The organism is Streptomyces sp. NPDC002446 (genome assembly GCF_053595675.1).
Window position 1 is genome coordinate 55,801 of sequence record NZ_JBSFYC010000003.1, and the last position, 115,343, is coordinate 171,143.

Consider the following 115,343-nt stretch of genomic DNA (forward strand, 5'->3'; position numbering starts at 1 on the left):
GTACGAAGTTGATCTGTGACAGATCGCATCCGTCAATCTCTGGAGGAGAAATGAGCAAGCTTCGCAAGGCTGCCGTCGTGGCCGCCGTCATCGGCAGCGTCAGCTTCCTCGGCGCCGGCACCGCCAACGCCGGTGGGGGTGGCAACTGGTGCAGGTCGCACGACCTGAACGTCGACGTCCTCGGCCAGGTCGGCATCCTCAACGGCCTGCTGGGCAACGCGCTCAACGGCGAAGGCGGTCCGGGCGGACAGTTCGGCGGGGTCGGCTCGAGCATGGGCTGCAACGGCCACTAGTACCCCTCACAGGTCCCGGTGCCCGAGCTGCCGACTCGGGCACCGGGGCCGTTTCCGCTCCCCCTCAAGGCCCGGGCGCAAGCCGGTTCGCCGCGCATGACGCCCGGCATCGACCGCAAAGGAACGCAGCACATGTTCAGTCGAAAGAGAATCGCAGCCATCTCGGCGCTCCTCGGTGGCCTCGCCGTCACCTGCGCCGGTGCCAACCAGGCGTACGCCGCGGGCAGTCCGAGCGACTGCACCCGCACCGCCCCGGGAAGCATCGTCTGCGTCCATAAGAGCCAGACCGTCCACACCACCAAGGACGGCAAGCACATCGTCAAGGAGACGCAGCACTGCGACAGCACCTCCCGGAACATCATGGTGCTGCCCAGGATCGGGCTGCTGAGCCAGGGGACCCAGCACACGAGGGTCGGTTCCGTCGTGAACTGCTCCCCCAAGGCGCCGCCGCAAAAAGAGCTCAAGGAAAGCAAGGAGACCCAGCTCAGCCCGGTGGGGGCACTGCTGCGGCCATTGGTCGACCGGCTCTGACCTGAGGGCCGGTCACACCGCTCAGGTCTGCGCCATGTCGACGAACCGCGAGTAGTGGCCCTGGAACGCCACCGTGATCGTCGCCGTGGGACCGTTACGGTGCTTGGCCACGATCAGGTCGGCCTCGCCTGCGCGGGGGGACTCCTTCTCATAGGCGTCCTCGCGGTGCAGCAGGATGACCATGTCGGCGTCCTGCTCGATCGAACCGGATTCACGCAGGTCAGAGACCATCGGCTTCTTGTCCGTACGCTGCTCGGGGCCACGGTTCAGCTGGGAGAGCGCAATGACCGGGAGCTCCAGCTCCTTCGCCAGCAGCTTGAGGTTTCGGGACATGTCCGAAACCTCCTGCTGGCGGCTCTCGGCACGCTTCGAACCGCCGGACTGCATCAGCTGGAGGTAGTCGATGACCACCAGCTTCAGCTCATTGCGCTGCTTGAGCCGGCGGCACTTAGCGCGGATCTCCATCATCGACAGGTTGGGCGAGTCGTCGATATACAGCGGCGCGGCCGAGACATCGGGCATCCGCCGGGCCAGTCGCGTCCAGTCCTCGTCCGTCATGCTGCCGGACCGCATGTGATGCAGCGCCACCCGCGCCTCGGCGGACAGCAGACGCATCGCGATCTCGTTGCGCCCCATTTCCAGCGAGAAGATCACGCTCGGCAGATTGCTCTTGATCGAACAGGCCCGTGCGAAGTCCAGCGCAAGGGTCGACTTACCCATGGCCGGACGGGCCGCGATCACGATCATCTGGCCCGGGTGCAGGCCGTTCGTCAGGGAATCCAGGTCGGTGAAGCCCGTCGGCACGCCCGTCATCTGGCCCTGACGTGAGCCGATCGCCTCGATCTCGTCGAGAGCGCCCTCCATGATGTCGCCGAGCGGGAGGTAGTCCTCGCTGGTGCGCTGCTCGGTGACGGCGTAGATCTCCGCCTGGGCCTTGTTGACGATCTCGTCGACGTCGCCGTCCGCGGCGTATCCCATCTGCGTGATACGGGTGCCGGCCTCGACCAGCCGGCGGAGCACGGCGCGCTCGTGGACGATCTCGGCGTAGTACTCGGCGTTCGCGGCCGTCGGGACGGACTGGACGAGCGTGTGCAGATACGAGGCCCCGCCGACCCGGCCGATCTCGCCGCGCTTGGTCAGCTCGGCGGCGATGGTGATGGGGTCGGCCGGCTCGCCCTTGGCATAGAGGTCGAGGATCGCCTGGAAGACCAGCTCATGGGCGGGGCGGTAGAAGTCCTCGCCCTTGAGGACCTCGACGACGTCCGCGATGGCGTCCTTGGACAGCAGCATGCCGCCGAGCACGGACTGCTCGGCGTCCAGGTCCTGCGGAGGGACCCGCTCGAAGCCTCCGGACCAGCCGCCGCCGTCGTCGTCGCGGTTTGGTCGGTCACCGCGGCCGCGGCCGTTGTTGCCGTCGCCTCTGCGGGAGCGGGGGGCCGGCAGCCGGTCGCTGGGACCGGAGTCCGCCCAGGGGTCTTCCATGGGCTCGGGAATGCTCACCCCGGCACCTCCTCCCGTCCGCGGCGCGGACCTTGCTGTGCTGTTCTTTCTTACGGCACAGCTCTGACAATCGAGACGCCCGACTCCGGTTACGGCGCGTCGAGTTCGGACGACTTCTCAGGCCAGAACAGGCGGCGGGTGCCGGACCACGGTAGGCCCGTGGGCACCGTCCGCCAATCTGGTTATCCACAGGCCGTGTGGATGACTGCCCCGCAGCTGTGGAGAAGTCCCCGGATCCTGTGCACGGCGCGGGGGAAACTTCTGTGGACAAGCACACAATCACCCCACCCTCACCGCTCTGACCTGCGGTTTTCTCATCCATAGGCTGTGGGGGAGAAAAACTTCTGCCAGCTGCCCAAGATCGCGACAAACGGCACGGAGGAGGTGACTCCGCACAGCGGAAAGTAAGGACTGCAAAGGGTTTGCATCTCTTACCTGTGGAAGATTAGATTGAGTGCATGACACAGGCTCCCGCGACCCTGCGGCGCACCGCCCGCCGCCACGACCGCGAGATCATCGCCCTCGCCCTCCCCGCCTTCGGCTCACTGGTCGCGGAACCCCTCTTCGTCATGGTCGACAGCGCCGTCATCGGCCACCTCGGCACCTCCCAGCTCGCCGGCCTCGGCGTCGCCGCCGCCCTGCTGACCACAGCCGTTTCCGTCTTCGTCTTCCTCGCCTACGCCACCACCGCCGCGGTCGCCCGCAGGGTCGGCGCCGGCGACCTGCCCGCGGCGATCCGCCAGGGCATGGACGGCATCTGGCTCGCCCTGCTCCTCGGCGCCGGAGTCATCGCGGCCGTACTGCCCGCCGCCCCGTGGCTCGTCGAAGCCTTCGGCGCCTCGGCCACCGCCGCCCCGTACGCCACGACCTATCTGCGCATCAGCGCGCTCGGCATCCCCGCGATGCTCGTTGTGCTGGCCGCCACCGGCGTGCTCCGCGGCCTTCAGGACACCAGGACCCCGCTCTACGTCGCCGTCGGCGGCTTCTCCCTCAACGCCGCCCTCAACGTCGCTCTGGTCTACGGCGCCGGCCTCGGCATCGCGGGATCCGCCTGGGGCACGGTCATCGCCCAGTGCGCCATGGCGGCCGTCTACCTCGCCGTGGTCGTCCGCGGTGCACGACGGCACGGTGCCTCGCTCCGCCCCGACGCCGCGGGGATCCGCGCCTGTGCCCAGGCCGGCGTCCCGCTGCTGGTCCGTACGCTCTCGCTGCGCGCTGTGCTGATGATCGCCACCGCCATCGCCGCCCGGCTCGGCGACGCCGAGGTCGCCGCCCACCAGATCGTGCTCACGCTGTGGTCCCTGCTGGCCTTCGCTCTGGACGCGATAGCCATAGCCGGGCAGGCCATCATAGGCCGCTACCTCGGCGCGGGGGACCGCGACGGCGCCAAGGCGGCCTGCCGCCGCATGGTCCAGTGGGGCATAGCCTCGGGCCTGGTACTCGGCGCGCTGGTCGCGCTCGCCCGCCCGGTGTTCGTTCCGCTGTTCACCTCCGACCCCGCCGTGCAGGGCCCCCTGCTGACCACGCTCCTGGTCGTGGCCGTGACCCAGCCGGTCGCCGGGGTCGTCTTCATACTCGACGGCGTCCTGATGGGCGCGGGCGACGGCCCGTACCTCGCCTGGGCAATGGTGGCGACCTTGGCCCTGTTCGTGCCGGCCGCGCTGGCCGTACCGGCCTTCGGCGGCGGACTGGTCGCCCTGTGGTGGGCGATGACGCTGATGATGACCGTCCGCATGCTGACGCTGTGGCTGCGCACCCGCTCCGGCCGGTGGATTGTGACCGGAGCCTCCCGCTGAACCACCTCCCGCAACACACGGTGCGTGTCGATAATGACCGTGTGCGCCCGCTTGCCAGGAAGTCCGTGCTGCCCCTGACGTTCATCGTCGTCATGGCCGCTGCCGTGGTGGGGTACGCCGCTGAAGAGTCCGATCTGACCGGAATATCCGCCGGCCACAGCAGCTTCGGCAAGTCCGGGGAGGCGGGCCAGGACCCTCAGGACCAGGATCCCGCCGCGACCGCCCCGGCCGATGAAGGAAACGCGTACACCCCCCGCAGAACCGAGCAGAACGCCCGGGTCGGCGTGGTCTTCGAGAAAAACGACTCCGGTGATCACTTCTGCACCGCGAGCGTGGTGCAGAGCCCGGGCCGCAACATGCTGATCACGGCGGCGCACTGCGCGTTCGACGCCGAGGCCGGTTCCACGGTGAACGACCTTCTCTTCGCTCCCGACTATCGCGACGGCGATGAGCCCATCGGCCTCTGGAAGGTCAAGAAGGTGATCATCGACAACCGCTGGGCCAAGTCGCAGGACGAGGATCTGGATGTCGCCTTCCTCCTTCTCGACAAGAAGGACGGCAAGCAGATCCAGGACGTCCTGGGCGGAAACACGCTCGGCATCGACCGCGGCTTCGACAACGACGTCAAGATCACCGGCTACCCCACCAGCCGCGACACCCCGATCTCCTGCCAGAACCGCACCACGAAGTACAGCAACACCCAGATGCGCGTCCAGTGCACCGACTTCGAGGGCGGTACGAGCGGCAGCCCCTGGCTCGCCGACTACGACCCCAAGAGCCACACCGGAACCGTCATCGGCGTCCTGGGCGGCCATGAGGGCGGCGGCGAGGAAGACGATGTCTCCTACGCGGCGTACTTCGACGACGACATCGCCGAGCTCTACAAGCGCGCCCAGGACGAGGACTGAGACCAGCCCGTCTGCGCCGTCCGCACACGGCGAAGGGCCGCACCCCGGTGACGGGATGCGGCCCTTCTGCGTTGTCCTGCGATCAGGCGGCGACGACCTCGACGCCCAGCTTCGCAACGACCTCGGCGTGCAGACGCACGGAGACCTGGTGCGCGCCCAGGGTCTTGATCGGCGAGCCGAGCTCGACACGACGCTTGTCGACGTCCGGACCACCAGCAGCCTTGATCGCCGAAGCGACGTCGGCCGGGGTGACGGAGCCGAACAGACGGCCGGCGTCGCCGGCGCGAACGCCCAGCTTCACCTTGATGCCCTCGAGCTGGCCCTTGACCTCGTTGGCCTGCTCGATCGTGGCGATCTCGCGGATCTTGCGACCGCGGCGGATCTGCTCGACGTCCTTCTCGCCACCCTTGGTCCAGCGGATCGCGAAACCGCGCGGGACCAGGTAGTTACGGGCGTATCCGTCCTTGACGTCAACGACGTCGCCGGCGGTGCCGAGGCCGGAGACCTCGTGGGTGAGGATGATCTTCATGTGTCGGTCACCCTTCCCTTATCGCGCGGTGGACGTGTAGGGCAGCAGCGCCATCTCACGGCTGTTCTTCACGGCCGTGGCGACGTCACGCTGGTGCTGAGTGCAGTTGCCGGTGACTCGGCGGGCACGGATCTTGCCGCGGTCGGAGATGAACTTCCGCAGCAGGTTCGTGTCCTTGTAGTCGACGTAGGAGATCTTCTCCTTGCAGAACACGCAAACCTTCTTCTTAGGCTTGCGAGCAGGCGGCTTCGCCATTGTCTCTCTCCAATGAGTTCAAGAAGTTTGTGCTGACGCCCTTGGGCCGCCCGGCCGTTTCACGGCGATGTTTCACGTGAAACACCCCGGATCCGAGCCAGGTGCACGGCCTAGAAGGGCGGCTCGTCCGAGTAGCCACCGCCGGAGCTACCGCCCCAGCCACCGCCGCCGCCACCCTGCTGGCCGCCGCCGGCGGGGCCGCTGGTCGCCCACGGGTCGTCGGCGGGAGCGCCGCCGCCCTGCTGGCCGCCGCCGGGGCCGCCGCCCCAGCCACCGCCACCCTGGCCACCACCCTGCTGACCGCCGCCGAAGCCGCCGCCCTGGCCACCGCGACCGCTGGTCTTGGTGATCTTTGCCGTGGCGTTCTTGAGGCTCGCGCCGACTTCTTCGACATCGAGCTCGTAGACCGTGCGCTTCACGCCCTCGCGGTCCTCGTACGACCGCTGCTTGAGGCGGCCCTGCACGACCACGCGGGTACCCCGCGTAAGGGACTCGGCGACGTTCTCAGCCGCCTGACGCCACACCGAGCAGGTCAGGAACAGGCTCTCGCCGTCCTTCCACTCATTGGTCTGACGGTCGAAGGTGCGGGGGGTGGATGCGACGCGGAACTTCGCAACCGCCGCACCGGACGGGGTGAAGCGCAGCTCGGGGTCGTCGACAAGATTGCCGACAACCGTGATGACGGTCTCGCCTGCCATTAGGGGAACCTCTCGGCGGGTGTGCTGCTGGCTGCTGGTGTTGCTGCTACTCGGACCCGGTTACCGCTGAACGCTGACGCGCTCAGTGGGTCTCGGGACGGAGGACCTTGGTCCGGAGGACCGACTCGTTCAGGTTCATCTGACGGTCGAGCTCCTTGACGACCGCAGGCTCGGCCTGCAGGTCGATGACCGAGTAGATGCCCTCGGGCTTCTTCTTGATCTCGTAAGAGAGACGACGACGGCCCCAGGTGTCGACCTTCTCGACCTTTCCGTTGCCCTCGCGGACGACGGAGAGGAAGTTCTCGATCAGCGGGGAGACAGCGCGCTCCTCGAGATCGGGGTCGAGGATGACCATCACCTCGTAGTGACGCATGGTGAACCCACCTCCTTTGGACTCAGCGGCCACGGTCGTTCCGTGGCAGGAGGGTCATATGCGTTTCCGCGCCGTGCCCGGCCGGAGATCCGGACAGACGTGGGCGCAGACTGTACAGAGTACCCGCCTGAGGCCTTCCGGTTGAAATCCGGCCGGTGCACCCCGCAATCTGGAACACAACGGGTGTGAGCGGCGTTACAGTACGCCGCCCTGTCATCGGAGGTCCCGTATGGCACAGGCAGCTAGGACCCAGCACTACTTGCTCTCGCTTCTCAACAGCGACGGCAAGGAGCATCCCGTCGAGAACACCTTCGCCATCGTCACCTTGGTGTTCGGCGTGATCGCCGCCTTCACCACGCTCTCTCCCAGCCTGCACCTGGTCAGTTCCTGGGTCGGTCTGATCGGAATCGGCACCGGCCTGTGGGGCCAGTTCATCTCGTCGACGACAGGCGAACGCTTCCTGTTGATCATCGGTCTCGGGGCAGCGGCCTTCGGCTTCTACCTCGGCCTGGCACACGGCGGCCTCTTCGGCGGAGTCATCGGCTGAGGCCAGCCCGGCCCTGGTCAGTGCGGCATACGGGGCCCAGCCCGTACGGCCCAGACGGGGCGCTCCCCGGTCACAGTAGGCTTCGGCGCGAGAGCCGGAGCCCCGACCATGGGGACACACCTGCCGAGGAGCGCCCCGCATGAGCCTGACCCTGAGGACCATCAGCCGAGAGCAGCATCTGGCGTACATCCAGAGTCTGCCCGCGGCGAGCCACATGCAGGTTCCGGCCTGGGCTGATGTGAAGGCCGAATGGCGTTCGGAGAGCCTGGGCTGGTTCGACCCGAGCGGCGAACTGGTGGGCGCGGGTCTGGTGCTCTACCGCCAGCTGCCCAAGATCAAGCGCTACCTCGCGTACCTCCCCGAGGGCCCGGTGATCAACTGGTTCGCGCCGAACCTTGAGGACTGGCTGAAGCCGATGCTCGGCCACCTCAAGCAGCAGGGTGCGTTCTCCGTGAAGATGGGCCCGCCGGTGATCATCCGCCGCTGGGACGCCGCCGCGATCAAGTCCGGCATCCAGAACCCGGACGTCAAGCGGCTCCGGGATGTCGAGGCGACGCACATCGAGCCGCGCGCCTTCGAGGTCGCCGACCGGCTGCGGCGCATGGGCTGGCAGCAGGGCGAGGACGGCGGCGCCGGCTTCGGCGATGTGCAGCCCCGCTATGTCTTCCAGGTGCCGCTGGCCGACCGCTCGCTGGAAGAGGTGCACAAGGCCTTCAACCAGCTGTGGCGCCGCAACATCAAGAAGGCCGAGAAGGCCGGCGTCGAGGTCGTCCAGGGCGGCTACGACGACCTCGCCGAATGGCAGCGGCTCTACGAGATCACCGCGGAGCGCGACCGCTTCCGGCCGCGGCCGCTCGGCTACTTCCAGCGGATGTGGACGGCCCTCAACTCCGAGGACCCCAACCGCATGCGGCTGTACTTCGCCCGCCACAACGGCGTGAACCTCTCCGCGGCGACGATGCTGGTCGTCGGCGGGCACGTCTGGTACTCCTACGGCGCCTCGGACAACATCGGCCGCGAGGTCCGGCCCTCGAACGCCATGCAGTGGAAGATGCTGCAGGACGCCTATGCGCTCGGTGCCACGGTCTACGACCTCCGCGGCATCAGCGACTCGCTGGACGAGAACGACCACCTCTTCGGCCTGATCCAGTTCAAGGTCGGCACGGGTGGGCAGGCAGCGGAGTACCTCGGTGAGTGGGACTTCCCGCTCAACAAGCTGCTGCACAAGGCGCTCGACATCTACATGTCGCGCCGCTGACCGCTTCACCGCACCGTTCGTACTCCTGACACACCCCAGCCACGAGAAAGGTTCCGGGCCCGGCCATGGCGCTCACCCTCTACGTCGACACCGCGCGCTGGCGGGCGCATCAGCAGAGCGTTCTCCAGCAGTTCCCCGGGCTGGTCCCGGTCTGCAAAGGCAACGGCTACGGCTTCGGCCATGAGCGCCTCGCCGACGAGGCGACCCGTCTGGGTGCCGACCTCCTCGCGGTCGGGACGACCTACGAAGCGGCCCGTATCAAGGACTTCTTCAGCGGTGACCTGCTCGTACTGACCCCGTTCCGCCACGGCGAGGAGCCGGTGCCGCTGCCCGACCGGGCGATCCGTTCGGTCTCCTCGGTCGAGGGCGTGGGCGGCCTGGTCGGCGCCCGGGTCGTCATCGAGGTCATGAGCAGCATGAAGCGCCATGGCGTCAAGCCGGAGGACCTGCCGAAGCTGGCCGCGGCCATCGAGGACGTCCGGCTCGAAGGCTTCGCGATGCACCTGCCGCTGGACCGCACCGACGGATCCGACGCGGTCGATGAGGTCATCGGCTGGATGGACCGGCTGCGCGCCGCCCGTCTCCCGCTGCACACCATGTTCGTCAGCCACCTCAAGGCCGATGAACTCGCCCGTCTCCAGCAGCAGTTCCCGCAGACCCGCTTTCGCGCGCGGATCGGTACGCGGCTGTGGCTCGGCGACCACGAGGCCACCGAGTACCGCGGCTCGGTGCTCGACGTCACCCGGGTCGCCAAGGGGGAGCGCTTCGGCTACCGCCAGCAGAAGGCGGCCTCCGACGGCTACCTGGTCGTGGTGGCCGGTGGCACCTCGCACGGCGTCGGCCTGGAGTCGCCCAAGGCACTGCACGGTGTGATGCCGCGTGCCAAGGGCGTGGCACGGGCCGGTCTGGCGACCGTCAACCGCAACCTCGCACCGTATGTCTGGGCCGGGAAGCAGCGCTGGTTCGCGGAGCCCCCGCACATGCAGGTGTCGATCCTCTTCGTGCCCGGGGACGCCCCGCAGCCGCAGGTCGGCGAGGAGCTGGTGGCCCATCTGCGGCACACCACCACCCAGTTCGACCGCCTCGTGGACCGCTGAGCCGGCCGGGCTTCCCGCTCGGGCACAGACACCAAGGGCCCGGTGCCGTAGACCTCCTCTGCGGCACCGGGCCCTGTGCATGCGTAGCGCCCTGGCTCAGTCCCGTACGACGCCCCAGCGCACCCGTGGCGTCCCCTCGAACTGCACCGCGTGCCGAGGCGGGTGGTGCGCCCTTCCGAGTACGAACACATCGGGGCTGCGGTCCAGGACGCCGCCGGACGGATCGTCGTCACCGTCCCTGCGGACCACATCGCGCTCCGGCATCAGAATGTCCCGGACGACCACGGCGCACAGGTAGAGGGTGCCCAAGAGGTGCAGCGCGATGGCCAGGTGGTAGCCCTCCGGCGGCAGACCCTGGTGCTTGTCACCGTTGCCGGTGTAGGCGAGGTACATCCAGATCCCCAGGAAGTACATGACCTCGCAGGCCTGCCAGATGAGGAAGTCCCGCCAGCGCGGCCTGGCCAGCGCGGCGAGCGGGGTCAGCCACAGCACGTACTGGGGCGAGTAGACCTTGTTGGTCAGGATGAACAGCGCGACCACGAGGAAGGCGAGCTGCGCGAACCGCGGCCGGCGCGGCGCGCAGAGGGTCAGCACGCCGATGGCGGCACAGCCCAGGAGCATCAGCAGCGTGGCGTAGGTGTTGGCGTTCTCCAGGGGATTCCCGGTGCGCTGCGAGATCAGCAGCCAGATCGAGCCGAAGTCGATGGGCCGCTCCTGGCTGAAGGTGTAGAACTTCGCCCAGCCCTCGCGGATGTGGAATCCCGTCGCATCGTGCGTGATCATCACCGGCAGGTTCACCACCAGCCAGGACCCCACCGCTCCGGCCGCTGCCTTTCCGTACGCGCGCCAGGCTCCCGCCCGCCAGCACAGCACCAGCAGCGGGCCCAGCAGCAGCACGGGGTACAGCTTTGCCGCGGTGGCCAGGCCGATCAGCAAGCCGGCCTTCAGCGGGCGGCTGCGTGACCACATCAGCATCCCCGCGGCGGTCAGGGCGATCGCCAGCAGGTCCCAGTTGATGGTCGCGGTGAGGGCGAAGGCGGGCGCCAGGGCGACGAGGAGGCCGTCCCAGGGGCGTCGCCGGTGGGTACGGGTCACACACACCGCGATGATCGCGGCGCAGATCATCAGCATGCCGGCGTTGACAAGCCAGTAGATCTGTTCGCGGTGCTGGATCGTCCCGCCGTGCGGCGTCATCCAGGAGGCGACCTCCATGAAGGCACCGGTCAGCACCGGGTACTCCAGGTACTCCATATCGCCGGGCAACCGGTCGAAGTACGGGATCAGCCCGTCGGCGAAGCCCCGCCCCGCGTAGAGATGCGGGATGTCGGAGTAGCAGGCATGGGTGTACTGGCTCGTGGCTCCGAAGAACCAGCCGCCGTTGTAGCAGGGCAGCTTCTGCACCATGCCGAGCGCGAACATCCCGATGGCGACGAGCGCGATGATCCGCACCGGCGTCAGCCAGTTCGTACCGAGCAGGGCGCGCCGGCCGAGCGGCCCTCCGACCAGCTCGCTGCCGGCCGCCGCCACCTCATCCCGCTTTGTCGGCCGTACCGGCTCGTCCTGTCGCACGCTCGTCATGGGCCCATCCTGCCGTACGGCCAGGTGCAGAACATGGCGAAGCCCCTGCCCGGCAATGCGGGCAGGGGCTTCGTGGCTCCATGTTTCACGTGAAACAGTCACCGCCACGTTTCACGTGAAACAGTCCGCGGCGTTTCACGTGAAACGGTCGGCGGTTCCTATGAACCGCTCGGGCCGCCGAACAAGCCGCCGTTACCTCCGCCGTTCCCGTTGCCGTTGCCATTGCCGCCACTGGTGCCCGGGTCCACGGTGGGAGTGGTCGTTTCACCCCCGGTGTCGCCACCCGTTCCGCCGCCGGTGGTCGTCCCACCAGTGTCGTTGCAGTTGACGTCCCAGGGAGAGCAGGGCTTGGTCGGGGACGGGCTCGGGCTGTCCGACGGGGGAGCGGACTCGCTGGGAGTGCCCGACGGCGTCGCCGACGGCGTGTCCGACGGGGTGGGAGTCGGGGTCGGCGACGGCACACCCGCCTGGTCCGCCCTCTCACCGATCGGCAGGGCGGGCGGGAACGACTCCGGCGTGACGCCGTTCATCGCCTGCAGCATGTACTCGGTCCACACCTCGGTGGGCAGCGCACCACCGTGGATCGAGTCGAAGCCGCCGACTCCGTTCATGGACAGCTGACGCGGGTTCTGCGGGTCCTCGCGGAACATCGTGATGGCCGTCGAGAGCTGCTTGGTGTACCCGACGAACCAGGCCGACTTGTTCTCGTCGGTGGTGCCGGTCTTGCCCGCGGCCGGCATGTTCAGCCGCTTGGCTTCCTGCGCCGTGCCGTTGTCGATGACGTTCTCGAGCACTTTGGTCACGTTGTTGGCGATGTTGGAGTCCATTGCCGTCTCCTGGCTGGGCTTCTCGAAGCCCGGCCGCTCCTTGCCCCCGCGCGTCACCTTGGTCACCGAGTACGGCTCCACCTTCGTCCCCGACGCGGCGAACGTCGCATAGGCATCGGCCATACGGATCGCGCTCGGCGTGGAGGTGCCCAGCGCGAAGGACGGGTTGAGGTTCTTGTCGAAGCTGGCCTCCGAGATGCCCGCGGCCGCCGCCATGTCCTTGACCTTGGACATCCCGACATCCATGCCGAGCTGCACGAACGGGGTGTTGACGGACTGCTCCATCGCCTTGGTCAAGGAGATATAGCCCCAGCGATGGTTGCTCTCGTTCTCCTGGTAGAAGGGCGAGTTGTCGCGCTTGAGGACGTAGCTGCCGTCCGCCTTCATCACCTTGAGATGGTCATTGCCGTTGTACCGGCTGTCCGGCGACAGTCCCTGGGGCTGGGTCTTGGGCACGCCGTGCTTCATCGCCGCCGCGAGCACGAACGGCTTCCAGGTCGAGCCGACCGGCACACCGAAGGTATCGGCGTTGTTGCTGAAGTGCCCCTTGTCGTAGCCCTCACCGCCGTACAGGGCGACGATCTTGCCGTCGCCCGGCACCACGGAGGCACCGCCGAACTGGACGTACTTGTCCTTCGCGCGTTCCTTGGGGTTGATGTAGCGCTTGTCGACCTTCTTGACCGCTGCGGTGAGCTGCTCGGTCTTCTTCTTGTCGAAGGTCGTCTGGATCGTGTAGCCGCCCTTGTCGAACTGGGCCTCGGTGAGGTTTCCGTGCTTCAGCACGTACTTCTTGGCGGTGTCCATCAGATAGCCGATCTGGCCGCTCTTGCTGGCCACCGGCTTCGGCGTGTTGGGCTTGGGGAACTTCTGGTACTCGGCCCGCTCCGCCTTCGACATGAGGCCGTTCTCCACCTCCCGGTCGAGGATCCACTTCCACCGGGCGATGGCACGCTTGGTGTTCGCCTCCCGAGTGGCCCCCGGGCCGGTGCCGCCCGCCGGGTCGTACAGGTCGGCGCCCTTGAGCACGGTCGCCAGGAAGGCACCCTCGTCCGGCTTCAGCTTGTCGGCGTTCTTGCCGTAGTACGCCTGGGCGGCTGCCTGGATGCCGTAGGCACCACGACCGTAGTAGCTGGTGTTCAGGTACCCCTGCAGGATCTTCGGCTTCTCCATCCGCCAGCCGACCTTGATCGCGATGAACAGTTCCTTGAACTTGCGATCGAGCGTCTGGTCCTGGTTCAGCATGGCGTTCTTGACGTACTGCTGGGTGATGGTCGAGCCACCCTGGGTCTCGCCGCCCCTCGCCATGTTGAACACGGCGCGCGCGATGCCCATCGGGTCCACACCGGAGTCCGTGCGGAAAGAGGCGTTCTCCGCCGCGATCGCCGCATTCTGCATGGACGGAGGGATGTCTTTTATGTCGATGTTCTGCCGGTTCGTCTTACCGTCGCGAGCCATGACCTCCCCATTGGCCCAGAGGTAGACGTTGTTCTGCGACTTGGCGGCGTCGCTCTCGCTCGGCACGTTCACCAGGGCCAACGCGACACCGGAGACGCCCACGATCAGACCGGCGAAGCCGACGCACAGGCTGGCGACCTGCTTCCACGACGGCACAAAGCGCCGCCAGCCGATCTTGTTGGCGCGCGGGTAGTCGATCAGACGCCGCTTGTCGGGCCTCCCGTCGCCGCGCCCGCGGCCGCGGCCGCCCTCGGGGCCACCGCCACCGCCGCCACGACGGCCTCCACCGCCATGACCGCCGGCACCGGAGCCGGCCGCCGAGGTGTCGGACACCCGCCGGCGCCCGCCGCGCTGGGCGGCCCTGCGGGCCTCGGCCCGCCCGCCCGTCCGCGGCTCATGACCGGAAGGGTCGCCGTAGTGGGCAGGACCGGCATCGGAGCCACGTGAACGGGCGGCACGGCGCCCTGATGACTCCTGTGCGGCGCGTCGGGCCGCGGCACGTCCGCCACTCTGCGGCTGTGGCGGTTTGCGACGGTGCTCGCTCATGGAACGAATACTCCTCGGGCAGGCGCGCTATCTCGTCGCCTGAAGGCGGCAGTTGTCTTCAGGTCCCCCCGATGCGCGGCCCACACCACAGGCGCGAGCCGCAATACACCGAGGACGGGGACGTCGGATATCGGCCCGCGGTTCCCGGCAGTCTGCATGCCGCACAGACTACGCACGGCCAAAACCTGCCCAGTGTTGAAATTCACTCCAAATCAGTCAGGTTGGATCGCACGAATCGGTGATGTGACGCCGTTCACCGTCCCCCCTCTTGTCCCACCCAGGTGCCCGTTCTATCGTCTGGATGTATCGAGTCGATACATCAGCACGACATAAAGAACGCACCGGGCCGAGGAGGCGGAGGATGAGCAGACGTTCCGGCATCCTCGAGTTCGCCGTCCTCGGCCTGCTCCGCGAGTCCCCGATGCACGGCTATGAGCTGCGAAAACGGCTCAATACCTCGCTCGGGGTGTTCCGTGCGTTCAGTTACGGCACCCTCTACCCCTGCCTCAAGGCGCTGGTCGCCAGCGGCTGGCTCGTCGAGGAGACGGACAGCGCTCCGGAGGGCGTTCCCGCCGCGGCTCTGACCGGGCGCCGAGCCAAGATCGTCTACCGATTGACCGCAGCGGGCAAAGAGCACTTCGAGGAGTTGCTCGCCCACTCCGGGCCGGATGCGTGGGAGGACGAGCACTTCGGCGTCCGCTTCGCATTCTTCGGCCAGACGTCGCGGGACGTACGGATGCGCGTGCTGGAAGGCCGCCGCAGCCGGCTGGAGGAGCGCCTCGAGAAGATGCGCACCTCCTTGGCCAGGTCCCGCGAGCGGCTGGACGACTACACCCTCGAACTGCAACGCCACGGCATGGAGTCCGTGGAGCGCGAAGTCCGTTGGTTGAACGAGCTCATCGAGAGTGAGCGCGCCGGGCGCGATCAGCGCGCACCGGGTCCCGCAGCGCAGGACATGAAGAACCAGTCAGGAGATACGGGCGGCCTGCCCCGGCACCGGGGTGGTTCCCGGCCGGATCCGTCCGATGACACCACCACATGAGGCTCTGCTGCGCAGATCCTCATCGAGAACACAGGGAGCAACCGGAATGGGTTCGGTTCGCGTAGCCATCGTCGGCGTGGGCAACTGCGCCGCCTCGCTGGTACAAGGCGTCGAGTACTACAAGGACGCCGACCCGAAGAGCCGCGTGCCCGGCCTCATGCACGTGCAGTTCGGCGACTACCACGTGCGTGACATCGAGTTCGTGGCTGCCTTCGACGTCGACGCCAAGAAGGTCGGCCTCGACCTCGCGGATGCCATCGGCGCCAGCGAGAACAACACCATCAAGATCTGCGATGTGCCGAACGCCGGTGTGCAGGTCCAGCGCGGCCACACCCTCGACGGCCTGGGCAAGTACTACCGCCAGACCATCGAGGAGTCCGCCGAGGCCCCGGTCGACATCGTCCAGGTCCTCAAGGACAAGCAGGTCGACGTTCTGGTCTGCTACCTCCCGGTCGGCTCCGAGGACGCCGCGAAGTACTACGCCCAGTGCGCCATCGACGCCAAGGTCGCCTTCGTCAACGCCCTCCCGGTCTTCATCGCCGGCACCAAGGAGTGGGCGGACAAGTTCACCGAGGCCGGTGTCCCGATCGTCGGTGACGACATCAAGTCGCAGGTCGGCGCCACGATCACGCACCGCGTGATGGCCAAGCTCTTCGAGGACCGGGGCGTCATCCTGGACCGCACGATGCAGCTGAACGTCGGCGGCAACATGGACTTCAAGAACATGCTCGAGCGTGAGCGCCTGGAGTCCAAGAAGATCTCCAAGACGCAGGCCGTCACCTCCCAGATCCGGGACCGTGAGCTGGGCGAGGACAACGTCCACATCGGCCCGTCGGACTTCGTGGCCTGGCTGGACGACCGCAAGTGGGCCTACGTCCGCCTCGAGGGCCGCGCCTTCGGTGACGTCCCGCTGAACCTCGAGTACAAGCTCGAGGTCTGGGACTCCCCGAACTCCGCGGGCGTCATCATCGACGCGCTGCGCGCCGCGAAGATCGCCAAGGACCGGGGCATCGGCGGCCCGATCCTCTCCGCGTCCTCGTACTTCATGAAGTCGCCGCCGGTGCAGTACTTCGACGACGAGGCGCGGGAGAGCGTCGAGAAGTTCATCAACGGTGAGGTCGAGCGCTGAGGCGCCCCACCACAACCTCCCTTCGCAGGCCCCCGGGTATTCCACCCGGGGGCCTGCGGGCTGTGTGAGGCTGTGCCTCATGCATGCTGTGCGCGATCTCCGCGTGTTACTCCGGCTACGTGACTTCCGTTCGCTTCTTGCCGCACGGCTTCTGTCGCAGGCGGCCGACGGGGTATTCCAGGTCGCGCTCGCCACCTACGTCGTCTTCTCACCCGAGAAGCAGACCTCGCCCGCGGCCATCGCCTCCGCCATGGCGATCCTGCTGCTGCCGTACTCGCTGCTCGGACCGTTCACCGGTGTGCTGCTCGACCGCTGGCGGCGACGGCAGGTCCTGCTGTACGGCAATCTGCTGCGGACTCTGCTGGCCACGGCGACGGCGGCGTTGATCGTGGGGCACGTCCCCGACTGGATCTTCTACGCCTCGGCGCTGTCGGTGACCGCGGTGAACCGCTTCGTCCTGGCCGGGCTCTCGGCCGCGCTGCCGCGCGTGGTCGACGGTGAACAGCAGCTGGTCATGGCCAACTCCCTTACGCCCACGGCCGGAACGCTCGCCGCGACGGCCGGCGGCGGACTCGCCTTCGCCGTCCGGCTGGCCGGCCCGGACGTGGACGCGTACGTCGTGCTGCTCGCCGCGGCGCTCTACTTCTGCTCGGCCCTCACCGCACTGCGCATGACGCCACAGCTGCTCGGACCCGATTCCACACACCTCCAACCGCGGGTCCGGGAGGCCCTGTTTAGCACGGTCCGAGGTCTCGCCGAGGGGCTGCGTCATCTCGCCGAGCGGCGCACGGCGGCCCGTGCGCTGACCGCGATGACCCTGATCCGCTTCTGCTACGGAGCTCTGACGGTCATGGTGCTGATGCTGTGCCGGTACTCCTGGGGGGACACCGAATCCGAGGGACTGGCCCTGCTCGGAATCACCGTCGCGGTGTCAGGTGCGGGCTTCTTGATGGCCGCTGTCGTCACGCCGTGGGCGGTGGCGCGGTTCGCCGCGTTCGGCTGGATCGCGTGCTGTGCGGCCATAGGCGCGGTGCTGGTGCCGTCGCTCGGTCTGTTCTTCTCGCCGGGTCCGATGCTGGCCGCCGCATTCGTACTCGGTCTCAGCACCCAAGGAACCAAGATCTCCACGGACACGGTCGTCCAGTCATCGGTCGACGATGCGTTCCGCGGCCGGGTATTCGCCCTCTACGACATGCTGTTCAACGTCGCCTTCGTCGGCGCCGCCGCGGTCGCCGCCCTCATGCTGCCGCCGGACGGACGGTCCACCGTTCTGATCCTCATGGTGGCCGTGGTCTACGCGGTGGTCGCCGCGGCGATGGTGCGCTTGAACCGCGGTTAGCCGCTGCTCCCTCGCATGGTGGCGACCCGGCCGCAGCGGCGGGGCACCCGGACCAGATACCTTACGGGGCGTCCTGCACGAGCCTGTACACATCAAAATCGGGGGAGTTCCATGTCCACGCCGCCTCAGGGCCCGAATCCGTACGGTCAGGCGCCGTACGGGCAGCAGCCGTACGGTCAGAACCCGTACCCCCAGGCTCCGCCGCCGCCCCAGGCTCCTTACGGTCAGCCTCAGGGCGGGTACGCCTACCCGCAGCAGCCGCAGGCCCCGTACGGCTATCAGCAGCCGCAGCCGGGATATCCGGCACCCCCGCAGCAGTCCTACGGGCAGCCCGGCGCCCCCGTTCCGCCACCGCCGCAGCCTGCCAAGCGCCGGTCCCCGAAGGGGATTCTGAAGGCTGTCGGAGTCGTCATCGCCCTGATCGTCTGCGCGTTCTTCTGGTTCACCAGCCTGGACGACGCCAGCAACGCCGAGGCCGGCGACTGCGTGAAGAAGTCCAGCAGCGCGCTCGACGACGGCCTCGAAGTGGTCGACTGCGGCAGCGGGGAAGTCGATTACAAGGTGACCAAGGTGCACGACGGCACCTCGGACCCGACCGTGTGCGCCGCGGGCGAGGACGCCTATGTCCAGACCGTGCAGCGCCGTCGGCGGGCCGATACGGCGATGGTGCTCTGCCTGACCCCTTCGAAGTAGCGCGCCCGCGATCGTCTCGGATACGGCTTGGGGGCGGTGTTTCACGTGAAACACCGCCCCCAACGTCTCCTGGCCCATGTTTCACGTGAAACATGGAGACCGGCCCATCGCCTGTTTCACGTGAAACATGGGGACGGGCCCGCCGTCTGTTTCACGTGAAACATCAGCCCTGTGCGGCCCACCACTCCTTCAGAGCCGCGATCGCCGCCTCCCGGTCCATGGGACCGTGCTCCAGTCGGAGCTCCAGCATCTGCTTGTACGCCTTGCCGACCTCGGGCCCCGGACGGATGCCCAGGATCTGCATGATGTCGTTGCCGTCCAGGTCCGGCCGGATCGCCTCCAGCTCTTCCTGCTCCTGCAGTCGCGCGATGCGCTCCTCGAGCCCGTCATAGGCGCGCGACAGCGCAGCGGCCTTGCGCTTGTTGCGGGTGGTGCAGTCCGAGCGCGTCAGCTTGTGCAGCCTTTCCAGCTGCGGGCCGGCGTCGCGCACATAACGGCGGACCGCGGAGTCCGTCCACTCGCCCGTGCCATAGCCGTGGAAGCGCAGATGCAGCTCCACCAGACGCGAGACGTCCTTGACCATGTCGTTGGAGTACTTCAGCGCGGTCATCCGCTTCTTGGTCATCTTCGCGCCCACCACTTCGTGATGGTGGAAGGAGACCCGGCCGTCCTTCTCGAAGCGCCGCGTCCTGGGCTTGCCGATGTCGTGCAGCAGGGCCGCGAGCCGCAGGACCAGGTCGGGACCGTTCTCCTCGAGGTCGATCGCCTGCTCCAGGACCGTCAGCGAATGCTCGTAGACGTCCTTGTGCCGATGGTGTTCGTCACTCTCCAGCCGCAGCGCCGGCAGCTCGGGCAGGACCCGGTCGGCCAGACCGGAATCGACGAACAGCCGCAGGCCCTTGCGCGGGTACGGCGCCAGGATCAGCTTGTTCAGCTCGTCCCGTACGCGCTCGGCGGAGACGATCTCGATGCGCTCCGCCATCGCCTTCATCGCGGCGACGACCTCGGGGGCGACCTCGAAGTCCAGCTGGGCGGCGAAGCGGGCCGCCCGCATCATCCGCAGCGGATCGTCCGAGAACGACTCCTCCGGCGTCCCCGGCGTCCGCAGGACCCGGTCAGCCAGGTCCTCCAGGCCGCCGTGCGGGTCGACGAACTCCTTCTGCGGCAGCAGCACCGCCATGGCGTTGACCGTGAAGTCCCGGCGGACGAGATCGTCCTCGATGGAGTCGCCGTAGGACACCTCGGGCTTGCGGGAGGTGCGGTCGTAGGCCTCGGAGCGGTAGGTCGTGATCTCGATGTCGAACGAGTCCTTCTTGCAACCGACCGTGCCGAAGGCGATGCCGACCTCCCAGACCGCGTCCGCCCACGGCCGGACGATCTTCAGTACGTCCTCGGGGCGGGCATCGGTGGTGAAGTCCAGGTCGTTGCCGAGCCGGCCGAGCAGCGCATCCCGGACCGAGCCGCCGACCAGGGCAAGCGTGAACCCGGCCTCCTGGAATCGGCGGGCCAGGTCATCCGCGACGGGGGACACCCGCAGCAGTTCGCTCACAGCGCGCCGCTGCACATGGTTCAGCGCGTTCGACGACTGCGGGGTCCGCTCGGCGTGCGGGGTGGGGAGGTCATTGTTGGCGTTCGGCACAACAGAACAGGGTACGTGGCCGCGCCGCGCGAAGCGTCACGTAATAAAGGGGACAGGCCGGTCACGGGGCGGCCGGCTCCGCGATCATGTGGAGCACTCCCCGGCACTCCGGCGCGGCAGGCCTCGTTACCATTCGTGGACGCACATTCCGACGACCACTGACGACGACGAGGGACGGGCGAGCGCGTGGCCGAGGCGGCAGGGTTCCAGGGGACTGAACGGCCGCGTGGTCGATGGCTGCGAAGGACCGTGACACTGCTCACTGGAGTGCCCCTGCTCGTGGGACTGCTCCAGGCCCCGCACGCCCCCTCCGCACAGGCGGCCCCGACCGGCTCCCGCACGGTCGACGTCACCATCGACTCGCTCTCGCCCTCCGCTCCCGCCAAGAGCGACACGGTCACCGTCTCCGGCACGCTGACCAACGAAGGACGCAGCACGATCACCGGCGCGCACGTCGGGATGCACCGTGGCGATGCGCTCAGCAGCCGCAGCGCCATCGAGTCCGCGAGCCGTCGCACCGGCTATCTGCCGGAGGTCGACGGCGAAGAGGTCGACAAGCACCAGGAGAAGATCGACAAGCTGGAGCCCGGCGTCAGCCGCACCTTCACCCTCAGCGTCCCGGTCAAGGACCTCGACCTCGGCGATGACGGTGTGTACCAGATCGGCGTCTCGCTGTCAGGGCGCACCCAGGCCTCCTCCTACGAGCAGGTCCTGGGGATCGACCGGACCTTCCTGCCCTGGCAGGCCGCCAACGCCGAGAAGAAGACCCAGCTCACGTACCTGTGGCCGCTGGTCTCCCCCACCCACCTCACCGCCGAGACCGACGCGGACGCCCAGCAGACACCGGTCTTCCGTAACGACGACCTCGCTGCCGAGCTCGCGCCGGGAGGCCGCCTCCAGCAGATGGTCGCGCTGGGCAAGAACCTGCCGGTGACCTTCGTCATCGACCCCGACCTGCTCGCGACCGTCGACGCAATGACCAAGTCGTACCGGGTGAACGGGCCGGACGGCCCGATGGGCAAGAACCAGGCCGTCGCCAAGCAGTGGCTGCACGAACTCGAAGAGGCCGTGAAGTCCCACGAGGTGGTCGCGCTGCCCTTCGCGGACCCCGACCTGGCCTCGCTCGCCCACCACGGCAAGGGCGTGCCCAGCGCGCTCAGCCACCTCGGCCCGGCCACGGACCTCGCCGAGAAGACCGTGGACACGATCCTCGGTGTCAAGCCGCGTACGGACTTCGCCTGGCCCGTGAACGGCGCGATCGACTCCTCCATCGTCGACGTCGCCACTTCAGCCGGCGCACACAACGTGATCGCCCGCAGCGACAGCCTGCGGGAGAGCGGCGGCCTGTCCTACACCCCGACGGCGGCCCGCCCCATCGGCGGCGGCAATACCGCCATCGTCGCGGACGCACAGCTCTCCCGGGCGTTCGAGGGCGATATGTCGAAGGCCGGGGACGCCACACACGCGGTTCAGGAGTTCCTCGCCCAGACCCAGATGATCAGCCTCCAGGACCCGGACCGGCAGCGCAGCATCGTCGTCGCACCGCAGCGCATGCCGTCGGTCAGCCAGGCCCAGGCCATGGCCACCGCGCTGCGGGATCTGGACGAGTCCGGGCGCTGGACCGCGCCGCTGCGCCTCAGCGGCGCCGCCAAGGCCAAGCCCGACCCCGCGGCCGGCCGCCGGGTGCCGAGCGGTGCCGCCTACCCGTCCTCGCTGCGCCGGCAGGAGCTCCCCACCGCCGCCTTCCGGCAGATCCAGGGCACCCAGGCCGCCCTGGACGAATTCCGGGTGATCCTGGCCCAGCCGGAGCGTGTAGTGACGCCGTTCGGCAACGCCATGATGCGGGAGATGTCGACGCAGTGGCGGGGCGACGCCTCCGGTGCCTCGGCCTTCCGTCGCTCCGTGCGCAGCTATCTCGACGGTCTGACCAAGAAGGTCCACCTGATCCAGAAGTCGGGGGCCACGCTCTCCGGGCGCAGCGCCACGATTCCGGTGACGGTCCAGAACAACCTGGTCCAGGGCGTCAAGGGCATGACGCTGAAGCTGACCTCCTCCCAGCCCAATCGTCTGGACGCAGGGAAGCCGCAGGAGATCACGGTGGACGGCGGGCACAGCCAGTCGTTCAAGTTCGACACCACAGCCAACGCCAACGGCCGCGCATGGGTGACCGCGCAGCTCTACACGGCGGACGGAAAGCCCTACGGTGACCCCATGACGTTCCAGGTGAACGTCACGGAGATCACCGCGACGGTGATGCTCGTCATCGCCGGCGGTGTGCTGCTGCTCGTCCTCGCCGGCGTACGGATCTACCTCCAGCGCAAGCGGGCGGCGGCCCGGCGCACCGAGGACGGTGCGGACGACGGCGGAGCGGACGACGACGGCCCCGATGGCGATGCGGGCACGGACGGCGACAGCGGCGGCACGGACGGAGACACCCCCGAGCAGCCGAGTGACCCCACGCCGGACACCGGTTCGGAAAACTCCGACCCGTCCGGCTCAGGTGAGAAAGTGGACCGTTGATATATGGCGGGGCCGGATGGCCGGCGACGGATGAGATGGGGCAGCGATGAACGCGCCGTACGACGGTGACCGGGGCCGGGGCGCCAATGGCGACCCCAGGGGGCCGGTCCCTCCGACGCCCTCGTTCCCAGCGGACCAGGATCCCTTTGTGCAGGACGCCTACCGCAACGACCCCCATCAGGCGCAGGACCCGACGGCCCAGGCCCCGGTGACCGAGGCGCCCTACGACCGCGCCGCGCACCCGCCGTCGCCTCCGGCCCAGCCCTCGCACCCGCTCTATCAGCAGCCGGCCGCGGGCCGCCACACCCCCGACCCCCAGCTGTGGTCCTCGCCGCCCGAGCCGCAGGGGCCCGCCCAGCACGCCCCGTACGGTGAGGACGCCGCGACGACGCAGTTCGCCAAGCCGTTCACCCAGGCCACCGACGAGCGTCCGCAGTCCGATGCGTTCGCGCATCTCTACCGCGATCAGCAGCCCTACGAGCCGCAGCGCCCGTCACCAGCCGGACCGCCCGCCGGTCCCCACGCGGCCGCCGCGGCGCCCGTCCCGGATGCCGTACCGCAGCAGCCCGCCGCGCCGACGCCGGAGCCCGCCCCCGTGCCGGCGGCCGGCAAGTCCTCCGGCGGCCGCGCCTCGGGCCTGCTCAAGTCCAGCGCCGTGATGGCCGCCGGCACGATGGTGTCCCGCCTCACGGGCTTCATCCGCTCGGCGCTGATCGTGGCGGCGCTCGGCGGCGCCGTGCTCGGTGACTCCTGGCAGGTCGCCTACCAGCTCCCGACGATGATCTTCATCCTGACCATCGGCGGCGGTCTGAACTCCGTCTTCGTCCCGCAGCTGGTGCGCGCGATGAAGGAGGACGACGACGGCGGCGAGGCCTATGCCAACCGGCTGCTGACGCTGGTCGTCGTGGTCCTCGGTGTGCTGACGGTGCTGTCGGTGTTCGCCGCACCGCTCCTGGTGAAACTGGTCTCCTTCGACATCTCACGCGACCCCGCGGCCAACGAGGTCGCCGTCGCCTTCACCCGCTACTGCGTACCCACGATCTTCTTCATGGGTCTGCATGTGGTGATGGGGCAGATCCTCAACGCCCGCGGCCGCTTCGGCGCGATGATGTGGACCCCGGTCCTCAACAACATCGTCATGATCGCCACTTTCGGCCTGTTCATCGGGGTCTACGGGACGGCGGAGACCTCGCACATCGGCGTCACCACCATCCCCGACGAGGGCCTCCGGCTCCTGGGCATCGGCACCCTCCTGGGCCTCGTCGTCCAGGCGCTGGCGATGATCCCCTACCTGCGTGACGCCGACTTCAAGCTCCGCCTCCGCTTCGACTGGCGCGGCCACGGCCTGGGCAAGGCCGCCAAGCTCGCCAAGTGGACGGTGCTGTTCGTGCTCGCCAACCAGGCGGGCGTCCTGGTCGTCACCCAGCTGTCCACCTGGGCCGGCAACACCGCCGACCAGCAGGGCCACCCGGGCACCGGCTTCATCTCGTACGCCAGTGCCCAGCTGATCTGGAACATGCCGCAGGCGATCATCACCGTCTCCGTCATGGCGGCGCTGCTGCCGCGGCTGGCGCGGTCCGCACACGACGGTGATACCGGGGCCGTGCGGGACGACATCTCGCAGGGCCTGCGCACCTCCGCCGTCGCGATCGTCCCGATCTCGTTCGGCTTTCTCTCCCTGGGCATCCCGCTGTGCACGCTGGTCTACGGCTCGTCCGGCGCCGGCATTCCGATGGGCTACATGCTGATGGCCTTCGGCGTGGGTCTGATCCCGTTCTCGGTGCAGTACGTCGTCCTGCGCGCCTTCTACGCGTACGAGGACACCCGCACCCCCTTCTACAACACGGTGATCGTCGCCGCCGTCAACGCCGCCGCCTCCGGCCTGTGCTTCCTGATCCTGCCCGCCCGCTGGGCCGTGGTCGGCATGGCGGCCTCCTACGGCCTGGCGTACATCATCGGCGTCGGTGTGGCCTGGCGACGGCTGGGCAAGCGGATGGACGGCGACCTCGACACCGCCCATGTCGTGCGGACCTACGCGCGGCTGGCCGGCGCCAGCGTCCCGGCCACGATCGTCTCCGGGGCCGTGGTGTACGGCATCATGCAGACGCTCGGCAGCGGATTCCTCGGCTCGCTCACCGGGCTGATCGCCGGCATCGCCGCGCTTCTCGCCGTGTTCTACGTCGCCGCACGCAAAATGCGCATTGAGGAAATGAACGCCCTGGTCGGCATGGTCCGGTCAAAGCTTGGGCGCTGATTGAGCACAACCATCGGCTGCCACCGTGTGTCGTGCATAGTGGCGGACTGTGGGCACAATTGTCTTGGCTCATTGAGCCTGCAACGGATGGGGAGGCAGGAACGACGGTGGCGGAACGGAGCACGGCTGCCGTCGACGTGGCCGACACGAGCGGTGAAGAACCGCTGACCGCCAAGGCGGGTAAGGCCACGGACGACGGTGCTAAGGCCGAGAAGGTATCCGGCGGGGAGAACGACGCCGCACGCACCGATGAGCAGCGTGCCGAGGCGACCGGGGCCCAGCCACCGGAACTGCACAGCGGCCACAAGCTCGCCAGACGTTACCGCCTCGAAGAGTGCGTCACCCGTCTGGACGGATTCAGCAGCTGGCGTGCGGTCGACGAAAAGCTGCGCCGGGCCGTCGGGGTGCATATCCTGCCCGCCGACCATCCACGGGCCCGGCCCGTACTTTCCGCCGCCCGTTCCTCGGCGCTGCTCGGCGACCCGCGCTTTGTGCAGGTCCTCGACGCCGTCGAGGAGAACGACCTCGTCTACGTCGTCCATGAATGGCTGCCGGACGCCACCGAGCTCACCACCGTGCTCGCCAACGGCCCGCTCGAGCCGCACGACGCCTACCAGCTCGTCAGCCAGGTCTCCCAGGCCATGGCCGCCGCGCACCGCGAAGGCCTGGCCCACCTGCGGATCACCCCCGGTTCGGTGCTGCGTACGGAGTCCGGGCAGTACCGCATCCGTGGTCTCGCCGTCATGGCGGCGCTGCGCGGCATCACCTGCGAGCACCCTCAGCGCACGGACACCGAGGCGATCGGTGCCCTGCTGTACGCCGCGCTGACCCAGCGCTGGCCGTACGAGAACGACGCCCACGGGCTGACGGGCCTGCCGAAGGGTGTCGGGCTGATCGCGCCCGACCAGGTGCGTGCCGGCGTCCACCGCGGGCTGTCCGAGCTGGCCATGCGCGCTCTGATCAACGACGGCGCCACGGCTTCCCGCCAGGAGCAGCCCTGCACCACCCCGGAGGAGCTTGCCAAGGCCGTCGCGGCCATGCCGCGTATCCGGCCCCCGGAGACGGCGTTCAGCACGCCTCCGCCGTACCAGCGCACGGGGTACCAGCAGGGCAACTACCGGCAGTCATCGACGCACAACGGCCAGTCCGTGCGGGCGGCTCAGCCCGTTGCCACGCCCCCGCCGCCGCTGCACAGCCGTACCGGCCGGGCACTGAAGTGGTCCGTCTCCGCGCTGCTCATCGCCGCACTCGGGCTGGGCAGCTGGCAGCTGGCGGACACACTGCTGAAGCGGGAGAACGACCAGGACGACCCGGGGAACTCGCAGACGAGCGGCGGCCCCGCCAAGAAGCGCACGGCAAAGCCTCTCGCGATCAAGGGCACCACGGAGTTCGCGCCCCTGGACGCACCTTCCAGGGCGGAGCAGGTTCCCAATGCCGCGGACGGCGACCCAAGTACCGCCTGGGTGACCAAGCGGTTCAAGGGGTGGCCGAACTTCGGAAACTTGCCGTCGTACGCCGAGGGCAGCGGCATCATCGCTGACCTGGGGAGCGCCAAGGACATCTCCGAGATACAGGTCAGCATGTACCGGCCGGGCCAGACGGTGGAAGTCCGCGCAGCGGCGCCTTCCGCAGCCAGCCCGACGACGCTCGGCGATTTCTCACGACGCCTCTCCAAACTGGAGAAGGCTGATGGCCGGCTGAATGTGAAACTCGACCAGCCGGTGCGGGCTCGCTATGTACTGATCCGCGTCACGGAACTTCCCAGCGATGAAGAATCAGGTTGGTTCCGCGGGGGAATTTCAGAAATCAAAATTTCTGGCTGATATTGCGGACAACGCATTTTCCTCATCCGCCGGTGCCTTCGCCTACGGCACGAGGGCCTGCCGAGTCATCGGCAGGCCCTCGTGGCTCGTGAGGCTCAGCCGCGCCCCTGGGTGTCCTGGGCGACGATGAAGTACTTGCCGCACTCGCCCGCGAACCTCCATGTTCCGCGGCCCACCCACGCGCCGTATATCGTCTTGCCGTTGCTGCAGTCGGTAACGGCGCGAGCCTGACCGCTCTTGATGGTGCAGGTCGCGCTCCACGAGTTGACCGTCTGCTTCCAGTTGCCGCACCTGTAGTTGCTGGCGGCAGACGCGGGGGTGGCAGTAGCCACCCCGCCGGCGAGAAGTGCAGCGGTCACAGATGCCGTTGCGGCGCGGCGCAGCACGGTGTTCTTCAAGGAAGTCCCCTCCTGGATGCCCGATCGGGCGCAATGCGATGGTCACGGACGTTTCAGACAGCGCCCGTGATCATCCTAAGAGCTGTCCCGCAGTTCCTGGTCACAGGCGAGATGATCTCGCCTGACCGATGCCGGGTCCTGGGAATCCGTCGGCCGCAGCATGGAGTTCGCACGCATGAAATTCCAGACGAATTACAGGCCAGCCGATCCGGCACGAAAGCCAGTCAACATCGCGATGCGAAGCAGACCATGCCAGATAATCTCGCATCACGGCGATGAACAAACGACCGGAGAGATGAGCAGATGGCGACACCTGCACAGCTGACCCGCGGAGAATGAATGGCGTCTGTGCGGCCTCCGGAAATCCCAGGAAGGAGATCGCCCGCCTACGAATACCTGGCACTTCTCCCGACAGCTGCCTACCATGCGGTGTACGAGGTTGCTGCAAGCCCGTGGACTCATCACGTTGCGGTGCGACGGGTCGACGTCGCCGCCGGTGTCTTACCAGGTCAAGATTCCGAGGATCAGCCGCAGGGCAAGGGGGGTTTGGATGGGTGCGCGGGACGATTCTGGTGATCAGGACCTCCTCGCTCGCCATGTCGCCGGCGACCCCGATGCTTTCGGGGAGATCGTCCGGCGGCACCGCGACCGGCTCTGGGCCGTGGCACTGCGCACCCTGGGCGATCGCGAGGAAGCCGCCGACGCCGTGCAGGACGCCCTGGTCTCCGCCTATCGTGCGGCCCATACCTTCCGCGGCCAGTCCGCCGTGACGACCTGGCTGCACCGCATCACGGTCAATGCCTGTCTGGACCGGGCCCGCAAGGCCGCCTCCCGGCGCACCTCGCCCGTCGCCGAGACCGAGCGGCTGGAACAGCTGCTCGAACCCGAGGAATCCGCCGCAGTCCCCGCCGAGCGCAAGGATCTGCACCGGGAGCTGCTGAGTGCGCTGCGCACACTCCCGGAGGAGCAACGTGCCGCTCTGGTCCTCGTCGACATGCAGGGCTACCCCGTCGCGGAGGCAGCCGCGATCCTCGATATCCCGACCGGGACGGTGAAGAGCCGCTGCGCACGAGGCCGTGCACGGCTCCTGCCCTTGGTCACCCATCTGCGCGCTGACGGCGGGGGTAGCGAACCCGCGAGCAGGGGAAGGAACCGGGCGCAGGGGACATCCGTCCCACCGACGGCAGGACCGAAGGACACAGGTGCCGTGAAGGGCGGAGGTGGGCGAGCGTGACGTCGACGACCGGCACGGGTGAGCACCCGGAGGTCTCTGAGATCTCCGACCTCACGGACGGGCTGCTCTCCCCCTCGCGCACCACAGATCTGCGCGACCACCTTGCCGGCTGCGCGCTGTGCGAGGACGTCTATGCGTCCCTGGAAGAGATCCGCGGGCTGCTCGGAACGCTTCCCGGCCCGACGCGGATGCCGGCGGACGTCGCTGGGCGCATCGATGCCGCCCTCGCCGCCGAGGCGCTGCTCGACGCCACCACTCCCGGCGCCGGGGGACATGTTTCACGTGAAACAGCCTCTGCACCGGTGGTGGTTTCACGTGAAACCGATGCCGAGTCCCCCAGCCGCGGCACTCCGTCCACCCGGCCTGCTGGGCGGCCTCGTGGCGCCACCGGCCCCGGCCGCCGGGCACCGGGCGGCCGCTCCTCCCGTTCGCGGCGCTGGCCGCGCATCCTGCTCGGCACCGCGGCGGCCGCGGCGGTCCTCAGCTTCGGTGGCCTCCTGATCCAAAACGCCGCCATGGACCGCCCCCAGGCGCACAAGCAGGACCGGCCCACCGCGACCACTGAGAAGAGCCTGGGTGCGGCCGGCCTCACTGCCGCCAGCCTTGAATCACATGTCCAGGACCTGCTCGCCTCCAAGCGTTCGCACAAGTCGCCGGACATCGGTACTCGGAGCTCCCCCGAGACCCCGCTGCGGGGCAACGCCGACACCATTCCGTCGTGTGTCCGCCAGGGCATCGGGCGCCCTGAAGCGCCGCTCGCGTCCAGCCACACCCGCTACCAGGGCAAGGACGCCTTCCTCGTCGTCCTGCCGGATCCGCGCGATCTACGGCGTGTCTCGGCGTATGTCGTCGCATCCTCCTGCGTCTCCGCCACACCGCCGGTTCCCGGAAGGGTTCTGCTGTCGCACTCGTACCCGCGAGACTGAACGGCGGAAAGTGCGCTGTGCCACTCCGGGAATGCTCGCCCCTTAGGATCCGTTGGGTGGGGTGAGAGTTCCCAGGCCCCAGCAAGCAGTCGGCAGAGACAAGGAAGACACCCGTGAGCGACGTCCGCAACGTGATCATCATCGGCTCCGGGCCCGCGGGCTACACCGCAGCGCTCTACACCGCCCGCGCGTCCCTGAAGCCGCTGGTCTTCGAAGGTGCCGTCACCGCCGGAGGCGCGCTGATGAACACCACCGACGTGGAGAACTTCCCCGGTTTCCGCGACGGCATCATGGGGCCGGACCTCATGGACAACATGCGCGCCCAGGCCGAGCGCTTCGGCGCCGAGCTTGTGCCGGACGACATCGTCGCGGTCGACCTCTCCGAGGAGATCAAGACGGTCACCGACACCGCAGGCAATGTGCACCGGGCGAAGGCGGTCATCGTCAGCACCGGCTCCCAGCACCGCAAGCTCGGCCTGCCCCGTGAGGACGAACTGTCCGGCCGCGGCGTCTCCTGGTGCGCCACCTGCGACGGGTTCTTCTTCAAGGACCAGGACATCGCCGTCATCGGCGGCGGCGACACCGCGATGGAGGAGGCCACCTTCCTCTCCCGCTTCGCCAAGTCGGTCACGGTCGTCCACCGCCGTAGCGCCCTGCGGGCCAGCAAGGCGATGCAGGATCGTGCCTTCGCCGACCCGAAGATCAAGTTCGTGTGGGACAGCGAGGTCGCCGAGATCCACGGCGAGAACAAGCTCTCTGGTCTGACGCTGCGCAACGTCAAGTCCGGCGAGACCTCCGAGCTCCCCGTCACGGGCCTGTTCATCGCCATCGGCCACGACCCGCGGACCGAGCTGTTCAAGGGCCAGCTGAACCTCGACGACGAGGGCTACCTCAAGGTCGACGCGCCCAGCACCCGCACCAACATGTCGGGGGTCTTCGCCGCGGGCGATGTCGTCGACCACACCTACCGCCAGGCAATCACCGCGGCCGGCACGGGCTGCTCCGCCGCCCTGGACGCCGAGCGGTTCCTCGCTGCGCTGTCGGACGGCGAGGCGGTCGCCGAGCCGGACAAGACCGCTTCCGCCTGACCGCGCACCCAGCTTCCCAACACCCACCCACTAAGGAGATTGCCATGGCCGGCGCCACGGTGACCGTCACGGACGCCAACTTCGAAGAGGTCGTCCTCAACAGCGACAAGCCCGTCCTCGTGGACTTCTGGGCCACCTGGTGCGGCCCGTGCCGCCAGGTCGCCCCGTCCCTGGAGGCCATTGCCGCCGAGCACGACGAGATCGTCATCGCCAAGCTGAACACCGACGAGAACCCGGCGACCACCGCCAAGTACGGCGTCATGTCGATCCCGACGATGAACGTCTACAAGGGCGGCGAGGTCGTGAAGACCATCGTCGGCGCCAAGCCGAAGGCCGCGATCGAGCGCGACCTGGCGGACTTCCTCGCCTGAGTCACGCCGCTTGTTTCACGTGAAACGGGCCCGCCCTCATCGAGGGACGGGCCCGTTCTCCGTTTCACGTGAAACAGTCTTCCCTACAGCGGTCGCAGGGCCGGCTCCTTCTGGACAGCGCCCAGCAGACGGTCGAGCGCCAGCTCCACGTCTTCCTTCCATGAAATGGTGGTCCGCAGCTCAAGGCGCAGCCGCGGAAAGCGGGGGTGGGGACGTACGGTCTTGAAGCCCACCGCGAGAAGGTGATCGGCGGGCAGCACACACGCCGGCTCGGTCCAGCGGGCATCACCGAACGCCTCGATGGCCTTGAAGCCACGCTGGATGAGGTCCTTGGCGACCGTCTGCACCATCACTCGCCCCAGCCCCTGCCCCTGGTAGCCGGGGATCAGCCATGCTGTCAGCAGCTGCACCGCATCCGGCGACACCGGGCTGGTGGGAAAGGCGGTGGAGCGCGGCACATAGGCCGGCGGCGCATACATCACGAAGCCGACCGGCACCTCGTCGACATAGACGACCCGACCACAGGATCCCCACTCCAGCAGCACCGCCGAGATCCAGGCTTCCTTCTCCAGCTCGGGGCGCCCCGCCTTTACCGCAGCCTCGCCGCTGACGGGGTCGAGCTCCCAGAAGACGCAGGAGCGACAGCGCTTGGGGAGATCCGGAAGGTTGTCCAGCGTGAGCGGTACGAGCCGACGGCCCATGAACCCAGGTCCTCACTTCTCTCGCCTGCCGCACCACGAAGCGCCGTCAGCGCCACCTGCTCCCTGAGCAGACCACCGACAAACCCTCCGACGGCTGCGAGGCCGAACCCCGCCGCCAGCAGTCCGGTGCGGCTCACCGATCGCATGGCCCTCTCCTCGCTGTGAGGTGTCTCCACGTGGATCCGTGCCATACCCGAACGCATCGTATCCACCCTTTACGGGCACCGGTAGCACGAGAGAGCAAAGGGCGGGCCGTGTTCCGGTACGGACTCCGGAACACGGCCCGCCCAGGAGCCGACGCGTCAGCTCACTCGTCCTCGTTCTTCTCCTCGGCCAGCGACTGGCCCAGGACAGGCCCCTCACCGGGGGCAAGAGTCCCGAGGATGCGCTCAAGATCGTCTATCGAGGCGAACTCAACAACGATCTTCCCCTTCTTCTGCCCCAGGTCGACCTTCACCCGGGTCTCGAAGCGATCGGACAGACGGGAGGCGAGACCGGTGAGCGCGGGGGACACCAGGGCACCCGCACGGGGCCGCTTCGCCTTGCTCGCACTCTTGGGGGCCGAGCCCATCAGCTTCACGATCTCCTCGACCGTGCGCACCGACAGCCCCTCGGCCACGATGCGGTACGCCAGGTGGTCCTGCTCCTCCGTGTCCTCCACGGAGAGCAGGGCACGGGCGTGTCCCGCGGAGAGCACACCCGCGGCGAGCCGGTTCTGCACCGACGGCGAGAGGTTCAGCAGACGCAGCGTGTTGGAGACCTGCGGACGCGAGCGCCCGATCCGGTCGGCCAGCTCGTCATGCGTGCACTTGAAGTCCTTCAGCAGCTGGTCGTAGGCAGCGGCCTCTTCCAGCGGGTTGAGCTGTGCCCGATGAAGGTTCTCCAGGAGTGCATCGAGGAGCAGCTTCTCATCGTCGGTGTCCCGGACGATGGCGGGAATCTTCTCCAGTCCGGCTTCACGGGACGCCCGCCAGCGGCGCTCGCCCATGATGAGCTCGTACTTGTCCGAGGCCGTCTGACGGACCACCACCGGCTGAAGCAGACCCACCTCCTTGATGGAGGTGACCAGCTCGGCAAGGGCGTCCTCGTCGAAGACCGCACGCGGCTGGCGCGGATTCGGCGTGATCGCATCCAGCGGCACCTCGGCGAAGTGCGCACCGGCCACCTGCGACAGACCCGCCGCCTGCTCGGCCCCGGCCGGCGCTTCCGTTTCACGTGAAACATCGTGCGCCGGCAGCGACGTCACCTTGGCGGCCGCTACTCCTCTCCCCGGGGGCAGGACCGGTACGGACGACGGTGACGTCGCTCCCTGTCCCACCGCGGGCCCGACATGGTCCGTGCTCTGCGGTGCCGCGGGGATCAGCGCACCGAGCCCACGGCCCAGGCCTCTACGTCGTTCGCTCACTGAGTCCCCTCCGGGATGCTGTGCTGTGCTTCATAGTTGACGCTGAGGCCCTGGCCCCCGGTCTGCGGGACCCCACGCAACGCGATCTCTCGGGCCGCTTCGAGATAGGAGAGCGAGCCGCTGGATCCCGGGTCATAGGTGAGCACTGTCTGCCCATAGCTGGGTGCCTCGGAGATGCGCACCGAGCGGGGAATGCTCGTACGGAGCACCTCATGGCCGAAGTGGTTGCGGACCTCATCGGCGACCTGGGAGGCCAGCCGGGTGCGCCCGTCGTACATCGTGAGCAGGATCGTCGAAACATGGAGCTCGGGGTTGAGATGGCCCCGCACCAGGTCGACGTTCCGCAGCAGCTGGCCCAGCCCCTCCAGCGCGTAGTACTCGCACTGAATCGGGATCAGTACCTCGGCTCCGGCGACCAGGGCATTGACGGTCAGCAGGCCGAGCGAGGGCGGGCAGTCGATGAAGATGTAGTCCAGCGGCTGTTCATACGCCTTGATGGCGCGGTCCAGCCGGCTCTCGCGGGCCACCAGAGAGACCAGTTCGATCTCGGCACCGGCCAGATCGATCGTGGCGGGCGCACAGAACAGCCCCTCCACATCCACGACCGGCTGCACCACGTCGGAGAGTGGCTTGCTCTCCACCAGCACGTCATAGATCGACGGCACCTCGGAGTGGTGGTCGATGCCCAGAGCCGTCGATGCGTTGCCCTGGGGGTCGAGGTCGATCACCAGGACCCGTGCTCCGTGCAGGGCCAGTGAGGCCGCCAGGTTCACGGTGGTCGTGGTCTTACCGACCCCACCCTTCTGGTTGGCAACCACCATGACCCGAGTCTGTTCAGGCCGGGGCAGCCCCTCACCCGCGCGGCCGATTGCCTCTACCGCCAGCTGAGCTGCACGACCGATCGGGGTGTCGTCCATCGGGGGCGGCGTTTCACGTGAAACGTCGTCCCCGAACGACTCGCTACGGGGACCGGGGACCGGATCGGTCATCGGTCCCGCGATGTTGGCGTCGGACCGCAAGGATTCACTCTCCTCGACATCAGGCTCGCAATGTTCAGAGCCTGCCATGCTTTCGGTGTCGTGAACCAGTGAGGTCCGTTCTCCTGTGGACGAATCCACAGCTGTGGATAGATCCGTGACCCTTGTGGGCTTACGGTCGCGCGGCTCGGCGGCCGCACGACCGCGACCGATGATCCCTTGCAGCAGAGAACGACGTTTCACGTGAAACACGATGCCAGCGTCGCGCCTGAATTAGCCGCGACACTCCGTCTTGTGTCGTTTTGATGGCATTTACGGAATTCGCCCGTTCCCCTATTTCACGGAACGGCTCACCCCTTGCATCAATGCCGGTCTGTTCAGCTCCGGCGCAAAGACATCAGCGTCGGCGCCCCCTCGACGCACGGCTGACGCGGGCCGCCTTCGCCCGCTTGGCCGCGAAGCGCACACCGCCGGGGCTCTCCCCCACCTCGACCCGCACCACCGTCGTCGGCGGGTCCACAATGCCCTCGCCCACCTGCACCACCGAGGTCTCCACCACACCGAGCTTGCTCAGCGCCGCTCGGGCACCCTTGAGCTCCTCCTCCGCGGCATCACCCTTGAGCGCCAGCATCTCGCCGTAAGGACGCAGCAGCGGAACACCCCACCCGGCCAGCCGGTCGAGCGGAGCGACGGCACGCGCGGTCACCACATGCACCTGCGGAAGCTTGCCCATGACCTCCTCGGCTCGCCCTCGCACGACCGTGACGTGGTCAAGACCGAGCAGCTCGACGACTTCCTGGAGAAAGGTCGTCCGCCGCAACAGCGGCTCCAGGAGCGTGATCTTCAGATCCGGACGTACCAGCGCCAGCGGGATACCGGGAAGCCCAGCCCCCGAACCCACATCGCAGACCGAGACGCCTTCCGGAACCACCTCGGAGAGCACCGCACAGTTCAGCAGATGCCGCTCCCACAGCCTCGGCACCTCACGCGGGCCGATCAGCCCTCGCCTCACGCCCGCGTCGGCGAGCAGCTCGCCGTACCGCACGGCCTCCGGAAAGCGCTCACCGAAAATCTCCTGCGCCGCCTTCGGCGCAGGAGGAAGCTCCGCTGCTGCCTCCGTCACGGGAACCGCCCTTCCTCTGGACTGCTTTTCCTGCCGGGAACCCGGGCCCACTCACCCGGAATAACACAGAACGCTGACAACTTTTGGCCCCGCCTGCGAGCAGACGGGGCCAAAGAAAAAACGGACGTACTGAGCGGTCAGGCCGGGAGGACGACCACTCGGCGCTCCGGCTCCTCGCCCTCGGACTCGCTGCGCAGCCCGGCCGCGGCCACGGCGTCGTGGACGACCTTGCGCTCGAACGGCGTCATCGGGTCGAGCTTCACCGGCTCACCGGTGCCCTTGGCCTCCTCCGCCGCCTTCGCACCGATCTCCGTGAGCTGCTCGCGCTTACGCGCCCGGAAGCCGGCGATGTCCAGCATCAGACGGCTGCGGTCACCGGTCTCCCGGTGCACGGCCAGCCGGGTCAGCTCCTGCAGCGCCTCCAGCACCTCACCGTCACGGCCCACCAGCTTCTGCAGATCGCGGCTGGTCGAGTCGCTGATGATCGACACCGCGGCGCGATCGGCCTCGACGTCCATGTCGATGTCACCGTCGAGGTCGGCGATGTCCAGCAGACCCTCGAGGTAGTCGGCCGCGATCTCGCCTTCCTGCTCCAGGCGGGTCAGGGTGTCGGTGCCCTCGGCGGCAGGGTTCGTGTCCGTCACGAAAGGACTCCTTCTTACTTCTTCGACGGGTGCTTGGGGCGCTGCTGGCCCTTGCGCTGTCCGGACTTGGTGGTACGGGACCCGGAGGCGCCGCCCTTCTCCTCGCCGTTCTGCGCGTCCTTCTTCTCCAGCGACTGCTTCTTCGCTCCGCCCTGAGCAGCGCCCGCCGCCCCGGCACGCGTACGCTGCGCGCCGCCGGCCGGAGCACCACCGGTCTGCCGCTTGGCCTTCGTCTGGCGCTTGGGCTGCTGGCGGTTCTGACGCGCCTCCTCGGCGGCCTGCTTCGCCGCGATCTCGGCCGGGTCCTCGACGATCTTGCCCTTGGCCCGCAGCCGCTCCTGACGCTCCTCGAACGCCTTGCTGCCCGGAGTCGGGTTACGACGGATGACGAACATCTGCTGGCCCATGGTCCACACGTTGGTGGTCAGCCAGTAGACGAGAACACCGACGGGGAAGTTGATACCGAAGACGGCGAACATGACCGGGAAGACGTACATCAGCATCTTCTGCTGCTGCATGAACGGCGTCTTCACCGTCAGGTCGACGTTCTTGGTCATCAGCTGGCGCTGGGTGAAGAACTGCGACGCCGACATCAGGACGATCATGATGACCGTGACCACGCGGACGTCGGTCACCGAAGCGCCCAGGTTCTGGATCTTCTCCGCGCTGTCCATGAACTTCGCGGCCAGCGGAGCGCCGAAGATGTGAGCCTTCTGCGCGCTCTCCAGCAGAGGCTGGTCGATGACACCGACGACCTTGTTCTGCGCGATGTGGTTCAGAACCTGGTACAGCGCGATGAAGAAGGGCGACTGGGCCAGAATCGGGAGACAGCTCGAGAGCGGGTTGGTGCCCGTCTCCTTGTAGAGCTTCATCATCTCTTCGGACTGGCGCTGCTTGTCGCTCTTGTAGCGCTCCTGGATCGCCTTCATCTTCGGCTGGAGCGCCTGCATGTTCCGCGTCGCCTTGATCTGCTTCACGAAGAGCGGGATCAGGCAGATACGGATCAGCACCACCAGCGAGACGATGGACAGACCCCACGCCGCGCCACTGTTCCGGTCAAAGATCAGGCTGTAGAACGAGTGGAACTGGACGATGATCCAGGAAACGGCGTAATAGAGAGGATTCAGGATCGTGTCCACGAATCAGGCTCCTTGGGCGTTGGGCTGAGTCTCGGGCTGGGCGGCGGGCTCATGGACAGCAGTCCCACCCAGGCGGCTCCTCAGCCGCTGGTGCCAAACCGGACGCTTCCGGGGAGGGACGTGGTCGACGCCACCGAGCGACCACGGGTTGCAGCGCAGGATGCGCCAAGCCGTCAGCGCAGTCCCTTTCACCGCGCCGTGCCGGTCGATGGCCGTATAGCCATAGTGCGAGCACGACGGGTAGTACTTGCAGACCGGGCCCAGGAGAGGGCTGATGGTCCACTGATAGATCTTGATCAAAAGCAGCAGCGGGTACTTCACTGTGCGCTCCCTCCCGGGTCCCGGGCGGGGTTCCGGGGGCCCTCGGCGGAGCCGCTGGTCGCAGCCCCTGCGGGATTGCAGCCTCTCGGCACCCCTCCCAGCAGCCGCTCCAGGGCGGCATCCAGGTCGCGGGCCAGCTGGTCGTGATCCGCATCACCTGCGCCGGGCAGGGCCCGTACGACAACCAGGCTACCGGCGGGCAGCCGGTCCAGCCGGTCGCGCAGGAGATGGCGAAGTCGCCGCTTGACCTTGTTGCGCACGACCGCGTTGCCAACGGCCTTGCTCACGACGAAACCCGCACGCGCCGGGGGAACGCATTCCCCCGCTGCGTGCGGGTCCGTTGCACCGCTACGACAATGAACGACAAGGAGCGGGCGCCCGGCCCTGCGTCCCCGGCGTACCGCGGTCGCAAAGTCCTCGCGCCGCCTCAGCCGATTTTCGGTAGGCAGCACGTCATGGACCTAGGTTCAGGCTGCTCAGGCCGACAGGCGGGCGCGACCCTTGCCACGGCGGGACGCGAGAATCGCGCGGCCGGCACGGGTCCGCATGCGCAGACGGAAGCCGTGGGTCTTCGCACGACGGCGGTTGTTCGGCTGGAAGGTGCGCTTGCTCACTCGGGGGCTCCAGGAATGCTTGTTGTCTCAAGGTGAGACAGATGTGGGGCGTCGTTGGCTGTCACCGTGCGCCCACGAGTAGCTCGCAACGCCTAAGTGCACCGCTTCACGATCACCAGAGCGCGATCTTTGCCCATCGGAGGCAGGCGGCAGCAGCCATCGACAACTCGACCTGGTCACGGTACGCGCGGCTACGCCATCCGGTCAAACCGGCTCCTCGGCAGCACGAGCAGCCTCCCGCCAGGACACACTATGCACAGCCTGTGGACAACAACTTGAATCCCCAGGCCCGCCCTGACTACCGTGGCTGAACTCCGATTCCTTCCCGCCCGTCCTGAGAATCACACATTCGTGGGACTGTGAGAGAGCGTGCCCTGTGGCTGATGTACCTGCCGATCTTGCCGCAGTGTGGCCCCGCGTGCTCGACCACCTCCTCCGGGCGGAAGCCGACGGCCTCAAGCCCAAGGACCAGGACTGGCTCAAGCGCACCCAGCCGCTGGCACTGGTCGCCGACACCGCGCTGCTCGCCGTCCCCAATGAATTCGCCAAGGGCGTGCTCGAAGGCCGGCTGGCGCCGCTGATCGGGGAGGCCCTCAGCCATGAGTGCGGCCGCCCGATCCGGATCGCGATCACCGTCGACGACTCCTCCGAGGAGCCCCCGGCGCCGTCGGCACCCACGCCTTCGCCGCACCAGCAGCCCCAGCAGCCGCACCAGCAGCAGCCCCCGCACCACCAGCAGCCGCACCAGTCACCGCAGCAGCACGATGCGTACGACTACGAGCGGCGCCACGACACCCGGCAGGGCTACGGGCACCAGGGCGACGACCTGCCCGGCGTGCGGCCCGCCTACCCGGACTACCAGCAGCCCCGGCACGAGCCCGGCTCCTGGCCGCAGCACTCCAACATGGCCGGCGGCCCCGGGCCGCGTGACGACTACGGATGGCAGCAGCAGCACCTCGGCGGGTTCCCCGACCGCGACCCCTACGCCTCCCCGTCGTCCTCGCACGTACCGCAGCACCAGCAGCCGCAGAACGACTACCGTGCGCAGGCCCCCGACCGCAGCGCGCCGCCGCAGCACTCCGACGGCGGGCGCTCGCCGTACGAGCAGCAGCGCCGCGATCTCACCGAGCACCAGTCCGGCGGGCACAACGGCCGTTCCGGTCCCGGGGCCGGACTGCCCGCGCCCAGCGGTGCGCCCAGCCCGCTCGCCGCGCAGCCCGCGCCGGCGACCGGCCCCGGTGAGCCGACCGCGCGGCTGAACCCGAAGTACCTCTTCGACACCTTCGTCATCGGTGCCTCGAACCGCTTCGCGCACGCCGCCGCGGTCGCCGTCGCGGAGGCTCCGGCCAAGGCGTACAACCCCCTGTTCATCTACGGGGAGTCGGGCCTCGGCAAGACCCATCTGCTGCACGCGATCGGGCACTACGCGCGGAGCCTGTATCCGGGGACCCGGGTGCGGTACGTGAGCTCGGAGGAGTTCACCAACGAGTTCATCAACTCCATCCGCGACGGCAAGGCGGACGCGTTCCGCAAGCGCTACCGCGACATGGACATCCTGCTGGTCGACGACATCCAGTTCCTGGCGAGCAAGGAGTCGACGCAGGAGGAGTTCTTCCACACCTTCAATACGCTGCACAACGCCAACAAGCAGATCGTGCTCTCCAGTGACCGGCCGCCCAAGCAGCTGGTCACCCTGGAGGACCGGCTGCGCAACCGCTTCGAGTGGGGCCTGATCACCGACGTCCAGCCGCCCGAGCTGGAGACCCGGATCGCGATCCTGCGGAAGAAGGCGGTGCAGGAGCAGCTGAACGCGCCGCCGGAGGTGCTGGAGTTCATCGCGTCCCGGATCTCGCGCAACATCCGCGAGCTGGAGGGCGCGCTGATCCGGGTCACCGCGTTCGCCTCGCTCAACCGGCAGCCGGTCGACCTGGGGCTGACCGAGATCGTGCTGAAGGACCTGATCCCCGGGGGCGAGGACGCCGCGCCGGAGATCACCGCGACCGCGATCATGGCCTCCACCGCCGACTACTTCGGGCTGACCATCGACGATCTGTGCGGCTCCTCGCGCAGCCGCGTCCTGGTGACCGCCCGCCAGATCGCCATGTATCTGTGCCGCGAGCTCACCGATCTCTCGCTGCCGAAGATCGGCGCGCAGTTCGGCGGCCGGGACCATACGACCGTGATGCACGCCGACCGCAAGATCCGCGCGCTGATGGCCGAGCGGCGCTCGATCTACAACCAGGTCACCGAGCTCACCAACCGCATCAAGAACGGCTGAGCCCGCCGGCCAGCTCCGCAGTCGCATCCAGGGCGTCCCGGGACCCGCTCCCGGGACGCCCTTCGTCGTACGCGGACGGTGGCGTCCCCTCCGTAAGCCCTCCCCGGCCTGTCCGGAAGCCCTCCCCGGCCTGTCTCCGGCCCGTCCCAGACCTGTGGAGCGCGGCGGCCGTGTTCGATTCCGTGCCTGGTCACGGCCTCTCTCCACAGATTGGGCAAGATTCTTCCGTCCACACCCTGGGGAGAGGAAAGTTATCCCTGTGGGATCCACAGGCTGCTGTTCTGACGGGGCATCGGGGGAGGTCAGCAGCGTGTGGATTTGTGGCCAACCGCTCTCCACAGGGTGTGGACAGAGATTTCGTCCACAGGGGAGTGGACGGCTTGTCCACCGGCCGCCCACAGGAGAGCGGCTGTTGTCCCCAGCGATCCCCAGCTTCTCCACACCCCTGTCCACTGTTCGGCAACCCAACACCCCGCCTCACCGCGCCGAGTGAAAGCGGTCACACCAAGGTGGTGGGTTGGGCTGTGGGGAACGTGGGTAAAGCTGGGGATGGCACTGGGGAGAAGTGGCCGTCTCCTGTGCATCGGGTGTGCAGAACTTTGGGCGGTCCACAGAACCACCGGCTTTTCCACGGCCGCCGCCCACAGGGGCAGTGGACAAAAAATCCGCGTTGACCTGCGCAAAAGCAGTTGTCCACGGTTTCCACAGGCCCTACTACTACGACCACGGATATCTACCGGGGAACTCGCTCGGAAACGGGGCCTGTGCACAAGTTGGCCGTCGGGCGTCCGGGACGGGCCGAGCCGACTTGACCCCGAGCCGCACCGACTGTCGGTGGCGTGCGTCAGACTGGTCTCCGGCAACCCAGCCGACGAAGAAGGCCAGCAGGGCGAGAGCCAGCAACAGCAGGAGGCGGTTTCCGGTGAAGATCCGGGTGGAGCGCGATGTACTCGCGGAGGCAGTGGCCTGGGCGGCCAAGAGCCTCCCGGCCCGTCCGCCGGTGCCCGTCCTCGCGGGCCTGCTGCTGAAGGCGGAGGACGGCGCACTGAGCCTCTCCGGCTTCGACTACGAGGTCTCGGCGCGGGTCTCGGTGGAGGCCGAGGTCGAGGAGGAGGGCACCGTCCTCGTCTCCGGCCGGCTGCTCGCCGACATCTGCCGTGCGCTCCCCAACCGCCCGGTGGAGATTTCCACCGACGGTGTACGAGTGACCGTCGTCTGCGGCTCCTCGCGGTTCACCCTCCACACCCTTCCTGTGGAGGAGTACCCGTCCCTGCCGACGATGCCCACCGCGACCGGCACGGTCCCCGGTGAGGTCTTCGCCGCGGCCGCCGCCCAGGTGGCCATCGCCGCCGGCCGTGACGACACCCTGCCGGTGCTCACCGGCGTACGCATCGAGATCGAGGGCGACACGGTCACCCTGGCCTCCACGGACCGCTACCGCTTCGCGGTGCGCGAGTTCCTGTGGAAGCCGGAGAGCCCGGACGCCTCCGCGGTCGCGCTGGTCCCGGCCAAGACGCTGCTGGACACCGCCAAGTCGCTGAGCAGCGGCGACACCGTCACGCTCGCGCTGTCCGGCTCCGGCCAGGGCGAGGGCCTGATCGGTTTCGAGGGCGCCGGCCGGCGGACGACGACGCGTCTGCTGGAGGGCGACCTGCCCAAGTACCGCACGCTCTTCCCGACCGAGTTCAACTCCGTCGCCGTGATCGAGACCGCCCCGTTCGTCGAGGCCGTCAAGCGTGTGGCGCTGGTGGCCGAGCGGAACACCCCGGTCCGGCTGAGCTTCGAGCAGGGTGTGCTGATCCTGGAGGCCGGTTCCAGCGACGATGCACAGGCTGTGGAGAGGGTCGACGCGGAGCTGGACGGCGACGACATCTCGATCGCCTTCAACCCCGGCTTCCTGCTGGAGGGCCTGTCGGCCATCGACTCCCCGGTGGCCCAGCTGTCCTTCACGACGTCCACCAAGCCGGCGCTGCTGAGCGGCCGCCCGGCCAAGGACGCCGAGGCCGACGACGCCTACAAGTACCTGATCATGCCGGTCCGTCTGTCGGGCTGACGGAGGGCCGCACTGCCGGCCGGGTGCGCGAGGGGCGCCCCTCGCAAGGCGGCAGGATGCCGGTGCGGCTGTCGGGCTGACCGCCGGGCCGGACCGAGCGCCCGGACGCTCATCGGAGCCCTTGCGGCGACTGGCTGACGGGGCCCTGATGAGCGGCTGAGCCCACAGCTGTGCACGGACCTGCGGGCGTAGGCTCGGACTCGGGTACGACTGCAACGACTACGTGCAAATGAGGGTCTCTGATGGAGCTCGGTCTCGTCGGTCTCGGCAAGATGGGCGGCAATATGCGCGAGCGCATTCGCCGCGCCGGCCACACCGTCGTCGGTTACGACCGCAACCCGGACCTGGCGGATGTGAACAGCCTCCAGGAGCTTGTGGACAAGCTCAAGGGTCCGCGGGTGGTCTGGGTCATGGTGCCGGCCGGTGCCGCCACCCAGTCCACGATCGACGAGCTGGCCGAGCTGCTCTCGCCGGGCGACATCGTCGTCGACGGCGGAAACTCCCGCTGGACCGACGACGAGAAGCACGCCGAGGAGCTGAAGGCCAAGGGCATCGGCTTCGTCGACTGCGGCGTCTCCGGCGGCGTGTGGGGCCTGGAGAACGGCTATGCGCTGATGTACGGCGGCGAGGCCGACGACGTCGCCAAGGTGCAGCCGATCTTCGACGCCCTCAAGCCCGAGGGTGAGTTCGGCTCGGTGCACGCCGGCAAGGTCGGCGCCGGCCACTTCGCGAAGATGGTCCACAACGGCATCGAGTACGCGATGATGCAGGCCTTCGCCGAGGGCTGGGAGCTGCTGGAGAAGGTCGACTCCGTCACGGATGTGCGCGAGGTCTTCCGCTCCTGGCAGGAGGGCACGGTCATCCGCTCCTGGCTGCTCGACCTGGCGGTCAACGCGCTGGACGACGACGAGCACCTGGACAAGCTGCGCGGTTTTGCACAGGACTCCGGTGAGGGCCGGTGGACTGTGGAAGCCGCGATCGACAACGCGGTGCCGCTGCCCGCGATCACGGCCTCGCTCTTCGCGCGCTTCGCGTCCCGTCAGGACGACTCCCCGCAGATGAAGATGATCGCCGCGCTGCGCAACCAGTTCGGCGGGCACGCGGTCGAGGGCAAGAAGTAACCCTCGGTAACAGCAGTACGAGCAGTAGCAGCAAGGAAGAGGAAGCCGGGGGAGGTCGGCGCACCGTCATGCACGTATCGCATCTGTCGCTCGCCGACTTCCGCTCGTACGCCCGGGTCGAGGTCCCGCTCGACCCGGGCGTCACGGCGTTCGTGGGCCCCAACGGGCAGGGCAAGACCAATCTCGTCGAGGCGGTCGGCTATCTGGCGACGCTCGGCAGCCACCGGGTCTCCTCGGACGCCCCGCTGGTGCGGATGGGCGCCGAGCGGGCGGTCATCAGGGCCGCGGTCGTGCAGGGCGAGCGGCAGCAGCTGATCGAGCTGGAGCTGAACCCCGGCCGCGCAAACCGCGCCCGTATCAACAGGTCCTCGCAGGTCAGACCGCGTGATGTGCTCGGCATCGTACGGACCGTGCTGTTCGCGCCGGAGGATCTGGCGCTGGTCAAGGGCGACCCCGGCGAGCGCCGGCGGTTCCTGGACGAGCTGATCACCGCGCGTTCGCCGCGGATGGCCGCGGTGCGCTCGGACTACGACCGCGTCCTCAAGCAGCGCAACACCCTCCTGAAGACGGCGGCGCTGGCGCGGCGGCACGGCGGGCGCCAGATGGACCTGTCGACACTGGACGTGTGGGACCAGCACCTTGCCCGGGCCGGGGCCGAGCTGCTGGTGCAGCGCCTCGATCTGATCGCCGCGCTGCAGCCGCTCGCGGACAAGGCGTATGAGCAACTGGCGCCGGGCGGCGGTCCGTTGGCGCTGGAGTACCGCGGTTCGGCGGGCGAGGCGATGGTCGGCGCGTCGACCCGGGAGGAGCTGTACGGCGTGCTGCTGGCGGCGCTCGGCGAGGCCCGCAAGCAGGAGATCGAGCGCGGGGTGACGCTGGTCGGCCCGCACCGCGACGAGCTGCAGCTCAAGCTGGGGCAGCTGCCGGCCAAGGGGTACGCCAGCCACGGCGAGTCCTGGTCGTATGCGCTGGCGCTGCGGCTGGCCTCGTACGACCTGCTGCGTGCCGAGGGCAATGAGCCGGTCCTGGTGCTCGACGACGTCTTCGCCGAGCTGGACGCGCGGCGCCGGGAGCGGCTGGCGGAGCTGGTGGCCCCGGGCGAGCAGGTGCTGGTGACGGCGGCGGTGGACGACGATGTGCCCGGGGTGCTGACCGGGGCGCGCTATGCGGTGTCGGACGGCGCCGTGGAGAAGGTGGCCTCGTGAGTGAGGAGCAGTCCGGGCGGCCCAAGCCTCCGGAGCTGTCCGGTGTGGATCTGGCCCGGCAGGCGCTGGTGGCCGCCAAGGAGCAGGCGCGTGCGCGGGGCGCTGCCGCGCAGCAGAAGAAGCAGGCCCGGCGCGGCGGGCTGCGCTCGGGCGCGCGGGCGGACGGCCGCGATCCGCTGCCGCTCGGGGCGGCGATCAACCGGCTGATCACGGAGCGCGGCTGGGAGACCCCGGCCGCGGTCGGCGGGGTGATGGGGCGCTGGCCGCAGCTGGTCGGGGCCGAGGTGGCGCAGCACTGCGAACCGCACAGGTACGACGAGGACGCCCGGGTGCTGACGGTGCAGTGCGATTCGACGGCGTGGGCGACCCAGCTGCGGCTGCTGGCCCCGACGCTGGTGGCACGCCTCAACGCGGACCTGGGCCACGGCACCGTGAAGCTGCTCAAGGTGCAGGGGCCCGGCGGTCCCGCGCGCCGGTACGGAGCGCTGCGCGCGCCCGGCAGCAAGGGCCCCGGCGACACCTACGGATGAGGCCCCGGACGGCGGTAAACCCGTGGGGCGGGTGAGACTCCGCTCACGGTAGCCGGCGGTTGACAGCCGGAAGCGCTGAGTGCCCGTGTGAGCGTCCTGAGGCCCCGTCTCGAATATGGGGAGTCGGCGGACGGCGATTCAGGGCGGCACATGACGACTCAGGTGCCTGCAAACCCCCATGAGTGTCGGCGCCACCGGTACACTGGTAGCAATCCCGCCCACTCGCGGAACATGTCGAACGACGCAGCCGCTCCCGCCTGTCCTCCTGGGGTGACCCGCACAGGCGCGGAAGGGCTTGTGCTGTGCCAGAAAGGGCGCTTCGTGGCCGACTCCGGCGACCTCAACGAGAACAACACGGCTTCTACTGAAGAGGGGGTTTCTGCCGGCGCCATGGGCGACTCCTCGGTGGAGAAGTCGTACGACGCCAGCGCGATCACCGTCCTCGAAGGCCTGGACGCGGTTCGCAAGCGTCCCGGCATGTACATCGGCTCCACCGGTGAGCGCGGTCTGCACCACCTCGTGCAAGAGGTCGTCGACAACTCCGTCGACGAGGCGCTGGCCGGGCACGCGGACACCATTGACGTGACGATCCTGCAGGACGGCGGTGTCCGGGTCGTCGACAACGGCCGAGGTATCCCCGTCGGCATCGTGCCGTCCGAGAACAAGCCGGCGGTCGAGGTCGTGCTGACGGTGCTGCACGCCGGCGGCAAGTTCGGCGGCGGCGGCTACGCGGTCTCCGGTGGTCTGCACGGTGTGGGCGTCTCCGTTGTCAACGCCCTCTCGCAGCGGGTCGCGGTCGAGATCCGCACGGACGGCTACCGCTGGACCCAGGAGTACAAGCAGGGCGTCCCGACCGCCCCGCTGGCCCAGCACGAGGCCACCGAGGAGTCCGGCACGTCGGTGACGTTCTGGGCCGACGGCGAGATCTTCGAGACCACCACGTACAGCTTCGAGACGCTGTCCCGGCGCTTCCAGGAGATGGCGTTCCTCAACAAGGGGCTGACCATCTCGCTCAAGGACGAGCGCCCGGACCACGTGGACGAGGACGGCAAGCCGCTCTCCGTGCGGTACCACTACGAGGGCGGCATCGTCGACTTCGTGAAGTACCTCAACTCGCGCAAGGGCGAGCTGGTGCATCCGACGGTGGTCTCCGTGGAGGCCGAGGACAAGGAGCGGAATCTCTCCGTCGACCTCGCGATGCAGTGGAACACCCAGTACAGCGAGGGTGTCTACAGCTTCGCCAACATCATCCACACCCATGAGGGCGGTACCCACGAGGAGGGCTTCCGCGCCGCGCTGACCGGTCTGATCAACCGCTACGCGCGCGACAAGAAGCTGCTGCGCGAGAAGGACGACAACCTCACGGGCGAGGACATCCGCGAGGGTCTGACGGCGATCATCTCGGTCAAGCTCTCCGAGCCGCAGTTCGAGGGCCAGACCAAGACCAAGCTGGGCAACACCGAGGTCAAGACCTTCGTACAGAAGGTGGTTCATGAGCACCTCAACGACTGGCTGGACCGCAACCCCAACGAGGCCGCGGACATCATCCGCAAGGGCATCCAGGCGGCGACCGCCCGGGTGGCCGCCCGTAAGGCGCGCGATCTGACCCGCCGCAAGGGCCTGCTGGAGACGGCGTCGCTGCCGGGCAAGCTGAGCGACTGCCAGTCCAACGACCCGACCAAGTGCGAGATCTTCATCGTCGAGGGTGACTCCGCCGGCGGCTCGGCCAAGTCCGGCCGGAACCCGGAGTACCAGGCGATCCTGCCGATCCGCGGCAAGATCCTCAACGTCGAGAAGGCACGGGTCGACAAGATCCTGCAGAACAACGAGGTCCAGGCGCTGATCTCGGCGTTCGGCACGGGCGTGCACGAGGACTTCGACATCGAGAAGCTCCGCTATCACAAGATCATCCTGATGGCGGACGCCGACGTCGACGGTCAGCACATCAACACCCTGCTGCTGACGTTCCTGTTCCGCTTCATGCGCCCGCTGGTCGAGGCCGGCCACGTCTACCTCTCCCGCCCCCCGCTGTACAAGATCAAGTGGGGCAGGGACGACTTCGAGTACGCCTACTCCGACGCGGAGCGGGACGCGCTGGTCGAGCTCGGCAAGCAGAACGGAAAGCGGATCCGCGAGGACTCGATCCAGCGGTTCAAGGGTCTCGGCGAGATGAACGCCGAGGAGCTGCGGGTGACGACCATGGACATCGACCACCGTGTCCTCGGCCAGGTCTCGCTGGACGACGCGGCCCGCGCCGACGACCTGTTCTCGGTGCTCATGGGCGAGGACGTCGAGGCACGCCGCTCGTTCATCCAGCGCAACGCCAAGGACGTCCGCTTCCTCGACATCTGAGCCCTGTCGGCCCGAACAACAGCCGCAGCTCGAAAGGACTTTGAACCACCATGGCCGACGAGAACTCCCCTGTGACCCCGGACGGCGTGACCGCCGAGGGCGCGCCCGCCGCCATCGAAGGCGTCGGGATGCGCGTCGAGCCCGTCGGGCTCGAGACGGAGATGCAGCGCTCCTACCTCGACTACGCGATGTCCGTCATCGTCTCGCGTGCGCTGCCGGACGTACGGGACGGCCTCAAGCCCGTGCACCGCCGGGTGCTGTACGCGATGTACGACGGCGGCTACCGCCCCGAGAAGGGCTTCTACAAGTGCGCCCGCGTCGTCGGCGACGTCATGGGTACGTACCACCCGCACGGCGACACCTCCATCTACGACGCGCTGGTGCGTCTGGCGCAGCCGTGGTCGATGCGGATGCCGCTGGTGGACTCCAACGGCAACTTCGGCTCTCCGGGCAACGACCCGGCCGCGGCGATGCGGTACACCGAGTGCAAGATGGCGCCGCTGTCGATGGAGATGCTCCGGGACATCGACGAGGAGACCGTCGACTTCCAGGACAACTACGACGGCCGCAACCAGGAGCCGACGGTCCTGCCGTCCCGCTTCCCCAACCTGCTGATCAACGGCTCGGCCGGTATCGCGGTCGGTATGGCCACGAACATCCCGCCGCACAACCTGCGCGAGGTCGCGGCCGGTGCCCAGTGGGCGCTGGAGCACCCGGAGGCCTCCCACGAGGAGCTGCTGGACGCGCTGATCGAGCGGGTCAAGGGCCCGGACTTCCCCACCGGCGCCCTGGTGGTGGGCCGCAAGGGCATCGAGGAGGCCTACCGCACCGGCCGCGGCTCGATCACGATGCGCGCGGTGGTCGAGGTCGAGGAGATCCAGAACCGCCAGTGCCTGGTGGTCACCGAGCTGCCCTACCAGGTCAACCCGGACAACCTCGCGCAGAAGATCGCCGACCTGGTCAAGGACGGCAAGATCGGCGGCATCGCGGACGTCCGCGACGAGACCTCCTCGCGGACGGGCCAGCGCCTGGTCATCGTCCTCAAGCGGGACGCGGTCGCCAAGGTCGTCCTCAACAACCTCTACAAGCACACCGATCTGCAGACCAACTTCGGTGCGAACATGCTCGCCCTGGTGGACGGCGTGCCGCGCACGCTCTCCCTGGACGCGTTCATCCGCAACTGGGTGACGCACCAGATCGAGGTCATCGTCCGCCGTACGAAGTTCCGGCTGCGCAAGGCCGAGGAGCGGGCGCACATCCTGCGCGGCCTGCTCAAGGCGCTGGACGCGATCGACGAGGTCATCGCGCTGATCCGGCGCAGTGACACGGTCGACGTGGCCCGCGAGGGCCTGATGGGCCTGCTGGAGATCGACGAGATCCAGGCGAACGCGATCCTGGAGATGCAGCTGCGCCGGCTGGCCGCCCTGGAGCGCCAGAAGATCACCGCCGAGCACGACGAGCTGCAGCGCAAGATCAACGAGTACAACGCGATCCTGGCCTCGCCGGAGCGCCAGCGCCAGATCATCAGCGAGGAACTCGCCGCGATCGTCGAGAAGTTCGGCGACGACCGACGCTCCAAGCTGGTGCCCTTCGAAGGCGACATGTCCATCGAGGACCTGATCGCCGAGGAGGACATCGTCGTCACGATCACCCGTGGCGGCTATGTGAAGCGCACGAAGACCGACGACTACCGCTCGCAGAAGCGCGGCGGCAAGGGCGTACGGGGCACGAAGCTCAAGGAAGACGACATCGTCGACCACTTCTTCGTCTCCACCACCCACCACTGGCTGCTGTTCTTCACGAACAAGGGCCGGGTCTACCGCGCCAAGGCCTACGAGCTCCCCGACGCGGGGCGCGACGCCCGCGGCCAGCACGTCGCCAACCTCCTCGCCTTCCAGCCGGACGAGCAGATCGCGCAGATCCTGGCGATCCGCGACTACGAGGCCATGCCGTATCTGGTGCTCGCCACCAAGGCCGGCCTGGTGAAGAAGACCCCGCTCAAGGACTACGACTCGCCGCGCTCCGGCGGTGTGATCGCGATCAACCTGCGCGAGCAGGAGGACGGCACGGACGACGAGCTGATCGGCGCCGAGCTGGTGTCGGACACCGACGATCTGCTGCTGATCAGCAAGAAGGCCCAGTCGATCCGCTTCACGGCGACGGACGAGGCGCTGCGCCCGATGGGCCGGGCCACCTCCGGTGTGAAGGGCATGAGCTTCCGCGAGGGCGATGAGCTGCTCTCGATGAACGTGGTCCGCGCCGGTACGTACGTCTTCACCGCCACGGACGGCGGGTACGCCAAGCGCACCGCGGTCGACGAGTACCGCGTCCAGGGCCGCGGCGGTCTGGGAATCAAGGCCGCCAAGATCGTCGAGGACCGGGGTTCGCTGGTCGGCGCGCTGGTCGTCGAGGAGGCCGACGAGATCCTCGCCATCACCCTGGGTGGTGGCGTGATCCGGACACGGGTCAACGAGGTCCGGGAGACCGGCCGTGACACCATGGGCGTCCAACTGATCAACCTGGGCAAGCGCGATGCCGTCGTCGGCATCGCACGGAACGCCGAGGCCGGCCGGGAAGCCGAAGAGGTCGACGGGGACGACGAGCCCGAGGAGACCGCGGCGGCAGAGGCGACCGAGCCCGCGGCGGAGTAGCACAAGGAGTAGGTCGTGAGTGGAGCCACGGGCGCTGCGGACGGGGGAGGACGAGGAGCCGGCAAAGGCTCGTCGTCCGGACCCCCGACCGGGACGGAGGACAGCGCCCGTGGCTCTGCCATTTCTGACAACGGCCCCCGGGACGAGGGCTCGCACCGAGGGGAAACCGTGACCGATACCCGTCAGCCGCAGCCGCAGCCGCAGTCCCGGCCCCAGGAACCGGGCCAGGGCCCCCAGGGAGCCCCACAGCAGCCGTATCAGCCGCCTCAGGCGTACTCCACCGGCGGTGGGCAGGGCGGCGGCCAGACGGTGCGCCGGCCGCGTACAGGCGCCACCACGGCCCCGCGGACGCGCAAGGCCCGGCTGCGGGTGGCGCGCGCCGATCCCTGGTCGGTGATGAAGGTCAGCTTTCTGCTCTCCATCGCGCTGGGCATCTGCACGGTCGTGGCCGTCGCGGTGCTGTGGATGGTCATGGACGCGATGGGCGTCTTCTCCACGGTCGGCGGGGCGATCAGCGAGGCGACCGGCTCCGGTGACGGCAGCGGCTTCGACCTGCAGGGGTTTCTCTCGCTGCCGAGGGTGCTGCTGTTCACGTCGATCATCGCGGTGATCGACGTGGTGCTGGCGACCGCGCTGGCCACGCTCGGCGCCTTCATCTACAACCTGTCGGCGGGCTTCGTCGGCGGGGTGGAGCTCACTCTCGCCGAGGACGAGTGAGCCCCTGGTGGCGGGGCGTCCGGGGGCCTTCGGGAACCGATTTTGGGAACGCCTCTGAAGTGCGCTAATCTTTCGGTGCAGCGAACGCGCGGCTATAGCTCAGACGGTTAGAGCGCTTCCCTGATAAGGAAGAGGCCCCAGGTTCAAGTCCTGGTAGCCGCACTGCACAATCGGCCCGGCCGGGGAACTCCCCGGCCGGGCCGATTCGTTGTACGGAGGCGGTAGTTGGCTCGTGGTGCGGGGCCTCGGACGAGGCGTTGCCGACCGCGGGCTAGGTAACCGATCGGTATCGGCCGGTGTGTATCATCGGCCGACATAGGTCCCCTACGTCAACGAAAGACGAGGTCGCGCGGTGAAGAAGCTTCTCCTGGTCGCACTGGCCGCCATCGGCGGGCTCCTCGTGTACCGCCAGATCCAGGCGGATCGCGCCGAGCAGGATCTGTGGACGGAGGCGACCGACTCCGTGCCCGCAGGTTCGGGTGTCTGAGACCCATAAACGCACAGCAGGTTCGTACGAACCCCGATTGCCTCCGGGCGATCGGGGTTTCGTGCGTCCGGGGGCGGGTGGGGCGGCGTGTGGTGGCGGGGCCGGGTGGCTGATTGTCGTTGCAGTACCGTGACGGTGATCCTCTTGAGTTTGCTATAGCACACCATTAGCTTGCATAAGCAAAGTCGCTGTCCGTGATGTGACCAGCAGGGCACAAGGGGGATCAAGGCATGGCACTCCGACCACGCAGGGGGGCGGTGGCGTTGCTCGGCGGGCTGTTGTTGGCCCTCACCGCCGCGCCATTTCAGGCCATCGCGGCCACACCCGCCAAGGCACCGCCCGCGGAGGGCACCGGCATGGTGATGGTGCTGGACTCCTCGGGCTCGATGGCCGGGAAGGACGGCTCCGGCGGCACCCGGATCGCCGCTGCCCGCAAGGCCGTCGGTACGGTCGTCGACGCTCTTCCCGACGGCTACCCGACCGGCCTGCGGGTCTACGGTGCCGACAAGGCCAAGGGTTGCGACGACACCCGGCTCGCCCAGCCGGTCGCGGCCCTCGACCGTGCGGGCCTCAAGCGGGCCGCCGCGGGCCTCACGCCCAGAGGCGACACCCCGATCGGGCTCTCCCTGCGCAAGGCGGCCGACGACCTTCCCAGGCCGGCCGCAGGGGCGATCGGCAAGCGCACGATCCTGCTGATCTCCGACGGCGAGGACACCTGCCGGACCCCGCAGCCGTGCAAGGTCGCCGCCCAACTCGCCGCATCCGGCGTGGATCTGCACATCGACGCGATCGGCTTCCAGGTCGCCGGCAAGGCCCGTGCCCAGCTGGAGTGCATCGCCAAGGCGGGCAACGGCCAGTATTACGACGCCCCTGACGCCAGGTCACTCGCCCGCCAGCTCCAGCGCGCCGGCCAACTCTCCGCGGACGGATACCGGTTCAAGGGCAAGCCGGTCCGCGGCACGGCGACCGGCGGCGGCGCACCCCGCATCGTTCCCGGGCAGTATCTGGACTCCATCGGGCCCAACGAAGAGCGCTACTACGCGACCGACCTGGACGCCGCCTCGACGGCCGACTTCTCGGCGACCGTGGTGCCGCAGCCCGGTGCCGCCGTCGACTCCCTCGACACCCTGCGCACCAAGATCGTCTACGGCACCGACAGCACCTGCGACTCCACCAGTGAGATGTTCGGTCAGACGGAGGGCGCTACTCCGCTGACCTCGGGTGTCAGCCGGGTCCCCGCGGAGAGCGGCACCAGCACCTGTGACAAGGCAGGCCGGTACTGGCTGGTCGTCGAGCGCAAGGCCACCAAGGGCTCGGACGCCGCCCGCTGGCCGATGGAGCTGACGTTTCACGTGGAACATCCGCTGAAGAAGGGCGTCACTCCCGCCCAGTCGGAGCCGGAGTACGGGGCGGGCGGCAAGGACGCCACCCTTCCGACCGGCGTCCCCCAGGACGTCACCGGCGGCACCGGCTTCAACGACGCCCGTCCGCTGCGTCCGGGCGTCTGGCGGGACAAGATCCTTCCGGCGCAGACACTGTGGTACAAGGTGCCGGTCGGCTGGGGCCAGCAGCTCCGCTATGACGTGGAGTTCGCCAACGAGCCGACGGTCAAGGGGTACAGCACCCACCTCTCCTACGGCGGCACCCAGGTCTATACGCCGTTCCGTGCGCCGGTCGGCAGCGGTACCGGTCAGTTCAGCCCGCATGTGTCCTACACCGGGCGGCTGGCGGGGCTCAGCATGGGAACGGTCCCGGTCGCCTGGACCAACCGCTATGAGCCGAACCCCAATGTCATCCCCGTGCACCACAAGGGCGACTTCTATCTCGCGGTGACGCTGGGCGCCAGGGCCTCCCAGATCGCGGAGAATCCGCGGATCGGTGTGGTGCTGCGGATCGCCGTGCTGGGCAAGGAGAAGTCCGGTCCCGAGGCCGGGGCGGCGACGGTCGCGGGCGGTGCCTCCCCGGGCGAATCCGGGCACGCGGCGGACGGCGCGCAGGGCAGCGGTGGAGGATGGTCCACCGGACGTGTGGTGGCTCTCGCCGTCGGCGGAGTGGGCGTGCTGCTGCTGGCCGGTCTCGCGCTGGCCTACGTACGCGCCCGCAGGAAGCCGGCGGCCGCAGACGGGAATTCGGATCCGATGAGGGGTGGCTCGTGGTGACGGGGCGCATGACGACTCGGGCGGTGTTTCACGTGAAACACCGGAACAGGGCGGTCGCCGTGCTGGCGGCGCTCGCCGCGGTGACGACGCTGCCGGGGACGGTGGGGGTGGCCTCGGCCGACGACGTCCCCGGCTACCGGATGGCGGACGGTGCCACGTCCATCAAGGGCAGTGCCAGCACCGGGGATGCGCCGCTGCTCAAGCCCGGACTGCACACCGATGCCATCAAGCGCGGTGAGCAGAAGTACTACGCCGTCACGCTGGACGCCGAGCACAGCGCGTACTTCTCGGCGGTCGCCGCGCCCCGGCCCGGCACCAAGGTCGAGGACTTCGGGGACAAGCTCACCATCAACGTCCAGGACAGCACCGGCGCGACCTGCGACAACGAGGCCACCCCGGCCTTCAACGGCGGCGACATGGCCTACCCGCTCGCCGACTACGCCACCCGCCGCATCGGCGCCGACCGGACGAGCTGCCAGAAGGCGGGCCCGTACTACCTGGTGATCACGCGCAAGGGATCGGCGACCTCCGGTCCCGACACCTGGCCCCTCGAACTGAACTACCTCGAAGAGCCCCCGCTCAAGGGCAACACCCCCGCCCAGCCGGGCGAGGGTTCCTGGAGCACGGCCACACCGGCACCGCGCACCGACCACACGAAGCGCAGCGCCAAGGGAGGCACCGGCTTCAACGACGCCGGCTCGGTCGCCACCGGTGTCTGGAAGGACCGGCTCAGGCCGGGCGAGACCCGCTTCTACCGCGTACCGCTGGACTGGGGACAGCGGCTCAACCTGAGCGCGGAGCTGCCGAACGCGTCCTCCGGCGCCTCCTCCAGCTTCCTCACCAGGGCGCTCAGGCTGGCCGTCCACAACCCGGCGCGCGGTGCGGTCGGCAATGCCCGCTTCGCCTCGTACACGGGGAAGCCGGCCGGTGCCAGGGAGTTCACCGCGCCCGTCGACTACGGCAACCGCTTCCGCGCGACCAGTGAGGTCAGCGCGATGCGGTTCCCGGGCTGGTACTACCTCGAAGTCAGCCTGCACCCCGATGCCGTGCAGTACTTCGCCAAGGGCACCGAGCTCACCCTCCGGGTGGAGGTCCTTGGCGCCGCCAAGGCCGGGCCCCGCTACGCCGAGCCGACCAGCGTCTTCTCGGTGACGCCCGAGGATCAGGAGACGGCGCGCAAGGGCCAGACCGCCCAGGACGCGGCGAAGAGCGGCACGCTGATGACGGTGGCCTACACCGGGATCGGCACGGGTGTGGTGCTGCTGCTGGGGCTGGGGGCGTGGACGCTGCTGGCCCGGCGGTCGGCGGCCGCGGCCGGCGGGCCGGGCGCCCATCCCGCGCTACCGCAGCAGCCGAACCCAACCCACTCGGCGACCCAGACCACCCAACAGGCAGGACAGCACCAGCAGTTCGGCCCGCCGCAGGGCTGGTAGCGGGCGGCTGCGGGCCGGTGCGACACCGGCCCGCAGCGGCGCGTCAGGCGGCGATCAGCGCCCAGACGCCGACCGCGATGCACAGCAACGCCACGATCAGCACCGGGATCGCGACCTTCGGGGGCGGTCCCGGCTTCTTGTACGGGGCGGGCGGCGCCGCGGCCGGGGCGGCGACGGCCGCGCCGACCTGGCCGGGCACCGGGTGGGGCCCGGCCGTGTAGGGGCGGGTCGCGGGGTTGTCCGGGTGGACGGCGGCCGTCGGCTCGTAGGCGGGCGGCGGGGGCGGGGGAGGGGGAGGCGTCTGCACCGGCACCGGCGCGGGAGTCGGCGCGGGAGTCGGGGTGGGCGTGGGCGGGGTGCTGGGCTCCGGCGGGGCGAGCTGGAAGCTGCCGGTGTCCGACATGGAGACGCGCCCGGTGGCGCCGGTGCCCACCGCGGCGCCGGAGGTCGGGGCCCCGGCGGCGTTACCGGCCGTCGGCGGTCCGTCCGGCCCGAACCCGGCCGGCAGCGGTCCTATGTGGTCGAAGACCTCGACGGCCTCTTCCTCGATCGTCGTGTCCGGCAGCATCTCGACGGCCGACAGAAGGGCCTTGCGCGCCCCTGTGGCCGTCTTGAACCGGGAGTCCGGGTTCGGGTGCACCAAGGACGCCAGTACGTGCCACAGCGGCTCCGGCACGTCGTCGGGGGCGTTCGGAATGCCCTGCGCGAAGTGCCCGATCAGCGACTCGCCGTCCGGCTTGGTGCCGGTGAGCAGATACAGCGCGACCAGCCCGGCCGCGAACAGGTCCGCGGGGAAGTCCGGTTCGGCACCCAGCATCTGCTCCGGCGCGAGGTAACCCGGCGTCCCCACCACGTAGTTGGTCTCGGTGAGCCGCGGCTCGCCCTTGCGCATCGCGATGCCGAAGTCCGACAGCCGCAGATGCGGCCGGCCGGTTCCGGTGGCCTCCAGCAGGATGTTCGCCGGCTTGATGTCGCGGTGCACCACACCCTCCGCGTGCACCGCGGCGAGCCCGGCCAGCAACTGGTCCAGGAGCGTGCACACGTAGCGCGGCGGCAGCGGCCCGTAGTCGCCGATCAGGTGCGCCAGCGAGCCGCCGTTCACCAGGTCCATGGTGAACAGCACCTTGTCGTCGTCCGCAGCCCAGCTCGCCGGGGCCAGCACATGCGGATGGTCGATCCGCAGCGCCTGTTCGCGGACGAACCGCAGCAGGGTGTGCGCATCGCTCTGCTGCAGCACCTTGGCCGCAACGTAGCGGCGGCGCCGGTGGTCCCAGGCGCGCCAGACCGCGCCCACCCCGCCCCGCCCTACCGGATCGATCAGCTCGTACCGGCCGGCGAAGATCTCACCCATTGCGCCCCGTCCGCTTCTGAACTCGCAACGTCCCCTGTGGCTGCGGGCCTAGCTCTGATGCGCCTCGTAGTGCGCCACCGCGTCCGCGGTACGGCCGGCGCCGTAGACCCGGAGGAACTCTGCCAGTTCGGGGTGAGTGGAGGCGAGGGTGTTCGCCGCATCGATGATGTCGCCGGCGTCGGAGACCGAACGCAGCAGCGACTGGATCTCCCGCACCACGCGCCGCACCGTGGTCGCACCCGTCGACGACGTCTGCTGGGCGGTGTTGTTCAGCACCGAGCCGCCCGCCGTCTTCTTGATCTCCTCCATGCGGTCGGTGGCCTCGCCGGCGCTGACGCTGCCGTCCGCGACCTGACCGGCCAGTTCCTGCAGTGCCTGGACCCGCTGCACCACGGCCGGGTTGCCTATCTTCGCGCGCTGCCCGCTCATCAGCTGGGAGAGCATCGGTGCGGACAGCCCCAGCACGGAGGCCAGCCGGGCCTGGTTGAGACCGAGATCGTCGATGAGACGGCGGAACAGCGCACCCAGAGGCTCCCCGTACCAATTGCGCTGCAGCTCCCGGGCCCGCGCGGTGGCTTCCTGCTGTGCTGCGTCCATGCCGTCTCCCCTGTCTCCCCGGTCGCTTCGCTGCCGCGAATCTCGCGAAGCATCCTACGGAGAGCAACGGTGTGCGGCGATACCCGGTCGGGAAAGCGGCCGGACACCGGGTACCCTGTTCCGCGAAGGGGCCTTAGCTCAGTTGGTAGAGCGCTGTCTTTGCATGGCAGATGTCAGGGGTTCGACTCCCCTAGGCTCCACTCCCCAAGCCCTTCCGATCGGCGTCATCGCTGGTCAGAGGGGCTTTTTCCATTCCGGCGTGAGCTGCTGACGGGCCGTTGTGCCTGCCGTGGCAGACCGGTCCCCGGCCGTACGCGCACGGGCCGCGCCCACCACCCTGGTACGGGATCGGGGCACGGCCCGGTGAATTCCAGCCGTCGGCGCTGTCAGGCGGGGCCGCCGTTGCGGCGCTCTTCGGCCTCCGCCTCGGCCTGGTTGGCCTGGATCTCGGGGTCGAGCGCGGCGCCCTCGCTGCCGTCGACCGCGCTCAGCCGGCCGCGGTCGCCGACCTCGGTGGGCGCCGGCGGCTCGACCAGCCAGTCCGGGTTGGCCTGCTTGTCCCACCACTTCCAGGCGGCGATCGCCCCGCCGGCCAGGACGCCCAGTGCGGTCAGACGCTTGGCGATCTTGCCGCGCCTGGCGCGGCGGCTGTGCTTCTTCTGGAGCTTGGTGATCTCCGCGGCCGTGACCTGGCCGCGGAGCGCGGCGAGCGCTGCGCTGCCACGGGCGATGGCCTCGTCGCGGACCGGCTCGGCCGCGGCCCGCGCGCTGGTGACGGCGTGCTCCAGCCGTGGTCCGGTGTACTCGGCCGCGTGCCGGGCCGCCTTGCGGGTACGGCGGGCCGCCCGGGTCGCCGCGGCGTCCACCCTGGGCGGCAGTGTGCCGCGGGCGTGTTCGAGACGCGGCTGCAGATGTGCGTCGTACTGCGAGCGCGCCTGGTGGGCGGCCTCGGCCACCTTCGGGGCCACACGCGTACGGGCCTCATGCGCGTAGTGCACGGCGGTGTCCTTGGCCGTGCCGGCATACGGTGCCACCACCTCCGCGGCGTGCCGCACGCTGTCCTTGGCCGAATTGGTCGCGGCGCGCACGCTGTCCTTGCGGGTCACGGGATCCTCCTCCTCGGTGGCGTGTCCGGGGGCTAGGGGGGTTGGTCCCCCATGTCTGCTGTGTCGCCTGTCCACCCGTTTGGAGATCATGCCCGCTCGCCGCCCGTACGGCATGCGAGAGCGGCCATCCGGGTCATGCGCGGACACTTCCGGGCCCGGTTTCGGACACCGCCGCGTTTCGTCGTGACGGACGCCCGAAATCAGTGCGAAGGCAGAGGGGACCGGGGGTGCTCGGGCGACGGGTGGGGCGGTTCATGCGAGGATCGTGAACCGTCAGCGAAGACTTATGGAAGGTTGATCGTGGCTGAGCAGCTCTACGCCACCCTGAAGACGAACCAGGGCGACATCGAGATTCGGCTTCTGCCGAACCATGCACCCAAGACGGTGAAGAACTTCGTCGAGCTCGCCAACGGCGAGCGGGAGTGGACCCACCCGGCGACCGGCAAGAAGTCCACGGACCGGCTCTACGACGGCACCGTCTTCCACCGGGTGATCAGCGGTTTCATGATCCAGGGCGGCGACCCGCTGGGCAACGGCACCGGCGGCCCCGGCTACGAGTTCGGGGACGAGTTCCACCCCGACCTGGCCTTCGACAAGCCCTACCTGCTGGCCATGGCCAACGCCGGTCCGGGCACCAACGGCTCGCAGTTCTTCATCACCGTCTCGCCGACCGCGTGGCTGACCGGCAAGCACACCATCTTCGGTGAGGTCACCACCGACGCCGGCAAGAAGGTCGTCGACGCGATCGCCGGCACCCAGACCAACCCGCGCACCGACCGTCCGGTGAACGACGTCGTCATCGAGTCCGTGGTCGTCGAGACCCGCTGAGCGGTGTCTTGTGCCCCGGCCAGGTCCGGGGGAACCATTGCGCCCCGCCCGGTCGTACTCCGGGCGGGGCGGTGTGTTTGACGCCTCCCGGTGTGTGGACGCGCCCGGACGCAGAGTGAGGACGAGGGGACCGATGGACCAGGTGCCAGGCAGCCCGCAGGAGCCGCAGGACGCACGGGGCGGCGACGGCCTGCCGGGCTGCTACCGCCACCCGGATCGCCAGACCGGCATCAGCTGCACCCGCTGTGAGCGGCCGATCTGCCCGGACTGCATGGTCAGTGCGTCGGTCGGGTTCCAGTGCCCGGACTGCGTACGCAGCGGCAGCGGGACCGGCCACACGGCGCGGGCGACGGCGCCGCGCACGATCGCGGGCGGCACGATCGCGGCCGACCCCCGGCTGGTCACCAAGATCCTGCTGGGGATCAACGCCGCCGTCTTCCTCGCCGTGCTGGCGACCGGGGACGACCTGGTCAACCGACTCGATCTGCTGGGGCTCGCCTTCGACCCGAGCCACTACCAGCTGGTCGGGGTCGCCGAGGGCGAGTGGTACCGCCTGTTGACCGCGATGTTCCTGCATCAGCAGATCGCGCACTTCGCGTTCAACATGCTCTCGCTGTGGTGGCTGGGGCCGCCCCTGGAGGCGGCGCTCGGCCGGGCGCGGTTCATCGCGCTCTACATGCTCGCCGGCCTGGGCGGCAGCGCCCTGTCGTACTTCCTCGCCGCGCAGAACCAGCCTTCGCTGGGCGCGTCCGGCGCGATCTTCGGGCTGCTGGGTGCGACCGCGGTGCTGCTGCGGCGGATGAACTACGACATGAAGCCGGTGCTGATCCTGCTCGGCCTCAACCTGGCCTTCACGTTCCTGTGGCCGCACATCGCCTGGCAGGCGCACGTCGGCGGCCTGGTGGTGGGGGCCGCGGTGGCGTTCGGGATGGTGCATGCGCCGCGCGACCGCCGCAACGCGGTCCATCTCGCGACGTGTGCGGTGGCGCTGCTCGCGATCGGTGCGGTGGTGTGGGTACGGACCCTTCAGCTGGTGGGCTGAAGGGCCGGTCGCGTCAAGTTGTCCACAGTGCGTGGCCGATCTTGTGCATGCTGTGCGGAACTGGTGTTCCGGGCCGCCCTGACCTGCGTTTCCCCAAGTGGGGGCAGGGGAGACGAAGGCCGGGCGCGGGTGCCGCCGATCACACCGGCGTCAACCTCCAGAGGGTTATCCACAGATCTTCTGAAGTTTTCCCCGGCTGTGGATAACCGTGTGGATGGCCTTGGGCAGGGCTTGCGCTACTTCCACTGAGTGGATACGCCGAAGCCCACCGCGATGAAGCCGAAGCCGCAGACGATGTTCCAGTTGCCCATGGCGGCGATCGGCAGATCACCCTCGGACACATAGAACAGCACGATCCACACGAGCCCGATCAGGAACATCGCCAGCATCAGCGGCGCCACCCAGCCACGCCCTGAGGACATCTTCAGGTTGGTGGTCTTCGCCGGCGGCGGCGTGAAATCGTCCTTCTTGCGGATCCGTGACTTCGGCACGAGGAACTCTCCTGTCGATGTGCTGCTCCCCCACTCTCGACGTCGCTCGAGCGGCTGACCCATCCGCGCGGGGGAGGTACGAGGTGTGCGCCGGGCCGGTGGACGCGGTGGGGAGCGGATTCCTTTCCCGGGCGTCCGTTAGCGTAGTGCTTCCGCGGCGTCGTAAGGAGTAAGGGTACGTTGAGCAATTCCGCTGACTCCTCCGGCCGCCCCGCCCGCTTCCGCCTGCGGCCCGCCCGGCTTCTCACGCTGATCGTCTTCGCGCTCGCCGGGCTCCTGTTCTGGCTGAGCTTCGACACTGCGCGTGGCACCAATCTACGCTCTGACGACTCCATGCTGCGGCTCTCCGACCTCATCCAGGAGCGCAGCCACAAGAACGGCGCCCAGGACGACCGCAACGCCACCCTGCGCGAGGAGAACGACGCCCTCGCCCAGCGCGACAACGGCAGCTCCAAGGCCGAGGACGCCAAGCTCAAGGCGCTGGAGACGAGCGCCGGCACCAAGACGCTGTCCGGCCAGGGCGTGAGCGTGACCCTCACCGACGCGCCGCCGAACGCCACCGCCAAGATCCCCGGTGTGCCCGAGCCGCAGCCCAACGACCTGGTCATCCACCAGCAGGACCTGCAGGCCGTGGTGAACGCCCTGTGGCAGGGCGGCGCCAAGGGCATCAAGGTCATGGACCAGCGGCTGATCTCCACCAGCGCGGTGCGCTGCGTCGGCAACACCCTGATCCTCCAGGGCCGGGTCTACTCCCCGCCGTACAAGGTCACCGCCGTCGGCGACCGCGAGGCGCTCAACAACGCGCTGACCGCCTCCCCCGCCATCCAGAACTACCTGCAGTACGTCAACGCCTACGGACTGGGCTGGAAAGTCGACCAGCACGAGGCGGTGACTCTTCCCGGCTACTCCGGCACAGTGGATCTCCACTACGCACAGCCTGTGAAGCCGTAACCCGCGCGCCGCGGGGCGGCGGGGAGGGGCGGGGCCGGATGACGCTGCGGTGGATCGTACGGACGGCCAGCGAGATCTGCGTCACCGTCGGCGCGCTGATCGTCCTCTTCGTCGTCTACCTCCTCTACTGGACCGGCGTACGGGCCGACAGCGCCATGGACGGGGAGATCGGCAGGCTCCAGGACCAGTGGTCGGCGGGGGCGGTCGCCGGCCCCGACCGTGAGCCCGCCGCCGGCGACCGCCCACCCGGCGACCGCCCCGGCCCGGCCGCGCGGCCCCGCCGCTACGAGCCGAGCGCCTCCTTCGCCGTCATGTACATCCCGCGCCTGGGCGTGGACTGGGCCAAGCCCGTACTGGAAGGCACCGGGACCGACGTCCTCAAGCGTGGCCTCGGCCACTACGACCGCACCGCGCGCCTCGGCGAGGTCGGCAACTTCTCCGTCGCCGGCCACCGCCGCACCTACGGCGACCCCTTCAAGGACTTCCCACGGCTGCGGCCCGGCGACGCCGTGGTGCTGACCGACGGCACGACCTGGTTCACCTACCGGATCGACAACCGGCCCTACACCACGCTTCCCGGCGACATCGGGGTGATCGACCCCGTACCGCGCAAGTCCGGATTCAACGGCCCCGGGCGCTACCTCACCCTGACCACCTGCGAGCCGGAATGGGGCCACAGCCACCGGCTGATCGCCTGGGCACACCTGGATTCCACCCAACCCGTGGCACAGGGAAGGCCGTCGGCTTTGACGAGCTGACCCCCGTGCGCCCGCCCTCGCCCCTTACTCTGGTGTCGCAATCGACATCGTCATCAGCATCGGCAAGGGGACAGCGACAGCATGTACGGCTGGATCTGGCGGCATCTGCCGGGCAACACATGGGTGAAGGCGCTGATTTCCCTGGTGCTCGTGCTGGCGATCGTCTTCGTGCTCTTCCAGTACGTCTTTCCGTGGGCGGAGCCGCTGCTGCCCTTCAATGACGTCACGGTCGACCAAGGGATGGCAGCCGTCCGATGACCGCACGGATTCTCGTCGTGGACAACTACGACAGCTTCGTCTTCAACCTCGTCCAGTACCTCTACCAACTCGGTGCCGAGTGCGAGGTGCTGCGCAACGACGAAGTGGCGCCCCGGCACGCACAGGACGGCTTCGACGGGGTGCTGCTCTCGCCCGGGCCCGGCACACCCGAGCAGGCCGGCGTCTGTGTCGACATGGTCCGGCACTGCGCGGACACCGGTGTCCCGGTCTTCGGTGTGTGCCTGGGCATGCAGTCGATGGCGGTGGCCTACGGCGGCGTGGTGGACCGCGCGCCCGAGCTGCTGCACGGCAAGACCTCGCCCGTGCTCCATGAGGGCCTCGGCGTCTTCTCCGGTCTGCCCTCCCCCTTCACCGCCACCCGCTACCACTCCCTGGCCGTCGAACCCGACACCGTTCCCGACGAACTGATCGTCACCTCCTGGACGGAGGCCGACGACGTCCCCGGCGGACGGATCGTCATGGGTCTGCGCCATCGCGAACTGCCGGTGGAGGGTGTGCAGTTCCACCCCGAGTCGGTGCTGACCGAGTGGGGTCACCGAATGCTGGCCAACTGGCTCGTCGAATGCGGCGATGCGGGAGCTGTGGAGCGCTCGACGGGGCTCGCCCCGGTGGTCGGCAAGGCCGGCGCGTGACCGCCCTGCGCCCCGAGCGTGAGGGGAGACCCTACGACCCGTACGAGCCGGAACAGCAGCCGTACGCGTCGCGGGAGTCGTACGGGGCTCCGGACCCGCACAGAAACCCCGATGCGTTCGAGGCGGCGGTGGAGCAGCTCAACGACCCGCTGAACGATCCGCTGCCAGGGCAGGGCGCGTCGGCGCCCACACCGAAGCCGACGTCCACGCCCACGCCTGCGCCCACGCCGAGTCTGCTCGACCAGCCGGGCCGGGGGCGCCGACGGGGAAAGCCGGCACAGGAAGGGCTGCCGGGGTCCCCCTGGTTCCGGCCGCAGCAGGCTCCGCAACAGCACTCCCGGCAGGCCCCACGGGGGCCGCGGTCACCCGGCCCCGAGTCCGCCGGCCAGGGGCAGGGACAGGGCTCCGGCGCCGGGTACGACCGGTACTCCGGGCCGGCCGCTGCATCGGCGAAGCCGAGGCCCGTGTCCCATGCCGCGCCGGTGACGCCGGCATCGCCCGCCCCCGCCCCCGGCGCTCCCTCGGCCTCCAAACCCGGCACGCCATGGCGGAACGACGACGAGACCATGGCGCTGCGCCAGGCCGAGAAGCGCGGCAGGGGCGTTTCACGTGAAACCGATGCCGATGTTTCACGTGAAACCGACACGGCCGTTTCACGTGAAACGGCGACATCGGCATCGACCCCGCTGCCCGGCGGTCGCGCTGCCCGGCGTAAGGCCGCTCAGGAGGCCGCCAAGCGAGGCGGCAGGCGCGGGCGTCACGGCGGTTCGGCCGCAGCCACAGCGGCCGCTGCGACGGCCTCTGAACCGGCCCCGGCGCCCACTTCCCGGCTGGAGGCCCGGCGTGCCGCGCGCGCCGCCAAGGACAGCCCCAGCCTGATCGTCAGCCGCGCGCTGGGCGAGGTGTTCATCACCCTCGGCGTGCTGATGCTGCTGTTCGTCACCTACCAGCTGTGGTGGACGAATGTGATGGCCGAGCAGGAGGCGGGCGGCGCGGCCAACAACCTCCAGCACGAGTGGGACAAGGGCGGCGGGGAGAAGAAGAACCTCGCGGCCGGTGAGCGCTTCGGAATCATGTACATCCCCAAGCTGGATGTGAAGGCCCCGATCGCCGAGGGCATCGACAAGCCCAGCGTGCTGGACCACGGCATGGTCGGGCACTACGACAAGACCAGCGGGCTCAAGACCGCGATGCCCTGGGACAAGAAGGGCAACTTCGCGGTCGCCGCCCATCGCAACACTCATGGCGAGCCGTTCCGGTACATCAACAAGCTCACCAAGGGCGACAAGATCATCGTCGAGACGCGGAGCTCGTACTACACGTACGAGATGGAGAGCATCCTCCCGCAGACGTCTCCGAGCAACACCAGTGTGGTCGGCCCCGTGCCCCCCGGTTCGGGATTCACCGGCCCCGGCCGTTACATCACCCTGACGACCTGTACGCCGGAGTTCACCAGTACCTTTCGGATGATCGTCTGGGGCAAGATGGTCGACGAGCGGCCGCGGAGCAAGGGCAAACCGGAAGCGCTCGCCGGCTGAGCGAAGACAAGAGGGGTACTACGCGGTGACTGCAACCGGAACCGACGAAGAAAGCGACCGGTTCGCGCCGCCACCCAAGCCGCGCCGCCGGGTGCGCAGGACCATCGCCGCCGTTGTCAGCGTCATCGGCGAACTGCTGATCACGGCCGGCCTGATCATGGGCCTGTTCGTCGCCTACTCGCTGTGGTGGACCAATGTCCTGGCCGACCGCGAGGCCCACAAACAGAGCGATCAGGTACGTCAGCACTGGGCGAGCAACGGGCCCAAGGGGCCCGGGGACCTGGACACCAAGGACGGCATCGGCTTTCTGCACGTACCGGCGATGAACAGCGGTGAGGTGCTGGTCAAGAAGAGCACCGACGCCGATGTCCTCAATGAGGGCGTCGCCGGCTACTACACCAAGCCCGTCAAGTCGGCGCTGCCGCAGGACAAGAAGGGCAACTTCACCCTCGCCGCGCACCGCGACGGCCACGGCGCGAAGTTCCACAACATCGACAAGCTCAAGGACGGCGACCCGATCGTCTTCGAGACCAAGGACACCTGGTACGTCTACAAGGTCTTCGCGACGCTGCCCCAGACCTCGAAGTACAACGTCGACGTCCTCAACAAGGTCCCCAAGGAGTCCGGCAAGCGCAAGCCGGGCCGCTACATCACCCTGACGACCTGCACCCCGGTCTACACCTCGACCTACCGCTACATCGTCTGGGGCGAGTTGGAGCGCACGGAGAAGGTCGACGCGGACCGCACACCGCCGAAGGAACTGCGCTAGGACCGCACGGGGACCACGCACACGACGGAGCCCCGGCCGCCCTCAAGGGCTGCCGGGGCTCTCTGCGTCGCTGTCGCGGTGTTCGGCCGTCAGCCTCCGAACGGTCCGCCGAAGATGCCGCCGCCGTCATCGCCTCCGTCACCGCCGCCACCGATGGTGGTCAGTGTGACGGTGGTGGTCTTGGGGTCGGACGGCGTCGGAGCCTGCGGGTCCTGGTTGATCACGCGGGCGTTGTCGTCCTGCGCGCTGCCCGGGGCGAACGTGATGTTGGTGAAGCCGGCCTGCTGCAGCAGCTGCTTCGCCTCCTTGACCTTCTTGCCCCGCACGTCTGGCATGGGCGTCTGTGCCGCTGCCTTGCCGATGGTGAGTGCGACCGTGGAGCCGTTCTTGGCTTCGGTGCCGCCCTCAGGCGACTGCGAGATCACCTTGCCGACCTGGTTCGGGTCGGGGGTCTCCTGCTCGGTCTTGCTGACGTCGAAGCCCAGGTCCCTCAGCTGCTTCTCCGCTGCGGCGGCGTCCTGCCCCACGACCGGCGGGATCTTCGTCTTCGGGCTCGCCTGGGCGATGAACAGGGTGATCTTGGTGGTCTTGGGCTTCTTGGAATTCGGTTCCGGGTTCTGATCAGCGACGGTGCCGGGGTCCCGTTCCGACACCGTGGGCTTGGTAGTGATGTCCGTGAAGCCCTTGGCCTCAAGCTCCGAGCGTGCCTCGGCCTCGGTGAGGCCCTTCACATTGGGAACGGAGACCTGCTGTGCCCCCGAGCACAACGTGACGGTCACCGTCTCGCCCTTGCTGATGCTCCCGCCGGCCGCCGGCTCCTGATCCGTGACCTGGCCCTTCTTGACGTTGTCGCAGGGCTTGCGGCCGCCCAGGGCGACCTTGAAGCCGCCGTTGACCCCGAATTCCTTGGCCCCCGACAGGGACTTCCCGACGAGGTTGGGCACCGTCGTCTCGCCGCTCTTGTGGTCGCCCTTGAACATCGCCTTGCCGATGAAGATCGCACCGACCAGGACGAGCGCCGCCGCGAGCACCAGCAGGATCGTCGAGGTGTGGCTCTTCTTCTGGCCGCCGCCGCGGCGGCGGTCGCCGCGGTCTTCGTAGCCGTAGCCGCCGTCGTCCGGGTTCATCGGCGGGAGCATGGAGGTCTGGCCGGCCGGATCCTGCGGCCGCAGCATCGTGGTCGGCTGGTCCTGGTCGTAGCCGGCCGCGCCCATGGCGGAGGCGGCTGCGACCGGCTGGCCCTCCAGCGCCGCCTCGATGTCGGCGCGCATCTCGTCGGCCGACTGGTAGCGGTAGTCCGGGTCCTTGACCAGCGCCTTGAGGACGATCGCGTCCATCTCCGGCGTGATCTCGGGGTCGAAGTTGCTCGGCTTCTGCGGCTCCTCGCGGACGTGCTGGTAGGCCACCGCGACCGGTGAGTCACCGACGAACGGCGGCCGCACCGTCAGCAGCTCGTAGAGCAGACAGCCGGTGGAGTACAGGTCGGAGCGGGCGTCGACCTGCTCGCCCTTGGCCTGCTCGGGCGAGAGGTACTGCGCGGTGCCGATGACCGCCGCGGTCTGCGTCATCGTCATACCGGCGTCGCCCATCGCGCGCGCGATGCCGAAGTCCATGACCTTGACCTGGCCGGTGCGCGTCAGCATGACGTTGGCCGGCTTGATGTCGCGGTGGACGATGCCGGCCCGGTGGGAGTACTCCAGCGCCTGGAGGACGCCGATGGTCATCTCCAGCGAGCGCTCGGGCAGCAGCTTCCGTCCGGAGTGCAGCAGCTCACGCAGTGTGGAGCCGTCCACGTACTCCATGACGATGTACGGGATCGAGACCCCGTCGACATAGTCCTCGCCGGTGTCGTAGACCGCGACGATCGACGGATGGTTCAGCGAGGCGGCCGACTGGGCCTCACGGCGGAACCGGGCCTGGAAGGACGGGTCACGAGCGAGATCCACCCGCAGCGTCTTCACAGCGACGGTGCGGCCCAGGCGGGTGTCATGGGCGAGGTACACCTCGGCCATGCCACCACGGCCGAGCACCGAGCCCAGCTCGTACCGGCCGCCGAGGCGACGCGGCTCTTCCATAAGCTTCTCCAGCCCTCTCCGTCAGTCCCGACCGCACCCGTGTGTGTGGTCCGGCGGTGTGCTGTCCGGCCTACCGTACCCGGGACGCCGCATCGGACCGGGCCGGAGCCGCAACCTGATACATGACCGGTATTGGCATGACCCGAGTCACTTCTCGCCTTCGAGTACCGCCTCCATGACGCGCTTGGCGATGGGAGCGGCGAGCCTGCCGCCGGCGATGTCGTCGCGCAGGGTGTCCGATCCCTCGATGACGACGGCGACCGCGACGGGGGTGCCCTTGTCGGTCTTCGCGTAGGAGATGAACCAGGCGTACGGGTTGTCCTTGTTGTTCTCGCCGTGCTGCGCGGTACCGGTCTTGCCGCCGACTGTGACGTCCGGGATCTGGGCGTTGGTTCCCGTGCCCTTCTGGACCACGGTCTCCATGATGCTCTGGACCTTCTGCGCGTTCTCCGGCGAGAGCGGCTGGCTCATCTCCTGCGGCGTGTGCTGCTGGACGACGTTGAGGTTCGGCGCGACCAGCTGCTCGACCATGTACGGCTTCATCAGCTTGCCGCCGTTGGCGACCGCCGAGGCGACCATGGCCATCTGGAGCGGGGTGGCCCGGTTGGAGGCCTGGCCGATGCCCGCCATCGCGTTCTGCGGCCGGTTGTCCTCGGGGAAGATGCTCTCCGCGGCCCGGACCGGAGTGTCGATCTTGGAGTTGTTGAAGCCGAACTTCTCCGCCTCGGACTTCATCTTCTTGTTGCCGAGGTCCGCGCTGATCTTGCCGAACACGGTGTTGCAGGACCAGCGCAGCGCCTCGCGCAGACTGGCGTCCTTGCAGGGGATGCTGCCCTCGTTCTTCAGCTCGACGCCGGAGGTGTCGGGCAGCGTGTAGGGCAGCGGCGAGTCGGTCTTGGCGTCGACGTCGGTGTAGAGGCCGTTCTCCAGCGCCGCCGCGGCCGTGACGACCTTGAAGGTCGAACCGGGCGGGTAGGTCTGGCGCAGCGCCCGGTTGAGCATCGGCTCGTCGGGGTTGTTCTTCTTCTGCAGCCCGTTGTACGCCTCGGCGTCCTTGTTGCTCATCCCGGCGAAGGTGGACGGGTCGTACGACGGGGTGCTGGCCAGCGCCAGGATCGCGCCGGTCTCCGGGTTGATCGCGGCGACCGCGCCCTTCTGGCTCCCCAGGCCCTCGAAGGCGGCCTTCTGCGCCTTGGCGTCCAGGGTGGTCACCACGTTGCCGCCCTTCTGCTTGCTGCCGGTGAACATGTCGACCGTGCGGCTGAAGAAGAGCCTGTCGTCGGTGCCGGTGAGGATGCCGTCGTTGAGCTTCTCAAGCTGGTTGGCGTCGAAGGCCTGCGAGGCGTAGCCGGTGACCGGCGCCCACATCTTGCCGTTCTTGTACGTGCGCTTGAACTTGAAGTCACCGCTGTCGGTGGTCGTGGAGCCGGTGACCGCCTTGCCGTCGACGATGATGTTGCCGCGCGGTGTGCTGTAGCGCTCGATGGCGACGCGGCGGTTGTGCGGGTCGTTCTTGAGCTCGTCGCCCTGGACGAACTGCACCCAGTTCACGCGGACGAGCAGAGCGAGGACGAGCAGGCCGCAGAAGATCGCGACCCGGCGCAGCGGCTTGTTCACGGGCGGACCACCTGGGTCATCTCGGCGTCGGTGGACGGGGCGGGGGCCGGCGCCGGGCGGCGCGCGGTGTCGCTGATCCGGAGCAGGATCCCGACCAGCGCCCAGTTGGCGATCACGGAGGAGCCGCCCTGGGCGAGGAACGGCATGGTCATACCCGTCAGCGGGATCAGGCCTGTCACACCGCCGGCGACGACGAAGACCTGCAGCGCGAACGCGCCGGAGAGGCCGACGGCCAGCAGCTTGCCGAACGGGTCACGGGCGGCCAGCGCCGTACGGATACCGCGCTCGATCAGCAGGCCGTACAGCAGCAGGATCGCCATCAGCCCGGCCAGGCCGACCTCCTCGCCGACCGTGGCGAGGATGTAGTCGCTCTTGGGCGCGATGCCCTGGATCAGACGGGAGTAGCCCTGGCCCAGACCGGAGCCGAGGATGCCGCCGGAGCCGAACGAGTACATCGCCTGGGCGGTCTCGGTGACACCGCCGTTGAGCAGCTCCAGCGGGTTGAGCCAGTTGTGCACACGCGTCTGGACGTGCGACTCGAAGGACGCCACCGCGACCGCGCCGCCCGCGCTGAGCAGCAGACCGAACACGATCCAGCTGGTCCGCTCGGTCGCGACGTACAGCATCACGACGAACAGGCCGAAGAACAGCAGCGAGGTGCCCAGGTCGGTCTCGAAGACCAGGATCATCAGGCTCAGCGCCCAGATGACCAGGATCGGTCCGAGGTCGCGGCCGCGCGGGAGGTAGAGCCCCATGAAACGGCGGCTGGCCAGCGCCAGCGCGTCCCGCTTCACCATCAGATAGCCGGCGAAGAAGATCGCGATGATGATCTTTGCGAACTCACCGGGCTGCAGCGAGCCGAGGCCGGGGATCGTGATCCAGATCTTCGCGCCGTTCACGCCGGGGAAGAACATCGGCGCGACCAGCAGGACCAGCGCGACCACCATCGAGATGTAGGTGTAGCGCTGCAGGACGCGGTGGTCCTTGAGGAAGATCAGGATGCCGAGGAAGAGCGCCACGCCGAGCGTGGACCACATCAGCTGGTTGGGCGCCATCGCCTTGCCCAGCGAGGGCTCCTGGTCGAGCCGCCAGATGAAGACCAGGCCCAGGCCGTTGAGCAGGGTGGCGATGGGCAGCATCAGCGGGTCCGCGTACGGGGCCCACTTCCGTACGACGAGGTGGGTGACGCCCGCCAGCAGGCCGAGGCCCAGGCCGTAGCCCAGCACACCGGCCGGCACCGAACCGTCCTTCGCCAGGCCGACGTTGATGTACGCGAACACCGGAATCAGCACCGCGAAGACGAGCATCGCCAGCTCGGTGTTGCGGCGGCTCGGGGCTCCGATGGTGCCGATGGTGGTGGTGTTGGTGGTACTGCTCATGAGATGTCCGGCCCCCTACGCCCTCACTGCTGGGTGCTGCAATTCTTTTCCAGCTTCAGCTGTTCCTCGGAGGGGGCCTGGCTGGGGGTGGGTGTGGGAGTCGGGGACACGGTCGCCGCGAGGGTACCGGTCATGCCGGTGCCCGCCTCGTCCGTCTTGTCGGTGGATCCGGGCTTGGCCGTCGGCGTCCCGGGCTTGGTGGGTGTCCCGGGCTTGGTCGGCGTGCCGGGCTTGGTGGGCGTGCCCGCCTGGCCCTTGCCCTTGTTGCGGGCGGCCTCGCGCTCGGCGGCCTCGCGCTGTTCCTTGCTGCGGCAGGCGTTGGCCTGCTTGCTCAGCTCGGTGACCTTCTCGCCGGCCTGCGTACGGCTGTCGACCGCGATGGTCTCCTTGACCTGGTTGCGCTGGTACAGCGGCAGGTACTTGAGTTCGATCTCGGGGTGGTCCTCGTCCACGTCGTTGAGCTTGATCCACGCGAGGTCCTGGCTGATGCCCCGGTAGAGCGCGACGTGGTTGTCCTTGGCGCCGACGAAGTACTGGGTCTGCGTCCAGCGGTAGCCCGCGTAGAGCCCGCCGCCGATCACGGCCAGCGCCAGCGCGATGAACAGGGACCGCTTGATCCACCTGCCGCGCTTGGGCTTGATGAAGTCCTCGTCCATGAACGCGCCGAAGGAGCCCTGCGGCGGACCGGTGACCTCCAGGTCGCCGCTTCCGGGCGGGCCGAAGGCGCCACCGGGGGCGGCCGGACCGCCTCCGGGACGGCCGAGCTCGGCGGCCCGGGCGGCCGGCGTCTGCATGGTGCTGGGGTCGCTGAGCTGGTGCTGGTTCTCCGCGACGGCGCCCACGATCACCGGGGTGTCGTTGAGCTGCGCGGCCATCGACTCGTTGCCGTCCACGTCCAGGACGTCGGCGACGATGCAGGTGATGTTGTCGGGGCCGCCACCGCGCAGCGCGAGCTGGATCAGCTCCTGCACCGTCTCGTGCGGCCCGTGGTAGCTGGCGAGGGTCTCTTCCAGCGTCTGGTGGCTGACGACCCCGGAGAGGCCGTCCGAGCAGATCAGATAGCGGTCGCCGGCCCGCACCTCGCGGATCGACAGGTCCGGCTCGACATGGTCGCCGCTGCCCAGCGCCCGCATCAGCAGCGACCGCTGCGGGTGCGTGGTGGCCTCTTCCTCGGTGATCCGTCCCTCGTCGACCAGCCGCTGCACCCAGGTGTGGTCCTGGGTGATCTGGGTCAGCACACCGTCGCGCAGCAGATAGGCGCGCGAGTCACCGACGTGTACGAGCCCGAGCCGCTGCCCGGTCCACAGCAGGGCGGTCAGGGTCGTGCCCATGCCCTCCAGCTGGGGGTCCTCCTCGACCATCACCCGCAGCTGGTCGTTGGCGCGCTGCACGGCGGTGCCGAGCGAGGTGAGGAGGTCCGAGCCGGGGACGTCGTCGTCGAGCTGGACGAGCGTGGAGATCACCTCGGAGGAGGCGACCTCGCCGGCCGCCTGGCCGCCCATGCCGTCGGCGATGGCGAGCAGCCGCGGGCCGGCGTAGCCGGAGTCCTCGTTGCCCTCCCGGATCATGCCCTTGTGCGATCCGGCGGCGAAGCGCAGTGACAGACTCATGCGCACCTCATCAGTCGGCTCGGGGTACAGCCGGTCTCGTCGAGCCACACTGCCCACCCTCCGGTCGGGAGCACGCCCGGGTCCGCCGAGTGGACCGCCGCGGCTCGCTCGCTCCGCTCGCTCATTGTCGTACTACTTCCGCAGCTCGATGACGGTCTTGCCGATGCGGATCGGGGCTCCCAGCGGAATCGGTGTCGGGGTCGTCAGTCGGGTCCGGTCCAGGTACGTGCCGTTGGTGGAACCGAGGTCCTCGACGATCCACTGGCCGTCACGGTCCGGGTAGATCCTGGCATGCCTGCTGGACGCGTAGTCGTCGTCCAGCACGATCGTGGAGTCGTGCGCACGGCCCAGGGAGATCGTCTGGCCTTGGAGGGCGACGGTGGTGCCGGTCAGCGAGCCTTCGGAGACCACCAGCTTCGTGGGGGCTCCGCGGCGCTGGCGGTTGCTGCCGCGGCCGCCTTCCTGGCGGCGCTGCTGCTGTTGCGGGGGCGCGGCAGCCTGGCGCTGCGTACGCGCGTCCGGCGCACCGCGCCGGGCGGCACCGCGCTGTGTGACGCGGGTGCCGAACAGATCGCTGCGGATGACCTGGACGGCCACGATGACGAACAGCCACAGTACGGCGAGGAAACCCAACCGCATGACCGTGAGGGTCAGCTCTGACATTGCCCCCGCTTCACCCTTCGGCTTGCCGGTAAACGATGGTGGTACTGCCCACGACAATCCGCGAGCCGTCGCGGAGATTAGCGCGAGTGGTGTGCTGCCCGTCTACCACGATGCCGTTCGTGGAACCCAGATCCTGGATCGTGGGGGGCGTTCCGACCCGGATCTCACAGTGACGCCGGGAGACACCCGGGTCGTCGATCCGTACGTCAGCGTCGGTGCTGCGGCCCAGGACGAGAGTGGGGCGCGAGATCTGGTGGCGGGTGCCGTTGATCTCGATCCAGCGCCTGGTCTGCGCGTAGGGCTGCGGTCCTGCACCGGGCGGTGCCGTACGGGGTACGGGCTGTGCGCCGCCGGGAGGCGGGGACGAAGGCATGGGAGGCGGGCCGACGTGCCCGCCACCGGGCTGACTGCCGCGGGGCGCCGCGGAGGCACGGTGGGCGGTCGCCTGGCCCGGCTGGTCCTGGGACGAGCTGGAGGCGAGCGTACGGCTGCGGACGCGGTACAGGCCGGTGTCGAGGTCGTCGGCCTTCTCCAGATGGACCTTGATCGGTCCCATGAAGGTGTAGCGCTGCTGCTTGGCGTAGTCGCGGACCATGCCCGAGAGCTCGTCGCCGAGCTGCCCGCTGTACGGGCTGAGCCGCTCGTAGTCCGGCGTGCTCAGCTCGACGATGAAGTCGTTGGGGACGACGGTGCGGTCGCGGTTCCAGATGGTGGCGTTGTTGTCGCACTCGCGCTGCAGCGCGCCGGCGATCTCAACGGGCTGCACCTCTGACTTGAACACCTTGGCGAAGGTGCCGTTGACGAGACCTTCGAGACGCTGCTCGAAACGCTTCAGTACTCCCACGGGGCACCTCCTTCCTCAGTCTTCCTCGGGGTCGTCCTGACCGGGTCGTCCTGATACTGCTTACTGATCGTATCCACGCGTCGGGAAATCGGCTGGTTCCCCTTTCCCGCCTTGAGGACGAGTGTCGCCCCTCACAGGGTTGCCCGGTGCTTGCTTGCTCCTTGCCCACTGCTTGTGCACTGCGATCGTAGATGTGCCCCGATGACAGTGTCCCGCAACCGCCGACCACCACGGGCGGGCGGGGGCCGGAGTCGGACACCACGCGGCACCGGAGCCGGGCACCTTGCCATACGAGCCGTTCCGCCCGCTCCGGGGCGGGCCCGGGTGGGGCCTCGCTCCGGTTGCGGCTACCGCGAGTGTGACCCCTATGGGCAGTGCTCGGCGAATGCCCCAGGCACGGAGGGGTGCCGTCCCGGAGGGCCACGGTCCCGGGGCCGGGGGAAAGGCGTGTGAACCCACCCCTGCCAGCGTGCTAATGTTCTGGATGTCGGCAGGCGCTCGCACAAGACCCGGACAGAACAACCCGGATCGCGTGAGAGAATCAATCGGCAGCACCCATGCGCGGGTGGCGGAATAGGCAGACGCGCTGGATTCAGGTTCCAGTGCCCGAAAGGGCGTGGGGGTTCAACTCCCCCCTCGCGCACAGATGAGACCCCCGGTCTCCGGAGAAATCCGGAGACCGGGGGTCTTTCGTTGTCTTCCTCACATTGTTGTGTATGTCACGGATTCGAGGGCGCCGCGGTCGCGGATCGCTCTGGCGGTCCGGCCCGGGCGTCTTGGCCCGAGCGGCTTGAGAGTTAGGTCACCTTCGCGGCCTGTGCCCGTTATGTGGCATCCGCCGCCGGCTCCGTGGCCTCCGCCACGGCCGTACGGAAGGCGCGGACGCGGGCCGTCTCCCGCGCGGTGTGGTGGACGAGTCCCAGGACGGAGTCCGGCAGGCCGGTGACGGGGACGAAGACGATGTCGCGGCGGCCGTGGTAGTCGGCGGTGGGGCGGCACAGCAGCATGCCGCCGCGGCCGGCCGCGGTGAGGGTGAGGCCCTCTTGAAGGGTGCTGACCTTGGGGCCGGCGGGTATCGGGCGGCCCTTCGGGGTGGTGGCCGGGGCCTGGGCCGCGCGCCAGTAGGCGGGCGCCGGATCGTCCGGGGAGATCAGGGCGGTGCCGGCGAGATCCTCGGCGGTGATCGCGGCGCGGGACGCCAGCGGGTGGCGTACGGAGAGCGCGAGGGTCTGCTGCTGGGCGGAGAAGACCGGGCCGAGGGTGAGGTCGGGCTCGGTCATGGGCAGCAGCGTGACGGCGACGTCGACCGTGCCGCTGCGCAGCGCGCCGAAAGGGTCGCAGAGCGGGATCTCGACGATCTCGGTGGCACAGGCCGGATGGCGGCGGTGGAAGGTGTCGATGGCCCGCATGACGCGGTCGTCCGCGGTGCCCTGGAAGCCGATCGTCAGCCGGCCCTCGATGCCGCGGGCGGCGCTACGGGCGCGCTCCACGGTGGCGCGCAGGGTGTCGTAGGCGGGGCGCAGGGACGTGTGGAACTCCTCGCCGAGCGGGGTCAGGCGGACCCGGCGGCTGGTGCGGTCCACGAGACGGGCGCCGATCCGGGACTCCAGCGCCCGCAGGAGCTGGCTGACCCGGCTCTGCGAGACATACAGCCGCTCGGCGGTGCGGCCGAAGTGCAGCTCCTCGGACAGCACCAGGAAGCACTCCAGCTCGCGGAGTTCGAATCCGGGGGCGGGCCGGTGGGCGCTGGCGGTCGTGGCCGCTGGGCCGTTCATGGGGTCCTCACGGGGATCGGGCGGATCGATAAGTCCTGCTCATAGAAGGGTGAGGAGTTGGCCGTTGTTCCCCGGTGGCGGCGGACGTTGGCTGGGGACATGACGAACGTTGAGGGCGGGACGGCGGTCCGCAGGGATGAGCCAGGAGAGGGATCAGGGGACGCACCCGGAGGTGAATCAGGGGCGCGGTCAGGGGAGTTGACGGGGCCGCGGGGCGGTGGATGGCCGGCGGTGGGGGCGCTGGCCGCGGCGACGTTCACCGTCGTGACGTCGGAGATGCTGCCGGTGGGACTGCTGACGCCGATCGGCCGGGAGCTGCACGTCTCGGACGGTACGGCGGGGCTGACGCTGACCGTGACCGGCCTGGTCGCGGCGGTGGCCGCGCCGGTGCTGACGTTGCTGGCGGGGCGGCGGGACCGGCGGGTGGTGCTGGCCGCCCTGATGGGCACGCTGGCGGCGGCGAACCTGCTTGCGGCGTATGCGCCGAATGCCGGGGTGCTGCTGGCTGCGCGGGTGCTGGTGGGGCTGGGTATGGGCGGGGTGTGGGCGATCGCCGCGGGGCTCGCGGTGCGGCTGGTGCCCGGGAGGCGGGTCGCATGGGCCACTTCCCTGATCTTCAGCGGGGTCGCGGCGGCGTCGGTGCTGGGCGTGCCGGCCGGGACGTTCCTGGGTGAACTGGGCGGCTGGCGCACCGCGTTCGTGGCGATGGCCGTGGTCTGCGGGGCGGTGGCGGTCGCCCTGGCCCTCCTGCTGCCGGAGCTGCCCGGCGACCGGGCGGTCCGGCTGAACGGGGTGCGGAAGCTGCTGCGCGGCGCACCCGTACGGACCGGACTTCTGCTGGTGGCGCTCCTGGTGACGGGCCATTTCGCCGCGTACACCTATGTGCGGCCGGTCCTGGAGGAGGTGGCCGGCGCGCAGCCGGACCAGATCAGCACGCTGCTGCTGGCCTTCGGCCTCGCGGGGCTGGCGGGGAACTTCGCCGCCGGTGCCGCAGCGGCGCGCGCCCCGCGGGCGGCGCTGCTGGTGATCTGCGGGGTGCTCGCCGGTGCGGTGCTGCTGGTGCCGCCACTGGGGCACGGCGCCGGGTTGCCGGGCGCGGCCGTCCTGGTCGCCGTGTGGGGTCTGGCCTACGGGGGCGTGTCCGTCAGCACCCAGACCTGGCTGATGGCGGCCGCGCCCGGTGCCCGGGAGGCGGCGTCCGCACTGTTCGTAGCGGTGTTCAACGGGGCCATCGCGCTGGGTGCCCTGCTCGGCGGCCGGGCGGCGGACGGCTGGGGCGCGGAGGGCGTGATGTGGCTGGGCGGCGCGCTCGCGGTGGGTGCGCTGGTGACGGTGGGGGCGGGGAAGGGGCCCGGGAGAACGGGGGAGAAATCAGGGGCGGAACCGGGGGTGGAGCAGGGGGTGGATCAGGGGCGTACGCGGTGACGGGTGCCGGAGCGGCGCGGTGTTCCGGCGGTGAAGTGGGCGCGGGCCCGGGGGCGTTGGCCACGGATGGCGGGTCGGTCCGCGGTCTGGCCCCCGGGGCGGGCGCGTGGGGAGGTCTCAGGCGGCCAGGTGCTCGGCCAGGGCCTTGGCCTTGGCGGCCGCGTCCTGGTGGGCCTTGTCGCGGGAGGTCTCGTACAGCGGGACGAGCTCGGCCATCGCCGGGTTGCTGGGGGCCATGGTGAGCTCCGGGACGATGAAGTCGACGTCCAGGCCCATACCGCCGTTGAGGACGGCCTGGAGGTAGTTCTGGACGTACTCGAAGCCCTCGCGGGGCGTGCCCGGTGCGTACGAACCGCCGCGGCTGGCGACCACGGTGACCGGGGTGCCCTTGGCGGACGGCGCCTCGCCCGCCGTACGACCCATGATGATCACCTGGTCGAGCCATGCCTTGAGCGTGGAGGGGATCGTGTAGTTGTACATCGGCGCAGCGATGACGACCGCGTCGGCCCGCTCCAGCTCTTCGGCGAGCTCGACGCGCAGCGCGAAGGCGGCCTGCTGCTCGGGGGTGTGGGTGGCCGGGTCGGAGAAGCCGGCGGAGGCGGCGATGCCGTCGAGGTGCGGCAGCGGGTCGGCGGCGAGGTCGCGGTGGATGACGGTGCTGCCGGGGTGCTGCTCCTCCCAGGCCTTGCGGAAGGTCGCGGTGACCGAGCGGGAGGCGGAGCCGCCCTCGGGGAAGACGGAGGAGTCGATGAGCAGAAGCGTGGCCATGGGAAGCGTCCTTCGGTTCGTGGCCGGACGGAGCGCGACCACTGGTTGAATTCTGTACGTCCCTATTGATAGCACAGGAGCTTACTTTTCTGCAGTAGCCAACGAGAGGGCGGTACTCTGGGTGTATGGCGGACCACAGTGAGGCGACGTGCAGGCAGGTCGACGGCGGCATGACACGCGTCTTCGAACTGTTCGGGAAGCGCTGGACGGGCCTGATCGTGGCCACGCTGATGCCGGGCCCGGTGCACTTCGCCGATCTGCGGCGGGCCATTCCGGGGATCAGTGAGCGGATGCTCTCCGACCGCCTCATGGAGCTGGCGGCGACCGGCCTGCTCGTGCGCGAGGTGGACGCGGGCCCGCCGCTGCGCGTCTCCTACCGGCTGACCGAGGCCGGCCTGGCGATGGAGCCGGCTCTCAAGGAGCTGGGGCGCTGGGCGGAGACCTACCTCGCCGAGGGCGGGCAGTGTCCGGAGCGGTTCCGGAAGTAGGAGCGGTTCCGGAAGTAGGCGAGCGGGGGGCGCGGCGGCCCCGGGGGGTCCGGGCTGCGGGACCGGCTCAGCCAAGCCGGTCCTGTGTGGCGTTGTAGCGCCGCAGGTAGGTCGCGAAGCGGTCGAGGTCGGCCTCGTCCCAGTCGGCCAGCCGGTCGTGAAACGCCTGGCGGCGGCTGGCGGTGGCGTTGGCGAGCACCTGGGCGCCCTTCTCGGTGGGGTGCAGCACCTGGATGCGCTGGTCGTCCGGGTCGACGCGGCGCTCGACGAAGCCGAGCTTCTCCAGGGCGGCGATCTGCCGGCTGACCGTGGACTTGTCCAGGAGGTAGTGCGCCGCGAGGTCCGTGGCGCGGCATCCTTGCTGGTCGTCGAGGTGCGCCAGCAGGGTGTAGGAGACCAGTGACAGCTCGGGGTGCATCCGGGCGGCGGTCGCGCGGGCCCGTCGGGCGAACGCGGTCATCTCCTGCTGGATGGTCTCGACGGCGTCATCGCGGTGTGCCACGGCTCGGCTTGCCTTTCGTAGAGGTAGTTGTATAGTACAACGTGAATTGAGAGTTGCACTTGCCAACTAGATGCTGCATCCAGTGGCGACAGCTGAGCCGACGAGCTGAGAAGGCCTGCCCATGAGTACGGTTCGACGCCCCGACCACCGAAGCGACCAACACGGCGGCCACCGTTCTGCACGCCCCGCCCACTCCGCCGGGCTGCGTCACGTCCTGACGCACCTGATCACCCCGCTCCTGATGTGCATCGGGATGGGCCTGGCCTACCTGGGCGCGTTCGCGAACCCCGCGCCGCACGACCTGCCGGTCGCGGTCGTCGGATCGAGCCGGAGCGCTCAGCTGCTCGCCCAGTCGATCAACGACAAGGCACATGGCGACCTGGAGGTGCGCACCGTCGGCGACCGGTCGGCGGCGGTCGAGCAGCTCAAGCACCAGGAGATCTTCGGGGCGTATGTGCCCGCTGCGAAGGCGCACGGGGTGCAGGGCGCCTCGGGCGGGGCCGGTGCGTTGGGCGGGGCACGTGCGTCAGCGGGTGCGGCGGGCTCCGACGGGGCGCCGGGCGCCGACGGGCGGGCGGCGGCGCGCTCCGCGAGGCCGACGCCCGAGCTGCTGGTGGCGACCGCCGGCTCCGACACCAGTGCCTCCGTCGTGCAGAAGGTCTTCACTCCGCTGGCGGCGCGGCAGGGCGCCCCGCTGAAGGTCACCGACGTCGCACCGACCGCCCAGAACGACCCCACCGGGCAGGGCATCTTCTTCCTCCTGGTCGCGATCAGCATCGGCTCGTACGCCTCGGTCGCGGTGATCGGCGGCGCCGGAGCCGTACTGCCGATCCGGCTCCGGGCGGCGCTGGCGACCGGCACGTCCTTCGTTGTCGGCCTCATCGGCACGGCGTTCGCCGGCCCGGTCTTCCACCTCGTCGACCACGGCCTGTGGGGCGTATGGGCGATGGCCTGGCTCTACTCCGCCGGCATCCTGCTGATCGGCACCGGGCTGCACACCTTCCTCAAGCGCTGGACGACGCTCGGTGTGATGGCCCTCTTCGTGATGCTCAACTTCACCTCGTCGGGCGGGATCTTCCGCCCCGAGATGCAGAACGGATTCTTCGCGGCCCTGCACTCCTTCTGGAACGGCGCGGGATTCGTGGAGGGCACCCGTAGCCATGTCTACTTCGACGGCTTCGGCCTGTCCCGGCACGTCTGGACGCTGGTGTTGTGGCTGGTGGCCGGCGTGCTGATGGTCGGTGTGGCGGCGCTGGCCGAGCAGCGGCGGCGCGCGGCGGAGGCGGAGGCGGCGGCCAACGTGGTGGCGGTGGCGGCGGCCGCGGTGGCGGCGACGGTGCCGGAGCCGGAGCCGACGCGGAAGCGGAGGCTGCGGGGGGCCGCGGACGGGAAGCCGGGGGAGGACGTGGAAGGGGCCGTGGAAGAGGCCGTCGAGGAGGAGCTGGAGGAGGCTGTGGGGGTGTAGCGGTGGGGCGCCGGGCCTTGAGGCCTTGAGGCCTTGAGGTCTTGAGGCCTTGAGGTCTTGCGGTCTGGGCCTCGGGTCCTGCGGTCCTGAGGCTCTTGGGGGCATGGGGTGCGTGGGAGCCGTGGAGTGCGTGGGCTCCGTGGGGGTCCGCTGGAAAGTTATCCACAGGCTGTGCGGGCTTTGACGAAGGGTCGGTAACGTCATGGGTCGTCGGCATGCGGAACGGCTCGGCTGGTCCGCTCAGTGGGCCCGCTCGGCCGGGACCGCTCGGGCCGACGAGTACGCAGGACACGAGAGTCGCAGGTCGTGAAGGGGGAGGTGGCCCGCCATGTCGCGTGTGCCGTACGTACCGGGGTTTGCGAGGGCGGATGCGCAGGGGCCGTCGGGGCCGTCGCCCAAGGTCGCCGGCCGGGCGCTGCGGGAGCGTCTGCCCCGTTCCGAGCAGGACGCGCTCTCGGTCGCGGCCGGGCGGCCGGATCCGGTCGTGGCCGTCGAGGAGTCCAGTGCCGGCCGGCTGCCAGAGCTGACGCCGATAAGGGTCGGCCGGATGGCCGCCAGCCCCTTCGCCTTCCTGCGCGGTTCGGCGGGCCTGATGGCGTACGACCTCGCGAGCGGCCCGGTGACCGGCATCGGCGCGCAGATCTGCGGGGACGCGCACGCGGCCAACTTCGGTCTCTACGGCGATGCGCGCGGCGGTCTGGTCATCGATCTCAATGACTTCGACGAGACCCTGTACGGGCCGTGGGAGTGGGATGTGAAGCGGCTGGCGACGTCGATGGTGCTGGCGGGCCGGGAGGCGGGCGCCAGTGAGGACGAATGCCGCAAGGCGGCGCGGGACACGGCGGGCGCGTACCGGCGCACGATGCGGCTGCTGGCGAAGCTGCCGGTGACCGAGGCGTGGAACGCGATCGCCGACGAGGAGCTGGTCTCGCACACCGACGCCCGGGATCTGCTGGGGACGCTGGAGAGGGTGTCGGCCAAGGCGCGCAAGAACACCAGCGCGCGGTTCGCGGCGAAGGCGACGGAGCGGACGCCGGACGGCGGGCGCCGGTTCGTGGACGCCCCGCCGGTGCTGCGCCGGGTGCCGGACGCGGAAGCGGCAGCCGTGGCCGCGTCCCTCACCGCCTATCTGGAGACGCTGCCCGAGGACCGGCTGCCCCTGCTGTCCCGCTACGCGGTGCACGATGTGGCCTTCCGCGTCGTCGGCACGGGCAGCGTGGGCCTGCGGTCGTATGTGGTGCTGCTGCTGGACCACCGGGGCGAGCCGCTGGTGCTGCAGGTGAAGGAGGCGCGCGGCTCGGTGCTGGCGCCGTATGTGGAGAAGGCCGGCTTCCCGGTGCCGGCGGTGGCGCACGAGGGGCGCCGGGTGGTGCTCGGGCAGCGCAGGATGCAGGTTGTCAGCGACATCCTGCTGGGCTGGACGACGGTGCAGGACATAGCGTCGCCCGGTCGGGGCGCCGCGTCCGCCGGAGCCGCCACCGGGACCGGCCGCCCGCAGCAGGGCCTCCCGGACGGACTCCCTTTCCAGGTCCGCCAGTTCCGGAACCGCAAGGGCAGCGTGGACCCGGCGCAGCTGTCCGGCGAGCAGCTGGACGACTACGCCCGGATGACCGGCGCCCTCCTGGCCCGAGCCCATGCCCACAGCGCCGACCCGCGTCTGGTGGCCGGCTACTGCGGCAAGAGCGAGGAGCTGGACGAGGCGATAACCCGGTTCGCCGTCTCCTACGCGGACCGCACGGAAGCGGATCATGCGGCCTTGACCACCGCGGTGAAGACCGGGCGGATCGCGGCTGAGCTGGGGGTATGAGGCACGGAGGAATCCCGCCCCGCATGGGCCGTACGCTGACCGGGTGACGAACTCGCACGCGGAGAACGCGCAGGACGGCCAGCACCCAGCGGACGTACCGGGCACATCGGGCGCCCAGGGTGGCTCTCAGGCACCGGACGCCGGCGCCGGCGGGCAGGCCGCTCAGGACGAGGCGACCCGGCGGCTGGCGAAGGCGGTGCTGGCCGCGGAACAGGCGCTGATCGAGTTCGAGATCGCCGTGGAGACCTTCCGGGTCGAGGTGGAGAACTTCTCCCGCCTGCACCACCAGCGCCTCGGCCCGATGTACGCGAGGCTGGACGAGCTGGACGCGCAGATCGCCGAGGCCGTGGCAGCGCGTACGGGCGACCCCGAGGACATCCGCAAGGCGCGGGAGGCGCGGGCTTCGGTGCTGCCGATGCCGGAGGTGGAGGAGCTCTTCCACGGCTGGATGGGGTCGGAGGGGCTGTTCCCGGAGGCGCAGGCGATGCTCACCGAGCAGTCGGTGCGGCCGCCGCAGAAGGTGCGGCCCAGCGAGGAGGCCCGCAAGGCCTACCGCGACCTGGTGCGCAAGGCCCACCCCGACCTGGCGCGGGACGAGGCGGAGCGGGCGCGCCGGGACGCCTTCATCGCGCGGGTCAACATGGCGTACGGCCAGGGTGACGAGGCGGCGCTGCGGGAGCTGGCGCGCGAGTGGGAGGCCGGTCCCGTGCCGGCCGAGGAACGGCTCAGCGAGAGCGAGGAGCTCTACGCCCGGCTGGAGTGGCTGTCCGAGCGCAAGGAACTGCTCGCTGCCGTCGCCGCCGAGCTGGAGGAGAGCGCGATCGGCGCGATGATCAAGATGGCGCCGGAGGACCCGGACGCGCTGCTGGACGAGATCGCCGAGAAGCTGCTCGCCGATGTCGCAGAACGCGAGGCATACCTCGCGCAGCTGGTCGGGTAGCGTCGAGGGCATGCACTTTGGTTCTGTACCCACGGTCGCCGTCGACGAGCTCTCGTCCGAGGACTTCCTGCTGGACGTGCGCGAGGACGACGAGTGGGAGGCCGGGCACGCCGAAGGCGCGCTGCACATCCCGATGAGCGAATTCGTCGCCCGCTACGGCGAGCTGACCGAGGCGGCGCCCGAGGCCGGCAAGGTGTACGTCCTGTGCCGCGTCGGCGGGCGATCGGCGCAGGTCGCGCAGTATCTGCTCCAGCAGGGAATCGACGCGGTGAACGTCGCGGGCGGAATGCAGGCCTGGGAGGCCGCCGGCCGTCCCGTACTGGACGGCAAGGGCGGCTCGGGGACGATCATCTAGCGGGGGCTTGGCCGCTTGACCGGTGCGGGTCTGCCCGGCCGGTGCGGGTCCTCCTGGCCGGTGCGGGTCCGCTTGGCCGGTGCGGGTCCGCTTGGTCGGCGTGGGTTGCCTGGCTGACGTGGTTCTGCCTGCCGCGGTTCTTCCTGGCTGGCGCGGGGCCGCCGTTCGCGCGCCCGGCTGCTCCGCTCATCCCAGGGGATGCGACGCCAGCAGGTCGCCTAGGGCCTCCTCGTGGGCGGCGGCCGGGCCGAGGGAGAGTTCGAGCTGTTTGGCCCAGGCGTGGTAGCGGTGCAGCGGGTAGTCGGTGTCCGCGCCGAAGCCGCCGTGCAGATGCTGGGCGGTCTGGACGACGCGGCGTACGCCCTCGGAGGCCCAGATCTTGGCGACCGCCACGTCTCCGGCGGCCGGTAGCGGGCCCGGGGCGTCGGTCGTGATGCGCCAGGCGGCCTGCCAGAGCGTGGCTTCCATGGCGCGCAGGTCGATGAAGCGATCGGCGGCCTGTACGGCGACGGCCTGGAAGGTGGCCACCGGGAACCCGAACTGTTCGCGCTTGCCGGTGTAGTCGCTGGTCATCGCGAGGACGCGTGCGCCGACGCCCAGGGCGAGCGCGCAGGTGCCGGTGGTCAGGAGATTGCGCAGCGACTCCCAGGCGGCGGGACCGCCGATCACTTCCCGGGCGCTGATACGCACGGAATCCAGCCGGACCTCGGAGTGGCGCTCTCCGCTGGTGGAGATCTGGTCGTCGAGGGTGACGCCGGGGTGGGCACGGGGGACGAGGGCGAGGACGGCGTGCCCTTCGCGGGTGCGGGCGGGCAGCAGGATCCGGTCTGCGGTCGGGCCCCAGGGGACGGCGGTCTGGATTCCGTCGAGGACCCAGCCGGTGCCCTCCTGGCGGGCGTCGACGGCGAGTTCGGCCGGCTCGTGCCCCGTGCGGCCGGCGGAGGCGACCGTCACGACCAGGTCCCCGGCGGCGATTCCGGGCAGCACCTCGGTGCGCAGCTCGTCGGTGGCGTAGCGCTGGATGGTGAGCGCGGCGGCGCCGGACTCCAGCAGCGGCACCCGTGCCAGCACCTCGGCCGACTCGCGCAGTACGGCGCAGAGCGCGATCGGGTCGAGGCCAGCGCCGCCGTGCTCGGGCCCGATCGTCAGGCCCAGCAGATCGGCGTCGGCGAGCTTGCGCCACAGGGCGCGGTCGAAGTCGTCGGCGACCGCGCCCGCGGTGAGCGCCGGGCTCGGCACACCGTCGGGAACGACTCCCGAGAAGACCGCCCTCGCCGCTTCGACGGCGGCCTGCTGCTCCTCGCTGAAGGTGAAGTCCACTGGTCTGTCCTCCCACGCGCCGCCTCGATCTGACGAAGCGTCAAGGTAGAACAGGTTCCAGGAATTGGGAATGGCGCGGACGGTGGAACACGAAGGCTGGGCGGGGGGGCGAGGGCGGCGGATGGCGTGCTCGGTACGTCCGTTGGAGCGGGATGCGCGCCCTGGGCGCCCTGCGCGCCCGCAACGACCGCTACCGGCCAATCCGCTACCGGCCGACTGCCAACGCCGTCCGTAGCGGTCGACCGTCAAGGCCGTCCGTACCGGTCGACCGTCAACGTGCCACCCGCATACGTCGACCGTCACCGCCGCTCGCAGCCAGCCGATCGTCACCGCCGCAGATCGCCGCCCTACCGGTCGAAGTCCAGCTCGACCTTCTCCGTGACCGGATGGGACTGGCAGGCCAGGACGTAACCGGCGTCGACCTCTTCGGCTTCCAGGGCGAAGTTGCGGTCCATACGGATCTCGCCCGAGACCAGGAAGGCCCGGCAGGTGCCGCAGACGCCGCCCTTGCAGGCGTAGGGGGCGTCCGCGCGGTTGCGGAGCACCGTTTCGAGCAGGGGCTCGCCGTCGTCGACCGGCCAGGTGCCGGAGCGGCCGTCGAGGGTGGCGGTCACGGTGCTGTGTGCGGGGGTGGCGGCGGCCGGGGCGGCCGGAGCGCCGTTGTCTATGTGGAAGATCTCTTCATGGATGCGGGAGCGGGGCACATCGAGGGCACGCAGGGCACGCTCGGCTCCCTGGACCAGGCCGTAGGGACCGCAGAGGTACCAGCCGTCGACGGAGTCGATCTGCAGGAGGGCGGGCAGGAGGGAGCGCAGCCGGGGCTCGTCCAGGCGGCCGGAGGGCAGGCCGGCCTGTTGTTCCTCGCGGGAGAGGGTGTGGATGAGCTGGAAGCGCTGGGGGTAGCGGTCCTTGAGGTCGGCCACCTCCTCCAGGAACATCGTCGAGGCCGCCGTGCGGTCGCTGCGGAGGAGGCAGAAGCGGGCGTCCGGCTGCTGGGCCAGCAGCGTGGCAGCGATGGAGAGCACGGGCGTGATGCCGCTGCCGCCGACGATTCCGACGAAGTGGCCGGGGCGCGGCGCGAGGGTGAACCGCCCGGCCGGGGCCATGACGTCCACCGTGTCGCCGACCGTCAGCTCCTTGAGCGCATAGGTGGAGAAGGCGCCGTCCTCGACGAGGCGGATGCCCACCCGCAGTACGGGCTCGTCGGTGGCGGGGGTGCAGATGGAGTACGTGCGGCGGATCTCCTGGCCGTCGACCGTTCTGCGCAGCGCGATGTGCTGCCCGGGGGTGTGCCGGAAGGTCGTACGCAGCTCGGGCGGGACCGCGAAGGTGACGGCCACCGCGTCGTCCGTGAGCCGCTCGATCTCCCGGACCTGGAGCGGGTGGAACATCACAACTCCTTGAAGTGGTCGAAGGGTTCGCGGCAGGACTCACAGCGGCGCAGCGCCTTGCACGCCGTGGAGGAGAACCGGCTCAGCAGGGTGGTGTCGGTCGATCCGCAGTGCGGGCAGCGGATCGTGAGGTCGACGGTGACCGGTCCGCCGGCCGGGCCCGTGGGGCGCGGCGGTGCGATCCCGAATTCGGCCAGCTTCCGGCGCCCCTCGGCGGTGATGTCGTCGGTGGACCACGGCGGGCTGAGGACCGTCCGGACCTCGACCTCGGCTATGCCGCGGTCGAGCAGCACGCGCTCTATGTCGGCGGACATGGCCTCGATGGCGGGGCAGCCGGTGTAGGTGGGCGTGAGGCGGACCTCGACGTGGTCCGGGGCCGTCAGCCGGACATCGCGCAGTACGCCGAGCTCGGCGAGGGTGAGCACGGGCAGCTCGGGGTCGGGAACGGAGCCGGCGAGCGCCAGCAGTTCCGCTTCGAGGGCGGTGGTGGTCACCATGTCGCTCCCGGGTGGCTGCGGTGGAGGTGCTGCATCTCGGCAAGCAACCGTCCGAACGGCTCGGTGTGCAGGCCCTGGCGGCCCGCGCCGGCGGTCCAGGCACCGTGCTGGGGACCTTCGGGGACGGCGAGGGTGGCCTTGCCGAGCGTGGCGGTGATGCGGTCCGTCCAGGCGTCGCGGAGTGCCGTCCAGGGCAGCGATTCCAGTCCCGCCACCGGTTCGAACATCTCGCCGGTGAACCGCCACAGGGCGTCCAGGGCGCGCTGCATCCGGGTGTGGCTCTCGTCGGTGCCGTCCCCCAGGCGCAGTGTCCACTGCTCGGCGTGGTCGCGGTGGTAGGCGACCTCCTTGACGGCCTTCCCGGCGAGAGGCGCCAACTCGCTTTCCCCGCCCGCGAGTTGCTCGAAAAGCAGCTCCTGGTAGGTGGAGAAGTAGAGCTGACGGGCGATGGTGTGGGCGAAGTCGCCGTTGGGCTGCTCGACGAGCTGGAGGTTGCGGAACTGACGTTCCTCGCGGAGATACGCCAGCTCGTCCTCATCGCCGGCGAGGGAGAGCAGCACCCGGGCCTGGCCGAGCAGGTCCAGCGCGATGTTGGCCAGCGCGACCTCCTCCTCCAGGACCGGGGCGTTGCCGGCCCACTCGCCCAGGCGGTGGGAGAGGATCAGCGCGTCGTCCCCGAGGGGCAGGGCCGGGGTGGCCGTGACGTTCATCAAAGGTGATGCACCCCGTCCGGGATCTCGTAGAAGGTCGGGTGGCGGTAGGGCTTGTCGCCGGCCGGCTCGAAGAAGGCGTCCTTCTCGTCGGGCGAGGAGGCGGTGATCTGGGCGGACGGCACCACCCAGAGGGAGACGCCCTCCGAGCGGCGGGTGTAGAGGTCGCGGGCGTTGCGCAGCGCCATCTCGGCGTCCGGCGCGTGCAGGCTGCCGGCGTGGGTGTGGGAGAGGCCGCGGCGGCTGCGTACGAAGACCTCCCACAGGGGCCAGTCCGCGGGCGCTGCGGTCGCGCCCTCGGCGGCGGCCGGGGTTGCGGTGGGGCGGAGTGTCGTCATCGGTCGGCCTTCCCGTGCTTGGCCGCGTGTGCGGCGGCCGCTTCGCGCACCCAGGCGCCTTCCTCATGAGCCCGCCGGCGGCGGCCGATGCGCTGTTCGTTGCAGGGGCCGTTGCCCTTGAGCACCTCGCGGAACTCGGCCCAGTCGATCGGGCCGAAGTCCCAGTGTTCGCGCTCCTCGTTCCACACCAGGTCGGGGTCGGGGAGGGTGAGGCCGAGAGCCTCGGCCTGGGGGACGCAGATGTCGACGAAGCGCTGGCGCAGCTCGTCGTTGGAGTGCCGCTTGATCTTCCAGGCCATGGACTGCGCGGAGTGCGACGACTCGTCGTCCGGCGGGCCGAACATCATCAGGGACGGCCACCACCAGCGGTCCACCGCGTCCTGCGCCATGGCGTGCTGGGCCGGTGTGCCGCGGCTGAGGGCCAGCAGGAGTTCGTAGCCCTGCCGCTGGTGGAAGGACTCCTCCTTGCAGATACGGACCATCGCGCGGGCATAGGGGCCGTACGAGCACCGGCACAGCGGGACTTGGTTCGTGATCGCCGCGCCGTCCACCAGCCAGCCGATGGCTCCGACGTCGGCCCAGGTCAGAGTCGGGTAGTTGAAGATCGAGGAGTACTTCTGGCGGCCGGTGTGCAGCTTGTCGAGCAGCTCGTCACGGCCCGTGCCGAGGGTCTCGGCGGCGCTGTAGAGATACAGGCCGTGGCCGGCCTCGTCCTGCACCTTCGCCATCAGGATCGCCTTGCGGCGCAGGGAGGGCGCCCGGGTGATCCAGTTGGCCTCCGGCTGCATGCCGATGATCTCGGAGTGGGCGTGCTGCGCGATCTGCCGCACGAGAGTCGAGCGGTAGGCGTCCGGCATCCAGTCCCGCGGTTCGATGCGTTCGTCCGCGGCCACGGTGGCGTCGAATACGGCCTCCAGGGCCGTCTCCTCCGGCGCGATCGTCGTCATATGGTGCCCCCTCGCTCCCGACCGACCGATCGTTCGGTTCAATGGTGAGTGGGCGGACCGCGGGTGTCAAGCCTGTGGATAACGCAGGGCAGGGTGTGCCCGGTGCGGTCGCGTAGGTACGGTTCCGAAGCGGACTTGACCGCATGGGATCTGGGAACGGGGCGGGAATGCAGTCATACGGGGACGAAACGCGGTCGGTGGCCGCGCTCTCGCTGCCCTCGCGGATCGTCATAGGCGTGGCGGCCTGCGCCGTCGCCGTCGCCGTCGCGATCCATCTCGGGATGATGTTTCTGCACGTCGCCCCGTCGAACACGCTCAGCAAACAGCAGGGCGCCATGATCAGCGACTATGTCTATCCCGAGTACGAACAGAACTGGAAGCTGTTCGCGCCCAACCCCCTCCAGCAGAACATCGCGGTGCAGGTCCGCGCACAGCTGCGCACCGGGGACGGTGCCGCCCGGACCACCGGCTGGACCGATCTGACCGCCCGTGACGGTCAGGCCATACTCCACAATCCGCTGCCCAGCCACACCCAGCAGAACCAGCTGCGCCGCGGCTGGGAGCTCTTCGTCAACACCCACAACGCGCAGAACCGCCCGGTCGGCCCGCGCGGTGAGCTGTCCGAGCGCTACATCCGGCGGATCGTGATGCTCCGGCTGTCGCAGGAGTGGACCGAGGGCGGCGCCCGGGTCGAGCGGATCCAGGTCCGTTCGCAGACGACACCGGTCGGCCCGCCGCCGTGGAGCGCCGAGCGGATCAGCACCAAGCCCGTGTACCGCGTGCTGCCCTGGTGGCAGGTCACCGCAGACGACCTGCCCGAGGGGGCGAAGAACCAGTGACGTCACCGACGCCGCGCCAGCCGCAGAGCGCACCCCACGCACCGCAGCCCCCGCAGAACACGGAGCCGACCGACGTGCCGCAGCAGCAAGCACAGCAGGTGCAGCACGCCCCCCAGGAGTCCCCGGCCTCCCAGGAGCCCCCGGCCCCCAAGGCAACCGCCCCCTATGAGGAGACCCGCATCGAGCGCGCCATCGGGCGCTTCTTCGCGCGCGTCACCGGCCGGGCGCTGGCGCCGTACCAGACCGCCGTGATCCGGATCGGCTTCTCGCTGACCTGGCTGCTGTTCCTGCTGCGCGAGTGGCCGCACCGCGAGACGCTCTACGGGCCCGACGGCCCCTGGAGCATGGACATGGCGCGCCGGCTCCTGGAGGCCAACCACGCCTTCTCCGCGCTGCTCTGGTCCGACGGACGCGGCTGGTTCGAGTTCGTCTACTTCATAGCCATCGCGGCCAGCGCGGCGCTGATGCTCGGCTGGCGCACCCGCACCATGTCGGTGCTCTTCATGGTGGGCGTGCTCTCGCTGCAGAACCGCAGCGTCTTCATAGGGGACGGCGGCGACAACGTCATCCACCTGATGGCCCTGTATCTCGTGCTCACCCGGTGCGGGCAGGTCTGGTCGCTGGACGCGCGCCGCGCCAAGCGGGCGGCCCTCACCGAGGGCGCCCCTACCGCCCGTGATCTGCCCGGCGTCATCCTGTGGGCGGTGCTGGGCCTGGCCCTGGCCGCCGCCCAGCTGGCCGGCGGACACGGCCTGACCTGGTTCGAGCACGGACCGTTCCCGCACATCGGCTGGAGCACGGTCCTGTGGGGCCTGTGGGTGACGCACGGCCTGTGGTGGGCGGTGCAGCGCTACGCCCCCGGGGAGCCGCGCATCGTCCTCGACACGCTCGCCAAGCTCGCCCACAACGGCGCACTGCTGGTGATCATGGTCGAGGTCTGCCTGATCTACGCCACCGCCGGCTGGTACAAGATCCAGGGCACGCGCTGGCAGGACGGCACCGCGGTCTTCTACCCGATGCACCTGGACTACTTCTCCCCCTGGCCGGGGCTGTCCGATCTGCTCGGCAGCAACGGCCTGATGATCATGGTGATCACCTACGGCACGGTGATCGTCCAGGTCGCGTTCCCCTTCACCCTCTTCAACCGCCGGCTGAAGAACGTGCTGCTGGTCGCGATGATCTGTGAGCACCTCTCGATCGCGTTCCTGCTGGGACTGCCGTTCTTCTCGCTCGCGATGATCACGGCGGATGCGGTCTTCCTGCCGACGAACTTCCTGACCTGGCTCTCCGCGCGCGTCGTGGGCCTGCGCAAACGGCTGTTCCCGCGCGGCGGCTCCGTCGCGCCGGGCGCCGGCCCCGGAGGCGGTGAGCCGGAGGCCCGTACCGGGCACGGCGGCGGTGGCCATACGCTCGTAGGGTGAGCAGCGAGAAAACCGCCCCCGCCGAGCCCCTCCAGTACGACGAGGGCTACGGGACGCAGATCGGCGTCGGTCCGCACCCCGAGCCCTGGCCGCAGGACGACCGTTACGACCCCGAGCTGCTCGCGCACGGCGACCGCCGCAACGTCGTCGACCAGTACCGCTACTGGACGCGCGAGGCGATCGTCGCCGACCTCGACACCCGCCGCCACGACTTCCATGTGGCCGTCGAGAACTGGGGCCACGACTTCAACATCGGTTCGGTCGTACGGACCGCGAACGCGTTCCTGGCCAAGGAGATCCATATCGTCGGGCAGCGCCGCTGGAACCGCCGCGGCGCGATGGTGACCGACCGCTACCAGCACGTCCGTCACCACCCGGACACCACGGACCTCACCGCCTGGGCCGCGGCCGAGGGGCTGCCGATCATCGGGATCGACAACCTCCCCGGATCCGTCCCGCTGGAGACCACCGAGCTGCCGCGCCGCTGTGTGCTGCTGTTCGGCCAGGAGGGGCCAGGGCTGACCGAGGAGGCCCGCCGGCACGCCTCGCTGGTCTGCTCGATCGCGCAGTTCGGCTCGACCCGCTCGATCAACGCGGGAGCCGCGGCCGCCATCGCGATGCACTCCTGGATCGGCCGGCACGCGCGGATCGAGGGCCCTGAAGCCGTCTGACGGGGCTGCGGCCCTCTCAGGGGCCCGGCGGAACGGACCGGGCCCCCAAGGTGCACCTCACGCCGGCCGCCGCACCTCCACGGTCCGGAAGCGGTTCGCCACGAACGCGCCGTCGCACAGCGCCGCATTGGCCGCCGGGTTGCCACCGGAGCCGTGGAAGTCCGAGAACGCCGCGGTCTGGTTCACATAGACCCCGCCGGTCAGATTCAGCGACAGCTGGGCGCACTCCTCCAGGCAGGCCTGCTCCACCAGCTGCTCGACCTCGGCGGAGGTGGTGTACGCGCCGACCGTCATGGCGCCCTTGTCGCGGACCGTGCGCCGCAGCAGCTCCACCGCGTCCGCCGCCGAGTCGACGGCCACCGCGAAGGACACCGGGCCGAAGTGCTCGGACAGATACGCCGCCTCCGAGTCCGGCTTGGCGCCGTCCAGCTTGACGATCACCGGCGTGCGGACCGTCGCCCCGGGGAACTCGGGGTTGGTCACCTCGCGGGAGACCAGCGCCACCTCGCCCAGCCCGGCAGCGGCCTCGATCCGCTCCTTGACCTGCGGATTGACGATCGCGCCCAGCAGGGCGTTGGCACGCGCGTCATCGCCCAGCAGGCCGCCGACCGCGCCCGCGAGATCGTTGACCACCTCGTCGTACGTCTTCGGGCCGGCGTCCGTCGTGATGCCGTCCCGGGGGATCAGCAGATTCTGCGGGGTGGTGCACATCTGGCCGCTGTAGAGCGACAGGGAGAAGGCCAGGTTGCTGAGCATGCCCTTGTAGTCGTCGGTGGATTCGATGACGACGGTGTTGACGCCGGCCTTCTCCGTGAAGACCTGCGCCTGCCGGGCGTTCGTCTCCAGCCAGTCGCCGAACGCGGTCGAGCCGGTGTAGTCGATGATGCGGACCTCGGGGCGGACGGCCAGCTCCTTGGCCAGGCCCTCGCCCGGCTTGTCCACTGCCAGACACACCAGGTCGGCGGGGAAACCGGCCTCGGTGAGCACCTCGCGGGCCACCTCGACGGTCAACGCCAGCGGCAGCACGGCCCGCGGGTGCGGCTTGACCAGCACCGGGTTGCCGGTGGCCAGGGAGGCGAACAGGCCCGGATAGCCGTTCCAGGTCGGGAAGGTGTTGCAGCCGATCACCAGGGCGACGCCGCGCGGCACGGCCGTGAAGTTCTTGGCCAGCTCCAGCGGCTCGCGCTTGCCCTGCGGCTTGGACCACTCCGCCTGCTGCGGGGTGCGGACCTGCTCGGCGTACGCATACGCCACCGCCTCCAGGCCGCGGTCCTGGGCATGCGGCCCGCCGGCCTGGAAAGCCATCATGAAGGCCTGGCCACTGGTGTGCATCACGGCCTGTGCGAACTCATGGGTGCGGGCGCTGATCCGGGAGAGGATCTCCAGGCACACCGCGGCACGGGCCTCAGGCCCCGCGTCCCGCCAGGCGGGGATCGTGGCGCGCATCGCCGGCAGCAGCACCTCCACGTCAGGATGCGGATAGCTGATGCCCAACTCGGGTCCGTACGGGGAGACTTCCTGGCCCGTCCAGTCGTCCGTACCGGGCTGGTCGAGCTCGAAGCGCTTGCCGCGCAGCGCCTCGAAGGCGGCGAGCCCGTCGGGCGCGGCATTCTCGCCGTACGCCTTCGGATGCTCGGGATGCGGGGACCAGTAGGCGCGGGTGCGGATCGCCTCCAGCGTCTGGTCGAGGGTCGGGCGGTGCTTCTCGATCAACTGCGCTGCGGTCATTGTGGCGGCCATCGATGACCAACTCCTCGTCGAGCTGGGCGGAGAGTGGATAGGGGCTGGGAGCGGACAAGCCAACGGAGTTAGAGTAACCGAACGATCGGTCGGGGCAAGAGGGCTCCGCCAGCCTGTGGAAAAGTCGGTCGGGGAGGATCAGCTGCCATGACGGCCATCGGAACCAGCAGCACCGTTGCAGTGGTGGGAACCGGCACCATGGGGCAGGGCATCGCACAGGTGGCGCTGGTCGCCGGCCATCGCGTACGCCTCTACGACAGCCTTCCCGGGCGCGCCGAGGACGCCGCCGGGGCGATCGGGGGACGCCTCGACCGGCTCGTCGAAAAAGGCCGGATCTCGGCGGAGGAGCGGGACGCCGCCCGTGAGCGCCTCTCCCCCGCCGCCGCCCTTGGGGAGCTGGCCGACGCCGCGCTGGTCATCGAGGCGATCCTGGAGCAACTGCCCGCCAAGCAGGAGCTGTTCACGGTCCTGGAGGACATCGTCTCGGCGGACTGCCTGCTGGCCACCAACACGTCCTCGCTGTCCGTGACGGCGGTCGCGGGCCGGCTGCGGCACCCCGGCCGCTGTGTGGGCCTGCACTTCTTCAATCCCGCGCCGCTGCTCCCCCTGGTCGAGGTGATCAGCGGCTTCGCCACCGACGAGGCGGCCGCCACCACCGCGTACGACACCGCCGAGGCATGGGGCAAGAAGCCGGTGCGCTGCGCCGACACCCCCGGCTTCATCGTCAACCGCGTCGCCCGCCCCTTCTACGCCGAAGCCCTGCGCGCCTACGAGGAGCGGGTCGCCGACCCGGCCACCATCGACGCGGTGCTGCGCGAGGGCGCCGGCTTCAAGATGGGGCCCTTCGAGCTGACCGACCTCATCGGGCAGGACGTGAACGAGGCAGTCACCCACTCCGTGTGGACTGCCTTCTTCCAGGACCCGAAGTTCACGCCCTCTCTGGCGCAGCGCCGGCTGGTGGAGTCCGGCCTGCACGGCCGTAAGGCGGGACGCGGATGGTTCGACTACTCCGAGGGCGCCCGCCGGCCCGAGCCGCGGACCGCCGAGCCCTGTCCCGCCCCGGAGGCCGTCGCCCTGCATGCGCAGCTGCCCGGCCCCGCCGCGGTGCTGCGGGAGCTGATCGAGGAGGCGGGCATCCCGGTCACCCGTGACCGCACGCCGGGGGAGTCGGAGGGCTTCATCCGGCTGCCCGGTGGCGCGTGCCTGGCGCTGACCAACGGATATCCGGCGACCAGCATCGTCTACGAGCGGTACATCCGCTTCGACCTGGCGCTCGACTACCGGTCCGCCACCCGGATCGCCCTCGCCGCCTCCAGGGCCTGCTCCGAGGCGGATCTCGCGGAGGCCGTCGGCCTCTTCCAGGCGCTGGGCAAGCAGGTCAGCGTGATCGAGGACGTACCTGGGATGATCGTCGCCCGGACGATCGCGATGGTCATCGACTTCGCCGTGGACGCCGCGGCCCGTGGGGTGGCGACGCCTGAGGACATCGACACGGCCATGCGGCTGGGCGTGAACTATCCCGGCGGCCCCATGGAGTGGGTCGAGCGGCTCGGCGCCCAGTGGGTGTGGGACCTGCTGGATTCGATGCACCACCAGAACGCCGGCGGACGCTATGTACCGTCCTGGGCGCTGCGGCGCCGTGCGGACCTCGAGGAATGGGTGCTCTAATCATGACCATGGCCAAGCGCGACACCTATACGCCCGATTCGCTGCTCGCGGTCTCCGTCGAGGTGTTCATCGAGCGCGGCTACGACGGCACCTCCATGGAGCACCTGTCCAAGGCGGCCGGTATCTCGAAGTCCTCGATCTACCACCATGTGCGCAGCAAGGAAGAGCTGCTGCACCGTGCCATAAGCCGCGCCCTGGACGGGCTGTTCGCCGTGCTGGAGGAGCCGGGAGCCGTTCAGGGCCGCGCGATCGAGCGGCTGGAGTTCGTCACCCGGCGTGTGGCCGAGGTCCTGATGGACGAACTCCCCTACGTGACACTGCTGTTGAGGGTGCGCGGCAATACGGACACCGAGCGCTGGGCCATGGAACGCCGCCGGGAGTTCGACCACGAGGTCGCCGATCTGCTCAAGCAGGCCGCCGCCGACGGTGACCTGCGCGACGACGTGGACATCCGGCTGGCGACCCGGCTGCTCTTCGGCATGATCAACTCGATTGTGGAGTGGTACCGGCCGGGGCGCGGGGGCGCGGCGAGCCGTGACGAGGTCGCCGAGGCCGTGGTGCGTACGGCGTTCGCGGGGCTGCGCAGGGCCTGACGGCCTACTCCTCCTCCGGCCCCAGGTCGGTCTCCTCGAAGACCAGCAGGGTGCGGGTGCTGAGCACCTCCGGTATCGACTGGATACGGGTGAGGACCAGCTCCCGCAGCTCGCGGTTGTCCTTGGTGTGCACCAGTAGCAGCACATCGAAATCGCCGCTGACCAGCGCGATGTGGGTGGCCCCCGGCAGCGTGGTGAGCTGCTTGCGCACGGTCCGCCAGGAGTTCTGGACGATCTTCAGCGTGATGTAGGCGGAGGCGCCCTGACCTGCCCTTTCCTGGTCGACGAGGGCGCTGAAGCCGCGGATGACGCCATCGTCTATCAGCCGGTTGATCCGTGCGTAGGCGTTGGCGCGCGAGACGTGCACGCGCTCGGCCACGGAGCGTATGGAGGCCCGGCCGTCGTTCTGCAGCATGCGCAGGATCGAGCGGTCGATCGTGTCCAGCGGGCGTACGGCCGGCGATGGCGGGGCGGGTGATGCAGACGACTGTCCGCCGGTGTTGGCCATCTGTTCGTCCGGCATATGGTCCCGCCTCCCCTTTGTGGACGCCCTGTCTTCATCTCAAGCTGTGGAGAACCGTTTGTCCACAGGCTTGACCCGCCTGTAGCCAAATTGCATCAGCGACCGAACAATCGGTAGGGAAGGGCGCACCCGCCCCGACCGATTCCATCCTGCCCATCCGCCGTCCGCCCACCACCCACATGAGGCGCATCGCGCCACCCCCTTCGATCCGAGGAGGTGCTCGACATGACGGTCCTTGAGCAGCCCGGCAGCAGCAGGAACAAGAGCAGCCTGGCTGGTCCGCCGCCCGCGTGGCGGCCGCGCGTCGATCCCGCGCCCCTCCTGCCCGACGCGGAGCCGTACCGCATCCTGGGGACGGACGCCGCGGCCCGGCTCGACTCCGGACTGCTGACCCAGCTGTACGCCCAGCTGGTGCGTGGCCGCCGCTACAACGCCCAGGCCACGGCCCTGACCCGGCAGGGCCGCCTCGCGGTCTACCCCTCCTCCACCGGACAGGAGGCCTGCGAGGTCGCCGCCGCGCTGGCGCTCGAAGACCGTGACTGGCTCTTCCCCAGCTACCGCGACACCCTGGCGGCGGTGGCCCGCGGCCTCGACCCCGTACAGGCGCTCACGCTGCTGCGCGGCGACTGGCACAGCGGCTACGACCCGCATGAACACCGCATCGCCCCGCTGTGCACCCCGCTCGCCACCCAGTTGCCGCATGCCGTCGGCCTGGCGCACGCCGCCCGCCTCAAGGGCGATGACGTGGTGGCGCTGGCGATGGTCGGCGACGGCGGCACGAGCGAGGGCGACTTCCACGAGGCGCTGAACTTCGCGGCGCTCTGGCAGGCACCGGTCGTCTTCCTCGTCCAGAACAACGGCTTCGCGATCTCCGTGCCGCTGGCCAAGCAGACCGCAGCACCGTCGCTCGCCCACAAGGCGGTCGGCTACGGCATGCCGGGCCGCCTGGTCGACGGCAATGACGCGCCCGCGATGCTCGAAGTCCTCACCGAGGCCGTGCAGCGTGCCCGCAGCGGCGGCGGCCCCACCCTCATCGAGGCCGTCACCTACCGCATCGAGGCCCACACCAACGCCGACGACGCCACCCGCTACCGCACCGACGCCGAGGTCGAGACCTGGAAGGCGCACGACCCGATAGCCCTTCTGGAGCATGAGCTGGCGGAGCGCCGGCTGCTGACCGACGCCTTCGTCGAGGCGACCAGGGAGGGCGCCGAGCAGCTGGCGGCCGACCTGAGGGACGGGATGAACGCCGACCCGGAGCTGGACCCGATGGATCTCTTCCACCACGTATTCGCCGAGCAGACCAGTCAACTCCGCGCGCAGGCAGCGCAGTTGCGCGCCGAACTGGACGCCGAGGCCGACGGACACACCAAGGACGCAGCGGACGCCGACGGGTCCGCCGAGGAGGCCAGGCCATGACGACGACCGCTCCGGCGACCGCGCGCAAGCCCGCCACCATGGCGCAGGCGCTGACCCGCGCACTGCACGACGCCATGGCCGAGGACCCGTCCGTCCATGTCATGGGCGAGGACGTCGGCACCCTGGGCGGTGTCTTCCGTGTCACCGACGGCCTGGCCAAGGAGTTCGGCGAGGACCGCTGCACGGACACCGCCCTTGCCGAGGCCGGCATCCTGGGCACCGCCGTCGGCATGGCGATGTACGGGCTGCGGCCGGTCGTCGAGATGCAGTTCGACGCGTTCGCCTACCCGGCGTTCGAGCAGCTGGTCAGCCATGTCGCCCGGATGCGCAACCGCACCCGCGGCGCGCTGCCGATGCCGCTGACCATCCGCGTCCCCTACGGCGGCGGGATCGGCGGCGTGGAGCACCACAGCGACTCCTCCGAGGCGTACTACCTCGCCACCCCGGGGCTCCAGGTCGTCACCCCGGCGACCGTCGAGGACGCCTACGGGCTGCTGCGGGCCGCCATCGCCTCCGACGACCCGGTCGTCTTCCTGGAGCCCAAGCGGCTCTACTGGTCCAAGGCCGACTGGTCGCCCGACGCGCCCGCACCGGTCGCCCCCCTGGGGCAGGCCGCGGTCCGGCGCCGCGGCAGCAGCGCCACCCTGATCACCTACGGTCCTTCCCTCCCGGTCTGTCTGGAGGCCGCCGAGGCCGCCCGGGCCGAGGGCTGGGACCTGGAAGTGGTCGACCTGCGCTCACTGGTGCCGTTCGACGACGCCACGGTCTGCGCGTCGGTTCGGCGCACCGGACGGGCCGTGATCGTCCATGAGTCCAACGGGTTCGGCGGTCCCGGCGGTGAGATCGCCGCACGGATCACCGAGCGCTGCTTCCACCACCTGGAGGCGCCGGTGCTGCGCGTCGCCGGCTTCGACATCCCCTATCCGCCGCCGATGCTGGAGCGGCACCACCTGCCGGGCGTGGACCGGATTCTGGACACCGTCGCCCGCCTCCAGTGGGAGTCGGACTGGACCGAGGGACGTGGTGAGTGATGGCCGTGGTCCGCGAATTCACCCTGCCCGACCTGGGGGAGGGCCTCACTGAGGCGACGATCGTGCACTGGCTGGTCGAGGTCGGTGAGGTGGTGGCCATCGACCAGCCGGTGGTGGAGGTCGAGACCGCCAAGGCGATGGTGGAGGTGCCGTGCCCGTATGGCGGTGTGGTGACCGCCCGCTTCGGTGAGGAGGGCGCCGAGGTCCCGGTGGGCGCGCCGCTGGTGACGGTCGCGGTGGGCGCGGTGCCGGAGGACCTGGCGGGGAGCGGACCGGCGGGCGAAGCTCCCGGCGCGTCGTCCGACGGGGCCGGCGGCCCTGGTGGGGCTGCCGCTCCGGCGGCGGACACGGCGGATGCCGGTTCCGGGAACGTGCTCGTCGGTTACGGCACGAGCGCGGCGGCGGCGCGGCGGCGCCGGATCCGGCCGGGGGGCACAGGGGGCTCCCCGTCCGGAACGCCGAGGCCGCCGGAGCCGGTGGCCAACGGGGCGGACCAGCCCGGCGCTCCGGCTGTCGGGGCAGCCGTGGGCACCGGAGCGGCAGCCGGCGGCACCGGTGCGGCCGGGCCGGCCGGGGCCGGCGCGGTGGACGACGGGAGCCGCACGGCGGCCGTCATCTCCCCGCTGGTGCGCCGGATGGCGCGGGAGCACGGCCTGGATCTGCGGGAGTTGACGGGATCCGGCAGGGACGGCCTGATTCTCCGTACCGACGTGGAGTGCGCGATCCGGGCGCTGCGGGAGCGCGAGACGGCCGGAGCCGGTGTGACGGCTGCAGCGGACAGGGACGCCGCTTCTACCGCCGCGACCGCTGCCGGGCCCGCGACGGCCGGCGAGGAGGAGCGGATCCCGCTGAAGGGAATGCTCGGTGCGGCCGCCGAGAATTTCAGCCGCAGCCGCCGGGAGATCCCGGAGGCGACCTGCTGGGTGGACGCCGATGCCACCGAACTCCTCGCCGCCCGCAGGGCGATGAACGTTCCGGGCGCTGCGAAGGTGTCGCTGCTCGCGCTGCTGGCCCGGATCACCACGGCCGCGCTCGCACGGTTCCCCCAGCTCAACGCCACCGTCGACACCAGGACCCAGGAGATCGTCCGGCTGCCTGCCGTTCATCTGGGCTTCGCGGCCCAGACCGATCGCGGCCTGGTGGTGCCGGTCGTGCGGGACGCACAGGCCCGTACGGCCGAGGACCTGTCCGCCGAGATCGCCCGGCTCACGGAGAAGGCCAGGTCCGGCGGGCTGTCGCTGGCCGAGCTGACACACGGCACCTTCACCCTCAACAACTACGGCGTCTTCGGCGTCGACGGCTCCACGCCGATCATCAACCACCCGGAGGCGGCGATGCTCGGCATCGGCCGGATAGCCGCCAAACCCTGGGTGCACGAAGGCGAGTTGGCCGTCCGGCAGGTCGTCCAGCTCTCGCTCACCTTCGATCACCGGGTGTGCGACGGCGGCACCGCCGGTGGCTTCCTGCGCTTCGTGGCCGACTGCGTCGAGCGGCCCGCGCTGCTGCTGCGGGGGCTCTGACGGCGGCTTCGCCCACGGCGGAGACGGCCGCCCGCTGCGGCAGAGCTCACGCCGCGTCGGGTACGGCACCTGTGTGATCTCCGCGCCCTTGGCGATACTCAGGGGATGAGCGACCACACCGACCACGACGCCATCGTCCTGGCCGGAGGAGCGGCCCGGCGGCTCGGCGGGGCGGACAAGCCCGCCCTGTCCGTCGGCGGCCGCTCCCTCCTGGACCGGGTGATCGCCGCCTGCCCGGATGCGGCGATCACCGTCGTCGTCGGCCCCGGACGCCCGACCGCCCGCGCCGTGGTCCATGCCCTGGAGGACCCGCCGGGCGGCGGCCCGCTCGCCGCGCTGGACGCCGGCCTGCGGCACAGCACCGCCCCGACGGTGCTCGTCCTCTCCGCCGACCTGCCGTTCCTGACGGTTGCGACCGTACGCAGCCTCCTGTCGGCGGCGACACGAACGGCAGGCGGTGCCGGGCCGGGCGGCGATTCCACACCCCATGACCCGCCCTGTGACGGCGCGATGCTCCAGGACGCCTCAGGCCGGGACCAGCCGCTGGTGGCCGCCTACCGGGCCGCGTCGCTGCGCCGTGAGCTGACGCGGGTGCGCGCCGAGCGCGGCACCCTGGCCGGACTGCCGCTGCGCGCTGTGCTGGACCGGCTGGCGGTGGAACGGGTCCCGGACGCCACATCCAGCGCATCCTTCGACTGCGACACCTGGGAGGACATCGGCGCGGCACGCGCCCGCATCAGGGAGCATGGACACGTGTTGGACGAATGGATCACCGCAGTCAAGGCCGAACTCGGCATCGAGCTCGATGTCGACACGGCGGCGCTTCTCGATCTCGCGCGGGATGCGGCGCACGGCGTGGCCCGCCCGGCCGCGCCGCTGACGACCTTCCTGATCGGCTACGCGGCGGGACGGCAGGGCCGGGATGTGAAGGAGCTGTCCGACCGGGCCGCCGCGCTGGCCAGCCGGTGGGCGGCGGAGGCCGCGGAGTCCGGCGGTACGGCCGGTTCCGGCGGCGCCGCGGGATCCGACGCGAAGCCCGCCGAATGACGGTCGGTGAGTGCGGCGGGGAGGCCGACGGCGTGCCGCGGGCGGCATCCGGCGAGGGGCACGGCGACCCGTTCGACGATGCGCTCGCGCTGGCCAACGGCGTCCGCCCGGCCGTGGCGGCCGACGCACGGGCCACCAGCGGCGCCGGAGGCGGCGGGGGCGGCACCCCGCACACCGCCCACCACGCCCGCGCAGCCGCCTCCCATGACCGCGCCACCTGCGAGAACAGCCACTGCGCCGCCCAAGACACGCCTCCCGCGGCGCCGTCGGCCGACCTCCCTTGGCACACCGCCCGCCGGATCGCCGCACACGCCGTACCCGGCCCGCCCCCGCCCACGACCACCGCGCTCGCTGCTGCGCTGGGCCGCATCCTCGCCGCGCCGCTCACCGCGCTCACCGACCTGCCGTCGTTCGACACCGCGGCGATGGACGGCTGGGCGGTCTCCGGCCCCGGGCCCTGGCGCATCGACGGCCCCGCCGACGAGGCCGAGACCGGCCCGCACCCCGGCATCCTCGCCGGCCACGCCCCCATCGAGACGCTCCCCGACGGCCATGCGATCCCGATCGCGACCGGCGCGCGCATCCCGGTCGGCGCCACCGCCGTGCTGCGCAGCGAGCACGGTGAGGTCCGCCGGCTGAGCGACGGCGGGCAGCGGCTGTACGCGCCACGGCCCGCGCCGCCCGGCCAGGACATCCGCCCGCGCGGCCAGGAGTGCCGCCGCGGCGACCGCCTCCTGCCCGCCGGAGCCCTGGTGACCCCCGCCGTCCTCGGTCTGGCCGCGGCCGCGGGCTACGACGAGCTGACCGCCTACCCACGGCCCCGGGCCGAAGTGTTCGTCCTGGGCGATGAGTTGCTGGACGAGGGGCTGCCCCGGGAGGGCCGGATCCGGGACGCGCTCGGGCCGATGCTCGCGCCCTGGCTGCATGCGCTGGGCGTCGAGGCGGCCGTACCGCGCCATCTCGCCGATGACGCCGACACGCTGTACGCGGCCGTCGCGGAGTCCACCGCCGATGTGGTGATCACCACCGGCGGCACCGCGTCGGGCCCGGTCGACCATCTGCACCCCACCCTGCGCCGCCTGGACGCCGAGCTGCTGGTGGACGGCGTGGCGGTACGCCCCGGCCACCCCATGCTGCTCGCCCGGCTCGCCCCGCGGCGGCACCTCGTCGGCCTGCCCGGCAACCCCCTCGCCGCCGTCTCCGGCCTGTGCACGCTCGCCGAGCCGCTGCTGCGTACGCTCGCCGCCCGCCGGCCGGCGGCCCCGTACCGTACGCCGCTGAGCGCCGCCGTCCACGGGCATCCGCAGGACACCCGGCTCGTCCCGGTGGCCTACCGCGACGACGAACACCAGGGCCTGCTGGCGGAGCCGCTGCGCTTCCACGGCCCCGCCATGCTCCGCGGGATCGCCGCCGCCGATGCGCTGGCCGTCGTCCCGCCGGGCGGCGCGGAGCCCGGAGCCGAGCTTGAACTCCTGGAACTTCCCTGGTCAGCGAGTTGGTCAGCGGGCTGGACGCCGGACTCGTCCATGGGCTGGGCGGCACCCGGGGACCCATCCGAACCCACCGGGGGTGCCACGTGAAACTGCCGTCCCAGGACGCCGCGGCGCATGAAGTGCCCGAGGACCGCTCCCACCGGGTGATGCTGCCGCGCCGCGCACCCAAGGCGCCGCTGCGGCAGGTCGCCCGCCGTCTGATGATGGCGCTGCTCGTCCTGCTCGCGACGGTCTTCATCGTCTGGATAGACCGCGACGAGTACCACGACAACGCCGACGGCGCGGTCGACCTGCTCGACTGCTTCTACTACGCGACCGTCACGCTCTCCACCACGGGCTACGGCGATATCGTCCCGTACGGCGACGGCGCGCGGCTGCTGAACATCCTGCTCATCACGCCGCTGCGGGTGATCTTCCTGATCATCCTGGTCGGCACCACACTGGAGGTGCTGACCGAGCGCACCCGCGAGCAGTGGCAACTGAAACGCTGGAGAGACGCCTTGCGCGACCACACCGTCATCGTCGGCTTCGGGACCAAGGGCCGCTCCGCCGTGCAGACCCTCCGTGCGACGGGGCTGAGCCGCGACCGCATCGTCATCGTCGACCCCAGCACCAAGGTGATCGAGGCGGCGGTGTCCGAGGGGTTCGCGGGGGTGGTCGGCGACGCGACCCGCAGCGACGTTCTGATCCGGGCCGAGATCCAGCGCGCGCATCAGGTCGTCATCGCCACCCAGCGCGATGACACCGCCGTGCTGGTCTCGCTGACCGCGCGTCAGCTCAACAAGAAGGCCAACATCGTCGCGGCGGTGCGGGAGGAGGAGAACGCCCCGCTGCTGCGGCAGTCCGGCGCCGACGCCGTGATCACCTCGGCCAGCGCGGCCGGCCGGCTGCTGGGGCTCTCCGTGCACAGCCCCAGCGCGGGCACCGTCATGGAGGATCTGATCCAGCAGGGCAGCGGCCTGGACCTGGTCGAACGCCCGGTGGTCAAGGCCGAGGTCGGCAAGTCCGTACGGGAGACCGACGACCTGGTCGTGTCCGTGCTGCGCGGCCACCGCCTCCTGGGATATGACGATCCGGAGGCCAGCCCGCTGCAGAGCACGGACCGCCTGATCACCATCATCCGCGCGGCGGCGACACCGGAGCAGGACCTCCCCGGCAAGCAGGCCGGAAAGCCGACGCTCCCGGGCACCAGCGTCTCCCCGATGCGCCGGGTGGATGAATAACCGGGCTTCACAGGCGGGTGGGAGGCCGCACGGTGGTAGTCGGCGGCCCCCGCACCGTCGCTCCGTGCACGGACGGCGAGTAGCCTCGCGCCCATGCGAGCGATCACTATCCCGGAGCCCGGTGGCCCCGAAGCACTTGTCTGGGCGGAAGTGCCCGATCCGCTGCCCGCCGAGGGCGAGGTCCTGATCGAGGTCGCGGCCAGCGCCGTGAACCGCGCCGATCTGCTGCAGCGTCAGGGTTTCTACGACCCGCCGCCCGGCTCCTCCCCGTACCCCGGGCTGGAGTGCTCGGGACGGATCACCGCGGTCGGCCCCGGGGTGCACGGCTGGGCCGTCGGTGACGAGGTGTGCGCGCTGCTGGCGGGCGGCGGTTACGCGGAGAAGGTCGCCGTCCCGGCGGGGCAGGTACTGCCGCTGCCGACCGGGCTGGACCTGGTCACCGCCGCCGCACTGCCCGAGGTGACCTGCACGGTCTGGTCGAATGTCTTCATGATCGCGCACCTGCGGCCGGGCGAGACGCTGCTGGTCCACGGCGGTGCCAGCGGTATCGGCACGATGGCGATCCAGCTCGCCAAGGCGGTCGGGGCACGCGTCGCGGTCACCGCGGGCGGCCCGGAAAAGCTGGCCCGTTGCGCCGAGTTGGGTGCGGACATCCTCATCGACTACCGCGAGCAGGACTTCGTCCAGGAGATCCGCAAGGCCACCGACGGCAAGGGCGCGGACGTCATCCTCGACATCATCGGCGCGAAGTACCTGCAGCGGAACGTCAAGGCGCTGGCCGTCAGCGGACGACTGGCGATCATCGGGCTGCAGGGCGGGGTGAAGGCGGAGCTGAACCTCGCCGCGCTGATGGCCAAGCGCGCCGCGATCACCGGCGCCGGGTTGCGCGCCCGCCCGCTGAACGAGAAGGCGGCAATCGTCGCCGCCGTACGCGAGCATGTCTGGCCGCTGATCGGCAACGGCCAGGTCCGGGCGATCGTGGACCGCACGCTCCCGATGGCGGAGGCCGCCGAGGCGCACCGCGTGGTGGATGCGAGTGCACACGTCGGGAAGGTCGTGCTGACGGTCTGAGCCGACGCCACCCCGACCCGTGCGCCGCCCCTCCCGCACGGCCGGCGGCTAACCCCGCCGACAGCCTCGAGATGCCGTGAATCTGATCACATGTGACGCTGAGCAGGTCACCCGACGGCTCGGCACGGGAGGGGCACTGTGGTCGCTCCAGGTTTCCGTTCGCGCATCGCCACCGGTCTGTTGGTCGCCGCCGTCGTCCTGCCCGTCCCGGCGGGGGCCGCCTCCGCTGCGGCCTCGGACCGGCAGGCCACACCGGCCGACCGTCCCCCGAACCGCACCCACCCGGGCGATCCGCCCGACGACTACGCATCCGAAGTGCTCGGCCCCGATCTCTTCGAACCCTACGATTTCGCGGCCGAGGACCATCTGAGCGATCTCTCGCCGGGCGACGGGAAGTCCGGAGCGGGCCGCGGCCACGCAGGCCACCCAGGAGCCCCGGCCGGCCTCCGGGAACTGTCGGATGCCTTCTCCGCTCTGCCTTACGCCCTCGCGGGCCTCCCGCACCGGCCGTCGCACCACCACCGCGGACACGGGCGGTGGCACCGCCTGCATCACCCGTTCGGCCCTGGGTTCGCGCTGCCGGACCTGCCGTACTTCGGCACCTACCGCGGCGACGGAGATGTGCCGCGGTCCGGCGGCCCCAGGTCGGGCCGGCCGGCGAGCGGGCGGGACACCGATCGTGCGCACCCCCGGCCCCGGCGGCACGCCCCGTCGCCGAAGCGCCATACGCGTTCAGCGTCCGAATCCCGTGCCGACACCTCCGTGGCACGGCCCTCGCCGCCGCACCGCGACAAGAGCACGAAGCGGCGCAGCGAACGGCGCAGTGAGCACCGGTACGAGGCGCTGCCGCCGGTCCCGACGCCGACCGCTGGAGGGAAGGCGGCCCCCGAGCCGGGACGCACGGACGACGAGTCGACCGCGACGGCGCGCCCGTACGCGCTGGAAGCTCCGCAGGCACCGGTCGAGCGGGTCCTTCCGATGGGCGCCGGCCTCGCCCTGACCGGCCTGGGCCTCGCCTTTCTCGGCCTACGGCTGCGTCGAGGCTGACCTGCCTGTTTCACGTGAAACAGGGCACCGGCCCGGCGCTCGGTTTCACGTGAAACGGAGCACCGGCACTACCGGTTTCACGTGAAACAGAGCACTGATGCCGACGTTTCACGTGAAACCGAGGGAATCCGTTGTTTCACGTGAAACAACGGCCGTCGGATCCGTCCGGAATGGTGGATCACCTTCTCCCGGGGGCACCACCGTTCATAAGCCCTCGTACGAGAGAATGGCGGCATGGATATGCCGATGAACGAACGGTCGCAGGAGAACCCGCACGTCCTGGTTGTCGGCCCGGACGGCATGGCCCTCGGCGGTGCCGCCTCCGGCGGCGGGGACGACGGCGAGGAGCCCCGCGAGGTCCCGGTGACGGACATGGTCGAACAGCCTGCGAAGGTCATGCGCATCGGCAGCATGATCAAGCAGCTGCTGGAAGAGGTGAAGGCCGCTCCTCTGGACGAGGCAAGCCGGGTCCGGCTCAAGGAGATCCACTCCAGCTCGGTCAAGGAGCTGGAGGACGGTCTGGCGCCCGAGCTGGTCGAGGAGCTGGAGCGGCTGTCGCTGCCGTTCACCGATGAGTCGGTGCCGACGGAGGCGGAGCTGCGCATCGCTCAGGCTCAGCTGGTGGGCTGGCTGGAGGGACTCTTCCACGGCATTCAAACCGCACTGTTCGCTCAGCAGATGGCCGCTCGCGCCCAGCTGGAGCAGATGCGCCGTGCGCTGCCGCCCGGCATGGCTCCGGTCGACAGCGATGAAGGCCAGTCCGGTCACGGCGGTGCCCGCTCGGGCCCGTACCTCTAAGACCCGGCCCGTTCCTCGTAGCGGCCCGGCAGGCCAGAGCAGAAGGGGCCGGCACGCGAACTGCGTGCCGGCCCTCTTTGCTGCGTGTGCCCGATTTAGTAGTGCCCGGTCGAGATGGTCAGCTCGATCGTCTCGCCGCTCTTCGGGTCCCATCGGTCGAAGCCTCCCGGCTTCGTCGCGATGACCGTGTTCTTGGCGGTGTACCCGCGGTTCTCCTCCGTGACCTTGTACTTCCAGCCCGCCGCGTTGAGGCAGGCCTTCACCGAGTCCAGGTTCTTGTAGGTGAGGAACGGGAAGTAGATCTTGGACGGCTCGCTGTAGGGCTTCGACGGGTTCGTGCAGTCGGAGGTCGAGACCGTCCGCGTCTTGTCCTCGGGCATGACGCTCTGGGTGGGCGACGCCGAGTAGGAGTAGCTCGACGTCGGATCGGTGTCCGGGTCGTCGCTGCTGCCGCCGGCGCTGAGCCCGATACCGATGGCTATTGCGGTGACCACGACCACGCCGACTATCGCCGAGACGACGATCACCGGGGTGTTGTTCTTGCGCGGCGCGGGGCTGCCGGTCGTCGGCATCGAGGCCGTCACGGGCGGCGGGGTGTACGGCGGCGGGGCCTGGAAGCCACCGGCGTTGAACGGCGCGGGGGCCGGGCCGGGCGCCGGGGTCGGGTAGGCATTGTTCGGCGGCGGGGGCGTCTGGGGCCCGAACCCGGCCGCCTGCGTCGGCTGGTAGGGCTGCTGGACGCTCGGCGGGGCCGGGGTCTGCGGATTGCCGGACGCCGTGGGGAACACGGCGGAGGACACCGACGAGCCGCTGGTGCGCGCCCGCGGACCCTCGCCGATGATCAGCGGCGTCGCGCCGGACTGTCCGGACCCGGCGATCCGCAGGCACTCGTCCCGCATCGCCTCGGCGGTCGGGAAGCGTTCGTTGGGGTTCTTCTTCAGCGCGCGGGCGACCAGCGCGTCCACGGCCGGCGGCAGCGAGCGGTTGATGCTCGACGGGACCGGCGGCTCTTCCTGGACATGGGCGTACGCGATGGCGAGCGGGGAGTCCGCGTCGAACGGCAGCTGGCCGGTCAGCAGCTCGAAGAGCATGATGCCGACGGAGTAGAGGTCGGAGCGGGCGTCCACACCGCGGCCCAGCGCCTGCTCGGGCGAGAGGTACTGCGGGGTACCGACGACCATGCCGGTCTGCGTCATGGACGTCACGCCGGACTGCATGGCGCGGGCGATACCGAAGTCCATGACCTTGACGACGTTCCGCTTGTTCAGCATCACGTTGCCGGGCTTGATGTCGCGGTGGACCAGGCCCATCTCATGGCTGACTTCGAGCGCGGCCAGCACATCGGCCGTGATCTTCAGGGCTTTTTCCGTCGGCATCGCGCCATGCTGGGCGATGTCGTTGTCCAGGTCGGAGCGCAGCGGCTGGCCCGCGACGTACTCCATGACGATGTACGGCACCATCGCGCCGTCGAGCTCGTCCTCGCCGGAGTCGAAGACCGAAACGATATTGGTGTGCGTGAGCTTCGCCACGGACTGCGCCTCGCGGCGGAAGCGCTCGCGGAAGGCCTGCTCACGACCGAGTTCGGTGTGCAGGGTCTTGATCGCGACCTCGCGGTCCAGCACGCTGTCGTAGGCGAGGTGCACGGACGCCATGCCGCCCGCCCCGAGAAGATCACGAAGCTGGTAACGTCCTCCGCCGACCGAACGGCCCTCGAATTGGCCCTGAGCGCCGTCCTGGCTCATCGTTCCGCTTCCCCCTAGGCGCACGGCCCACTACCCGCACGTGTAGCGATCAAAATCTGGAATTCCGCAGCCAAGTCTGCCCCAGGCCTCGGACACGTCAAGCCGTGTGCCCGTTCCGTGACCAGATGTGCAAGATCCCGTCACGGCACTGAGACGATCTGCACCCTCGATCACCCCGGGTGAACTTGCGATATCAGGCATTCGGCGGGTTTGATGGCCGGTCCACGGCGGACCGGCGGGTGCCGCGGAGCCTGTAGCGTGCTCTAGCGAAGACCGATGACCTTACCGCTTTCATGCGGATCGATTCGACGGCGAGGACCGATGGCACCGACGCAGAGCCCCCAGGGCCCGTCCGACCATGAGGCCACCGGCTCCCATATCCCCGACGCACCGGAGATGTGGGGCAACGGCGGGCTGGTCGGCGACGGCCGCTACCGGCTCACGCGGCGGCTCGGCCGCGGCGGCATGGCAGAGGTATTCGCGGCGGAGGACGTACGCCTCGGCCGTACCGTCGCCGTGAAGCTGCTGCGCGCAGACCTTGCCGAGGACCCGGTGTCCAAGGCCCGCTTCACGCGTGAGGCGCAGTCCGTGGCCGGGCTGAACCACCACGCGGTGGTGGCGGTCTACGACTCCGGCGAGGACCTGGTCGGCGGCAACACCGTGCCGTACATCGTGATGGAGCTGGTCGAGGGCCGCACCATCCGCGATCTGCTGCTCAACGCCGACGCCCCGCCGCCGGACCAGGCGCTGATCATCGTCTCCGGGGTGCTGGAGGCGCTGGCCTACAGCCACCAGCACGGCATCGTGCACCGTGACATCAAGCCCGCGAACGTGATCATCACGAACAGCGGCGCCGTCAAGGTCATGGACTTCGGTATCGCCCGCGCCCTGCACGGCGCGCAGTCCACGATGACCCAGACCGGCATGGTCATGGGTACGCCCCAGTACCTCTCCCCCGAGCAGGCCCTCGGCAAGACCGTCGACACCCGCTCCGACCTCTACGCCACCGGCTGCCTGCTGTACGAACTCCTCACGCTGCGGCCGCCGTTCACCGGCGAGACCCCGCTCTCGGTGGTCTACCAGCACGTGCAGGACATGCCGGTACCGGCCTCCGAGGTCGCCGACGTGCCGCCGGAGCTGGACGGCCTGGTCATGCGTTCGCTGGCCAAGGACCCCGACGACCGGTTCCAGACCGCCGAGGAGATGCGCGGCCTGGTCCAGTACTCGCTGCAGATGCTGCAGGAGCAGGGCGGGCACACCGGCACCTGGAACACCGGCCCGGTCGCGCTGCACGAGGGCGGTCACACCCCGTCCATGGGCAACGCCGCCACCACCGCGCTGCCGCACCCCGACGCCGGCCAGACCACGGCCCAGCCGATCCTGTCGTCCCGCATGCGCGAGGACGACGGCGGTTTCGAGGGCGGGCACCGCCCGGCCAAGGGCGGCCGCGGCAAGATCTGGCTGATCGCGGCGCTCGCGGTGATCGCCATCGCGGCGGGTGTGGCCTTCGCGATGCAGAACACCAAGGGTTCGGACAACAAGCGCGAGACGCCCACCACGCAGTCCCCGTCGCCTTCGAAGGACGAGAAGACCACCGAGCCGCCGACGGAGGATCCCACCACTCCGCAGACCGAGCCCGGCGGCACGGGCGGCGACGGCGGTACGTACACCCAGCCGGAGACGCAGGAGCCGACCACGGAGCCGACGACTCAGGAGCCCACCACGGAGCCGCCCACGACCAGCGAGCCGACGACCGAGCCGCCCACCGAGACCGTCGGCGGCACGGACGACGGCGGGACCACGGACGGCGGGCCGACGGACGGCGGCACCACGGACGGCGGCACCACCGACGCCGGAACGAGCGCCGGCGCGGACGGCGGGACCACCAGCAGCGGCACGGACGCCGGCGCCTCGCTGGGTAGCACCGGCTGATACGGGCGCGCCGCCCGCCTCAGCGGGTGAACGCGTCCCGTACGGCGCGGTATTCGCGAGTCCACCACACGGCCAGTGCGGCCGCCGCCGGGAACTGCGGGTCGGTGCGGCGGTCGCCGAGCTGGTAGCGCCAGGTGAGCATCCAGAAGTCGTTCAGCCGCTCCCACCACACCCGGTGGACGGCCGCGGCCAGCTCCTCGGCGTCGGCCCCGCACGCGCTGCGGTAGGCACCCGCGTACGCCGCGACCTTGGCCAGGTCCAGGGTGCCGCAGGGCCGTACGAAGAAGATCGCGGCGGCGCGGACCGCCTCCTCGGCGCGCGGTTGGACGCTCAGCCGGTCCCAGTCGACGATCGCGGTCGGTTCCGCGCCGCGGTAGAGCACATTGAGCGGGTGGAAGTCGCCGTGCACCCAGCCGGCGGCGGGTTCCGTGCCGGGGGCCGGGCGGCGGTGCACCTGGCGTTCCAGCAGGGTCCGGCGTTCCAGCAGGCGGTGCTCGGCGAGCTCGTCGAAGCTGGTGCGCGGGCGGGCGCTGCGGGCCAGCGCCAGCAGCTCGTCGATCATCTCGAAGGTCCGCGCGGGGTCGGCGCCGGCGTCCGCGCAGGGCGGCCGCGGAGGGTGCGGTTCGTCCGCCATGACCTGCCCCAGCGCGGTGTGGACGAGCCCCAGCAGGGCGCCGAGCCGGCGGGACTGGCCGCAGGTCAGCGCGGCTCCGGTGAGGTGGCGGCCCTCGATCCAGGGGTGCAGGGCGTAGCAGCGGCCGTCCAGGACGGTGACCGTGCGGCCGTCCGCGTCGGCGACGGCGGGGGCGACCGGCAGGCCGAGCGCGGCGAGCCGGCGGGTGGCGCGGTGCTGGCGGGTGATGGCGGCCTGGTCGCCGTCCAGGTGGTGCTTGAGGAAGTAGCGGCCGCGGGTGGTGGCGAGGAAGTAGCCGTGGTTGAGCAGGCCTTCGGCGACGGGCTCGCAGGACAGCGGCGCGCCGGCGCCGGTGTAGTGGCGGAGCAGGGATCCGAGGGTGTCTCTGGCGGGCGTCGCCGCCGCCCGGACTACAGATGAGCGCAGCACGCGCCAGATGTTAGATCAACTGCACCCGTCGGAGTGGCTGTGGCGGAAGGCCTTACGCAGAGTGCGCAGGGCAGAAGACGGGCACATCCGTGAGGTGGTGCAGGGTCACGAACTCCGGCTCGATGCGCAGAAAGACCGGGTCGAAGGGCACGCCGTCGGCCAGCCGCGGGGTGGGGCCGAAGCGCTCGCGTTCGGCGGGCGTCGGGTCGACCACCCGGGCGGTGCCGGTGAACTGGACGGACCAGGTGTCGGTCGCACCGCTGTTGATGTTGTCGGCCTCGTACGCGACCACACTGCCGTCCAGCGCCCGGTGGTAGTCGTAGCCGCGGTGCAGCCGGAGCATCAGCCGGCCGTCGTCCAGGACGAGATGCCGGGTGACGGTGGTGAACGGCAGCGCCCGCCGACTGGCCGAGACCCGCCCGTAGGGGGTGCGGCCGAGCAGCTCGATGGCACGGTAGTCGTCGGTGGGCATGGCCCCACCTTGCCGTTCGGGCCGGGCCGGCCAGTAGGGCCCAGCAGCCCGAGGAAACGGGACGATGGTCCCGAAATGTCATGAGCCGGGCGGCGGCCTTCGGGTGCCCGCTACCGGGTCAGTGCCGCTCGGCCTGCCGCCGCGCGACATATGCGGCGGCCTGGGAGCGGCGCTCCATGCCGAGCTTGGACAGCAGGCTGGAGACATAGTTCTTGATCGTCTTCTCCGCGAGGTGCAGCCGCTCGCCGATCGCGCGGTTGGTCATCCCCTCGCCGATCAGATCGAGGATCTTGCGCTCCTGCTCGGTCAGGCTCGCCAGCCGGTCGTCGCCCTTGGCGGCGCTGCCGTCGCGCAGCCGCTCCAGGACCCGGGCGGTGGCCACGGGATCGAGCAGCGACTTGCCCGCCGCCACATCACGTACCGCGGAGAGCAGCTCATTGCCCCGAATGGCCTTGAGGACATAACCGGATGCACCGGCCATAATTGCATCAAAAAGGGCTTCGTCGTCCGCGAAAGAGGTGAGCATCAGGCATTTGATGTCCTCGTCCTGTGACCGGATCTCGCGGCAGACCTCGACACCGCTGCCGTCCGGCAGCCGGACGTCGAGCACCGCCACGTCGGGACGCGTCGCCGGGATCCTGACCAGGGCGTCTGCGGCGGTGCCGGCCTCGCCGACCACCTCGATGTCCTCTTCGGTAGCGAGCATTTCGTGGACGCCGCGTCGGACGACCTCATGATCATCGAGCAGGAATACCGTGATTTTTCCGTCTTCGCGCACCAACCCAGTCTCACACATCAAGTCTTCCCGTGCTCTAGGTCACCGATATAACGTGCCGTTGTCCCGGCGGCCTGCAACGCTGTGACCAGGAGTTGTTCCAAGCCTTCGCGATTTACTTGGAAATCCAAGCAAAATCGCAGGTCAGCGCCGTTTCCACTTCGGCTTTGACAATGGGTAACGTGCAATGAGCAGGCCACCTTCCGGGAGCTTTGTTCCACCCGGATCCGGCCGCGTTCGCACACACCCCGTGCGCCGTATCGGATACCGGGTGAGCCGCAATACGGCCACCGGCGGACCCCGGGGGCCGGACAGACGGAGGAGCAGCACGTGACCGTGGAAGGCACTGCGCAGCGGAAGAACGCCCGCAGCAGCAAGCGCACCACCGCCAAGAAGGCGGCGCCGGCAACGAAGGCGTCCCCGGCCAAGGCCCGCACGACCGGCCGGCCCGAGCAGGCGGAGCAGGATGAGCTCGTACAACTGCTGACCCCCGAAGGGAAGCGGGTCGAGCACCCGGACTACTCGATCGACCTGTCCCCCGAGGAACTGCGCGGGCTCTACCGCGACATGGTGCTGACGCGGAAGTTCGACGCCGAGGCGACCACTCTCCAGCGCCAGGGCGAACTGGGCCTGTGGGCCTCGCTGCTGGGCCAGGAGGCGGCCCAGATCGGCTCCGGCCGCGCGCTGCGCGACGACGACTACGTCTTCCCGACCTACCGCGAGCACGGTGTGGCGTGGTGCCGCGGCGTCGACCCGACGAACCTGCTGGGCATGTTCCGCGGGGTCAACCACGGCGGCTGGGATCCCAACAGCAACAACTTCCACCTCTACACCATCGTCATCGGTTCGCAGACCCTGCATGCGACCGGCTATGCGATGGGGGTGCAGAAGGACGGCGCGGATTCCGCGGTGATCGCGTACTTCGGTGACGGCGCCTCCAGCCAGGGAGACGTCGCGGAATCCTTCACCTTCTCCGCGGTCTACAACGCCCCGGTCGTGTTCTTCTGCCAGAACAACCAGTGGGCGATTTCCGAGCCCACCGAGCGGCAGACCCGGGTACCGCTCTACCAGCGCGCCCGCGGCTTCGGATTCCCCGGCGTACGGGTCGACGGCAATGACGTACTGGCCTGTCTCGCGGTGACCAAGGCGGCGCTGGAGCGGGCGCGGACCGGCCAGGGCCCGATGCTGATCGAGGCGTTCACCTACCGCATGGGTGCGCACACCACCTCCGACGACCCGACGCGGTACCGCGCGGACGAGGAGCGGGCGGCCTGGGAGGCCAAGGACCCGATCCGCCGGCTGCGGACGTATCTGCAGGACGAGGGCCTGGTGGACGAGGCCTACCTCGCGTCGATCGACGAGGAGAGCGAGGCCCTGGGCAAGCGGGTCCGCGAGGTCGTACGCGCCATGCCGGACCCGGACCACATGGCGATCTTCGAGAATGTCTATGCCGACGGGCATGCGCTCGTCGATGAGGAGCGCGCGCAGTTCGCCGCGTACCAGGCGTCGTTCGCCGATGCCGAGACCGTCGCGGAGGGGAACTGACCATGACCGTCTTCGAGAAGATCACCATCGCCAAGGCGATCAACGAGTCGCTCCGCGCCTCCATGGAGGCCGACCCCAAGGTCCTCGTCATGGGCGAGGACGTCGGCAAGCTCGGCGGCGTCTTCCGCGTCACCGACGGCCTCCAGAAGGACTTCGGCGAGGACCGGGTGATCGACACCCCGCTCGCGGAGTCCGGCATCGTCGGCACCGCGATCGGCCTGGCGCTGCGCGGCTACCGCCCGGTCGTCGAGATCCAGTTCGACGGCTTCGTCTTCCCCGCCTACGACCAGATCGTCACCCAGCTCGCCAAGATGCACGCCCGCGCGCTGGGCAAGGTCAAGGTGCCGGTCGTCATCCGCATCCCGTACGCGGGCGGAATCGGCGCGGTCGAGCACCACTCCGAGTCCCCCGAGGCGCTCTTCGCGCATGTCGCGGGCCTCAAGATCGTCTCCCCCTCGAACTCCTCCGACGCCTACTGGATGCTCCAGCAGGCCATCGCGGGCGACGACCCGGTCATCTACTTCGAACCCAAGCGCCGCTACCACGACAAGTCGCGGCTGGACACGGAATCGATCCCCGACCCGCTGCACAAGGCCCGGATCGCCCAGAGCGGTTCCGACCTCACACTGGCCGCCTACGGCCCGATGGTGAAGGTCTGCCTGGACGCCGCCAAGGTCGCGGCCGAGGAGGGCAAGTCGGTCGAGGTCGTCGACCTGCGCTCGCTGTCCCCGATCGACTTCGACACCGTGCAGGCGTCGGTGGAGAAGACGGGCCGGCTGGTCGTCGTCCACGAGGCTCCGACGTTCTTCGGCCCCGGTGCGGAGATCGCCGCCCGGATCACCGAGCGGAGCTTCTACCACCTGGAGGCTCCGGTCCTGCGGGTCGGCGGCTTCCACTCCCCGTACCCGCCCTCCCGGCTGGAGGACGAGTACCTTCCGGGACTGGACCGGGTGCTCGACGCCGTCGACCGTGCGTTGGCGTACTGAGGGTTTGAGGAGAGTTCGTGACCATGACTGCAGGTACCGCCAACGCCCAGCGCTTCCGCGAGTTCAAGATGCCCGACGTGGGCGAGGGGCTCACCGAGGCAGAGATCCTCAAGTGGTACGTCCAGCCCGGCGACACCGTCACCGACGGCCAGGTCGTCTGTGAGGTCGAGACCGCCAAGGCCGCCGTCGAACTGCCCATCCCCTACGACGGGGTGGTGCACGAGTTGCGCTTCGGCGAGGGCGTCACCGTCGACGTCGGCACCGTGATCATCTCCGTGGACACCGATCCCGGAGCCGGACCCGCCGGGGCGCCGGCCGCGCAGGGCGCGGAGCAGACCGCCGCCGTGTCCGACGAGGAGGACGCCGAGCCGCAGGGCCGCCAGGCAGTGCTGGTCGGCTACGGCGCCGCGCCGTCCTCGACCAAGCGCCGGGCCCGCAAGCCGCAGCCCGGTGTGCCGGCCCAGCCGGAGCCGGTGACCGCCGCACTCCAGGCGGAGCTGAACGGGCGCACCGCACCGGCGCCGGTCGCCGTCCCGGTGGCTCCGGCCGTCCCCGCCGCTCCGGCCGCGAGCCCCGCGCCCGCCGCCTCCGCCGGCCGGCCGCTGGCCAAGCCCCCGGTGCGCAAGCTCGCCAAGGACCTCGGCATCGACCTGGCGACCATCGTGCCGACCGGGCCGGACGGGATCATCACCCGCGAGGACGTGCATGCGGCCGCCGCCCCGGCCCCGGCTCCGGCCGAGATCCCCGTGCCGACGGCCGTGGCCCCGGCCGAGCCCGCCATCGTCGACGCCGCCGCCCGCGAGCGCCGGGTACCGGTCAAGGGCGTACGCAAGGCCACCGCACAGGCGATGGTCGCCAGTGCCTTCACCGCGCCGCATGTCACGGAGTTCATCACCGTCGACGTGACCC

The 115,343-nt window shown here is 69.8% G+C and carries 103 protein-coding genes, 3 tRNA genes and 1 pseudogene (1 of these 107 running past the window's edge); 64 read left to right on the top strand and 43 right to left on the bottom strand.

The window, feature by feature from the left end; all coding sequences use genetic code 11:
• Window positions 1-50 precede the first annotated feature (50 nt).
• Together ACWD6P_RS03440 and ACWD6P_RS03445 are read left to right on the top strand one after the other, a co-directional pair.
• Window positions 51-293: a hypothetical protein gene (locus ACWD6P_RS03440; protein WP_451442317.1), complete on the top strand. Its 243-nt coding sequence runs from the start codon at window positions 51-53 to the stop codon at window positions 291-293.
• 132 nt (window positions 294-425) lie between these two features.
• A complete protein-coding gene (locus ACWD6P_RS03445) occupies window positions 426-824 on the top strand; it encodes a hypothetical protein (protein WP_451442318.1) in 399 nt (132 codons plus the stop codon).
• A 21-nt stretch (window positions 825-845) separates the two neighbouring features.
• On the opposite strand, the gene dnaB is transcribed toward ACWD6P_RS03445, so the two are convergent.
• Window positions 846-2,306, bottom strand: a complete 1,461-nt coding sequence (gene dnaB / locus ACWD6P_RS03450; RefSeq protein ID WP_451442428.1) for a replicative DNA helicase — start codon at window positions 2,304-2,306, stop codon at window positions 846-848.
• Window positions 2,307-2,782: 476 nt separating this feature from the next.
• Between dnaB and ACWD6P_RS03455 the strand changes: the two genes are divergently transcribed.
• Window positions 2,783-4,120 carry an MATE family efflux transporter gene (locus tag ACWD6P_RS03455; RefSeq protein ID WP_451442319.1) on the top strand — a complete coding sequence of 446 codons (1,338 nt, stop codon included), beginning with the start codon at window positions 2,783-2,785 and terminating at the stop codon, window positions 4,118-4,120.
• A 41-nt stretch (window positions 4,121-4,161) separates the two neighbouring features.
• Window positions 4,162-5,028: a trypsin-like serine peptidase gene (locus ACWD6P_RS03460; RefSeq protein WP_451442320.1), complete on the top strand. Its 867-nt coding sequence runs from the start codon at window positions 4,162-4,164 to the stop codon at window positions 5,026-5,028.
• Window positions 5,029-5,110: 82 nt separating this feature from the next.
• Here the strand turns inward: ACWD6P_RS03460 and rplI are convergent, their stop codons facing one another.
• The 4 genes from rplI to rpsF form a co-directional block, all read right to left on the bottom strand.
• On the bottom strand, window positions 5,111-5,557 hold the full coding sequence (gene rplI / locus ACWD6P_RS03465; RefSeq protein WP_451442321.1) for a 50S ribosomal protein L9: 447 nt from the start codon (window positions 5,555-5,557) through the stop codon (window positions 5,111-5,113).
• Window positions 5,558-5,575: 18 nt separating this feature from the next.
• Window positions 5,576-5,812, bottom strand: a complete 237-nt coding sequence (gene rpsR / locus ACWD6P_RS03470) for a 30S ribosomal protein S18 (protein ID WP_003978893.1) — start codon at window positions 5,810-5,812, stop codon at window positions 5,576-5,578.
• A 110-nt stretch (window positions 5,813-5,922) separates the two neighbouring features.
• The gene (locus ACWD6P_RS03475; RefSeq protein WP_384424252.1) at window positions 5,923-6,510 is read right to left on the bottom strand and encodes a single-stranded DNA-binding protein; all 588 of its coding nucleotides are present in this window, start codon (window positions 6,508-6,510) and stop codon (window positions 5,923-5,925) included.
• Window positions 6,511-6,592: 82 nt separating this feature from the next.
• Complete coding sequence (gene rpsF / locus ACWD6P_RS03480) at window positions 6,593-6,883, bottom strand: 30S ribosomal protein S6 (protein ID WP_006604399.1); 291 nt, start codon at window positions 6,881-6,883, stop codon at window positions 6,593-6,595.
• A gap of 229 nt (window positions 6,884-7,112) precedes the next feature.
• Between rpsF and ACWD6P_RS03485 the strand changes: the two genes are divergently transcribed.
• From ACWD6P_RS03485 to ACWD6P_RS03495, 3 genes are all read left to right on the top strand, one after another.
• Complete coding sequence (locus ACWD6P_RS03485; RefSeq protein WP_451442322.1) at window positions 7,113-7,430, top strand: hypothetical protein; 318 nt, start codon at window positions 7,113-7,115, stop codon at window positions 7,428-7,430.
• 139 nt (window positions 7,431-7,569) lie between these two features.
• Window positions 7,570-8,688 (top strand): lipid II:glycine glycyltransferase FemX, encoded by a 1,119-nt coding sequence (locus tag ACWD6P_RS03490; protein WP_451442323.1) that lies wholly within the window; start codon window positions 7,570-7,572, stop codon window positions 8,686-8,688.
• A 65-nt stretch (window positions 8,689-8,753) separates the two neighbouring features.
• Entirely contained in the window at window positions 8,754-9,785 is a 1,032-nt protein-coding gene (locus tag ACWD6P_RS03495) for an alanine racemase (RefSeq protein ID WP_451442324.1), read from the top strand.
• A 96-nt stretch (window positions 9,786-9,881) separates the two neighbouring features.
• Here ACWD6P_RS03495 and ACWD6P_RS03500 read toward each other — a convergent pair whose 3' ends face one another.
• Window positions 9,882-11,363 carry a glycosyltransferase family 87 protein gene (locus tag ACWD6P_RS03500; protein WP_451442325.1) on the bottom strand — a complete coding sequence of 494 codons (1,482 nt, stop codon included), beginning with the start codon at window positions 11,361-11,363 and terminating at the stop codon, window positions 9,882-9,884.
• 158 nt (window positions 11,364-11,521) lie between these two features.
• Window positions 11,522-14,191, bottom strand: coding sequence for a transglycosylase domain-containing protein (locus ACWD6P_RS03505; protein ID WP_451442326.1), 2,670 nt, complete (start codon window positions 14,189-14,191; stop codon window positions 11,522-11,524).
• Between the two features lie 361 nt (window positions 14,192-14,552).
• Between ACWD6P_RS03505 and ACWD6P_RS03510 the strand changes: the two genes are divergently transcribed.
• From ACWD6P_RS03510 to ACWD6P_RS03525, 4 genes are all read left to right on the top strand, one after another.
• Entirely contained in the window at window positions 14,553-15,233 is a 681-nt protein-coding gene (locus ACWD6P_RS03510; RefSeq protein WP_451442327.1) for a PadR family transcriptional regulator, read from the top strand.
• A gap of 46 nt (window positions 15,234-15,279) precedes the next feature.
• Window positions 15,280-16,362, top strand: a complete 1,083-nt coding sequence (locus ACWD6P_RS03515) for an inositol-3-phosphate synthase (RefSeq protein WP_451442328.1) — start codon at window positions 15,280-15,282, stop codon at window positions 16,360-16,362.
• Between the two features lie 79 nt (window positions 16,363-16,441).
• On the top strand, window positions 16,442-17,701 hold the full coding sequence (locus ACWD6P_RS03520) for an MFS transporter (RefSeq protein WP_451442329.1): 1,260 nt from the start codon (window positions 16,442-16,444) through the stop codon (window positions 17,699-17,701).
• A 111-nt stretch (window positions 17,702-17,812) separates the two neighbouring features.
• On the top strand, window positions 17,813-18,394 hold the full coding sequence (locus ACWD6P_RS03525; protein ID WP_451442330.1) for an LppU/SCO3897 family protein: 582 nt from the start codon (window positions 17,813-17,815) through the stop codon (window positions 18,392-18,394).
• Window positions 18,395-18,557: 163 nt separating this feature from the next.
• On the opposite strand, the gene ACWD6P_RS03530 is transcribed toward ACWD6P_RS03525, so the two are convergent.
• Window positions 18,558-20,033 carry a CCA tRNA nucleotidyltransferase gene (locus ACWD6P_RS03530; protein ID WP_451442331.1) on the bottom strand — a complete coding sequence of 492 codons (1,476 nt, stop codon included), beginning with the start codon at window positions 20,031-20,033 and terminating at the stop codon, window positions 18,558-18,560.
• A gap of 249 nt (window positions 20,034-20,282) precedes the next feature.
• On the opposite strand from ACWD6P_RS03530, the gene ACWD6P_RS03535 reads away from it, so the two are divergent.
• The 3 genes from ACWD6P_RS03535 (at window position 20,283) to ACWD6P_RS03545 (ending at window position 26,630) form a co-directional block, all read left to right on the top strand.
• Window positions 20,283-22,553: a DUF6049 family protein gene (locus ACWD6P_RS03535; protein ID WP_451442332.1), complete on the top strand. Its 2,271-nt coding sequence runs from the start codon at window positions 20,283-20,285 to the stop codon at window positions 22,551-22,553.
• 46 nt (window positions 22,554-22,599) lie between these two features.
• Window positions 22,600-24,807 carry a murein biosynthesis integral membrane protein MurJ gene (murJ, locus tag ACWD6P_RS03540; protein WP_451442333.1) on the top strand — a complete coding sequence of 736 codons (2,208 nt, stop codon included), beginning with the start codon at window positions 22,600-22,602 and terminating at the stop codon, window positions 24,805-24,807.
• Window positions 24,808-24,914: 107 nt separating this feature from the next.
• Entirely contained in the window at window positions 24,915-26,630 is a 1,716-nt protein-coding gene (locus ACWD6P_RS03545; protein WP_451442334.1) for a protein kinase family protein, read from the top strand.
• 95 nt (window positions 26,631-26,725) lie between these two features.
• Here the strand turns inward: ACWD6P_RS03545 and ACWD6P_RS03550 are convergent, their stop codons facing one another.
• Complete coding sequence (locus tag ACWD6P_RS03550) at window positions 26,726-27,028, bottom strand: hypothetical protein (protein WP_451442335.1); 303 nt, start codon at window positions 27,026-27,028, stop codon at window positions 26,726-26,728.
• Between the two features lie 550 nt (window positions 27,029-27,578).
• Between ACWD6P_RS03550 and sigM the strand changes: the two genes are divergently transcribed.
• The 4 genes from sigM to trxA all read left to right on the top strand — a co-directional run bounded on the left by sigM (window position 27,579) and on the right by trxA (window position 30,647).
• A complete protein-coding gene (sigM, locus tag ACWD6P_RS03555) occupies window positions 27,579-28,262 on the top strand; it encodes an RNA polymerase sigma factor SigM (protein WP_451442336.1) in 684 nt (227 codons plus the stop codon).
• Window positions 28,259-29,188 (top strand): hypothetical protein, encoded by a 930-nt coding sequence (locus tag ACWD6P_RS03560; protein WP_451442337.1) that lies wholly within the window; start codon window positions 28,259-28,261, stop codon window positions 29,186-29,188. The genes sigM and ACWD6P_RS03560 overlap by 4 nt, the downstream gene beginning before the upstream one ends.
• A 113-nt stretch (window positions 29,189-29,301) precedes the next feature.
• A complete protein-coding gene (gene trxB / locus ACWD6P_RS03565; protein WP_451442338.1) occupies window positions 29,302-30,276 on the top strand; it encodes a thioredoxin-disulfide reductase in 975 nt (324 codons plus the stop codon).
• A 44-nt stretch (window positions 30,277-30,320) separates the two neighbouring features.
• The gene (gene trxA / locus ACWD6P_RS03570) at window positions 30,321-30,647 is read left to right on the top strand and encodes a thioredoxin (protein WP_451442339.1); all 327 of its coding nucleotides are present in this window, start codon (window positions 30,321-30,323) and stop codon (window positions 30,645-30,647) included.
• An 83-nt stretch (window positions 30,648-30,730) separates the two neighbouring features.
• On the opposite strand, the gene ACWD6P_RS03575 is transcribed toward trxA, so the two are convergent.
• The 9 genes and pseudogenes from ACWD6P_RS03575 to rpmH form a co-directional block, all read right to left on the bottom strand.
• On the bottom strand, window positions 30,731-31,348 hold the full coding sequence (locus tag ACWD6P_RS03575; protein WP_451442340.1) for a GNAT family N-acetyltransferase: 618 nt from the start codon (window positions 31,346-31,348) through the stop codon (window positions 30,731-30,733).
• 307 nt (window positions 31,349-31,655) lie between these two features.
• Entirely contained in the window at window positions 31,656-32,753 is a 1,098-nt protein-coding gene (locus ACWD6P_RS03580) for a ParB/RepB/Spo0J family partition protein (protein ID WP_451442341.1), read from the bottom strand.
• Complete coding sequence (locus ACWD6P_RS03585; RefSeq protein ID WP_451442429.1) at window positions 32,750-33,820, bottom strand: AAA family ATPase; 1,071 nt, start codon at window positions 33,818-33,820, stop codon at window positions 32,750-32,752. The genes ACWD6P_RS03580 and ACWD6P_RS03585 overlap by 4 nt, the downstream gene beginning before the upstream one ends.
• Window positions 33,821-34,127: 307 nt before the next feature.
• Window positions 34,128-34,853, bottom strand: a complete 726-nt coding sequence (rsmG, locus tag ACWD6P_RS03590) for a 16S rRNA (guanine(527)-N(7))-methyltransferase RsmG (RefSeq protein WP_451442342.1) — start codon at window positions 34,851-34,853, stop codon at window positions 34,128-34,130.
• 137 nt (window positions 34,854-34,990) lie between these two features.
• Complete coding sequence (locus tag ACWD6P_RS03595; RefSeq protein WP_451442343.1) at window positions 34,991-35,497, bottom strand: Jag family protein; 507 nt, start codon at window positions 35,495-35,497, stop codon at window positions 34,991-34,993.
• Window positions 35,498-35,511: 14 nt separating this feature from the next.
• The gene (gene yidC / locus ACWD6P_RS03600; protein WP_451442344.1) at window positions 35,512-36,636 is read right to left on the bottom strand and encodes a membrane protein insertase YidC; all 1,125 of its coding nucleotides are present in this window, start codon (window positions 36,634-36,636) and stop codon (window positions 35,512-35,514) included.
• A gap of 3 nt (window positions 36,637-36,639) precedes the next feature.
• Window positions 36,640-36,957, bottom strand: coding sequence for a membrane protein insertion efficiency factor YidD (gene yidD, locus ACWD6P_RS03605; RefSeq protein WP_030412278.1), 318 nt, complete (start codon window positions 36,955-36,957; stop codon window positions 36,640-36,642).
• A gap of 83 nt (window positions 36,958-37,040) precedes the next feature.
• Window positions 37,041-37,409: pseudogene (rnpA, locus tag ACWD6P_RS03610) on the bottom strand (ribonuclease P protein component); the annotation flags it as partial.
• A gap of 24 nt (window positions 37,410-37,433) precedes the next feature.
• The gene (rpmH, locus tag ACWD6P_RS03615; protein ID WP_003949374.1) at window positions 37,434-37,571 is read right to left on the bottom strand and encodes a 50S ribosomal protein L34; all 138 of its coding nucleotides are present in this window, start codon (window positions 37,569-37,571) and stop codon (window positions 37,434-37,436) included.
• 418 nt (window positions 37,572-37,989) lie between these two features.
• Here rpmH and dnaA point away from each other — a divergent pair, with 418 nt between their 5' ends.
• From dnaA to ACWD6P_RS03675, 12 genes are all read left to right on the top strand, one after another.
• Window positions 37,990-39,849 carry a chromosomal replication initiator protein DnaA gene (gene dnaA / locus ACWD6P_RS03620; RefSeq protein ID WP_451442430.1) on the top strand — a complete coding sequence of 620 codons (1,860 nt, stop codon included), beginning with the start codon at window positions 37,990-37,992 and terminating at the stop codon, window positions 39,847-39,849.
• Between the two features lie 922 nt (window positions 39,850-40,771).
• Complete coding sequence (gene dnaN, locus ACWD6P_RS03625) at window positions 40,772-41,902, top strand: DNA polymerase III subunit beta (RefSeq protein ID WP_451442345.1); 1,131 nt, start codon at window positions 40,772-40,774, stop codon at window positions 41,900-41,902.
• Window positions 41,903-42,144: 242 nt separating this feature from the next.
• Entirely contained in the window at window positions 42,145-43,023 is an 879-nt protein-coding gene (gene gnd / locus ACWD6P_RS03630; protein WP_451442346.1) for a phosphogluconate dehydrogenase (NAD(+)-dependent, decarboxylating), read from the top strand.
• A 68-nt stretch (window positions 43,024-43,091) separates the two neighbouring features.
• A complete protein-coding gene (gene recF / locus ACWD6P_RS03635) occupies window positions 43,092-44,228 on the top strand; it encodes a DNA replication/repair protein RecF (RefSeq protein WP_451442347.1) in 1,137 nt (378 codons plus the stop codon).
• Window positions 44,225-44,758: a DUF721 domain-containing protein gene (locus tag ACWD6P_RS03640; protein ID WP_451442348.1), complete on the top strand. Its 534-nt coding sequence runs from the start codon at window positions 44,225-44,227 to the stop codon at window positions 44,756-44,758. The genes recF and ACWD6P_RS03640 overlap by 4 nt, the downstream gene beginning before the upstream one ends.
• A 297-nt stretch (window positions 44,759-45,055) precedes the next feature.
• A complete protein-coding gene (gyrB, locus tag ACWD6P_RS03645; RefSeq protein WP_451442431.1) occupies window positions 45,056-47,110 on the top strand; it encodes a DNA topoisomerase (ATP-hydrolyzing) subunit B in 2,055 nt (684 codons plus the stop codon).
• Window positions 47,111-47,160: 50 nt separating this feature from the next.
• Window positions 47,161-49,761, top strand: coding sequence for a DNA gyrase subunit A (gene gyrA, locus ACWD6P_RS03650; RefSeq protein ID WP_451442349.1), 2,601 nt, complete (start codon window positions 47,161-47,163; stop codon window positions 49,759-49,761).
• Between the two features lie 15 nt (window positions 49,762-49,776).
• A complete protein-coding gene (locus tag ACWD6P_RS03655) occupies window positions 49,777-50,478 on the top strand; it encodes a DUF3566 domain-containing protein (protein ID WP_451442350.1) in 702 nt (233 codons plus the stop codon).
• A gap of 88 nt (window positions 50,479-50,566) precedes the next feature.
• A tRNA-Ile gene (locus ACWD6P_RS03660) sits at window positions 50,567-50,640 on the top strand.
• 190 nt (window positions 50,641-50,830) lie between these two features.
• Complete coding sequence (locus ACWD6P_RS03665) at window positions 50,831-50,965, top strand: DLW-39 family protein (RefSeq protein WP_003958712.1); 135 nt, start codon at window positions 50,831-50,833, stop codon at window positions 50,963-50,965.
• 230 nt (window positions 50,966-51,195) lie between these two features.
• Window positions 51,196-53,124, top strand: coding sequence for a vWA domain-containing protein (locus ACWD6P_RS03670; protein WP_451442351.1), 1,929 nt, complete (start codon window positions 51,196-51,198; stop codon window positions 53,122-53,124).
• A 32-nt stretch (window positions 53,125-53,156) separates the two neighbouring features.
• The gene (locus tag ACWD6P_RS03675; protein ID WP_451442352.1) at window positions 53,157-54,557 is read left to right on the top strand and encodes a hypothetical protein; all 1,401 of its coding nucleotides are present in this window, start codon (window positions 53,157-53,159) and stop codon (window positions 54,555-54,557) included.
• Between the two features lie 43 nt (window positions 54,558-54,600).
• Here ACWD6P_RS03675 and ACWD6P_RS03680 read toward each other — a convergent pair whose 3' ends face one another.
• Together ACWD6P_RS03680 and ACWD6P_RS03685 are read right to left on the bottom strand one after the other, a co-directional pair.
• Window positions 54,601-55,908 (bottom strand): serine/threonine-protein kinase, encoded by a 1,308-nt coding sequence (locus tag ACWD6P_RS03680; RefSeq protein WP_451442353.1) that lies wholly within the window; start codon window positions 55,906-55,908, stop codon window positions 54,601-54,603.
• Between the two features lie 48 nt (window positions 55,909-55,956).
• Complete coding sequence (locus ACWD6P_RS03685) at window positions 55,957-56,505, bottom strand: helix-turn-helix domain-containing protein (protein WP_451442354.1); 549 nt, start codon at window positions 56,503-56,505, stop codon at window positions 55,957-55,959.
• Window positions 56,506-56,632: 127 nt separating this feature from the next.
• Here ACWD6P_RS03685 and ACWD6P_RS03690 point away from each other — a divergent pair.
• A tRNA-Ala gene (locus ACWD6P_RS03690) sits at window positions 56,633-56,705 on the top strand.
• Window positions 56,706-56,891: 186 nt separating this feature from the next.
• Here the strand turns inward: ACWD6P_RS03690 and ACWD6P_RS03695 are convergent.
• Window positions 56,892-57,611 (bottom strand): DUF5324 family protein, encoded by a 720-nt coding sequence (locus ACWD6P_RS03695; protein ID WP_451442355.1) that lies wholly within the window; start codon window positions 57,609-57,611, stop codon window positions 56,892-56,894.
• Between the two features lie 300 nt (window positions 57,612-57,911).
• Here ACWD6P_RS03695 and ACWD6P_RS03700 point away from each other — a divergent pair, with 300 nt between their 5' ends.
• Both ACWD6P_RS03700 and ACWD6P_RS03705 read left to right on the top strand, forming a co-directional pair.
• A complete protein-coding gene (locus ACWD6P_RS03700; protein WP_451442356.1) occupies window positions 57,912-58,439 on the top strand; it encodes a peptidylprolyl isomerase in 528 nt (175 codons plus the stop codon).
• A 133-nt stretch (window positions 58,440-58,572) separates the two neighbouring features.
• Complete coding sequence (locus tag ACWD6P_RS03705; protein WP_451442357.1) at window positions 58,573-59,481, top strand: rhomboid family intramembrane serine protease; 909 nt, start codon at window positions 58,573-58,575, stop codon at window positions 59,479-59,481.
• A gap of 236 nt (window positions 59,482-59,717) precedes the next feature.
• Here the strand turns inward: ACWD6P_RS03705 and crgA are convergent, their stop codons facing one another.
• Window positions 59,718-59,972: a cell division protein CrgA gene (crgA, locus tag ACWD6P_RS03710; RefSeq protein WP_093640897.1), complete on the bottom strand. Its 255-nt coding sequence runs from the start codon at window positions 59,970-59,972 to the stop codon at window positions 59,718-59,720.
• Window positions 59,973-60,152: 180 nt separating this feature from the next.
• Here crgA and ACWD6P_RS03715 point away from each other — a divergent pair, with 180 nt between their 5' ends.
• From ACWD6P_RS03715 to ACWD6P_RS03740, 6 genes are all read left to right on the top strand, one after another.
• Window positions 60,153-60,923 (top strand): DUF881 domain-containing protein, encoded by a 771-nt coding sequence (locus ACWD6P_RS03715; protein WP_451442358.1) that lies wholly within the window; start codon window positions 60,153-60,155, stop codon window positions 60,921-60,923.
• A 38-nt stretch (window positions 60,924-60,961) separates the two neighbouring features.
• Window positions 60,962-61,681, top strand: a complete 720-nt coding sequence (locus tag ACWD6P_RS03720) for a class E sortase (protein ID WP_451442359.1) — start codon at window positions 60,962-60,964, stop codon at window positions 61,679-61,681.
• 81 nt (window positions 61,682-61,762) lie between these two features.
• Window positions 61,763-61,939: a hypothetical protein gene (locus ACWD6P_RS03725; protein ID WP_384424213.1), complete on the top strand. Its 177-nt coding sequence runs from the start codon at window positions 61,763-61,765 to the stop codon at window positions 61,937-61,939.
• Complete coding sequence (locus ACWD6P_RS03730; RefSeq protein WP_451442360.1) at window positions 61,936-62,592, top strand: aminodeoxychorismate/anthranilate synthase component II; 657 nt, start codon at window positions 61,936-61,938, stop codon at window positions 62,590-62,592. Before ACWD6P_RS03725 ends, ACWD6P_RS03730 begins: the two co-directional genes overlap by 4 nt.
• Entirely contained in the window at window positions 62,589-64,130 is a 1,542-nt protein-coding gene (locus ACWD6P_RS03735; RefSeq protein ID WP_451442361.1) for a class E sortase, read from the top strand. Before ACWD6P_RS03730 ends, ACWD6P_RS03735 begins: the two co-directional genes overlap by 4 nt.
• A gap of 25 nt (window positions 64,131-64,155) precedes the next feature.
• A complete protein-coding gene (locus tag ACWD6P_RS03740) occupies window positions 64,156-64,899 on the top strand; it encodes a class E sortase (RefSeq protein ID WP_451442362.1) in 744 nt (247 codons plus the stop codon).
• An 89-nt stretch (window positions 64,900-64,988) separates the two neighbouring features.
• Here the strand turns inward: ACWD6P_RS03740 and pknB are convergent, their stop codons facing one another.
• The 6 genes from pknB to ACWD6P_RS03770 form a co-directional block, all read right to left on the bottom strand.
• A complete protein-coding gene (gene pknB, locus ACWD6P_RS03745) occupies window positions 64,989-66,974 on the bottom strand; it encodes a Stk1 family PASTA domain-containing Ser/Thr kinase (RefSeq protein ID WP_451442363.1) in 1,986 nt (661 codons plus the stop codon).
• A 147-nt stretch (window positions 66,975-67,121) separates the two neighbouring features.
• Window positions 67,122-68,591, bottom strand: a complete 1,470-nt coding sequence (locus ACWD6P_RS03750; protein WP_451442364.1) for a peptidoglycan D,D-transpeptidase FtsI family protein — start codon at window positions 68,589-68,591, stop codon at window positions 67,122-67,124.
• Window positions 68,588-69,970: an FtsW/RodA/SpoVE family cell cycle protein gene (locus tag ACWD6P_RS03755; protein WP_451442365.1), complete on the bottom strand. Its 1,383-nt coding sequence runs from the start codon at window positions 69,968-69,970 to the stop codon at window positions 68,588-68,590. The genes ACWD6P_RS03750 and ACWD6P_RS03755 overlap by 4 nt, the downstream gene beginning before the upstream one ends.
• A gap of 23 nt (window positions 69,971-69,993) precedes the next feature.
• On the bottom strand, window positions 69,994-71,580 hold the full coding sequence (locus tag ACWD6P_RS03760; RefSeq protein WP_451442366.1) for a PP2C family protein-serine/threonine phosphatase: 1,587 nt from the start codon (window positions 71,578-71,580) through the stop codon (window positions 69,994-69,996).
• Between the two features lie 132 nt (window positions 71,581-71,712).
• On the bottom strand, window positions 71,713-72,243 hold the full coding sequence (locus tag ACWD6P_RS03765) for an FHA domain-containing protein FhaB/FipA (RefSeq protein WP_451442367.1): 531 nt from the start codon (window positions 72,241-72,243) through the stop codon (window positions 71,713-71,715).
• Between the two features lie 10 nt (window positions 72,244-72,253).
• Window positions 72,254-73,087: an FhaA domain-containing protein gene (locus tag ACWD6P_RS03770; protein ID WP_451442368.1), complete on the bottom strand. Its 834-nt coding sequence runs from the start codon at window positions 73,085-73,087 to the stop codon at window positions 72,254-72,256.
• Window positions 73,088-73,646: 559 nt separating this feature from the next.
• On the opposite strand from ACWD6P_RS03770, the gene ACWD6P_RS03775 reads away from it, so the two are divergent.
• Window positions 73,647-73,730 (top strand) — tRNA-Leu (locus ACWD6P_RS03775).
• Between the two features lie 181 nt (window positions 73,731-73,911).
• On the opposite strand, the gene ACWD6P_RS03780 is transcribed toward ACWD6P_RS03775, so the two are convergent.
• Entirely contained in the window at window positions 73,912-74,862 is a 951-nt protein-coding gene (locus tag ACWD6P_RS03780) for a LysR family transcriptional regulator (RefSeq protein WP_451442369.1), read from the bottom strand.
• Window positions 74,863-75,093: 231 nt separating this feature from the next.
• Between ACWD6P_RS03780 and ACWD6P_RS03785 the strand changes: the two genes are divergently transcribed.
• Window positions 75,094-76,287 (top strand): MFS transporter, encoded by a 1,194-nt coding sequence (locus ACWD6P_RS03785; protein ID WP_451442370.1) that lies wholly within the window; start codon window positions 75,094-75,096, stop codon window positions 76,285-76,287.
• Window positions 76,288-76,404: 117 nt separating this feature from the next.
• On the opposite strand, the gene ACWD6P_RS03790 is transcribed toward ACWD6P_RS03785, so the two are convergent.
• Complete coding sequence (locus ACWD6P_RS03790; RefSeq protein ID WP_451442371.1) at window positions 76,405-77,055, bottom strand: FMN-dependent NADH-azoreductase; 651 nt, start codon at window positions 77,053-77,055, stop codon at window positions 76,405-76,407.
• 125 nt (window positions 77,056-77,180) lie between these two features.
• On the opposite strand from ACWD6P_RS03790, the gene ACWD6P_RS03795 reads away from it, so the two are divergent.
• A complete protein-coding gene (locus ACWD6P_RS03795) occupies window positions 77,181-77,543 on the top strand; it encodes a winged helix-turn-helix transcriptional regulator (protein WP_451442372.1) in 363 nt (120 codons plus the stop codon).
• A gap of 67 nt (window positions 77,544-77,610) precedes the next feature.
• On the opposite strand, the gene ACWD6P_RS03800 is transcribed toward ACWD6P_RS03795, so the two are convergent.
• Window positions 77,611-78,045, bottom strand: coding sequence for a MarR family winged helix-turn-helix transcriptional regulator (locus tag ACWD6P_RS03800; protein WP_451442373.1), 435 nt, complete (start codon window positions 78,043-78,045; stop codon window positions 77,611-77,613).
• A gap of 121 nt (window positions 78,046-78,166) precedes the next feature.
• Here ACWD6P_RS03800 and ACWD6P_RS03805 point away from each other — a divergent pair, with 121 nt between their 5' ends.
• The 4 genes from ACWD6P_RS03805 (at window position 78,167) to ACWD6P_RS03820 (ending at window position 82,612) form a co-directional block, all read left to right on the top strand.
• Entirely contained in the window at window positions 78,167-79,510 is a 1,344-nt protein-coding gene (locus tag ACWD6P_RS03805; protein ID WP_451442374.1) for an ABC transporter permease, read from the top strand.
• A gap of 328 nt (window positions 79,511-79,838) precedes the next feature.
• Window positions 79,839-81,317: a DUF2252 domain-containing protein gene (locus ACWD6P_RS03810; RefSeq protein ID WP_451442375.1), complete on the top strand. Its 1,479-nt coding sequence runs from the start codon at window positions 79,839-79,841 to the stop codon at window positions 81,315-81,317.
• 43 nt (window positions 81,318-81,360) lie between these two features.
• Window positions 81,361-82,257: a J domain-containing protein gene (locus tag ACWD6P_RS03815; RefSeq protein ID WP_451442376.1), complete on the top strand. Its 897-nt coding sequence runs from the start codon at window positions 81,361-81,363 to the stop codon at window positions 82,255-82,257.
• A gap of 10 nt (window positions 82,258-82,267) precedes the next feature.
• Window positions 82,268-82,612: a rhodanese-like domain-containing protein gene (locus ACWD6P_RS03820; RefSeq protein WP_451442377.1), complete on the top strand. Its 345-nt coding sequence runs from the start codon at window positions 82,268-82,270 to the stop codon at window positions 82,610-82,612.
• A gap of 186 nt (window positions 82,613-82,798) precedes the next feature.
• On the opposite strand, the gene ACWD6P_RS03825 is transcribed toward ACWD6P_RS03820, so the two are convergent.
• From ACWD6P_RS03825 to paaA, 6 genes are all read right to left on the bottom strand, one after another.
• A complete protein-coding gene (locus ACWD6P_RS03825) occupies window positions 82,799-83,932 on the bottom strand; it encodes an acyl-CoA dehydrogenase family protein (protein WP_451442378.1) in 1,134 nt (377 codons plus the stop codon).
• Window positions 83,933-84,279: 347 nt separating this feature from the next.
• Entirely contained in the window at window positions 84,280-85,323 is a 1,044-nt protein-coding gene (locus ACWD6P_RS03830; RefSeq protein WP_451442379.1) for a 2Fe-2S iron-sulfur cluster-binding protein, read from the bottom strand.
• Window positions 85,323-85,820 (bottom strand): 1,2-phenylacetyl-CoA epoxidase subunit PaaD, encoded by a 498-nt coding sequence (gene paaD / locus ACWD6P_RS03835; protein WP_451442380.1) that lies wholly within the window; start codon window positions 85,818-85,820, stop codon window positions 85,323-85,325. Before paaD ends, ACWD6P_RS03830 begins: the two co-directional genes overlap by 1 nt.
• Window positions 85,814-86,530: a 1,2-phenylacetyl-CoA epoxidase subunit PaaC gene (gene paaC / locus ACWD6P_RS03840; protein WP_451442381.1), complete on the bottom strand. Its 717-nt coding sequence runs from the start codon at window positions 86,528-86,530 to the stop codon at window positions 85,814-85,816. Before paaC ends, paaD begins: the two co-directional genes overlap by 7 nt.
• Window positions 86,530-86,868, bottom strand: coding sequence for a 1,2-phenylacetyl-CoA epoxidase subunit PaaB (gene paaB / locus ACWD6P_RS03845; protein WP_451442382.1), 339 nt, complete (start codon window positions 86,866-86,868; stop codon window positions 86,530-86,532). Before paaB ends, paaC begins: the two co-directional genes overlap by 1 nt.
• A complete protein-coding gene (gene paaA, locus ACWD6P_RS03850) occupies window positions 86,865-87,815 on the bottom strand; it encodes a 1,2-phenylacetyl-CoA epoxidase subunit PaaA (protein ID WP_451442383.1) in 951 nt (316 codons plus the stop codon). The genes paaB and paaA overlap by 4 nt, the downstream gene beginning before the upstream one ends.
• A gap of 167 nt (window positions 87,816-87,982) precedes the next feature.
• On the opposite strand from paaA, the gene ACWD6P_RS03855 reads away from it, so the two are divergent.
• The 3 genes from ACWD6P_RS03855 to ACWD6P_RS03865 are packed head-to-tail and all read left to right on the top strand — an operon-like array spanning window position 87,983 to window position 90,746.
• Window positions 87,983-88,654, top strand: a complete 672-nt coding sequence (locus ACWD6P_RS03855) for a DUF5819 family protein (RefSeq protein ID WP_451442384.1) — start codon at window positions 87,983-87,985, stop codon at window positions 88,652-88,654.
• Entirely contained in the window at window positions 88,651-90,075 is a 1,425-nt protein-coding gene (locus ACWD6P_RS03860) for an HTTM domain-containing protein (RefSeq protein WP_451442385.1), read from the top strand. Before ACWD6P_RS03855 ends, ACWD6P_RS03860 begins: the two co-directional genes overlap by 4 nt.
• Window positions 90,072-90,746, top strand: a complete 675-nt coding sequence (locus ACWD6P_RS03865) for a TrmH family RNA methyltransferase (protein WP_451442386.1) — start codon at window positions 90,072-90,074, stop codon at window positions 90,744-90,746. The genes ACWD6P_RS03860 and ACWD6P_RS03865 overlap by 4 nt, the downstream gene beginning before the upstream one ends.
• A 57-nt stretch (window positions 90,747-90,803) precedes the next feature.
• Here the strand turns inward: ACWD6P_RS03865 and paaN are convergent, their stop codons facing one another.
• Window positions 90,804-92,486 (bottom strand): phenylacetic acid degradation protein PaaN, encoded by a 1,683-nt coding sequence (gene paaN / locus ACWD6P_RS03870; RefSeq protein WP_451442387.1) that lies wholly within the window; start codon window positions 92,484-92,486, stop codon window positions 90,804-90,806.
• 147 nt (window positions 92,487-92,633) lie between these two features.
• Between paaN and ACWD6P_RS03875 the strand changes: the two genes are divergently transcribed.
• Window positions 92,634-94,154: a 3-hydroxyacyl-CoA dehydrogenase gene (locus ACWD6P_RS03875; protein WP_451442388.1), complete on the top strand. Its 1,521-nt coding sequence runs from the start codon at window positions 92,634-92,636 to the stop codon at window positions 94,152-94,154.
• Window positions 94,155-94,156: 2 nt separating this feature from the next.
• Window positions 94,157-94,747, top strand: coding sequence for a TetR/AcrR family transcriptional regulator (locus tag ACWD6P_RS03880; protein WP_451442389.1), 591 nt, complete (start codon window positions 94,157-94,159; stop codon window positions 94,745-94,747).
• Between the two features lie 4 nt (window positions 94,748-94,751).
• Here the strand turns inward: ACWD6P_RS03880 and ACWD6P_RS03885 are convergent, their stop codons facing one another.
• Complete coding sequence (locus ACWD6P_RS03885) at window positions 94,752-95,270, bottom strand: Lrp/AsnC family transcriptional regulator (RefSeq protein WP_451442390.1); 519 nt, start codon at window positions 95,268-95,270, stop codon at window positions 94,752-94,754.
• 225 nt (window positions 95,271-95,495) lie between these two features.
• Here ACWD6P_RS03885 and pdhA (ACWD6P_RS03890) point away from each other — a divergent pair, with 225 nt between their 5' ends.
• The 9 genes from pdhA (ACWD6P_RS03890) (at window position 95,496) to ACWD6P_RS03930 (ending at window position 105,919) form a co-directional block, all read left to right on the top strand.
• Window positions 95,496-96,689, top strand: coding sequence for a pyruvate dehydrogenase (acetyl-transferring) E1 component subunit alpha (gene pdhA, locus ACWD6P_RS03890; RefSeq protein WP_451442391.1), 1,194 nt, complete (start codon window positions 95,496-95,498; stop codon window positions 96,687-96,689).
• A complete protein-coding gene (locus ACWD6P_RS03895) occupies window positions 96,686-97,720 on the top strand; it encodes an alpha-ketoacid dehydrogenase subunit beta (protein ID WP_451442392.1) in 1,035 nt (344 codons plus the stop codon). Before pdhA (ACWD6P_RS03890) ends, ACWD6P_RS03895 begins: the two co-directional genes overlap by 4 nt.
• Window positions 97,720-99,240 carry a dihydrolipoamide acetyltransferase family protein gene (locus ACWD6P_RS03900; protein ID WP_451442393.1) on the top strand — a complete coding sequence of 507 codons (1,521 nt, stop codon included), beginning with the start codon at window positions 97,720-97,722 and terminating at the stop codon, window positions 99,238-99,240. The genes ACWD6P_RS03895 and ACWD6P_RS03900 overlap by 1 nt, the downstream gene beginning before the upstream one ends.
• Before the next feature lie 105 nt (window positions 99,241-99,345).
• Complete coding sequence (locus tag ACWD6P_RS03905) at window positions 99,346-100,287, top strand: DUF6457 domain-containing protein (protein ID WP_451442394.1); 942 nt, start codon at window positions 99,346-99,348, stop codon at window positions 100,285-100,287.
• On the top strand, window positions 100,284-101,867 hold the full coding sequence (locus ACWD6P_RS03910; RefSeq protein WP_451442395.1) for a molybdopterin molybdotransferase MoeA: 1,584 nt from the start codon (window positions 100,284-100,286) through the stop codon (window positions 101,865-101,867). The genes ACWD6P_RS03905 and ACWD6P_RS03910 overlap by 4 nt, the downstream gene beginning before the upstream one ends.
• Window positions 101,864-103,003 (top strand): potassium channel family protein, encoded by a 1,140-nt coding sequence (locus ACWD6P_RS03915; RefSeq protein WP_451442396.1) that lies wholly within the window; start codon window positions 101,864-101,866, stop codon window positions 103,001-103,003. Before ACWD6P_RS03910 ends, ACWD6P_RS03915 begins: the two co-directional genes overlap by 4 nt.
• A gap of 93 nt (window positions 103,004-103,096) precedes the next feature.
• Entirely contained in the window at window positions 103,097-104,074 is a 978-nt protein-coding gene (locus tag ACWD6P_RS03920) for an NAD(P)H-quinone oxidoreductase (protein WP_451442397.1), read from the top strand.
• A 138-nt stretch (window positions 104,075-104,212) separates the two neighbouring features.
• On the top strand, window positions 104,213-105,121 hold the full coding sequence (locus ACWD6P_RS03925; RefSeq protein WP_451442398.1) for a hypothetical protein: 909 nt from the start codon (window positions 104,213-104,215) through the stop codon (window positions 105,119-105,121).
• 234 nt (window positions 105,122-105,355) lie between these two features.
• Window positions 105,356-105,919, top strand: a complete 564-nt coding sequence (locus ACWD6P_RS03930; RefSeq protein ID WP_451442399.1) for a bacterial proteasome activator family protein — start codon at window positions 105,356-105,358, stop codon at window positions 105,917-105,919.
• 95 nt (window positions 105,920-106,014) lie between these two features.
• On the opposite strand, the gene ACWD6P_RS03935 is transcribed toward ACWD6P_RS03930, so the two are convergent.
• Entirely contained in the window at window positions 106,015-107,661 is a 1,647-nt protein-coding gene (locus ACWD6P_RS03935) for a protein kinase domain-containing protein (RefSeq protein ID WP_451442400.1), read from the bottom strand.
• Between the two features lie 321 nt (window positions 107,662-107,982).
• Here ACWD6P_RS03935 and ACWD6P_RS03940 point away from each other — a divergent pair, with 321 nt between their 5' ends.
• Window positions 107,983-109,593, top strand: a complete 1,611-nt coding sequence (locus ACWD6P_RS03940; protein ID WP_451442401.1) for a protein kinase domain-containing protein — start codon at window positions 107,983-107,985, stop codon at window positions 109,591-109,593.
• 19 nt (window positions 109,594-109,612) lie between these two features.
• Here the strand turns inward: ACWD6P_RS03940 and ACWD6P_RS03945 are convergent, their stop codons facing one another.
• From ACWD6P_RS03945 to ACWD6P_RS03955, 3 genes are all read right to left on the bottom strand, one after another.
• Complete coding sequence (locus ACWD6P_RS03945; protein WP_451442402.1) at window positions 109,613-110,656, bottom strand: phosphotransferase; 1,044 nt, start codon at window positions 110,654-110,656, stop codon at window positions 109,613-109,615.
• Window positions 110,657-110,708: 52 nt separating this feature from the next.
• A complete protein-coding gene (locus ACWD6P_RS03950) occupies window positions 110,709-111,128 on the bottom strand; it encodes a pyridoxamine 5'-phosphate oxidase family protein (protein ID WP_451442403.1) in 420 nt (139 codons plus the stop codon).
• Between the two features lie 118 nt (window positions 111,129-111,246).
• Window positions 111,247-111,906, bottom strand: a complete 660-nt coding sequence (locus ACWD6P_RS03955) for a response regulator (RefSeq protein ID WP_451442404.1) — start codon at window positions 111,904-111,906, stop codon at window positions 111,247-111,249.
• Between the two features lie 327 nt (window positions 111,907-112,233).
• Here ACWD6P_RS03955 and pdhA (ACWD6P_RS03960) point away from each other — a divergent pair, with 327 nt between their 5' ends.
• The 3 genes in view from pdhA (ACWD6P_RS03960) to ACWD6P_RS03970 are tightly spaced (at most 23 nt apart) and all read left to right on the top strand, a layout consistent with a single transcriptional unit that may run on beyond the window.
• Entirely contained in the window at window positions 112,234-113,448 is a 1,215-nt protein-coding gene (gene pdhA, locus ACWD6P_RS03960) for a pyruvate dehydrogenase (acetyl-transferring) E1 component subunit alpha (protein ID WP_451442405.1), read from the top strand.
• A 2-nt stretch (window positions 113,449-113,450) separates the two neighbouring features.
• Window positions 113,451-114,434, top strand: a complete 984-nt coding sequence (locus ACWD6P_RS03965; protein WP_451442406.1) for an alpha-ketoacid dehydrogenase subunit beta — start codon at window positions 113,451-113,453, stop codon at window positions 114,432-114,434.
• A gap of 23 nt (window positions 114,435-114,457) precedes the next feature.
• On the top strand, window positions 114,458-115,343 hold the 5' portion of the coding sequence (locus ACWD6P_RS03970) for a dihydrolipoamide acetyltransferase family protein (RefSeq protein ID WP_451442407.1). 587 nt of this gene lie beyond the right edge of the window; 886 of the gene's 1,473 nt are visible here — the first part of the coding sequence; it begins with the start codon at window positions 114,458-114,460; its stop codon lies off the right edge, out of view.

Coding starts and splice junctions, on each gene's coding strand:
- pdhA (WP_451442391.1), top strand. CDS start 95,496: ATGACGGTCCTTGAGCAGCCCGGCAGCAGCAGGAACAAGAGCAGCCTG.
- ACWD6P_RS03500 (WP_451442325.1), bottom strand. CDS start 11,363: ATGACGAGCGTGCGACAGGACGAGCCGGTACGGCCGACAAAGCGGGAT.
- ACWD6P_RS03950 (WP_451442403.1), bottom strand. CDS start 111,128: ATGCCCACCGACGACTACCGTGCCATCGAGCTGCTCGGCCGCACCCCC.
- ACWD6P_RS03935 (WP_451442400.1), bottom strand. CDS start 107,661: ATGAGCCAGGACGGCGCTCAGGGCCAATTCGAGGGCCGTTCGGTCGGC.
- ACWD6P_RS03510 (WP_451442327.1), top strand. CDS start 14,553: ATGAGCAGACGTTCCGGCATCCTCGAGTTCGCCGTCCTCGGCCTGCTC.
- ACWD6P_RS03670 (WP_451442351.1), top strand. CDS start 51,196: ATGGCACTCCGACCACGCAGGGGGGCGGTGGCGTTGCTCGGCGGGCTG.
- ACWD6P_RS03685 (WP_451442354.1), bottom strand. CDS start 56,505: ATGGACGCAGCACAGCAGGAAGCCACCGCGCGGGCCCGGGAGCTGCAG.
- ACWD6P_RS03455 (WP_451442319.1), top strand. CDS start 2,783: ATGACACAGGCTCCCGCGACCCTGCGGCGCACCGCCCGCCGCCACGAC.
- rplI (WP_451442321.1), bottom strand. CDS start 5,557: ATGAAGATCATCCTCACCCACGAGGTCTCCGGCCTCGGCACCGCCGGC.
- ACWD6P_RS03885 (WP_451442390.1), bottom strand. CDS start 95,270: ATGCCGGACGAACAGATGGCCAACACCGGCGGACAGTCGTCTGCATCA.
- recF (WP_451442347.1), top strand. CDS start 43,092: ATGCACGTATCGCATCTGTCGCTCGCCGACTTCCGCTCGTACGCCCGG.
- ACWD6P_RS03485 (WP_451442322.1), top strand. CDS start 7,113: ATGGCACAGGCAGCTAGGACCCAGCACTACTTGCTCTCGCTTCTCAAC.
- ACWD6P_RS03855 (WP_451442384.1), top strand. CDS start 87,983: ATGCAGTCATACGGGGACGAAACGCGGTCGGTGGCCGCGCTCTCGCTG.
- ACWD6P_RS03575 (WP_451442340.1), bottom strand. CDS start 31,348: ATGGGCCGTCGGCTCGTACCGCTCACGCTGGACAACCTTCCGGATCTC.
- gnd (WP_451442346.1), top strand. CDS start 42,145: ATGGAGCTCGGTCTCGTCGGTCTCGGCAAGATGGGCGGCAATATGCGC.
- ACWD6P_RS03720 (WP_451442359.1), top strand. CDS start 60,962: ATGACGCTGCGGTGGATCGTACGGACGGCCAGCGAGATCTGCGTCACC.
- ACWD6P_RS03895 (WP_451442392.1), top strand. CDS start 96,686: ATGACGACGACCGCTCCGGCGACCGCGCGCAAGCCCGCCACCATGGCG.
- ACWD6P_RS03805 (WP_451442374.1), top strand. CDS start 78,167: ATGAGTACGGTTCGACGCCCCGACCACCGAAGCGACCAACACGGCGGC.
- ACWD6P_RS03760 (WP_451442366.1), bottom strand. CDS start 71,580: ATGAGTCTGTCACTGCGCTTCGCCGCCGGATCGCACAAGGGCATGATC.
- dnaB (WP_451442428.1), bottom strand. CDS start 2,306: ATGGAAGACCCCTGGGCGGACTCCGGTCCCAGCGACCGGCTGCCGGCC.
- ACWD6P_RS03910 (WP_451442395.1), top strand. CDS start 100,284: ATGACGGTCGGTGAGTGCGGCGGGGAGGCCGACGGCGTGCCGCGGGCG.
- ACWD6P_RS03730 (WP_451442360.1), top strand. CDS start 61,936: ATGACCGCACGGATTCTCGTCGTGGACAACTACGACAGCTTCGTCTTC.
- ACWD6P_RS03875 (WP_451442388.1), top strand. CDS start 92,634: ATGACGGCCATCGGAACCAGCAGCACCGTTGCAGTGGTGGGAACCGGC.
- ACWD6P_RS03780 (WP_451442369.1), bottom strand. CDS start 74,862: ATGAACGGCCCAGCGGCCACGACCGCCAGCGCCCACCGGCCCGCCCCC.
- ACWD6P_RS03795 (WP_451442372.1), top strand. CDS start 77,181: ATGGCGGACCACAGTGAGGCGACGTGCAGGCAGGTCGACGGCGGCATG.
- ACWD6P_RS03905 (WP_451442394.1), top strand. CDS start 99,346: ATGAGCGACCACACCGACCACGACGCCATCGTCCTGGCCGGAGGAGCG.
- paaB (WP_451442382.1), bottom strand. CDS start 86,868: ATGACGACACTCCGCCCCACCGCAACCCCGGCCGCCGCCGAGGGCGCG.
- rpsF (WP_006604399.1), bottom strand. CDS start 6,883: ATGCGTCACTACGAGGTGATGGTCATCCTCGACCCCGATCTCGAGGAG.
- ACWD6P_RS03790 (WP_451442371.1), bottom strand. CDS start 77,055: ATGGCCACGCTTCTGCTCATCGACTCCTCCGTCTTCCCCGAGGGCGGC.
- ACWD6P_RS03515 (WP_451442328.1), top strand. CDS start 15,280: ATGGGTTCGGTTCGCGTAGCCATCGTCGGCGTGGGCAACTGCGCCGCC.
- paaN (WP_451442387.1), bottom strand. CDS start 92,486: ATGGCCGCCACAATGACCGCAGCGCAGTTGATCGAGAAGCACCGCCCG.
- ACWD6P_RS03820 (WP_451442377.1), top strand. CDS start 82,268: ATGCACTTTGGTTCTGTACCCACGGTCGCCGTCGACGAGCTCTCGTCC.
- ACWD6P_RS03880 (WP_451442389.1), top strand. CDS start 94,157: ATGACCATGGCCAAGCGCGACACCTATACGCCCGATTCGCTGCTCGCG.
- ACWD6P_RS03965 (WP_451442406.1), top strand. CDS start 113,451: ATGACCGTCTTCGAGAAGATCACCATCGCCAAGGCGATCAACGAGTCG.
- ACWD6P_RS03920 (WP_451442397.1), top strand. CDS start 103,097: ATGCGAGCGATCACTATCCCGGAGCCCGGTGGCCCCGAAGCACTTGTC.
- ACWD6P_RS03440 (WP_451442317.1), top strand. CDS start 51: ATGAGCAAGCTTCGCAAGGCTGCCGTCGTGGCCGCCGTCATCGGCAGC.
- paaD (WP_451442380.1), bottom strand. CDS start 85,820: ATGGTGACCACCACCGCCCTCGAAGCGGAACTGCTGGCGCTCGCCGGC.
- ACWD6P_RS03680 (WP_451442353.1), bottom strand. CDS start 55,908: ATGGGTGAGATCTTCGCCGGCCGGTACGAGCTGATCGATCCGGTAGGG.
- ACWD6P_RS03505 (WP_451442326.1), bottom strand. CDS start 14,191: ATGAGCGAGCACCGTCGCAAACCGCCACAGCCGCAGAGTGGCGGACGT.
- sigM (WP_451442336.1), top strand. CDS start 27,579: ATGGGTGCGCGGGACGATTCTGGTGATCAGGACCTCCTCGCTCGCCAT.
- ACWD6P_RS03940 (WP_451442401.1), top strand. CDS start 107,983: ATGGCACCGACGCAGAGCCCCCAGGGCCCGTCCGACCATGAGGCCACC.
- pknB (WP_451442363.1), bottom strand. CDS start 66,974: ATGGAAGAGCCGCGTCGCCTCGGCGGCCGGTACGAGCTGGGCTCGGTG.
- ACWD6P_RS03830 (WP_451442379.1), bottom strand. CDS start 85,323: ATGTTCCACCCGCTCCAGGTCCGGGAGATCGAGCGGCTCACGGACGAC.
- ACWD6P_RS03445 (WP_451442318.1), top strand. CDS start 426: ATGTTCAGTCGAAAGAGAATCGCAGCCATCTCGGCGCTCCTCGGTGGC.
- ACWD6P_RS03475 (WP_384424252.1), bottom strand. CDS start 6,510: ATGGCAGGCGAGACCGTCATCACGGTTGTCGGCAATCTTGTCGACGAC.
- ACWD6P_RS03495 (WP_451442324.1), top strand. CDS start 8,754: ATGGCGCTCACCCTCTACGTCGACACCGCGCGCTGGCGGGCGCATCAG.
- ACWD6P_RS03585 (WP_451442429.1), bottom strand. CDS start 33,820: ATGGCAGGCTCTGAACATTGCGAGCCTGATGTCGAGGAGAGTGAATCC.
- paaA (WP_451442383.1), bottom strand. CDS start 87,815: ATGACGACGATCGCGCCGGAGGAGACGGCCCTGGAGGCCGTATTCGAC.
- murJ (WP_451442333.1), top strand. CDS start 22,600: ATGAACGCGCCGTACGACGGTGACCGGGGCCGGGGCGCCAATGGCGAC.
- ACWD6P_RS03520 (WP_451442329.1), top strand. CDS start 16,442: ATGCATGCTGTGCGCGATCTCCGCGTGTTACTCCGGCTACGTGACTTC.
- ACWD6P_RS03900 (WP_451442393.1), top strand. CDS start 97,720: ATGGCCGTGGTCCGCGAATTCACCCTGCCCGACCTGGGGGAGGGCCTC.
- ACWD6P_RS03725 (WP_384424213.1), top strand. CDS start 61,763: ATGTACGGCTGGATCTGGCGGCATCTGCCGGGCAACACATGGGTGAAG.
- rpsR (WP_003978893.1), bottom strand. CDS start 5,812: ATGGCGAAGCCGCCTGCTCGCAAGCCTAAGAAGAAGGTTTGCGTGTTC.
- ACWD6P_RS03755 (WP_451442365.1), bottom strand. CDS start 69,970: ATGAGCAGTACCACCAACACCACCACCATCGGCACCATCGGAGCCCCG.
- ACWD6P_RS03810 (WP_451442375.1), top strand. CDS start 79,839: ATGTCGCGTGTGCCGTACGTACCGGGGTTTGCGAGGGCGGATGCGCAG.
- ACWD6P_RS03705 (WP_451442357.1), top strand. CDS start 58,573: ATGGACCAGGTGCCAGGCAGCCCGCAGGAGCCGCAGGACGCACGGGGC.
- ACWD6P_RS03525 (WP_451442330.1), top strand. CDS start 17,813: ATGTCCACGCCGCCTCAGGGCCCGAATCCGTACGGTCAGGCGCCGTAC.
- paaC (WP_451442381.1), bottom strand. CDS start 86,530: ATGAACGTCACGGCCACCCCGGCCCTGCCCCTCGGGGACGACGCGCTG.
- trxA (WP_451442339.1), top strand. CDS start 30,321: ATGGCCGGCGCCACGGTGACCGTCACGGACGCCAACTTCGAAGAGGTC.
- gyrA (WP_451442349.1), top strand. CDS start 47,161: ATGGCCGACGAGAACTCCCCTGTGACCCCGGACGGCGTGACCGCCGAG.
- ACWD6P_RS03930 (WP_451442399.1), top strand. CDS start 105,356: ATGGATATGCCGATGAACGAACGGTCGCAGGAGAACCCGCACGTCCTG.
- ACWD6P_RS03490 (WP_451442323.1), top strand. CDS start 7,570: ATGAGCCTGACCCTGAGGACCATCAGCCGAGAGCAGCATCTGGCGTAC.
- ACWD6P_RS03765 (WP_451442367.1), bottom strand. CDS start 72,243: ATGTCAGAGCTGACCCTCACGGTCATGCGGTTGGGTTTCCTCGCCGTA.